At 63.8% G+C, this 101,606-nt stretch carries 88 protein-coding genes (1 of these 88 running past the window's edge); 43 read left to right on the top strand and 45 right to left on the bottom strand.

What is annotated here, in order from left to right:
- Nucleotides 1-64 precede the first annotated feature (64 nt).
- The 7 genes from RHIBR816_RS0108755 to RHIBR816_RS0108725 all read left to right on the top strand — a co-directional run bounded on the left by RHIBR816_RS0108755 (nt 65) and on the right by RHIBR816_RS0108725 (nt 9,436).
- Nucleotides 65-1,012, top strand: a complete 948-nt coding sequence (locus tag RHIBR816_RS0108755; protein WP_018236158.1) for an ornithine cyclodeaminase family protein — start codon at nt 65-67, stop codon at nt 1,010-1,012.
- A 130-nt stretch (nt 1,013-1,142) separates the two neighbouring features.
- A complete protein-coding gene (locus RHIBR816_RS0108750; protein WP_018236157.1) occupies nt 1,143-2,369 on the top strand; it encodes an ABC transporter substrate-binding protein in 1,227 nt (408 codons plus the stop codon).
- Entirely contained in the window at nt 2,353-4,068 is a 1,716-nt protein-coding gene (locus RHIBR816_RS0108745) for an ABC transporter permease (RefSeq protein ID WP_018236156.1), read from the top strand. Before RHIBR816_RS0108750 ends, RHIBR816_RS0108745 begins: the two co-directional genes overlap by 17 nt.
- On the top strand, nt 4,069-4,734 hold the full coding sequence (locus tag RHIBR816_RS0108740) for an ATP-binding cassette domain-containing protein (RefSeq protein WP_018236155.1): 666 nt from the start codon (nt 4,069-4,071) through the stop codon (nt 4,732-4,734).
- Nucleotides 4,734-7,193 (top strand): ATP-dependent helicase HrpB, encoded by a 2,460-nt coding sequence (gene hrpB, locus RHIBR816_RS0108735; RefSeq protein WP_018236154.1) that lies wholly within the window; start codon nt 4,734-4,736, stop codon nt 7,191-7,193. The genes RHIBR816_RS0108740 and hrpB overlap by 1 nt, the downstream gene beginning before the upstream one ends.
- A gap of 181 nt (nt 7,194-7,374) precedes the next feature.
- Entirely contained in the window at nt 7,375-8,667 is a 1,293-nt protein-coding gene (locus tag RHIBR816_RS0108730) for an ActS/PrrB/RegB family redox-sensitive histidine kinase (protein WP_018236153.1), read from the top strand.
- Between the two features lie 187 nt (nt 8,668-8,854).
- Entirely contained in the window at nt 8,855-9,436 is a 582-nt protein-coding gene (locus RHIBR816_RS0108725; RefSeq protein WP_018236152.1) for an ActR/PrrA/RegA family redox response regulator transcription factor, read from the top strand.
- Here the strand turns inward: RHIBR816_RS0108725 and RHIBR816_RS33805 are convergent, their stop codons facing one another.
- On the bottom strand, nt 9,437-9,979 hold the full coding sequence (locus RHIBR816_RS33805; RefSeq protein ID WP_018236151.1) for an MmcB family DNA repair protein: 543 nt from the start codon (nt 9,977-9,979) through the stop codon (nt 9,437-9,439).
- A 280-nt stretch (nt 9,980-10,259) separates the two neighbouring features.
- On the opposite strand from RHIBR816_RS33805, the gene RHIBR816_RS0108715 reads away from it, so the two are divergent.
- Nucleotides 10,260-10,934, top strand: a complete 675-nt coding sequence (locus RHIBR816_RS0108715) for a L,D-transpeptidase (protein WP_018236150.1) — start codon at nt 10,260-10,262, stop codon at nt 10,932-10,934.
- 60 nt (nt 10,935-10,994) lie between these two features.
- On the opposite strand, the gene RHIBR816_RS0108710 is transcribed toward RHIBR816_RS0108715, so the two are convergent.
- The 7 genes from RHIBR816_RS0108710 to hslV all read right to left on the bottom strand — a co-directional run bounded on the left by RHIBR816_RS0108710 (nt 10,995) and on the right by hslV (nt 20,706).
- Nucleotides 10,995-13,169 carry a malate synthase G gene (locus tag RHIBR816_RS0108710; protein WP_018236149.1) on the bottom strand — a complete coding sequence of 725 codons (2,175 nt, stop codon included), beginning with the start codon at nt 13,167-13,169 and terminating at the stop codon, nt 10,995-10,997.
- Between the two features lie 173 nt (nt 13,170-13,342).
- Nucleotides 13,343-15,346 (bottom strand): hydantoinase/oxoprolinase N-terminal domain-containing protein, encoded by a 2,004-nt coding sequence (locus RHIBR816_RS0108705; RefSeq protein WP_018236148.1) that lies wholly within the window; start codon nt 15,344-15,346, stop codon nt 13,343-13,345.
- 352 nt (nt 15,347-15,698) lie between these two features.
- The gene (locus RHIBR816_RS0108700) at nt 15,699-17,093 is read right to left on the bottom strand and encodes a cytochrome P450 (RefSeq protein ID WP_018236147.1); all 1,395 of its coding nucleotides are present in this window, start codon (nt 17,091-17,093) and stop codon (nt 15,699-15,701) included.
- A gap of 96 nt (nt 17,094-17,189) precedes the next feature.
- Complete coding sequence (locus tag RHIBR816_RS0108695; RefSeq protein ID WP_018236146.1) at nt 17,190-18,140, bottom strand: DUF1402 family protein; 951 nt, start codon at nt 18,138-18,140, stop codon at nt 17,190-17,192.
- Nucleotides 18,141-18,333: 193 nt separating this feature from the next.
- On the bottom strand, nt 18,334-19,641 hold the full coding sequence (gene hslU, locus RHIBR816_RS0108690) for an ATP-dependent protease ATPase subunit HslU (RefSeq protein ID WP_018236145.1): 1,308 nt from the start codon (nt 19,639-19,641) through the stop codon (nt 18,334-18,336).
- On the bottom strand, nt 19,638-20,159 hold the full coding sequence (locus RHIBR816_RS0108685) for a GNAT family N-acetyltransferase (RefSeq protein WP_018236144.1): 522 nt from the start codon (nt 20,157-20,159) through the stop codon (nt 19,638-19,640). The genes hslU and RHIBR816_RS0108685 overlap by 4 nt, the downstream gene beginning before the upstream one ends.
- The gene (gene hslV, locus RHIBR816_RS0108680) at nt 20,149-20,706 is read right to left on the bottom strand and encodes an ATP-dependent protease subunit HslV (RefSeq protein WP_018236143.1); all 558 of its coding nucleotides are present in this window, start codon (nt 20,704-20,706) and stop codon (nt 20,149-20,151) included. The genes RHIBR816_RS0108685 and hslV overlap by 11 nt, the downstream gene beginning before the upstream one ends.
- Before the next feature lie 284 nt (nt 20,707-20,990).
- On the opposite strand from hslV, the gene hisB reads away from it, so the two are divergent.
- From hisB to coaA, 7 genes are read left to right on the top strand one after another with little or no spacing between them, the layout of a single operon-like run.
- Nucleotides 20,991-21,599, top strand: coding sequence for an imidazoleglycerol-phosphate dehydratase HisB (hisB, locus tag RHIBR816_RS0108675; RefSeq protein ID WP_018236142.1), 609 nt, complete (start codon nt 20,991-20,993; stop codon nt 21,597-21,599).
- A 24-nt stretch (nt 21,600-21,623) separates the two neighbouring features.
- Nucleotides 21,624-22,100: a DUF2628 domain-containing protein gene (locus RHIBR816_RS0108670; protein ID WP_018236141.1), complete on the top strand. Its 477-nt coding sequence runs from the start codon at nt 21,624-21,626 to the stop codon at nt 22,098-22,100.
- Nucleotides 22,100-22,750, top strand: coding sequence for an imidazole glycerol phosphate synthase subunit HisH (hisH, locus tag RHIBR816_RS0108665; protein ID WP_018236140.1), 651 nt, complete (start codon nt 22,100-22,102; stop codon nt 22,748-22,750). Before RHIBR816_RS0108670 ends, hisH begins: the two co-directional genes overlap by 1 nt.
- Before the next feature lie 28 nt (nt 22,751-22,778).
- Nucleotides 22,779-23,516, top strand: a complete 738-nt coding sequence (gene hisA, locus RHIBR816_RS0108660; protein ID WP_018236139.1) for a 1-(5-phosphoribosyl)-5-[(5-phosphoribosylamino)methylideneamino]imidazole-4-carboxamide isomerase — start codon at nt 22,779-22,781, stop codon at nt 23,514-23,516.
- A gap of 4 nt (nt 23,517-23,520) precedes the next feature.
- Nucleotides 23,521-24,297, top strand: coding sequence for an imidazole glycerol phosphate synthase subunit HisF (gene hisF / locus RHIBR816_RS0108655; RefSeq protein ID WP_018236138.1), 777 nt, complete (start codon nt 23,521-23,523; stop codon nt 24,295-24,297).
- Between the two features lie 13 nt (nt 24,298-24,310).
- The gene (locus tag RHIBR816_RS0108650) at nt 24,311-24,634 is read left to right on the top strand and encodes a phosphoribosyl-ATP diphosphatase (protein WP_018236137.1); all 324 of its coding nucleotides are present in this window, start codon (nt 24,311-24,313) and stop codon (nt 24,632-24,634) included.
- Nucleotides 24,631-25,626 carry a type I pantothenate kinase gene (gene coaA, locus RHIBR816_RS0108645; protein WP_018236136.1) on the top strand — a complete coding sequence of 332 codons (996 nt, stop codon included), beginning with the start codon at nt 24,631-24,633 and terminating at the stop codon, nt 25,624-25,626. The genes RHIBR816_RS0108650 and coaA overlap by 4 nt, the downstream gene beginning before the upstream one ends.
- Before the next feature lie 192 nt (nt 25,627-25,818).
- Here coaA and RHIBR816_RS0108640 read toward each other — a convergent pair whose 3' ends face one another.
- The 4 genes from RHIBR816_RS0108640 to RHIBR816_RS0108625 all read right to left on the bottom strand — a co-directional run bounded on the left by RHIBR816_RS0108640 (nt 25,819) and on the right by RHIBR816_RS0108625 (nt 29,432).
- Nucleotides 25,819-26,430: an alpha-ketoglutarate-dependent dioxygenase AlkB gene (locus RHIBR816_RS0108640; protein ID WP_026186780.1), complete on the bottom strand. Its 612-nt coding sequence runs from the start codon at nt 26,428-26,430 to the stop codon at nt 25,819-25,821.
- Nucleotides 26,431-26,661: 231 nt separating this feature from the next.
- Entirely contained in the window at nt 26,662-27,129 is a 468-nt protein-coding gene (gene lysM / locus RHIBR816_RS0108635) for a peptidoglycan-binding protein LysM (RefSeq protein WP_018236134.1), read from the bottom strand.
- An 86-nt stretch (nt 27,130-27,215) separates the two neighbouring features.
- Nucleotides 27,216-27,650, bottom strand: a complete 435-nt coding sequence (gene arfB / locus RHIBR816_RS0108630; RefSeq protein WP_018236133.1) for an alternative ribosome rescue aminoacyl-tRNA hydrolase ArfB — start codon at nt 27,648-27,650, stop codon at nt 27,216-27,218.
- A 171-nt stretch (nt 27,651-27,821) separates the two neighbouring features.
- On the bottom strand, nt 27,822-29,432 hold the full coding sequence (locus RHIBR816_RS0108625; RefSeq protein WP_018236132.1) for a phosphoenolpyruvate carboxykinase: 1,611 nt from the start codon (nt 29,430-29,432) through the stop codon (nt 27,822-27,824).
- A gap of 335 nt (nt 29,433-29,767) precedes the next feature.
- On the opposite strand from RHIBR816_RS0108625, the gene RHIBR816_RS0108620 reads away from it, so the two are divergent.
- From RHIBR816_RS0108620 to trxA, 12 genes are all read left to right on the top strand, one after another.
- Nucleotides 29,768-30,493 (top strand): response regulator transcription factor, encoded by a 726-nt coding sequence (locus tag RHIBR816_RS0108620; RefSeq protein WP_018236131.1) that lies wholly within the window; start codon nt 29,768-29,770, stop codon nt 30,491-30,493.
- A gap of 357 nt (nt 30,494-30,850) precedes the next feature.
- Complete coding sequence (locus RHIBR816_RS0108610) at nt 30,851-32,584, top strand: sensor histidine kinase (protein WP_245262698.1); 1,734 nt, start codon at nt 30,851-30,853, stop codon at nt 32,582-32,584.
- Entirely contained in the window at nt 32,581-33,039 is a 459-nt protein-coding gene (locus RHIBR816_RS0108605; RefSeq protein ID WP_018236128.1) for an HPr kinase/phosphorylase, read from the top strand. The genes RHIBR816_RS0108610 and RHIBR816_RS0108605 overlap by 4 nt, the downstream gene beginning before the upstream one ends.
- Before the next feature lie 156 nt (nt 33,040-33,195).
- A complete protein-coding gene (locus RHIBR816_RS0108600; protein WP_018236127.1) occupies nt 33,196-33,597 on the top strand; it encodes a PTS sugar transporter subunit IIA in 402 nt (133 codons plus the stop codon).
- Nucleotides 33,594-33,887: an HPr family phosphocarrier protein gene (locus RHIBR816_RS0108595; protein WP_026186777.1), complete on the top strand. Its 294-nt coding sequence runs from the start codon at nt 33,594-33,596 to the stop codon at nt 33,885-33,887. The genes RHIBR816_RS0108600 and RHIBR816_RS0108595 overlap by 4 nt, the downstream gene beginning before the upstream one ends.
- A gap of 192 nt (nt 33,888-34,079) precedes the next feature.
- The gene (gene ahcY, locus RHIBR816_RS0108590; protein ID WP_018236125.1) at nt 34,080-35,480 is read left to right on the top strand and encodes an adenosylhomocysteinase; all 1,401 of its coding nucleotides are present in this window, start codon (nt 34,080-34,082) and stop codon (nt 35,478-35,480) included.
- Nucleotides 35,481-35,810: 330 nt separating this feature from the next.
- On the top strand, nt 35,811-38,294 hold the full coding sequence (locus RHIBR816_RS0108585) for a PAS domain-containing sensor histidine kinase (RefSeq protein WP_026186776.1): 2,484 nt from the start codon (nt 35,811-35,813) through the stop codon (nt 38,292-38,294).
- Nucleotides 38,295-38,301: 7 nt separating this feature from the next.
- Complete coding sequence (locus RHIBR816_RS0108580; RefSeq protein WP_018236123.1) at nt 38,302-39,813, top strand: bifunctional tRNA (adenosine(37)-N6)-threonylcarbamoyltransferase complex ATPase subunit type 1 TsaE/phosphotransferase; 1,512 nt, start codon at nt 38,302-38,304, stop codon at nt 39,811-39,813.
- Nucleotides 39,814-39,822: 9 nt separating this feature from the next.
- On the top strand, nt 39,823-40,554 hold the full coding sequence (locus RHIBR816_RS0108575; protein ID WP_018236122.1) for a nucleotidyltransferase family protein: 732 nt from the start codon (nt 39,823-39,825) through the stop codon (nt 40,552-40,554).
- Nucleotide 40,555: 1 nt separating this feature from the next.
- Nucleotides 40,556-43,729: a double-strand break repair protein AddB gene (addB, locus tag RHIBR816_RS0108570; protein ID WP_018236121.1), complete on the top strand. Its 3,174-nt coding sequence runs from the start codon at nt 40,556-40,558 to the stop codon at nt 43,727-43,729.
- Nucleotides 43,719-47,288: a double-strand break repair helicase AddA gene (addA, locus tag RHIBR816_RS0108565; protein WP_018236120.1), complete on the top strand. Its 3,570-nt coding sequence runs from the start codon at nt 43,719-43,721 to the stop codon at nt 47,286-47,288. Before addB ends, addA begins: the two co-directional genes overlap by 11 nt.
- Nucleotides 47,289-47,369: 81 nt before the next feature.
- Nucleotides 47,370-47,690, top strand: a complete 321-nt coding sequence (gene trxA, locus RHIBR816_RS0108560; RefSeq protein WP_018236119.1) for a thioredoxin — start codon at nt 47,370-47,372, stop codon at nt 47,688-47,690.
- A 258-nt stretch (nt 47,691-47,948) separates the two neighbouring features.
- Here the strand turns inward: trxA and RHIBR816_RS0108555 are convergent, their stop codons facing one another.
- The 15 genes from RHIBR816_RS0108555 to RHIBR816_RS0108485 form a co-directional block, all read right to left on the bottom strand.
- Entirely contained in the window at nt 47,949-49,292 is a 1,344-nt protein-coding gene (locus tag RHIBR816_RS0108555; protein WP_018236118.1) for a folylpolyglutamate synthase/dihydrofolate synthase family protein, read from the bottom strand.
- 176 nt (nt 49,293-49,468) lie between these two features.
- Nucleotides 49,469-50,383, bottom strand: coding sequence for an acetyl-CoA carboxylase, carboxyltransferase subunit beta (gene accD / locus RHIBR816_RS0108550; protein WP_018236117.1), 915 nt, complete (start codon nt 50,381-50,383; stop codon nt 49,469-49,471).
- A gap of 52 nt (nt 50,384-50,435) precedes the next feature.
- Entirely contained in the window at nt 50,436-51,275 is an 840-nt protein-coding gene (gene trpA / locus RHIBR816_RS0108545) for a tryptophan synthase subunit alpha (protein ID WP_018236116.1), read from the bottom strand.
- A 5-nt stretch (nt 51,276-51,280) separates the two neighbouring features.
- Entirely contained in the window at nt 51,281-52,501 is a 1,221-nt protein-coding gene (gene trpB, locus RHIBR816_RS0108540) for a tryptophan synthase subunit beta (protein ID WP_018236115.1), read from the bottom strand.
- A complete protein-coding gene (locus tag RHIBR816_RS0108535) occupies nt 52,498-53,172 on the bottom strand; it encodes a phosphoribosylanthranilate isomerase (protein WP_026186775.1) in 675 nt (224 codons plus the stop codon). Before RHIBR816_RS0108535 ends, trpB begins: the two co-directional genes overlap by 4 nt.
- A 171-nt stretch (nt 53,173-53,343) precedes the next feature.
- Nucleotides 53,344-54,099 carry a M48 family metallopeptidase gene (locus RHIBR816_RS0108530; RefSeq protein WP_018236113.1) on the bottom strand — a complete coding sequence of 252 codons (756 nt, stop codon included), beginning with the start codon at nt 54,097-54,099 and terminating at the stop codon, nt 53,344-53,346.
- A gap of 93 nt (nt 54,100-54,192) precedes the next feature.
- Entirely contained in the window at nt 54,193-54,612 is a 420-nt protein-coding gene (locus RHIBR816_RS0108525) for a DUF2852 domain-containing protein (protein ID WP_018236112.1), read from the bottom strand.
- A gap of 180 nt (nt 54,613-54,792) precedes the next feature.
- Nucleotides 54,793-56,067: a polyhydroxyalkanoate depolymerase gene (gene phaZ / locus RHIBR816_RS0108520; protein ID WP_018236110.1), complete on the bottom strand. Its 1,275-nt coding sequence runs from the start codon at nt 56,065-56,067 to the stop codon at nt 54,793-54,795.
- Between the two features lie 226 nt (nt 56,068-56,293).
- Complete coding sequence (locus tag RHIBR816_RS0108515) at nt 56,294-57,130, bottom strand: amidohydrolase (protein ID WP_018236109.1); 837 nt, start codon at nt 57,128-57,130, stop codon at nt 56,294-56,296.
- Nucleotides 57,127-58,149 (bottom strand): zinc-binding alcohol dehydrogenase family protein, encoded by a 1,023-nt coding sequence (locus RHIBR816_RS0108510; RefSeq protein ID WP_018236108.1) that lies wholly within the window; start codon nt 58,147-58,149, stop codon nt 57,127-57,129. Before RHIBR816_RS0108510 ends, RHIBR816_RS0108515 begins: the two co-directional genes overlap by 4 nt.
- A gap of 43 nt (nt 58,150-58,192) precedes the next feature.
- On the bottom strand, nt 58,193-59,170 hold the full coding sequence (locus RHIBR816_RS0108505) for an ABC transporter permease (protein WP_018236107.1): 978 nt from the start codon (nt 59,168-59,170) through the stop codon (nt 58,193-58,195).
- 37 nt (nt 59,171-59,207) lie between these two features.
- A complete protein-coding gene (locus RHIBR816_RS0108500; protein ID WP_018236106.1) occupies nt 59,208-60,749 on the bottom strand; it encodes a sugar ABC transporter ATP-binding protein in 1,542 nt (513 codons plus the stop codon).
- Nucleotides 60,750-60,815: 66 nt separating this feature from the next.
- Nucleotides 60,816-61,805, bottom strand: a complete 990-nt coding sequence (locus RHIBR816_RS0108495; RefSeq protein ID WP_018236105.1) for an ABC transporter substrate-binding protein — start codon at nt 61,803-61,805, stop codon at nt 60,816-60,818.
- Nucleotides 61,806-62,011: 206 nt separating this feature from the next.
- Nucleotides 62,012-63,031 (bottom strand): aldo/keto reductase, encoded by a 1,020-nt coding sequence (locus RHIBR816_RS0108490; protein ID WP_018236104.1) that lies wholly within the window; start codon nt 63,029-63,031, stop codon nt 62,012-62,014.
- A 76-nt stretch (nt 63,032-63,107) separates the two neighbouring features.
- Nucleotides 63,108-64,613 carry a UxaA family hydrolase gene (locus tag RHIBR816_RS0108485; protein WP_018236103.1) on the bottom strand — a complete coding sequence of 502 codons (1,506 nt, stop codon included), beginning with the start codon at nt 64,611-64,613 and terminating at the stop codon, nt 63,108-63,110.
- A 297-nt stretch (nt 64,614-64,910) separates the two neighbouring features.
- On the opposite strand from RHIBR816_RS0108485, the gene RHIBR816_RS0108480 reads away from it, so the two are divergent.
- Nucleotides 64,911-65,789, top strand: coding sequence for a GntR family transcriptional regulator (locus RHIBR816_RS0108480; RefSeq protein ID WP_018236102.1), 879 nt, complete (start codon nt 64,911-64,913; stop codon nt 65,787-65,789).
- A gap of 116 nt (nt 65,790-65,905) precedes the next feature.
- On the opposite strand, the gene RHIBR816_RS35715 is transcribed toward RHIBR816_RS0108480, so the two are convergent.
- The 3 genes from RHIBR816_RS35715 to gabD all read right to left on the bottom strand — a co-directional run bounded on the left by RHIBR816_RS35715 (nt 65,906) and on the right by gabD (nt 69,304).
- Nucleotides 65,906-66,857, bottom strand: a protein-coding gene (locus tag RHIBR816_RS35715; protein ID WP_371259044.1) for an IS630 family transposase whose coding sequence is annotated in 2 segments (ribosomal slippage) — nt 65,906-66,542 and nt 66,541-66,857 — 954 coding nt in all. Because the reading frame shifts where the segments join, the coding sequence is not laid out codon by codon here.
- 91 nt (nt 66,858-66,948) lie between these two features.
- The gene (gene hpaI / locus RHIBR816_RS0108465) at nt 66,949-67,749 is read right to left on the bottom strand and encodes a 4-hydroxy-2-oxoheptanedioate aldolase (RefSeq protein WP_018236101.1); all 801 of its coding nucleotides are present in this window, start codon (nt 67,747-67,749) and stop codon (nt 66,949-66,951) included.
- Nucleotides 67,750-67,849: 100 nt separating this feature from the next.
- Entirely contained in the window at nt 67,850-69,304 is a 1,455-nt protein-coding gene (gene gabD / locus RHIBR816_RS0108460) for an NADP-dependent succinate-semialdehyde dehydrogenase (RefSeq protein ID WP_018236100.1), read from the bottom strand.
- A gap of 307 nt (nt 69,305-69,611) precedes the next feature.
- Between gabD and RHIBR816_RS0108455 the strand changes: the two genes are divergently transcribed.
- Entirely contained in the window at nt 69,612-70,208 is a 597-nt protein-coding gene (locus RHIBR816_RS0108455; RefSeq protein ID WP_018236099.1) for a nitroreductase family protein, read from the top strand.
- Nucleotides 70,209-70,315: 107 nt separating this feature from the next.
- Here RHIBR816_RS0108455 and gyrB read toward each other — a convergent pair whose 3' ends face one another.
- The 5 genes from gyrB to RHIBR816_RS0108430 form a co-directional block, all read right to left on the bottom strand.
- On the bottom strand, nt 70,316-72,751 hold the full coding sequence (gene gyrB / locus RHIBR816_RS0108450; RefSeq protein WP_018236098.1) for a DNA topoisomerase (ATP-hydrolyzing) subunit B: 2,436 nt from the start codon (nt 72,749-72,751) through the stop codon (nt 70,316-70,318).
- Between the two features lie 135 nt (nt 72,752-72,886).
- Nucleotides 72,887-73,264, bottom strand: coding sequence for a helix-turn-helix domain-containing protein (locus RHIBR816_RS0108445; protein ID WP_018236097.1), 378 nt, complete (start codon nt 73,262-73,264; stop codon nt 72,887-72,889).
- Nucleotides 73,261-73,824, bottom strand: coding sequence for a Smr/MutS family protein (locus tag RHIBR816_RS0108440; protein WP_018236096.1), 564 nt, complete (start codon nt 73,822-73,824; stop codon nt 73,261-73,263). Before RHIBR816_RS0108440 ends, RHIBR816_RS0108445 begins: the two co-directional genes overlap by 4 nt.
- Entirely contained in the window at nt 73,817-74,923 is a 1,107-nt protein-coding gene (locus RHIBR816_RS0108435) for a murein transglycosylase A (RefSeq protein WP_018236095.1), read from the bottom strand. Before RHIBR816_RS0108435 ends, RHIBR816_RS0108440 begins: the two co-directional genes overlap by 8 nt.
- Nucleotides 74,924-74,938: 15 nt before the next feature.
- Entirely contained in the window at nt 74,939-75,640 is a 702-nt protein-coding gene (locus RHIBR816_RS0108430; protein WP_018236094.1) for a Tim44/TimA family putative adaptor protein, read from the bottom strand.
- Nucleotides 75,641-75,774: 134 nt separating this feature from the next.
- Here RHIBR816_RS0108430 and RHIBR816_RS0108425 point away from each other — a divergent pair, with 134 nt between their 5' ends.
- The gene (locus RHIBR816_RS0108425) at nt 75,775-76,290 is read left to right on the top strand and encodes an FxsA family protein (protein ID WP_018236093.1); all 516 of its coding nucleotides are present in this window, start codon (nt 75,775-75,777) and stop codon (nt 76,288-76,290) included.
- 138 nt (nt 76,291-76,428) lie between these two features.
- The gene (secB, locus tag RHIBR816_RS0108420; RefSeq protein WP_018236092.1) at nt 76,429-76,926 is read left to right on the top strand and encodes a protein-export chaperone SecB; all 498 of its coding nucleotides are present in this window, start codon (nt 76,429-76,431) and stop codon (nt 76,924-76,926) included.
- A 127-nt stretch (nt 76,927-77,053) separates the two neighbouring features.
- Here secB and dnaQ read toward each other — a convergent pair whose 3' ends face one another.
- From dnaQ to RHIBR816_RS0108395, 5 genes are all read right to left on the bottom strand, one after another.
- Nucleotides 77,054-77,752: a DNA polymerase III subunit epsilon gene (dnaQ, locus tag RHIBR816_RS0108415; protein ID WP_018236091.1), complete on the bottom strand. Its 699-nt coding sequence runs from the start codon at nt 77,750-77,752 to the stop codon at nt 77,054-77,056.
- A gap of 184 nt (nt 77,753-77,936) precedes the next feature.
- Entirely contained in the window at nt 77,937-78,521 is a 585-nt protein-coding gene (gene coaE, locus RHIBR816_RS0108410) for a dephospho-CoA kinase (protein WP_018236090.1), read from the bottom strand.
- A complete protein-coding gene (locus RHIBR816_RS0108405; protein WP_018236089.1) occupies nt 78,518-79,378 on the bottom strand; it encodes a shikimate dehydrogenase in 861 nt (286 codons plus the stop codon). The genes coaE and RHIBR816_RS0108405 overlap by 4 nt, the downstream gene beginning before the upstream one ends.
- Complete coding sequence (locus tag RHIBR816_RS0108400) at nt 79,371-79,970, bottom strand: Maf-like protein (protein WP_018236088.1); 600 nt, start codon at nt 79,968-79,970, stop codon at nt 79,371-79,373. Before RHIBR816_RS0108400 ends, RHIBR816_RS0108405 begins: the two co-directional genes overlap by 8 nt.
- A 120-nt stretch (nt 79,971-80,090) precedes the next feature.
- Nucleotides 80,091-80,912: a pyruvate, water dikinase regulatory protein gene (locus tag RHIBR816_RS0108395; protein ID WP_018236087.1), complete on the bottom strand. Its 822-nt coding sequence runs from the start codon at nt 80,910-80,912 to the stop codon at nt 80,091-80,093.
- A gap of 405 nt (nt 80,913-81,317) precedes the next feature.
- On the opposite strand from RHIBR816_RS0108395, the gene hemE reads away from it, so the two are divergent.
- The 8 genes from hemE (at nt 81,318) to RHIBR816_RS0108355 (ending at nt 90,387) form a co-directional block, all read left to right on the top strand.
- Nucleotides 81,318-82,352: a uroporphyrinogen decarboxylase gene (hemE, locus tag RHIBR816_RS0108390; protein ID WP_026186774.1), complete on the top strand. Its 1,035-nt coding sequence runs from the start codon at nt 81,318-81,320 to the stop codon at nt 82,350-82,352.
- A complete protein-coding gene (gene hemJ, locus RHIBR816_RS0108385; RefSeq protein ID WP_018236085.1) occupies nt 82,349-82,888 on the top strand; it encodes a protoporphyrinogen oxidase HemJ in 540 nt (179 codons plus the stop codon). Before hemE ends, hemJ begins: the two co-directional genes overlap by 4 nt.
- Nucleotides 82,889-83,082: 194 nt before the next feature.
- Nucleotides 83,083-84,348, top strand: coding sequence for a transcription termination factor Rho (gene rho, locus RHIBR816_RS0108380; RefSeq protein WP_018236084.1), 1,266 nt, complete (start codon nt 83,083-83,085; stop codon nt 84,346-84,348).
- Between the two features lie 363 nt (nt 84,349-84,711).
- Nucleotides 84,712-86,031, top strand: a complete 1,320-nt coding sequence (mnmE, locus tag RHIBR816_RS0108375; protein WP_018236083.1) for a tRNA uridine-5-carboxymethylaminomethyl(34) synthesis GTPase MnmE — start codon at nt 84,712-84,714, stop codon at nt 86,029-86,031.
- 105 nt (nt 86,032-86,136) lie between these two features.
- The gene (gene mnmG, locus RHIBR816_RS0108370) at nt 86,137-88,017 is read left to right on the top strand and encodes a tRNA uridine-5-carboxymethylaminomethyl(34) synthesis enzyme MnmG (RefSeq protein WP_018236082.1); all 1,881 of its coding nucleotides are present in this window, start codon (nt 86,137-86,139) and stop codon (nt 88,015-88,017) included.
- Nucleotides 88,014-88,655 carry a 16S rRNA (guanine(527)-N(7))-methyltransferase RsmG gene (gene rsmG, locus RHIBR816_RS0108365; RefSeq protein ID WP_026186772.1) on the top strand — a complete coding sequence of 214 codons (642 nt, stop codon included), beginning with the start codon at nt 88,014-88,016 and terminating at the stop codon, nt 88,653-88,655. Before mnmG ends, rsmG begins: the two co-directional genes overlap by 4 nt.
- Before the next feature lie 14 nt (nt 88,656-88,669).
- Entirely contained in the window at nt 88,670-89,464 is a 795-nt protein-coding gene (locus RHIBR816_RS0108360; protein WP_018236080.1) for a ParA family protein, read from the top strand.
- Nucleotides 89,465-89,496: 32 nt separating this feature from the next.
- Nucleotides 89,497-90,387: a ParB/RepB/Spo0J family partition protein gene (locus RHIBR816_RS0108355; protein ID WP_018236079.1), complete on the top strand. Its 891-nt coding sequence runs from the start codon at nt 89,497-89,499 to the stop codon at nt 90,385-90,387.
- 218 nt (nt 90,388-90,605) lie between these two features.
- Here the strand turns inward: RHIBR816_RS0108355 and holA are convergent, their stop codons facing one another.
- Genes holA through leuS form a run of 3 tightly spaced genes read right to left on the bottom strand, consistent with a single transcriptional unit; the run spans nt 90,606 to nt 94,801 of the window.
- A complete protein-coding gene (gene holA / locus RHIBR816_RS0108350; RefSeq protein WP_018236078.1) occupies nt 90,606-91,640 on the bottom strand; it encodes a DNA polymerase III subunit delta in 1,035 nt (344 codons plus the stop codon).
- Between the two features lie 13 nt (nt 91,641-91,653).
- The gene (lptE, locus tag RHIBR816_RS0108345) at nt 91,654-92,184 is read right to left on the bottom strand and encodes an LPS assembly lipoprotein LptE (RefSeq protein ID WP_026186771.1); all 531 of its coding nucleotides are present in this window, start codon (nt 92,182-92,184) and stop codon (nt 91,654-91,656) included.
- Nucleotides 92,171-94,801: a leucine--tRNA ligase gene (leuS, locus tag RHIBR816_RS0108340; RefSeq protein WP_018236076.1), complete on the bottom strand. Its 2,631-nt coding sequence runs from the start codon at nt 94,799-94,801 to the stop codon at nt 92,171-92,173. Before leuS ends, lptE begins: the two co-directional genes overlap by 14 nt.
- 214 nt (nt 94,802-95,015) lie before the next feature.
- Between leuS and RHIBR816_RS0108335 the strand changes: the two genes are divergently transcribed.
- Nucleotides 95,016-95,675, top strand: coding sequence for a YggS family pyridoxal phosphate-dependent enzyme (locus tag RHIBR816_RS0108335; protein ID WP_018236075.1), 660 nt, complete (start codon nt 95,016-95,018; stop codon nt 95,673-95,675).
- A 154-nt stretch (nt 95,676-95,829) separates the two neighbouring features.
- The gene (locus RHIBR816_RS0108330) at nt 95,830-97,737 is read left to right on the top strand and encodes an AMP-binding protein (RefSeq protein ID WP_018236074.1); all 1,908 of its coding nucleotides are present in this window, start codon (nt 95,830-95,832) and stop codon (nt 97,735-97,737) included.
- A gap of 9 nt (nt 97,738-97,746) precedes the next feature.
- Here the strand turns inward: RHIBR816_RS0108330 and RHIBR816_RS0108325 are convergent, their stop codons facing one another.
- Nucleotides 97,747-98,622 carry a LysR substrate-binding domain-containing protein gene (locus tag RHIBR816_RS0108325; RefSeq protein WP_018236073.1) on the bottom strand — a complete coding sequence of 292 codons (876 nt, stop codon included), beginning with the start codon at nt 98,620-98,622 and terminating at the stop codon, nt 97,747-97,749.
- A 139-nt stretch (nt 98,623-98,761) separates the two neighbouring features.
- On the opposite strand from RHIBR816_RS0108325, the gene RHIBR816_RS0108320 reads away from it, so the two are divergent.
- Entirely contained in the window at nt 98,762-99,148 is a 387-nt protein-coding gene (locus RHIBR816_RS0108320) for an ectoine synthase (protein WP_026186770.1), read from the top strand.
- A 144-nt stretch (nt 99,149-99,292) separates the two neighbouring features.
- Here the strand turns inward: RHIBR816_RS0108320 and RHIBR816_RS0108315 are convergent, their stop codons facing one another.
- A complete protein-coding gene (locus RHIBR816_RS0108315) occupies nt 99,293-99,994 on the bottom strand; it encodes a DUF1013 domain-containing protein (protein WP_026186769.1) in 702 nt (233 codons plus the stop codon).
- A gap of 218 nt (nt 99,995-100,212) precedes the next feature.
- Here RHIBR816_RS0108315 and acs point away from each other — a divergent pair, with 218 nt between their 5' ends.
- Nucleotides 100,213-101,606, top strand: the 5' portion of a protein-coding gene (acs, locus tag RHIBR816_RS0108310; protein WP_018236070.1) for an acetate--CoA ligase. 556 nt of this gene lie beyond the right edge of the window; only the first 1,394 of its 1,950 coding nucleotides appear in the window; its start codon is at nt 100,213-100,215; the stop codon falls past the right edge of the window.

Here is a 101,606-nt window from a genome sequence, read left to right as displayed (position 1 = left end):
CCGCTGCACACTTTTGGGCGACATGCATTAGTGTCGTTCGCATCTGACGGAGGAGACATCGACAATGCTGGTACTGGATGCGGTTCAGACACGCGCGGCTCTGCCCTGGGACGGTCTCGTCGGGGCGCTCGGGGAGATGTTCGCGAAAGGATGCGTCATGCCGGTGCGCCATCATCACGATGTCGAAGTGCCCGGCGAGGCGGATGCGACCCTGCTCATCATGCCCGCCTGGCAGCCGGGCGCCTATATCGGCGTCAAGATGGTTTCGGTCTTTCCCGGCAACCAGGCGCGCGGGCTGCCGGCGATCCATGGCAGCTATCTGCTTTCCTCCGGCAAGACCGGCGAGTTGCTGGCGATCGTCGACGGTGGCGAGCTGACGGCCCGGCGGACCGCAGCGGCTTCTGCGCTCGCCGCACGCTACCTGGCGCGCGAGGATGCGAGCCGGTTGCTGATGGTCGGAACCGGGCGGCTTTCGGCCAATGTCATCGAGGCGCATGCCTCCGTCCGGCCCATCCGCGAGGTGACGATCTGGGGGCGCGATCCGAAGAAGGCCGAGGCGACCGCCAAGGAATTCGATCTTCAGGGCATTGCGGTAACGGTCGCGACGGATCTCGAGGCTGCCGCCCGCGAAGCGGACATCATCTCCTGCGCAACGCTCTCTTCCGAGCCGCTCATCCGCGGTGACTGGCTGAAGCCCGGCGCGCATCTCGATCTGATCGGCGCCTTCAAGCCGACGATGCGCGAATCGGACGACCGCGCCGCCGCCCGCGCCAGCATCTTCGTCGATACGCGCGACGGCGCGCTCAGCGAAGGCGGCGACATCGTCCAGCCGCTCAAGGCCGGCGTGATCACCGAAGCGGCGATCCGTGCCGATCTTTTCGAGCTCGCTCGCGGCGCACATGCCGGCCGCAGCGCGCCCGACGAGATCACGCTGTTCAAGTCGGTCGGCGCCGCCCTCGAAGATCTCGCCGGCGCGGTGCTCGCTTTCGAGGCGCATCGCACCAAGGCATAGCCTACCCGCTACCGAAACCTCCGGCGGGCGCTTCACCGAAACGTGACGTCGGCGCGGTACGGCTTGCATTGACGAGACACCGCCTTGCCGTACCCTCGGCCGACAGCAAGGCGGGAGGAGCGTTGGGCACATGATCGGGCGGACCAGAAAAATCATCATGGCTGCGATGCTGGCGCTCGGCCTTGCCGGCGAAGCATCCGCGGCGGACGCCGGCAATTGGGGCGCCGTCGTTGCCGAGGCGAAGGGCCAAACGGTCTATTTCAACGCCTGGGGCGGCTCCGAGAACATCAATGCCTACATTCGCTGGGCGGGCGGCGAAGTGAAATCGCGCTACGGCGTCGACGTCGTGCATGTGAAGCTCGACGATACGGCGAAAGCCGTCGCGACGGTTGTTGCGGAAAAAGCGGCCGGGAAGAGCGACGGCGGCGCGGTCGACCTCGTCTGGATCAATGGTGAGAATTTCGCTGCGATGAAGCGCGAGGGTCTTCTCTTCGGGCCCGACTGGGCGACGAAGCTGCCGAACTGGCGCTATGTCGACCACGAGACCAAGCCGACGGTGCTCAAGGATTTCACCATACCGACCGAGGGACTGGAGAGCCCCTGGGGTGGGGCCAAGCTCGTGTTCTTCCATGATTCGGCGCGAACAGCGAAAGCCGAATTGCCCGATTCGGCGGCTGAACTCCTGAATTGGGCCGAGGCGAATCCCGGCCGCTTCTCCTATCCGCAGCCGCCCGACTTCACCGGAACATCCTTTCTGAAGCAGGTGTTGATCGCGCTCATCGGTGACAAGGCCAAACTGCAGAAGCCCGTCGATGAAGCGACTTTCGCGACCGATGCCGCGCCGCTCTTCGCCTATCTGGACAAGCTGACGCCGCTTTTGTGGCGGCAGGGCAAGGCCTATCCGCAGAACTATCCCGACATGAAGCAGAAGCTTGCCGACGGCGAGCTCGACATCATCTTCGCCTTCAACCCGGCGGAAGCCTCGTCGGCGATCGCCAATGGCGAGCTCCCGCAAACCGTACGCTCCTTCGTCTTTTCCGGCGGCACGCTCGGCAACACGCATTTCCTTGCCATCCCCTACAACGCCACGGCGAAGGCCGGCGCGCTGGTGCTTGCCGATTTCCTGCTTTCGCCCGAAGCGCAACTGCGCAAGCAGGATCCGAGGATCTGGGGCGACCCGACCGTTCTTGCGCTGGCAAAGCTTTCGGCCGAGGATCGATCCGCCTTCGAGAATCTAGATCTCGGCATCGCCACGCTGAAGCCCGACGAACTCGGACCGGCGCTCGACGAACCGCATCCGGACTGGATGACGCGGATCGAGGCGGAATGGATTCGGCGATATGGGGCGGCCAATTAGCAAGGAGCACGAGATCGCCGCGCGCCGCTTGAACGCGAACACGCTTCTTGCCCTCATACTGGGCCTGCCGATCCTTGCCGGCATCGCGGGGATCATCCTGCCTGCCTTCGGCTATATGCCAGCGCTCGGCGGCGTACGCTTCACGCTTCGCCATTTTGCCGAGCTTGCCGGCCAGCCGCATATCCTGCGCTCCAGCCTCACCGGTCTGGCGGTGGGCCTTGCCACCACGTGTGGGGCGGTGGCGATCGTCGGCACCTTCCTTGCGGGCTTCGCCGGGACGCCGATCTTTTCCCGCGTCCAGCATCTCGTTTCTCCGCTGCTTGCGGTTCCGCATGCGGCCGCCGCTTTCGCGCTGGCCTTCCTCGTCGCCCCCTCCGGCTTTCTCCTTCGCCTGGTTTCGCCGGAATTGACAGGCTTCCTGCGGCCGCCGCAATGGCTCCTCCCGAACGATCCGCTCGCTCTCTCGATGGTCGCGGGGCTCATCACCAAGGAAGTGCCCTTCCTCTTCCTGATCGCGCTGGCGGCATTGCCGCAGCTGCCGCTTCGCCAATCGAGACAATTGACGGCGGCGCTTGGCTATGGGCGGCTGAGCGGCTTTCTGGTCAGCCTGTGGCCGGCGCTTTACCGCCAGATTCGACTGGCCGTTTTCGCCGTCCTCGTCTATTCCGTCTCCGTCGTCGACGTCGCCATCATCCTCGGGCCACAACTGCCGGCGACTCTGCCGATGCGAATTGCCCAATGGACGGCGGATCACGAACTGCGCGCGCGGTTTCTCGCCTCCGCGGCCGCCCTGCTGCAGCTTGGCGTCGTCCTTGCGGCGGTGCTGATCTGGCTCCTCATCGAACGGCTTGCGCGACTTGCACTTGCTTGGCTGACCTATTCTGGGCGGCGCCTGAGGAACGACGCCGTGCCCCGGTTCATCTCGGCTTTCGCAATCACGGCCTGCGCCGCTCTGATCTTTCTGGGCATCGCGGTCCTCGGCGCGTGGTCAGTTGCCGGGCTCTGGCCGTTTCCGCGTGCTTTGCCGGCAGAGCTCACGCTGCAAACCTGGCTGCGCACGCTCTCGCCGCTCTGGCCGGCGCTCCTGGTCACAATGGCGCTCGCCCTGTTGTCGGCGGCGCTCGCCCTGCTTTGTGCCATTCTGCTCCTCCACCGAAACGGCGCAGCAGACCGCGGCGGCGACAGGCCGCACCACCGATTGCTCTATCTGCCGCTGTTGCTGCCGGAGATCAGTTTTGTTTTCGGCCTGCAGATCCTGATCGTCTCGGCCGGTCTCAAGCCCGCCTTTTGGAGCGTGCTGGCGGTGCATTTCCTGTTCGTCCTGCCTTACGTGCTCTTGTCGCTCGCCGCACCCTGGCGCGAGCTCGATCCGCGCTTCGAAAGGGTCGCCGCCGGCCTCGGCAAGTCTCAACGGCAGATCCTGTTGAGCGTCCGTCTGCCGCTGCTTTCTCGCGCATGCCTTACCGCCTTTGCCGTCGGCTTCTCGGTCTCCATCAGCCTCTATCTTCCGACGCTGCTGATCGGCGCTGGGCGGCTGACGACGATCGCCACCGAGGCGGTGGCGCTTTCGTCGGGCGGCGACCGGCGGGTGATCGGCGTCTATGCACTCGTTCAGGCGTCACTGCCCTTCCTCGCATTTCTCATTGCGTCGCTTGCCCCCCAGTTGCTATTCCGCAACCGTCGGGCAATGAGGACGTGAATGCTGGAAATCGCCGAGACAAGACCCCTGACGCTGGCGGACGTGACGATCCGGCTGGCGGAGAGGACCCTGCTAGCCGTTTCGGCGACGGTCATGCCGGGCGAGGTGCTGACGATCATGGGTCCGTCCGGCTCGGGAAAGTCCGCCTTGCTCGCCTTCGCGGGTGGCTTCCTCGATCCGGCATTCGACGCCGGCGGCCGCCTGCTGATCGGCAAGGAAGACGTGACGGATGTTCCCGCCAATCGGCGCCACGCGGGCATCCTGTTTCAGGACCCGCTTCTGTTTCCGCATCTTTCCGTCGGCGGCAACATCGTCTTCGCCATGCCCCCTTCCATCAAGGGACGGATGACGCGACGTGCGCTTGCCGAACAGGCGCTCGGCGAGGTCGGGCTCGCCGGTTTCTTCGACCGCGATCCGGAAACGCTCTCCGGCGGCCAGAAGGCCCGGGTGGCGCTGCAGCGGGTGCTTGTCTCGGCCCCGCATTTCCTTCTGCTCGACGAACCCTTTTCAAAGCTCGATGCAGCTCTCAGGCAGCAGACACGTGAGCTGGTCTTTTCCCGGGCGAGGGCGGCGGGTCTGCCCGCCATTCTCGTCACCCACGACAGCGCCGATGCGGAGGCTGCCGGCGGCCGGGTGATCGAGGTCGGCGGGGAGGAGAAGGCCTGATGCGTGACCTTCCATCCCTGCCCGTCCGCGAGATCCTGCCCGAACTTGCCGAAGCGCTCGAGCGATCGCCATCGGCTGTGCTCTCGGCGCCGCCCGGCGCCGGCAAGACGACGCTGGTGCCACTCTTCCTCCTTGATCAGCCCTGGTTGAACGGCGGCAAGATCATCCTGCTGGAACCGCGCAGGCTCGCGGCCCGTGCCGCGGCCGGAAGGATGGCAGCATTGCTTGGTGAGAAGGTCGGCGAGACGGTCGGCTACCGCATGCGGCTCGACAACCGCATATCGGCGAAGACGCGGATCGAGGTGGTGACCGAAGGCGTATTTACCCGGATGATCCTCGACGATCCCGAACTCTCCGGCGTTTCCGCGGTGCTTTTCGACGAGTTCCATGAGCGCTCGCTCGACGCCGATTTCGGCCTGGCGCTGGCGCTCGACGTGCAATCGGCGCTGCGCGACGACCTGAAAATCATCGTCATGTCGGCAACGCTCGACGTCGAGCGCGTCGCCGGTCTTCTTGGCGGTGCGCCGGTCCTTCGGAGCGAAGGACGGAGCTATCCGGTCGACGTCCGGTACGAGAGCCGAGATGCCGGTGAACGCGTCGAGGACGCGGTCGTCCGGACAATCGTCGAGGCACACCGGTCCGAAGAAGGCTCGATCCTCGCCTTCTTGCCAGGCCAGGCCGAAATCACCCGAACGGCCGAACGCCTCGCCGGACGTTTCGATCAGAGCACGATGATCGTGCCGCTCTACGGCAATCTCAGCCAGAAAGAGCAGGACGCGGCGATCCGGCCGGCGCCGAAGGGCACGCGCAAGGTCGTGCTGGCGACCTCGATCGCCGAGACCTCGATCACCATCGACGGGGTCCGCATCGTCGTCGACTGCGGCCTGCAGCGGCTGCCTGTTTTCGAGGCCTCGACCGGGATCACCCGGCTGGAGACCGTGCGCGTGTCGCGGGCCTCGGCCGACCAGCGTGCCGGGCGCGCCGGGCGAACCGAGCCGGGTGTCGCCATCCGGCTGTGGCATGCCGGCCAGACGGCAGCACTTGCCGCTTTCACGCCACCGCAGATTCTCGCCAGCGACCTTTCCGGCCTGCTGCTCGACCTTGCCCATTGGGGCGTCGCCGACCCGTCGTCGCTCAACTTCATCGACCTACCGCCGGACACGACGTTGCGCGAAGCGCGCAGCCTGCTCGTCGAGCTTGGCGCACTCGACGCGCAAGGCGCCCTGACGCCAAGGGGGCGCATCATCCGCGACCTGGCGCTGCCGGTTCGGTTGGCGGCAATGGCGGTTTCAGCGGCCGAAGAAGGGCAGGCGCATGACGCCTGCCTCGTCGCGGTCATGCTCACCGAACAGGGCCTCGGCGGCAACAGCCTCGACATCGAGGATCGGCTGCGCCGCTTCCGGAGCGAGCGGAGCGACCGGGCGGAGGCGGCGCGCGGGCTTGCCAGGCGGATGGCGGCGGAGCTTGGTGCGTCAAAGGTCAATGGCGCGCCCGCCCTGCCGGGTCCCCTGCTGATGCACGCCTTTCCCGACCGCATCGCGCTACAGCGCGGCGGCCGCGGCCGCTTCGTCATGGCCAACGGGCGCGGCGCGGAAGTGCCGGAGACCGAGCGGCTGGCGGCGTCGACAATGCTGGTGATCGCCGACGTGACGGGACGAGCGGGAGCGCAGCGCGTGCTGGCGGCAGCGGAAATCACACGGGCCGATGTCGAAGTGCATATGCCGCAGGCGATCGTTACCGAGGAACAGAGCTTCTTCGACCGGGCAAGCCGCCAGGTCAGGGCCCGCCGGGTGTCGCGGCTCGGGGCGATCATCTTCGACGAGACGCCGCTGCCTCGACCGCGCGGTGAGGCGGCGGCCCGGGCGCTCGCCGATGGAATTCGCCAGCTGGGTTTGGCCGCGGTGCCGTTTCCCAAGGACGTGGATCAATTGCGTGACCGCATCGGCTTTCTTCATCGTTCGATCGGTGAGCCGTGGCCGGACATGTCGGATGCGGCGCTTATCGCCCGCCTCGATGATTGGTTCGTTCCCTTTCAAGGTGATACCGGCGGCATTGACGCAATCAAGGGCCGCGATCTCGCCGAAGGCCTGATGTCGCTCATTCCCTACGACCTGCAGCGCGAGCTTGCGAAGCTCGCTCCGACGCATTTCGAAGCGCCGACCGGGCAACGCCACCCGATCCATTACGACGGCGACGAACCGTTGCTTTCCATTCGCGTCCAGGAACTCTTCGGCCTCAAGGCGCATCCGACAATCGGCGACGGTAGGCTGCCGCTGCTGCTCGAACTCATCTCGCCCGGCCAGCGGCCGATCCAGACGACGCGCGACCTGCCGGGCTTTTGGGCGGGCTCCTGGAAGGATGTGCGGGCAGACATGCGCGGCCGCTATCCCAAGCATCCCTGGCCGGATGACCCGGCCAACGCCGTTCCGACGACAAGAGCCAAGCCGCGCGGCACATAGGGCTGGTTTGTCATTCGCGGATCGCGCTACTGCATGATTCCTTAAATCGGATTCGATTTAAGGAAAAAAATCATGCAGCAATACTAAGTGCTACAGCGACCTTTGCGCGTCCAATTGGACGCACGGCGCTGTAGACTCTGAGGGCGAGCACAACGGGCGCATGAGGGAACGGGCAGGCAGAATGGCGACAATGACACTCGACCACAACGAGCTCAACAGCAATCGCAGCCTGAGACTGCAGACGCTCGTGCGGCTGCGCTGGCTGGCGGTCGGCGGCCAGTCCGTGGCCGTGATCGTCACGGCACTATGGCTGCAGTTCCCCCTGCCGCTTGTTCCCTGCTCGGTGCTGATCGCCAGCCTGGCTCTCCTCAATGTCTTTCTCACCATCCGCTTCCCGCCGACGCATCGCCTGACGGCGGCGGCCGCCTTTGTGCTGCTCGGTCTCGATCTCGCCCAGCTGACGGCGCTGCTCTTCATCACCGGCGGGCTCGCCAATCCGTTCGCGCCGCTGCTTTGCGTGCCGGTGATCATCTCGTCGGCCTCGCAGCCAAAGCCGCACAGCGTTGTTCTTGCCGTCTTCGCGGTCATCGGCGTCACGGCGCTCGCCTTTTCTCCCTTTCCGCTGCCCTGGTATCCCGGAACGGTGCTGTTGATGCCGCGCGTGCTGACGGCGGGCATCTGGTTCGCGATCGTCTCGATGACGGCCTTTGCAGCCTTCTACACCTATCGCGTATCACTCGAGGCAAGCGAGCTTTCCGAGGCGCTGACGGCGACCGAACTGGTGCTCCAGCGGGAAAAGCACCTGTCGCAGCTCGATGGGCTGGCGGCTGCCGCCGCCCACGAACTCGGCACGCCGCTTGCGACCATCACCGTCGTCGCCAAGGAGATGGAGCGGGAGCTGGGCGACGACCCGCGCTTCGGCGAGGATGTGCATCTGCTTCGCAGCCAGAGCGAGCGCTGCCGCGACATTCTGAAACGCCTGACGACACTTTCCTCCGAAAGCGAGGAGCACATGCGGCTCTTGCCGCTTTCCTCGCTGATCGAGGAGGTGATGGCACCGCATCGCGAATTCGGCATCCAGATCAAGCTCATCGAGAAGGGCGACCGCGCCACCGAGCCGGTCGGCAACCGCAATGCCGGTATCCTCTACGGCCTCGGCAATCTTCTCGAAAATGCCGTCGATTATGCGCGCGAGGCGGTGACGGTCACGGTCGAGCACACGGCGGAGCGCGTCAAGGTGACGATCGAGGACGATGGCGACGGCTTTTCGCCGGATATCCTCGCGAGGATCGGCGAACCCTACGTCACCCGCAGGCAGAAGGAAGACAGCGCCGGCGGGCTGGGCCTCGGCCTCTTCATCGCCAAGACGCTTCTTGAGCGATCCGGTGCAAGGCTTCGTTTTGAAAACAGCCCCGGTGCCCGGGTCAGCGTCGAATGGCCGCGTGCGCTGATGGATACGAAGCTGGCGAAATGATTTTTGACAGTTTATTGAAGACTACTACAGCGCCGCGCGTCTTATCAGACGCGCAAAGGTTGCTGTAGCACTTTGAATCGCTGCATGTCTTTGTCCTTAAATCGAGCTCGATTTAAGGAGACATGCAGTAGAAAAACCCACATAGTTTCAGCGCAAACACCCAAGTTTTGGCTCCGGATTTACGAGAATGACCGAAAAATCGCCGGCCGCGCATGCCACCCCTCAAGATGCCGAACTGATCGGAGCGGATAAGACGCTGTTGATAGTCGACGACGACGGCCCGTTCCTGCGCCGCCTGGCGCGCGCCATGGAGGCACGCGGCTTCACCGTCGAGATCGCCGAATCCGTCGCCGAGGGCATCGCCAAGGCGAAGACGCACCCGCCGAAACACGCGGTTATCGATCTCAGACTCGGCGACGGCAGCGGGCTCGACGTGATCGAGGCGATCCGTGGCCGCCGCGACGACACAAGGATGATCGTACTGACCGGCTATGGCAACATCGCCACCGCGGTCAATGCGGTGAAGCTCGGGGCGCTCGACTATCTCGCCAAGCCGGCGGATGCAGACGAGATCTTTGCCGCCCTCGTACGGCGCCAGGGCGAACGCGTCGAACTGCCGGAAAACCCGATGTCGGCCGATCGGGTGCGCTGGGAACATATCCAGCGTGTCTATGAGATGTGCGAGCGCAACGTCTCGGAGACGGCGCGGCGGCTCAACATGCACCGCCGCACGCTGCAGCGGATCCTGGCAAAGCGGGCGCCGAAATAATCAATCTGCGTCGGTAGCCGCATCGCGCGCGCCGCCGACGATATCGCTGATCGATTGGCCGAGTTCTCCATTGCGCTCGGCCGCCCATTCGGCGAGCATCAGGCGCTGCGCCGCGGTGCGGGCGAAGGCCTGCGTCACCGATTTGCGCGTTGCCGGCGCCAGGCGATGCTCCGGCGCCTCCCGCAGCATATGCGCTTCGTAGCCGTCGGAGAGCAGTAGCCCGCATTCCTGCGGGAAGACGTCGAGCGGCACCTCGGCATGGGTGGCGAAGAACAGCCGGTCGCAATGGAGCCGATAGTCCGGCCACTTGCGATCGACGCGAAAGTCCTCGATCGACGTCTTGATCTCGACGATCCAGATCTCGCCTTTCGGCGAAATCGAGATCAGGTCGGCACGCCGGCCGCTGGCAAGCGTCAGTTCCGGCAGCACCGCGTGGCGCAATTCCATGAACAGCCGCTGCACGCCGCGGCGCACCTTCAGCGCCCGCTCGGACTGGCGCCCGTCGGCGAGCGGATTGTCGCCATGGATCGAAAGAATCGTCATCGTCCGGTTCCGGCCTTTCTAAAGCAAATCCAGGAAAAGTGTGTAACGGTTTTCCGTCCGGAATCGCGTAATTTCAAAGAGTTGGATCATTTCACCGTTTCAATGAAACGATGAAATGATCTAGGCCGACCTTGTTGCAAAAAAGCCATCGTCACGGAATTTGCACATTTCGGCCGAATTGCGGCCGCGCAATCTATTGCGCAGGGCACTGCAATCGCAAATAAGCTGGCGGCCGGGCACCCTCCCCCAATATTTCCTGATTCCCTTTTACGAGACCCCCATGCGCTTCCGCAACGCTCTCCTTTTGTGCAGTCTCGCAGCGACTGTCTTCGTCGCCGGCTGCTCGCAAACGACCTCCACCGCAGGCTCTGCTCCCGAGGGCCAGAAAGTAGCAACGAATCAGATCTTTACCGGCAATTACGGCGCCGTTGAGGACCACGGTTACGCCCTGCCCGCTATCCCGATCAAACGCGTCGACCAGCGCTTCCATCGCCAGATCGTCGACTACGACACCAAGGAGCGGCCGGGCACCATCGTCGTCAACACGCCGAATCGTTTCCTCTACTACGTCCTGCCTGGCGGCAAGGCCGTTCGCTACGGCATCGGCGTCGGCAAGTCCGGTTTTGCCTGGGAAGGCGAGGCCTATGTCGCCTGGAAGCAGGAATGGCCGACCTGGCATCCGCCGAAGGAAATGGCCGAGCGCAAGCCGGAAGTCGCCAAATATGTCGAAGAAGGCATGGGCCCCAGCATTACCAATCCGCTCGGTGCACGTGCGCTCTATCTCTTCAACGAGCAAGGCCGGGACACGCTCTTCCGCCTGCACGGCACGCCGGAATGGGCCTCGATCGGCACCGCCGCCTCGTCCGGCTGCATCCGCCTGATGAACCAGGACATCATCGACCTCTATTCGCGGGTTCGTCCGGGACGGAGTGCACGGGTCGTCGTGCAGCAGTAGCGGCTCCTGAAATTCGAGATGCGAAGGGCCGCCGGTCTATGCCGGCGGCCCTTCGTTTTTCTACTGTGCCGCCTGCTTCGCCTTCAGCTCCAACCGCCGGCGGTGCAGCACCGGTTCGGTATAGCCGTTCGGCTGTTCGCGTCCCTTCAGCACCAGATCCAGTGCCGCCTGGAAGGCGATCGATTCGTCGAAGCGGCCGGCCATCGGCGCGTAGTTCGGATCATCGGCATTCTGCCGGTCGACGATCGCGGCCATCCGCTTCAACGTCTCGACGATCTGCGCCTCGCTGACGATGCCATGGTGCAGCCAGTTGGCCATGTGCTGGGCGGAGATGCGCAGTGTCGCGCGGTCTTCCATCAGGCCGACATTGTTGATGTCGGGAACCTTCGAGCAGCCGACGCCCTGGTCGACCCAGCGCACGACATAGCCGAGGATGCCCTGGGCGTTGTTGTCGAGTTCGCGCTGGATCTCTTCCTCCGTCCAGTTCGGCCGCGCCGCGACCGGCACCGAAAGAATGTCGGCGAACCTGGCGCGCGGCCGGCTCTTGAGCCCCGCCTGGACTTCGGCGACATTGACGCGGTGGTAATGCGTCGCGTGCAGCGTCGCCGCCGTCGGCGAGGGAACCCAGGCGGTGTTGGCGCCCGCCTTCGGATGGGCGATCTTCTGCTCGAGCATCGCGGCCATCAGATCCGGCATCGCCCACATGCCCTTGCCGATCTGGGCGTGGCCGGAAAGCCCGCATTCGAGGCCGATATCGACGTTCCAGTTCTCATAAGCCGCGATCCAGGCCGCCTGCTTCATGTCGCCCTTGCGGATCATCGGGCCGGCTTCCATCGAGGTGTGGATTTCGTCGCCGGTGCGGTCGAGGAAACCGGTGTTGATGAAGACGACGCGATCGCGGGCGGCGCGGATGCATTCCTTGAGGTTGACGGTGGTGCGCCGTTCCTCATCCATGATGCCCATCTTGATGGTGTTGGCCGCAAGTCCAAGCGCCGCCTCGACCCGCGCGAAGATTTCGCAGGCGAAGGCGACTTCCTCGGGACCATGCATCTTCGGCTTGACCACATACATCGAGCCCGAGCGCGAGTTTGCCCGCCGGCCGCTCGGTCCGATGTCGTGGAGCGAAATCAACGCCGTCACCATCGCGTCCATCAGGCCTTCGGGCACCTCGCGGCCGTCGCGGTCGAGGATCGCCGGATTGGTCATCAGATGCCCGACATTGCGCACCAGCATCAGCGAGCGGCCCGGCAAGGTCAGCGTCGCGCCGCCCGGCCTGGTGAAGACGCGGTCGGCGTTCAGCTGTCGCGTGAACGTCCTGCCGCCCTTCGTCACCTCTTCCTCAAGGTCGCCCTTCATCAGCCCGAGCCAGTTGCGATAGACGAGGACCTTGTCCTCGGCATCGACCGCGGCAATGGAGTCCTCGCAATCCATGATCGCGGTGATCGCCGATTCGAGGATGACGTCGGAAATGCCGGCCGCGTCGGCCTGGCCGATCGGCGCCGTTGCATCGACGACGATCACGACGTGAAGGTTGTTCCGGGTGAGGACGACCTCGGAAGGCGCCGCGGCGCCGCCGGCGTAGCCGGCAAACTGAGCCGGATTGCGAAGCGCCGTCCTGGTGCCGTTCGTCAAGGTCAGCGAGAGAGAGGCACCGTCGATCGCGAGCGCGCCGACCTCGCTCCAGCGGCCTGTCGCGAGCGGCGCGCTCGCATCGAGAAAATCCCGTGCCCAGGCGATGACCCTGGCACCGCGCACCGGATTGTAGCTTCTGCCGCGCTCGGCTCCGTCCGCGTCGGCAATGGCGTCGGTGCCGTAAAGCGCGTCATAGAGAGAGCCCCAGCGCGCATTGGCAGCGTTCAGCGCATAGCGTGCATTCATCACCGGCACGACGAGCTGCGGGCCGGCAATGGTCGCGATCTCGGCATCGACATTGGCCGTCGACACGGAGAAATCCGGTCCTTCCGGCAGGAGATAGCCGATCTCTTTCAGGAAGGCCTGATAGCCGTCCAAGTCAACCGGCGCGCCATGCTGGCGATACCAGGCATCGATCTTCGCCTGAAGGTCGTCGCGTTTGGCGAGAAGGGCGCGGTTCTTCGGTGCGAGTTCGTGAACAAGCTGCGAGAAGGCGGATAAGAAGCGATCGCCATCGACGCCGGTGCCCGGTATCGCCTCGTCGACCAGGAAGCGGTGGAGGCCCGCATCGATCTTCAGATCATATTTCTCAACGCGGTCCATGCGGCAGCTCCTGAATCACTCTATGCCCGAGTCCAATAAATAGGAGCGGGATGCATGTGGAAAAGCAGATTCAGCCTCTCCCCATTCCGCTCACGCGCGCGGACAGTCTCTCATCAACGGGCTTCCTGTCAATTCGGCAAGGATGCGAAGAATTATTTCCAAATTGGAAAAAATCAGTGATGGGCAATGCGCGGCCTGCCGCTCGCCGTCGCGATGAAACGCGCCTCGACCAGCTTACGGCCGCCCTCGATCTCCGGCGCATCGATCTCTTCCCAAGCGGTCGCGGCGGGTTCCTCCGCGCCGTTGGCGCGGGCCGTCTCGAGCGCCATCGTCTCGGCGCGGCGGCGGGCGACCTGGAAGGCCTCCTCCTGCTCGATGAAGCGCTCGCTCGCGCCGGCGCCGTTGACGATGAAGATACCCTCCTCGGGTGTCGTCACGAAGACGGTGACGGTGGCGCGCACCTGGCCGACGACGGCGCCGACGGCATTGGCGACATCGGCCTCCGCCGGGATCGACGCTTCCGTCGCCAGCATTTCGGCGATCGCCGGGTAGTAGACGGGGGCCGAGGCGCCAAGGCCGACGAGCGGCCGGTCGAGGCCGAGCGAGAAGCGGACGATACCGGGCTCGCGCTTCAACGCCCGGTCGACGGCAAGCGAGGCCGCCGGATCGATGGCGCCGGCACCGTCCTCATGTAAACAGGCCTGGAGAATTACCTCCGAGGATTGCCGCGTCAGCCGGTCGACGATCATCCGCGCCAACATCTCGGCGGAGCCGGCGATCGGCTGGCCGGAGCCGTCCTTGGTCCGGGCGGCGATCTTGAGGCCGAGGCGGGCGGCCTCTGCATTCCACTGCGACTGCCTCCCGAGCACATGCATGGCATCGGACGGCGTCAGGCCGCAGATATGCACCAGCCCGCGGGCGACGAGCCGGTCGAGCGTCGCCTTCTGCGGCGTGCTGACGATCAGGTCGGCGAGCGCCAAGGGCACAGTGCCGATCTTGTCGTAGAGAGCCTGCTCCTGCGGCTGGAGACCGCTCGCCAGATGGTCGGGCAAGCCGGTGCGGACCGCAAGGCGGCCATCGTGGCGACCGGCATGGGTCGCCCGCAACTGCCTGTCGAGCACGGAAATGACCGCCTCGCCAAAGAGCGCCGCCGCAAGGCTCAAGGGCAGGAAGCGGCGCGGACCGAGGTCGATCTTCGCCTTGAGCCCCCGGTCATTGATCTTCACCTCCGAATCGCCGCCGAGGCCATAGGTGCGCATGGCGACCGCCTCGACCATGGTGCGGAAGCCGCCGACGACGGCGCCGTCCGCATCGAGCCGCGGGCGGCCGGCATCGAGAACGGCGACATCCGTCGTCGTGCCGCCGATGTCGGAGACGACGGCGTTTTCGAGCCCGGTCAGATAGCGCGCGCCGACGAGGCTGGCGGCCGGCCCGGAGAGGATCGTCTCGATCGGCCGCAGACGCGCCTCGGCGGCCGAGATCAGCGCGCCGTCGCCGCGCACCACCATCATCGGCACATCGATGCCGCGGGCCTTCAGGAAGTCTTCGCAGGAGCCGACCAGCCGGTCGATCATCGAAACCAGCCGGGCATTGAGAAGCGTCGTCAGCGCGCGGCGCGGACCGCCGAGCTTGGAAGAGAGTTCATGACTGCAGGTGACCGGCAGATGCGAGACTTCACGGATGCGCTCGCGCACCCGCTTCTCATGGTCAGGGTTGCGCACGGCGAAATAGCCGGCGATCGCGAAGGACGATACCTGGGTGGCGAGCGTCGGCAGCGCCTCGTCGAGTGCGCGCATGTCGAGCGGCGTCTCACCGCCGTGGACGTTGTGACCGCCCGGAAGGAAGATTACCGGATCCGACCCGAGCGCCTCCTGCAGACCATCGCGCTTCAGGTCTTCGGGTCCGAAGCCGATCATCACCAGCCCGGCGCGGCCGCCCTGCCCCTCGACGAGCGCATTGGTGGCGAGCGTCGTCGACAGCGAGACGAGGCTGATGGCGGAGACCGGGACCTGCGCCTTTTCCAGGACGGCTTCCACCGCCCCCGATATGCCCTCGGCAAGGTCGTGCCGCGTCGTCAGCGCCTTGGCCTTGGCGACGACACCCGCCGCTTCGCTGAAAAGCACGGCGTCCGTATAGGTGCCGCCGGTGTCGATGCCGAGAAGAAGATGCGAGGTCAAGGTCTGCTCTGTCCAGTATGGAGGATCGGAAGAAACGCGAAGGGATTGCCCGTTGATAGGCCATATTTGCGGGAAAGACCATCGCGTGACGGCGACCTTCGCGTGCCTGGACAGGTCCGATAGCTCCGGCGGATGTGGATACCCCCCTCTGCCCTGCCGGGCATCTCCCCCACAAGGAGGGAGATTGGCAAGCGGCGATGTCTCGTGCCACCATACTGCTGAGCGTCGACCAAATTAGCGAGTTCGGCACTCGCGAGCTCCCTGTCGGGCAACTTCTGTGCGTCTGGCCAATCTCCACCCTTGTGGAGGAGATGCCCGGCAGGGCAGAGGGGGGTATCCCGGAGGCACTACTTCACCGCACCGACACCTTCATCGGCAAGCCGCCTTTCGGCTGGGTCGTCAGCCTCTGCACCGGCCAGGGATGGGTCGCCTCGGTCAGGTCGAAGCGGAAGCGGTGCATCAGGACGGCAAGGGCGATCACCGCCTCCTGCAAGGCGAAGGTCGCGCCAATGCAGATGCGCGGGCCGGCGCCGAAGGGGAGATACTGGAAGCGGTTGACCTTATCGCGGTTTTCCGGAAGAAAACGCTCGGGCATGAAGGCGCGCGGCTTGTGCCAGTAGAGGACATGGCGATGCAGAGTCCAGGGCATGATCAGCACCGATATGCCCTTGCGGATCGGCACGCGTTCGCCTTCCGGCGAGGTCCACTCGTCCGCCTCGATCGCGGCACGGTTGATCGAGGGGGCCGGCGGATAGAGGCGCAGCGCCTCCTCGAAGGCGGCAAGCACATGCGGCATCCGTTCGAGCCATTCGACCGGCTCGGCGCCGGTTGCCAGGACCGTGTCGATCTCCTTTTCCATCGTCTCGCGATAGGCCGGCATGTTGGCGATGCAATAGAGGCACCAGGCGAGCGCCCGGGCCGTCGTCTCGTGGCCGGCGCCGATGAAGGTCAGGATATTGTCCTCGATCTCGGACGTCGAAAGCCCCTCGGGCCCTTCGAGCTGCAGGAGCAGCGTCAGGAAATCGTTCGGAACCTTGCCGGGCTCGGCCCCCATGCGCCGCCGGCGCTCTGCCATCGTCGCGGCGACGACGCCGCGAAAGCGATCGAGAACCTTCCGGCCACCGATCCGGGTGAGGCGCGGCACCCATGGAGGCGCCACGAGAAGATCCATCGGGTCGACGCGACCCATCCGCTGCAGCAGTTCCTCGACATTGGCGGCAAAACCCTCCTTCTCGACGGCGATCTCGCCGGAGAAGAGCGTCTCGGCGAGGATCTCGAAGGTGAGCTCCGTCATGTCGACGGCGACATTGGTGACGAACGGCTCGGAAGCGGTGCGCTCGTAGCGCCCGACGAAATGCTCCGAGACACGCAGCATCTGGCCGGCAAAGCCTTTCGCGTGGCGGGGCGTGAAGACCGGCGCCATCGCCTTGCGCGACCGTTTCCACACCTCGCCTTCCGCCGTCAGAAGACCGTCGCGAAGAATCGGGCGGAGGATCAGCCGCCGGACATTCGACATTTCGTAGTTGGAAGCATTCTCGACGAGAATGTAGCGGATCAGACCGGGATCGTTGACGATCAAGGTGCGCTGGTTGATGAACTTCGTCTCGATCCAGGGGAGCGTATAGGAGGGCTCGCCCCAGAGCTCGAGCGGGTTGCGCAGGACGGTGCGGATAATCTCAAGCCGCGAAGGGATATGGGAGCGCGGGACGGGCGCGGGCGGCTCGAACGGCTCCGGTCGCGTGTCCATGTCGATGCCTTTCCTGATTGCCTACCGTTTCAGTTTTTTACGGCGCAATCAAGAAGATGATTCACGTGAAGCACGATCGGAAATGAGCGCTGGCGCCTAAAGCAAGGCTTCGAGCTCGGCGAGCTTGTCGTTGACCAGCCAGCCGTAATAATTTTCCTCCGGCCAGTGGGCTTCGCCGCCGGCATTCTTCGCTGCAAGGGCCGAGGCGCGCTGGTCCGGGTTGCCGACATTATAGAGTGTCGCCGTCAGGCCGGGATTGTGGGAAATGTCGAGGCCGGCGATTGAGCGATAGGCGTCGATCGAATGGCGGATCGAAGCGGCCATATAGGCAAGCGAGACGTCCGGATCCATGATCGCTTCGTAGACGGCGCCGGCATTGTTCTCGTCGAGGCGGGGATAGCCAGAAACGCGCGACACCATGTCCGAGAGCATCAGGGCCGTCAGCGGATTCATCTGGCCGAGACCGAAGGTCTGGCCGGCGAAGAAGGGCTGGAAAAAGACGGCGCTGAAGCGATTGTTCGGGAAGGCCTGGCCGCCGACCGTGCGGCCACGAAACTCGCTGTCCCAGACTCGCTCGCGGCAGCTCCAGAGGGCGTAGGAGCTCTTCTTGGCGGCGCAGTCGGCAAATTGCGGTCGCTCGACGAATTCGGCGACGGACTCGCCTTCATAACCGAAGTGGAAGCTGTTGCCGGCATAGGCGGCTGCCTTGACGTAATAGGCCTGCAGCCGGTCATAGGCGTCGACATTGTAGGTGTGCTCGCCGACGATGGCGCCGATCATGTGGACCGGTGCGATGCCATAGGCGGCGGCGGTCGACTTGATCTTCGCAACGAGCTCACGGTCGTTGGCGAGCAGTTCGCGCACCTTCTCATATTTCGCGTCGAAGGATGTCCGGCCGGCCTTCGTGCGGCGAACGGAAGCGCCGGGGACGTTCGGCTGCTCGGCATGACGATTGCCCTCCGGAACCAGGCGGATCTCGGCCGCAGCGGATTGGGCCGCTGCGAGCCAAAGCGTGAGAACGGCAAAGAGGCAAGCGGTAAGACGCACGATCTGTATTTCCTGTGAAACTTGCGGACCCGATTCGTCCGGGCGCGGCCCCTAGGGCAGAATCATGTCGGAATGATGCCCTGTCTACATCCGCTTCAGATCGCTCTAGATAAAAAGGGGACGCCTGTCGAGTGACAGGCGCCCCACATCTCGGTGATCGGCGGCATTTTCGCGTGCGACTGCAGCGCCAGTGTCACAGAATGTAGCGCGACAGGTCGGTGTTGGCGGCAAGATCGCCGACATGCTTGCGGACATAGTCGGCGTCGATCATCACCGTGTCGCCGCCGCGATCCGGCGCATGGAAGGAAATGTCGTCGAGGACGCGTTCCATCACCGTCTGCAGCCGGCGGGCGCCGATATTCTCGACATTGGCATTCAGCTGCACGGCGACTTCCGCGAGCGCGTCGATCGCATCCTCGGTGAAGTCGAGCACCACACCTTCCGTCTCGAGCAGTGCCTTGTACTGGCGGATGAGGCTTGCCTCCGTCTCGGTCAGGATGCGGCGGAAGTCTTCCTTGGTGAGTGCCCGCAATTCGACCCGGATCGGCAGGCGGCCCTGCAGCTCGGGCAGGAGATCGGACGGCTTCGACACATGGAAGGCGCCGGAGGCGATGAAGAGAATGTGATCCGTCTTCACCGGCCCGTATTTCGTCGCGACCGTCGTGCCCTCGACAAGCGGCAACAGGTCGCGTTGGACGCCCTCGCGCGAAACGCCGGCACCGATGCCGCCGTCGCGTGCGGCAATCTTGTCGATCTCGTCGAGGAAGACGATGCCGTCGTTTTCCGCCGCCGCCACCGCCTCGCGCTGGATCTGCTCGTTGTCGAGCAGCTTGTCGGATTCGTCGTTGACCAGGAGCTGGTAGGAATCCTTGACCGTCGTCTTGATCTTCTTCGTCCTGCCGCCCAGCGCCTTGCCGAACATTTCCGACAGGTTCAAGACGCCGATATTGGCGCCCGGCATGCCCGGGATCTCGAAGCCGCCGGGAGCTCCGCTTTCGGCGACGTCGATCTCGATCTCCTTGTCGTCCAGCTCGTTGGCCCTCAGCTTCTTGCGGAAGGAATCGCGCGTCGCCGGCGATGCCGTCGTGCCGACCAGCGCGTCGAGCACGCGCTCTTCGGCGTTCTGATGGGCCTTTGCCTTGACGTCGGCGCGCTTCTTTTCGCGCACCAGCGTGATGCCGACCTCGACGAGGTCACGGACGATCTGCTCGACGTCGCGGCCGACATAGCCGACCTCGGTGAATTTGGTGGCTTCCACTTTGACGAAGGGCGCGCCGGCAAGCTTGGCGAGACGGCGGGAAATCTCCGTCTTGCCGACGCCGGTCGGGCCGATCATCAGGATGTTCTTCGGCATGACTTCGTCGCGCAGCTCGTCGCTTAGCTGCTGCCGGCGCCAGCGGTTGCGCAATGCGATCGCGACGGCGCGTTTCGCGTCCTTCTGGCCGATGATGAAGCGGTCGAGCTCGGATACGATCTCTCTGGGTGAAAAATAGTTGCTCATGAATTCCTCTCAAACTCGGTTCGCGTCAGCTCCATGAGGAGGGTGCGACCGGACTCGTCTATCCATTCGGCGAAGGGCACGAAGCCGGCCTTCGCATAGGCTCTGACCGCTCGACGGTTGCCGGCATCCGGATCGATCACGATGCGGGCGGCACCCCGTTCAAACAGCCTTCCGGCAAAGGCCTTCAGCGCCAGGGCCGCGACGCCCTTGCCGGTCATTTCCGGCGGCCCGATGAAGATATCGACACCGGGCGTGTCGGACGACAGATCCTTCGCCCAGGGTTCCTCGTCATATTGCGAGGGAATCCAGGACTGTATGTAGCCGGCCGGTTCGCCGCGGAGATGAAAGATGAAACCGTCGACCTCACCGGTGAGGCATCCGTCGCGAATCAGCCCCAGTTCGATATCCGGGTCACCCCACCATTGCCGGACATGCGGCTCCGAGAGCCAGGCAAGCAGCATCGGCAGATGGCGATCGGCCACCGGCTCGAAGCTGACATCTGCCCGGTCAGTCGGCATCCAGCGTCTCCATGACGACATTGTGGTTGGTATAGACACAGATATCGCCGGCGATCTGCAGGGCGCGCCGGGCGATCTCTTCGGCCGACTTGTCGCTGTCCATCAGGGCGCGCGCCGCCGCATAGGCAAAGTTCCCGCCGGAACCGATGGCGATCGTTCCGTGCTCCGGCTCGAGCACGTCGCCATTGCCGGTGATCGCCAGCGTCACGGATCGGTCGGCGACCAGCATCATCGCCTCGAGATTGCGCAGATATTTATTGGTGCGCCAATCCTTGGCGAGTTCGACGGCAGCCCGCATCAACTGGTCGGGATATTGCTCGAGCTTCGCCTCGAGCCGCTCCAAAAGCGTGAAGGCGTCCGCCGTCGCGCCGGCAAAGCCGGCGATCACGTCGCCCTTCGAGAGGCGCCGGACCTTGCGCGCATTGCCCTTCATCACCGTCTGGCCGAGGCTCACCTGGCCATCGCCTGCCATCACCACCTTGCCGCCCTTGCGCACCGTGATGATGGTGGTGGCGTGCATCGTTCCGTAGGGATTGTGTTCGCTCATGAAAATACCTGTCAGCCCCGGAGGCGAGGCGTTGCGGCTCAAGAAGAACCTAGTTGCTTGAGGCCTATGTAAGTCGGCTCTGCGCGATTGCAAATGGGCAGGAGAAATCACCGGCAGCCACTCCTTTTGATGCGGATCGCACCTGCTGCCGGCGCCGATCGAATCTCCGTCGCAGTTCTGGATATTTCGCGCCCCGCCTGATATGGAGCGGCTCTGGAACGGACCAGCGCGGCGGAAGGCGCTGCCGCCGGCTCCGATCTATCGAGTGCAGACAGGAGAGCCTGATGGCAGACGTGACGCTGAGCCGTAGCGGCCAGGTTTCGCGAAAGACGAATGAAACGGCCGTATCCGTTTCCGTCAATATCGACGGCACGGGCGTCTCGAAGATTGCGACCGGCGTCGGCTTCTTCGATCACATGCTCGACCAGCTGGCGCGCCATTCGCTGATCGACATGGAGATCAAGACGGAGGGCGATCTGCATGTCGACGACCACCACACCGTCGAAGACACCGGCATTGCCATCGGCCAGGCGATCGCCAAGGCGCTCGGCGATCGCCGCGGCATCACCCGCTACGCCTCGCTCGACCTCGCCATGGACGAGACGATGACGCGCGCCGCCGTCGACGTTTCCGGCCGGCCGTTTCTCGTCTGGAACGTGACCTTCACCTCGCCGAAGATCGGCACCTTCGACACCGAGCTGGTGCGCGAATTCTTCCAGGCGCTCGCCCAGCATGCCGGCATCACGCTGCATGTTCAGAACATCTACGGCGCCAACAACCATCATATCGCCGAGACCTGCTTCAAATCCGTCGCCCGCGTGCTGCGCACGGCAACTGAAATCGACCCGCGCCAGGCTGGACGCGTCCCCTCGACGAAGGGCACGCTCGCCTGAGGCGGCCAAGACTGGCTGAAGACCATGGCCTCCTATCTGATCATGACTCCGCCCGGCGCTGCCGCCGACGACGAAAGGGCGCGGTTCATCGCCGACGGCTTTTCCTGGACCGCCTTCTTCTTCCCGGCGCTCTGGCTGATGGCCAAGCGCGCCTGGCTCCTCGGAATCGCCGTTGCCGTTTTGCAAATCCTGTTAATCCTTCTGACGAACGTGCCGGGCGGATTTATCGCCGCGCTGATCATGCAGCTCGCCCTCAGTCTGCTCGTATCGCTCGAAGGCCCACTTTTCATCGCCCGGACGCTTGCGGCGCGGGATTGGACGCTGCGGTCGATCATTCCGGCCCGCAACATCGAGACGGCTGAGGAGATCTACTTCTCGGACACGACAGCGACGGATCAGCACAAAAGCGCAACGCCGTTGCAGTCGATTGATTGGTCCAAGACGACTCGGCCGGAAAGTGCCGCCGGACTCGGCTTCTTTGAATCCTATGGAGAGCGCTGATGCGGGTCGCCATCATTGACTACGGCTCGGGCAACCTGCGCTCGGCCACGAAAGCCTTCGAGCGGGCGGCGCGCGAAGCCGGCATCGCCGCCGAAATCGACCTGACCGACAAGCCGGAACGGGTGGCCTCGGCCGACCGGATCGTGCTGCCGGGTGTCGGCGCCTATGCCGATTGCCGCCGCGGCCTCGCCGCCGTCGCCGGCATGGAAGAGGCGCTCGCACAAGTCGTCGAGAAGGAAGGACGCCCTTTCCTCGGCATTTGCGTCGGCATGCAGCTGATGTCCTCGCGTGGCCTGGAGAAGACGGTGACAAGAGGCTTCGGCTGGATTCCGGGCGATGTCGTGGAGATGATACCCGAGGACGCGTCGCTGAAGATCCCGCAGATCGGCTGGAACACGCTGAGGCTCAACCGGCCGCACGCGCTGTTCGAAGGCATTTCGACAGGAGAAAAGGGTCTGCACGCTTATTTCGTGCATTCCTATCACCTCGCCGCCGCGAACCCGGAACACGTCATCGCAGAGACGGAGTATGGCGGCCCCGTGACCGCCTTCGTCGCAAGCAATAACAAGGCCGGCGCGCAGTTCCATCCGGAAAAGAGCCAGACGCTCGGCCTTGCGCTCATCTCGAATTTCCTCAGTTGGAAGCCGTAAGGCTCCCGCGACCCGATCGGACGAACACATGATTCTCTTTCCCGCGATCGACCTCAAGGACGGCCAGTGTGTGCGGCTGAAGCTTGGCGACATGGACCAGGCGACCGTCTACAATCCTGATCCGGCTGCCCAGGCCCGCGCCTTCGAGGAACAGGGCTTCGAATGGCTGCATGTCGTCGACCTGAACGGCGCCTTTGCCGGCGAGACGGTGAACGGTGCAGCGGTCGACGCCATTCTCAAGGCGACCAGGAACCCGGTGCAGCTCGGCGGCGGCATCCGCACGCTCGGGCATATCGAGAGCTGGCTTTCGCGCGGGCTGAAGCGCGTCATCCTCGGCACCGTCGCGGTGCGCGATCCGGCGCTGGTGATCGAGGCCTGCCGCAGGTTCCCCGGCCGGGTGGCGGTCGGCATCGATGCCAAGGGCGGCAAGGTGGCGGTCGAGGGCTGGGCGGAAGCCTCCGAACTCGGCGTGATCGAGCTTGCGAAGAAATTCGAGGGCGCCGGCGTTTCGGCGATCATCTATACCGACATCGACCGCGACGGAATCCTGACCGGCATCAACTGGGAGTCGACCCTGGAACTCGCCAACGTAGTTTCCATCCCGGTCATCGCCTCCGGCGGCCTCGCCTCGATGGACGACATCCGCCGGCTAACGGCACCCGATGCCGCAAGGCTCGAAGGGGCGATCTCCGGCCGGGCACTGTATGACGGGCGGATCGATCCGAAGGAAGCGCTGGGCTTGATCCGCGCCGCGCGAAAGGCATGAACCGATGACCCTCAAGGCCCGCGTAATCCCCTGCCTCGACGTCAAGGACGGCCGCGTCGTCAAGGGCGTCAATTTCGTCGATCTCATCGATGCCGGCGATCCGGTGGAGGCGGCAAAGGCCTATGACGCCGCCGGCGCCGACGAGCTCTGCTTCCTCGACATCACCGCCTCGTCGGACAATCGCGAGACGATCTTCGACGTCGTCGCCCGCACCGCCGAACAGTGCTTCATGCCGCTGACCGTCGGCGGCGGCGTGCGCCAGGTGTCCGATATCCGCAAGCTGCTCTTGGCCGGCGCCGACAAGGTGTCGATCAACACGGCCGCCGTGAAGAACCCGGACTTCGTCGCCGAGGCGGCCGACAAGTTCGGCAACCAGTGCATCGTCGTCGCCATCGACGCGAAGAAGGTCTCGGCCGCGGGCGAAACAGATCGCTGGGAGATCTTCACCCATGGCGGGCGCCAGCCGACCGGTATCGACGCGATCGAGTTCGCGCGGAAGGTAGTCGACCTCGGGGCCGGCGAAATTCTGCTGACCTCGATGGACCGCGACGGCACCAAAAGCGGCTACGACATCGCGCTGACGCGCGCCATCGCCGACGCGGTGCGGGCGCCGGTCATCGCGTCGGGCGGCGTCGGAACGCTCGACCACATGGTGGAAGGCATCCGCGACGGCCATGCGACGGCAGTGCTTGCGGCTTCCATCTTCCACTTCGGCACCTACAACATCGGCGAGGCGAAGCGCTACATGGCGGAGCGCGGCATCGCCATGCGGCTCGACTGACGGAGTTCATCCCATGACCGAGTTCACTCTCTCAGACCTCGAACAGATCGTCGCAACCCGTGCCAAGGCGGCCCCGGAAGACTCCTGGACGGCCAAGCTGGTTGCGGCCGGGCAGCCGAAGGCGGCGAAGAAACTCGGCGAGGAGGCGGTCGAAACAGTCATCGCGGCGGTCAGTGGCGACCGCAAGAATCTGATCGATGAGAGCGCCGATCTCCTCTATCATCTTATGGTCGTATTGAATGTCGCCGCCATCCCGTTGCAGGATGTGATGAGCGAACTGGCCAGGCGAACGAGCCAATCGGGCCTGCAGGAGAAGGCGAACCGGCAGAATCCATGAGCATCGCCGCGAAAGACATCGAACCGGGCGACGTTCCGGGCAATCTCACGGGGGGCGAGTTTTCCCCCTATCACGTCTTTTCCGCCGATGAGTGGTCGCGCTTTCGCGCCGACACGCCGCTGACGCTGACCGCCGAGGAAGTGAAGCGGCTGCGCTCGCTCAACGACCCGGTCGATCTCGGCGAGGTTCGGCGCATCTACCTGTCGCTGTCGCGGCTTCTGTCCGCCCATGTGGAAGCGTCGCAGATCCTCTTCCAGCAGCGCAAGCGCTTCCTGAGCATGTCGGACGAGACGAAGACGCCTTACGTCATCGGCATCGCCGGATCCGTCGCCGTCGGCAAGTCGACGACGGCCCGCATTCTCGCCGAACTCTTGGCGCGCTGGCCCTCGAGCCCGAAGGTCGATCTCATCACGACGGATGGCTTCCTCTACCCCAATGCGATCCTGCAGCGGGAAAACATGATGGATCGCAAGGGCTTCCCGGAGAGCTACGACATCGGCGCGCTGCTGCGCTTCCTCTCGGCGATCAAGGCCGGCCGGCCGAATGTCAAGGCACCGACCTATTCGCACCTGACCTATGACGTCATTCCCGACCAGTTCCAGGTCATCGACCGGCCGGACATCCTGATCTTCGAGGGGATCAACGTCTTGCAGTCACGCGACCTGCCGGCCGACGGCAAGATCGTCCCGATGGTCTCGGACTTCTTCGATTTCTCGATCTATATCGACGCCGAGGAAAGCCTCATCCACAACTGGTATGTGAGCCGCTTCATGCGGCTGCGCGAGACGGCCTTCCAGAACCCGCAATCCTTCTTCCATCGCTATTCGACGATCAGCGAGGACGCCGCGCGGGCGATCGCCGAGGGCCTCTGGCATAACATCAACCTGAAGAACCTGCATCAGAACATCCAGCCGACCCGGCCGCGCGCCGACCTCATCCTGCAGAAGGGCCCCAATCACCTGACACAGACGGTGGCGCTGAGGAAGCTCTAAACAGTCACGACGGGTGGAAATAGCACCCCTCCCCAACCCCTCCCCACAAGGGGGAGGGACTTTTGGTGCCCGCTGCGCCGGAGTGCCATTCATCAAGCCCGCCGCTACGACCACGAGAAGGCTGCGAGGGTGCGGCAGGTTAAATCCCTCCCCCTTGTGGGGAGGGGTTGGGGAGGGGTCTTGTCGAAAGCTCTACGGATTCACCCGGCGCAAAGTCAGATTGAGCCGGCCGCCGTTCTTCAGAAGCGTCGACGTGTTCGGGTAGATGCGGTCGACGCCGTGAAAGGCAAGCCGCCCCTCGCCGCCGAGCACCACGACGTCGCCGCTTTCAAGCTTGAACGACACGGTCTGGCCGCCGCGCGTCCGTCCGCCGACGCGGAAGAGGCAGGTATCGCCGAGCGAGATCGATACGACGGCCGTTTCGAGGTCGCGCTCGTCCCGGTCCTGATGCAACCCCATGCGGGCGTCGGCGGAATAGAAGTTGACGAGACAGGCCTCGGGCCGCTTGTCGCTCGCCGAAACCACCTGCCAGATCTCCATGAGACCATCGGGGATCGGCGGCCACGGCCTGCCGGTGATCGGATGCTCCGGCTGGTAGCGATAGCCGCGCTCGCGATCGGTGACCCAACCGAGGGCCCCGCAATTTGTCATTCGCACCGACATCGGCTTGCCGGTCTTCGGCATTTCCGGGACGTAGAGCGGCGCCGCGGCGACCACGTCGCGGATGGCGCCGACAAGCTCCTCCTGGCGCGACCGGTCGAGAAAACCGGGAATATGCCTCACGCCTTTCGGCAGCACCTGCATGGCCGGCACCCTGTCGTTCGATGGCAATCACCGGCGTCTTTCCGCGGCGGAAGCAGCTGCCGCAGAAAGGCCCTAGATCATTTCATCGTTTCATTGAAACGGTGAAATGATCCCACTCTTTGAAATTACGCAATTCCGGACGGAAAACCGTTACACACTTTTCCTGGATTTGCTCTGACCACCGAGATGTAGCCTTGGCCCGTGCCGAATGCGACCCGAAAAACGCTTCGCTCAGCCGAGTTCCGGGATGCGCAGCACCTGGCCGGGATATATCTTGTCCGGATGCGTGAGCATCGGCTTGTTCGCCTCGAAGATCACCGTGTTCTTGGCGCCCTTGCCCTTGCCATAGTGTGCCTCGGCGATCTTCCAGAGGTTGTCGCCCTTTTTCACCGTATAGAGAACCGGGGCCTTTGCCGGCGCCGGCGCGGCGCCGCCGGCGGCCACCTGCAGTTCGGAGGCTTCGACCGCGGATATGCCGAGCGTATTGCCGACAGCGACCACCGCCTTCTCGAAAACCGACTGGTCCTTGACGACACCCTTGAGCACCACCTTGTCGTCGACGACTTCGACCTTGACGTCCTTGGTGCCGAGATCGTGCGATGCGAGTTCCTTTTCGACGGTCGCCGTATCCGGCGGGGTATCGTCGTCGCCGATACCGAGCTTCTTGCCGGCGTTCTTGATGAAGCTGAACAAACCCATCCTAGCCTCCCTTCGCAGCATATCCCGGTAAGAAAGGGCGTATCCGTAAAAAGGCAAGGCAGCGACCACAGATTCGAGCAAGCCGCTCAATCGCCGGCCGGTCGGCCGCGCAGCTTCTTGATCTCGCCGCGGCCGGATTTCTCCTTGAGACGCCGCTCGATCGAACCCCGCGTCGGCTTGGTCTTCTTGCGCGGCTTGGGCGGCGGTTCGGCCGCTTTGAGAATCAGCTCCTTCAGCCGCTCGCGGGCATCCTCGCGGTTGCGTTCCTGGCTGCGAAAGCGATTGGCCTCGATCATCAGCACGCCGTCTTTCGAGGCCCGGCGGCCGGCAAGCTTCAGGGCATTGGCCTTGATGCGATCGGATAGCGCGGGCGAGGCCTGGATGTTGAAGAAGAGCTGGACGGCCGTCGATACCTTGTTGACGTTCTGGCCGCCCGGACCGCCGGCCAGCACGAATTGCTCCGTCAGCTCCCAGCCGGCGATGACGATGTTTTCACTGATGTAAAGCGGTTCGCTGGCCATGTTTCGCCCCTACGGCGCCGCGCGTCTGACAAGACGCGTAAAGGTCGCTGTCACACTTTGAATTGTGTCCGGTCTATCGCACAGAGTCGTGCGCTTGAGAACGGTCGGGGCACAAGACGCGAAAACCCGGCCACAAGGACCGGGTTTCACGTGAATCATGGTTTGGAGTCTTTACTCGGCCGCCAGTTTGGCGCCGGGAGCGGCACCGCGGACGCTTCCGTCGACATGGCTTTCGAACTTGGCGAAGTTGGCGATGAACATGTCGACCAGCCGGCGCGCCTGGGCGTCGTAGGCCGAACCATCGGCCCAGGTCGAGCGCGGGTCGAGAATACGGTCGTCAATGCCCGGGACCGAGACCGGCACCGCAAAGCCGAAATTCGCATCGGTGCGGAAGGAGGCATTGTTGAGCGATCCGTCGAGCGCCGCCGAGAGAAGCGCGCGGGTGACCTTGATCGGCATGCGGCTTCCGGTGCCGTAGGCACCGCCGGTCCAGCCGGTGTTGACGAGCCAGCAGGTGACACCGTTCCTGGCGATCAGGTCCTTGAGCAGATTGCCGTATTCGGACGGATGGCGCGGCATGAAGGGAGCGCCGAAGCAGGTCGAGAACGTCGCTTCCGGTTCCGTCACGCCCTTTTCCGTACCGGCGACCTTGGCCGTGTAGCCGGACAGGAAATGGTACATCGCCTGTTCCGGCGTCAGCTTGGCGATCGGCGGCAGGACGCCGAAGGCATCGGCCGTCAGCATGATGATGGTGCGCGGCTGCGGTGCCGTGCCGGTCTCGCTGGCATTCGGAATGAAATCGAGCGGATAGGCGATGCGGGTGTTTTCCGTGAGCGAGCCGTTGTCGAAGTCGGGTGCGCGGCGCTCATCGAGGACGACGTTCTCCATCACCGTGCCGAAGCGCCGCGTCGTCGCGTAAATCTCCGGCTCGGCCGCTTCCGACAGGCGGATCGCCTTGGCGTAGCAGCCGCCTTCGAAGTTGAACACGCCCTTGTCGCCCCAGCCATGCTCGTCGTCGCCGATCAGCGTGCGCTTCGGATCGGCCGAAAGCGTCGTCTTGCCGGTGCCCGACAGGCCGAAGAAGATGGCCGTGTCGCCGGCAGGGCCGACATTCGCCGAGCAGTGCATCGGCATCACTGTTTTCTTCGGCAGCAGGTAGTTGAGCACCGTGAAGACCGATTTCTTCATTTCGCCGGCATAGGACGTGCCGCCGATCAGCACGAGGCCCCTGGTCAGGTCGCAGGCGATGATCGTCTCGCTGCGGCAGCCATGGCGCTCCGGATTGGCCTTGAAGCTCGGCAGATCGATGATCGTCAGCTTCGGCAGGAAGGTCGCCAGTGCCTCGCGCGGCGGACGGATCAAGAGGTTGCGGATGAACAGCGAATGCCAGGCATATTCGGTGACGACCCGCGTCGGCAAAGCATTCTCGGCATCGGCACCGCCAACGAGGTCCTGGACATAGAGCGACATGCCCTTGGCATGCGCCAGCATATCCTGGCGGAGGAGCTCGAAGTTTTCGGGGGTGATGGCGCTGTTGTTGTCCCACCAGATCTGATCGGCGGTGGCGGCGTCGCGCACGACATACTTGTCCTTGGGCGAGCGGCCGGTGTGCTGGCCGGTGCGGGCGCAAAGCGCACCATGCGCCGTCAACTGCGCCTCGCCGCGGCGAAGGGCTTCCTCATAAAGCTCCGCTGCCTCGAAGTTGTAGCGAACGACAGAGAGGTCGGAAAAACCGATCGTTTCCAATCCGTTCGAGGGGTTGCGGCTGCCGAATTGCTCCATGGTCAAGCTTCCTTCGTCTCTGGCAAATGGCGTTGAATTTCCTCGGAACATACCGACAAGGACGAACGAAGACAAGAGAGCTAAATCTAAAACACTAATGATATCAGTATATTAATCGATTTAAAGAAAAATATGCATTTTTTAATCGGTTGAATCGCGACTTGCAAATGTCCTTGCGCGACCTCAATTTCGGGGTGGCTCGCCACACGGTATTTGCGCTTCGCCACAATTTGTTCCACCTTTATACTCCAGTAACGCAGCCGTGACTCGCGGTTGCCGGCGCTTCCAGGAGCGGATTCCGGCCGCCGGCCCCATAGAGACGGAGTTGAAACACGATGCAGACCATCGCGCTTGTCGATGACGACCGTAACATCCTGACATCGGTAGCCATCGCGCTGGAAGCCGAGGGCTACAAGGTCGAAACCTATACCGACGGCGCTTCCGCGCTCGAGGGCCTGCTGGCGCGCCCGCCCCACCTTGCGATCTTCGACATCAAGATGCCGCGCATGGACGGCATGGAACTCTTGCGGCGGCTCCGGCAGAAATCCGACCTGCCGGTGATCTTCCTGACCTCCAAGGACGAGGAGATCGACGAGCTCTTCGGCCTCAAGATGGGTGCGGACGATTTCATCACCAAGCCGTTCTCGCAGCGGCTCCTGGTCGAGCGCGTGAAGGCGATCTTGCGCCGCGCGCCGGCCCGCGACGCTGCCGCGGCTGGAGCCGCCGGTCCCGCCAAGAGCGCCGACGCACCATCCCGCTCTCTGGAGCGCGGTCAACTGGTCATGGACCAGGAACGCCACACCTGTACCTGGAAGAGCGAACCGGTCACGCTGACCGTCACCGAGTTTCTCATCCTGCATTCGCTGGCGCAGCGCCCCGGCGTCGTGAAGAGCCGCGACGCGCTGATGGATGCGGCCTATGACGAGCAGGTCTATGTCGACGACCGGACGATCGACAGCCACATCAAGCGGCTTCGCAAGAAGTTCAAGATGGTCGACGTCGACTTCGACATGATCGAGACGCTCTATGGCGTCGGCTATCGCTTCCGCGAGTCCGCCTGACGCGCCGCTGCGGGGCTTGCCTTCGCGTCGATTGTGGATCATTGAGAACCGGCGCGGCGGCCGAACGAGATCGCAGCTCGCGGATGGCCGCCTCGAGCGGATCCAGAACCCTAGCCGCAATCGCTTCCGCCAGATGGCGCGGGTTTCGGCAAAGGGCGCCGCAATACGCTTGACCTCCAGCCGGAACCCCGGTGCTCCGATCGCGGCAACGGCGGGGGCGGCGCCGACGGATCCCTTGGACGAGCGGCAGGCCGGGGCGCAAACGAAACGGGCGGCGAACATTTCGCCGTGGGAGCGGAAGACTTGGTAGAAGTCTTGCAGGGCGAGATCGAAGATTCCGACGGGCGGTCGTCGGCGCTGCGTGGGCGGCGCCGGTGGGCGCATCCGTTCACTCTGATCCGGCGCCTGTTCGGCAATGCCGTCTTCTCCAGCCTGACGCGACGCATCGTCTTCTTCAACCTCGTCGCGCTGGTCGTTCTGGTCGGCGGGATCATGTATCTGAACCAGTTCCGCGAAGGCCTCATCGACGCCCGCGTGGAGAGCCTGCTGACCCAGGGCGAAATCATCGCCGGCGCCATCTCAGCCTCGGCATCGGTCGACACCAACTCGATCACCATCGATCCGCAAAAGCTGCTCGAACTGCAGGCCGGCGAGAGCATCACCCCGCTTCCGAGCGACGAGGATCTGGAATTCCCGATCATCCAGGAGCGGGTTGCGCCGGTCCTCAGACGGCTGATCTCGCCGACGCGCACGCGCGCTCGCCTGTTCGATGCCGACGCCGACCTGCTGCTCGACTCGCGTCACCTCTACAGCGGCGGCCAAGTGCTTCGGTTCGACCTTCCGCCCGTCGATCCGGAAACGTCGAGCGTCGCGGAGACGATCAGCACCTGGTTCAACCGGCTGCTGCAGCCGGGCGACCTGCCGCTCTACAAGGAGCCCCCGGGCGGCAACGGCTCGATTTATCCGGAAGTGATGAACGCACTGACCGGCGTGCGCGGGGCCGTGGTGCGCGTCACCGAAAAAGGCGAGCTGATCGTGTCCGTGGCGGTGCCGGTGCAGCGTTTCCGCGCCGTGCTCGGCGTGCTCTTGCTTTCCACCCAGGCGGGCGACATCGACAAGATCGTCCATGCCGAACGCCTGGCGATCATCCGCGTCTTCGGCGTGGCGGCGCTCGTCAACGTCATCCTGTCGCTGCTCTTGTCGTCGACGATCGCCAATCCGCTCCGGCGGCTTTCGGCCGCCGCCATCCGCGTGCGCCGCGGCGGCGCCAAGGAACGCGAGGAAATTCCGGATTTCTCCCGCCGCCAGGACGAGATCGGCAACCTGTCGGTGGCGCTGCGGGAAATGACGACGGCGCTCTACGACCGCATCGCGGCGATCGAGAATTTTGCCGCCGATGTCAGCCATGAGCTCAAGAACCCGCTCACCTCGCTCAGGAGTGCCGTCGAAACCCTGCCGCTGGCGCGCACGGAGGACTCCAAGAAGCGGCTGCTCGACATCATCCAGCACGATGTCCGGCGCCTCGACCGGCTGATCAGCGACATTTCGGACGCCTCGCGGCTCGATGCGGAACTGGCGCGCAGCGATGCGAAGAAGATCGACCTGGAAAAACTCCTCGGCGACCTCGTCGACATCTCCCGGCAGATTCGCGGCAAGAAGAAGCCCGTGCTGCTCGACTTCGTCGTCGATCGCAAGGACAATCCGAAGGCGAGCTTCATCGTCAGCGGCCACGACCTGCGCATCGGGCAGATCATCACCAACCTCATCGAGAACGCCCGCTCCTTCGTGCCCGAGCCGAACGGCCGGATCATCCTGCGCCTGACCCGGTCGCGGTCGCGCTGCCTCGTCTACGTCGAGGACAACGGCCCCGGCGTCCAGGCGGAGGACATCGACCGGATCTTCGAGCGCTTCTACACGGACCGACCGGAAGGCGAGGATTTCGGCCAGAATTCCGGCCTCGGCCTGTCGATTTCGCGCCAGATCGCCGAAGCGCATGGCGGCACGCTCAAGGCGGAAAACATCGTCGGCAAGGGCGGCGAAGTGACCGGCGCCCGCTTCATCCTTTCGCTTCCGGCCGAGCCGCATCCGTGAGTGCGCCGCACTGCAACATCCACGGCACCGCGATCGTGCTCGGCACGACCGGCATCCTCGTCACCGGCCCGTCCGGATCCGGAAAGTCGGCCCTGGCGCTTGCCTGCATCTCCGAAGTCAAGCGCCGCGGCCGCTTCGCGGCGCTTGTTGCCGACGACCGGGTCGACCTGACGCTCGCGAACGGGCGGATCGTGGCGCGCTGCCCGCCGACCATCTGCGGCCTGATCGAGATCCGCGGCGGCGGCATAGCCGAGATCGAAACGCTCGCCGCCTGCGTCCTCGACTGGGCGGTGATGCCGGTGCGTGCGCCCTTCGATCCTCGCCTGCCGCCGGAGCAGGAGGAACTGGAGCTTGAGCTCGGGCGAAGCCTGCCGATGCTGCGTCTTCCTGTTGAAACGCTGCTCTCTCCGGTCGATTCGCTCATGGCTTTGCTGCCGGAAAAAATAGGCCTTTAGCCTTATTGAGAGGCAGGGCGGCTGCTTTTTCGGCATTTTTGTCTTGCACTTCGCCTTTTCCTTGCCAAGATGGCCGCCCCAACAGGTGGACGAAATTGCTGCATTGCGATATCTGACCATCGACGAGTTGCAGATGCAGTTGGAGCAAAGATACCCATGATCGGACTTGTGCTTGTCACCCATGGCAAGCTGGCGGATGAGTTTCGGCTTGCCTTGGAGCATGTCGTCGGTCCGCAGAAATCTATCGAGACGGTGTGCATCGGCCCCGAGGACGACATGGACCAGCGGCGTCAGGATATCCTCGACGCCGTCGAAAGTGCCGACGAAGGCAACGGCGTGATCATCCTGACCGACATGTTCGGCGGCACGCCCTCCAATCTCGCCATTTCCGTCATGCGCAGCGGCGTCGTCGAGGTGATTGCCGGCGTCAACCTGCCGATGCTGATCAAGCTCGCCGGCGTGCGGGGCGAAAGCGACATGGACAAGGCCCTCGTCGAGGCTTCCGAGGCCGGCCGCAAATACATCAACGTCGCCAGCCGCGTCCTGAGTGGAAAATGATGGACCACCTGCCCGACGCGGCGCTGACGCGCGAACTTCTCATCATCAACAAGCGCGGCCTGCATGCACGGGCCTCGGCGAAATTCGTGCAGACGGTCGAGGCCTACGAGGCCGAAATCACCGTATCGAAGGACGGGATGACCGTCGGCGGAACATCGATCATGGGGCTGATGATGCTGGCGGCCAGCACCGGGTGCACGGTGTTCGTCACCGCCAGCGGCCTCCAGGCCGAAGAGGCCTTGAATGCCCTCGACGCGCTGGTGCGCGACAAGTTCGGCGAAGAGATGTAACGCCTCAGGCTCGCTGATCCCCCTCCCCGACGATATAAACATATAAAGACCTCTTTATATGAGAGTTGCCCTCCCCGGCGATTCCTGATAGACCGGGCGCACTCTCCCCGCCAGCTTGAAGCGCGGGAGGCATCGTGATGCCGCAGGAACACAAAGCGGCGTGCGCCCCAAGAGACCAGCCTGGAGAACTCCATGACCGCCACTCAGGACTATATCGTCGCCGATATCGCGCTCGCCGATTTCGGCCGCAAGGAAATTGACATCGCCGAAACGGAAATGCCGGGCCTGATGGCCTGCCGCGAAGAGTTCGGAGCATCGAAGCCACTGAAGGGCGCGCGCATCACCGGCTCGCTGCACATGACCATCCAGACGGCCGTCCTGATCGAGACACTGGTTGCGCTTGGCGCGGAAGTCCGCTGGGCGTCCTGCAACATCTTCTCCACGCAGGACCACGCCGCAGCGGCGATCGCCGCAAGCGGCGTGCCGGTCTTCGCCGTCAAGGGCGAGACGCTCGAAGAATACTGGACCTATACGGACAAGATCTTCCAGTGGGCCGACGGCGGCTTTTCCAACATGATCCTGGACGACGGCGGCGACGCCACCATGTACATCCTGCTCGGCGCCCGCGCCGAAGCCGGCGAGAACGTGCTTTCGAACCCTGGTTCGGAAGAGGAAGAAATCCTCTTCGCCCAGATCAAGAAGCGCCTCGCCGCAACGCCCGGTTGGTTCACCAAGCAGCGCGACGCCATCCAGGGCGTGACCGAAGAGACGACCACCGGCGTCAACCGCCTCTACCAGCTCCAGGCCAAGGGCCTGCTGCCCTTCCCGGCCATCAACGTCAACGACAGCGTCACCAAGTCGAAGTTCGACAACAAGTACGGCTGCAAGGAGTCGCTCGTCGACGGCATCCGCCGCGGTACCGACGTGATGATGGCCGGCAAGGTCGCCGTGGTTTGCGGCTATGGCGACGTCGGCAAGGGCTCGGCCGCCTCGCTGCAGGGTGCCGGCGCCCGCGTCAAGGTCACCGAAATCGATCCGATCTGCGCCTTGCAGGCCGCCATGGACGGCTACGAGGTGGTGCAGCTCGAGGATGTCGTCGCGACTGCCGACATCTTCATCACCACCACCGGCAACAAGGACGTCATCCGCATCGAGCATATGCGCGAGATGAAGGACATGGCGATCGTCGGCAATATCGGCCACTTCGACAACGAGATCCAGGTTTCCGCGCTCAGGAACCTGAAATGGACGAACGTCAAGCCGCAGGTGGACCTGATCGAGTTCCCGAAGGGCAACCGGCTGATCCTGCTTTCGGAGGGCCGCCTCCTGAACCTCGGCAACGCGACCGGACACCCGTCCTTCGTCATGTCGGCCTCCTTCTCCAACCAGGTGCTGGCGCAGATCGAGCTCTTCACCAAGGGCGGAAACTACAAGAATGAGGTCTACATCCTGCCGAAGCAGCTCGACGAAAAGGTCGCCCGCCTGCATCTCGCCAAGCTCGGCGCCAAGCTCACCGAGCTTTCGGAAGAGCAGGCAGGCTATATCGGCGTGAAGCCGCAGGGCCCGTTCAAGGCTGAACACTACCGGTACTAATCCCTACCCGAGCAATCCACAACATCTTGTGGCCGCGATCTTGACATGAGATCGCGGCCGCTTTTTTGGGCGGCGCACTTTCCGGCGAATCTTCAAAGAAGTATGGTTAAGTCATTGATTCGTGACGCCGGGGCGGACTTTCCATCGCAGGATTGGAGAGCCGGACGTGCGGGGGCTAAGGCGTTGCGAGCGGGTATGTCTTGTCGGACAGCGGCAAACAGACGGAGACAGACCGGGGATGCAATCGGAACAAGCGCAAACCCTGCTTGAGGGTTTCGGGCATGGCGACATGAAGTCGGCGGCACTTTGCGGGTCGACGGGGACGGCGCCATGAAGACAGAACGATCGAGGTTTTTCGGCGCCGGCTGCAGGGCTAACCGGCTGGTGCGGCGGCTGCTCGCCGGCACGACGCTTTTCGCGGCCACGGATGCGGCAGCCCAGGCTTCCGCTCCGGTTGCCAGGTCCATTTTCGGCTCCTCCGAGGTCGTGACCTTTTCCGTCCTGATCGGCGTGATCTCCGCTGCCATGCTTTCGGCGATCTGGCTTATCCGCCAGCGTGGCAATATCGAAGCGGAAAATCGTGCGTTGCACTCCGACCTTTCGGACGCGAACCAGCGGATTTCCCGTTTCCAGGCCCTCATCGCTGACAAGAACCGGCGAATCGTCGTCTGGGACGGGCTGGCGGAGCGCCCGGAATTTCTCGGGCAGCTTCCCGTCGAGACCGGTGCGCCGCAGGACGACCGGGATTTTCTGGCTTTCGGGCGCTGGATCAAGCCGCAATCGGCAGGCCAACTGGAAAAAGCCATCGAGGCCCTGCGCGCCCAGGCGCAAAGCTTCGACCTGGTGCTCGAAACGCAGCGCAGCGAAGTGCTGGAGGCGCAGGGTCGCGTATCCGGAGGTAGGGCCTTCGTGCGTTTCATCGCGCTCAACAATCTGAGGGCGGAACTCGCCGAGCTGAAGCTCGAGCGCGACCAGTTGCATGCCTCGCTCTCGACATTCCGCACGCTGTTCGACGCGATCGACCTTCCGGTCTGGCAGCGCAGCGCCGACGGCAAGCTCGAATGGGTGAACGAGGCCTATGCCGAGGCGGTCGATGCCCGGAGCGCGTCGGCGGCCACGGCCGAGGGGCGCGAATTGCTGGCCACGGCGGCGCGCGAAAAGATCCGTGCCGTCTCGACCTTCGAAACGCCCTTCCGCGACAAGGTTTCGACCGTCGTCAAAGGAAACCGGACCTTCTTCGACGTCGTCGACGCCCGCACCCCCGCCGGCTCGGCCGGGGTCGCCATCGACGTTTCCGGCATCGAAGCGGTGCGCGAGGAACTGGCGCGCACCTTGAAGAGCCACGCCGAAACGCTCGACCACCTGGCAACGCCCGTCGCCATCTTCGACGGCAATCAGCGCCTGCAATTCTACAACCAGGCCTTCCAGCGCCTCTGGGAGCTGGACATGGGCTTTCTGGAGCGCAAGCCCGACAATGGCGAAGTGCTCGACCGGCTGAGAGCCGGCGGCAAGCTGCCGGAGCCGCTCAATTGGAAGCAATGGAAGGCAAACGCGCTGTCGGTCTACCAGGCCCTCGACACGCAGTCCGACCTCTGGCACCTGCCGAACGGCCAGACGCTCCGCGTCTTCGCGACGGCACGGCCGCAGGGCGGCGCGACCTGGGTCTTCGAGAACCTGACGGAGAAGGTCGACCTCGAAACCCGCTACAACACGCTGGTCCAGGTGCAGGGCGAAACGATCGACCATCTTGCCGAAGGCGTCGCCGTCTTCGGGCCCGACGGGCGCATCCGGCTGTCCAATCCCGCCTTCCGGGCGATCTGGGGCATCAGCGAGGCGGAAGCCAAGCCCGGTACCCATATCCGTGCCGTCGAGCAGGCCTGCCTTTCCTCCTACGACCAGCCGGATGGCTGGAAACGCTTCGCCCATATCATCACCAGCTTCGACGACGAGCGGCCGTCGAGCCGCGGCATTCTCGAGCTGCGCACTGGGCTGATCCTCGACTATGCCGTCATTCCGCTGCCCAACGCCCAGACGATGCTGACCTTCGTCAACATCACCGACAGCGTGCGGGTCGAGCGAGCGCTGACGGAAAAGAACGACGCCTTGCGCAAGGCGGATGCCCTGAAGAACGATTTCGTCCACCACGTCTCCTACGAGCTGCGCTCGCCGCTGACGAACATCATCGGTTTTGCCGATCTCCTGAAGACACCGGCCTTCGGCGCGCTCAACGACCGCCAGGCGGAATATGTCGACCATATCGCCACGTCTTCTTCGCTCCTGCTGACGATCGTCAACGACATCCTCGATCTTGCAACTGTCGATGCCGGCATCGTCGAACTCGAAATGTCCGAGGTGAACCTCCTCGATCTGCTCGACGACGTGGCGCAGCAAATGGCCGAGAGGCTCACCGAGAGCGGCGTCTCGCTGAGGATCGACGCCCCAGACAATCTCGGCCACATCACCGCAGACCAGCAGCGGCTGAAGCAGGTCTTCATCAAGCTCCTGACCAACGCCGCCAATTTCGCGCCCGACGGCAGCATGATCGATCTCAAGTGCGGGCGCGAAGGCGGCGATTTCGTCTTCTCCGTCACCGATACCGGACCGGGCATTCCGCAGGACGTACTGAACACCGTGTTCAACCGCTTCGAGAGCTACGGCCAGAGCGGCGGCGCGGGCCTCGGACTGTCGATCGTCGAGAGCTTCGTCAGCCTGCATCACGGCACCGTCGCAATCCGCAGCAAGGAGGGCGAAGGCACGGAAGTCGCCTGCCGCATCCCCTCCGCCGACATGCCGAAGATCATCGCGGCGGAATAGTTACTCCATGAAGTCTCTCGAACGCCTGCTGAAGGACGAGACCGCGACGATCGCGTTCGGTGAGGATCTGGCGCTCGCCCTCAAGAAAGGCGATTGCGTCGGACTTTCCGGCGATCTCGGGGCGGGAAAATCGACCTTCGCGCGCGCATTCCTTCGGGCGATGGCCGACGACGATTCGCTTGAGGTGCCAAGCCCCACCTTCACGCTCGTGCAGAGCTACGACCTTCGGATCCCGGTCGCGCATTTCGACCTCTACCGCCTCGCCGACGCTTCGGAGCTCGACGAGCTCGGTTTCGAAGAGGCGCTCACGGACGGCATCTGTCTCGTCGAATGGCCGGAGAAGGCGGAAGAAGGGCTGTCTGCACAGCGGATCACCCTCGCCTTCACGCATGAGGGGGAAGGGCGCCGCGTCCGTGTCACGGGTCCCGACGCAGCCTTCGAGCGGATCGCCCGCTCACTCGCCATCCGGGCCTTCCTGTCGGATGCCGGCCATCCGGACGCGCGGCGCCGGCACCTGAGCGGCGATGCCTCGGTGCGGGCCTATGAACGGATCGATACCGGCGATGGTGCGCCGGCGAAAATCCTGATGGATGCGGCAAGGCACAAGCCCGGCCCGATCCTCCAGGACGGCAAATACTACCAGCAGCTCGCCCATATCGCCGAGGACGTCGTTCCCTTCGTCGCGATCTCCGAGCTCTTGCGCAAACGCGGATTCGCGGCACCGGCGATCTATGCCCGCGATCTCGACAAGGGGCTGCTGCTCATCGAGGATCTCGGTTCGGAGAGTCTTCTCGACGCCGAAGGCCGGCCTGCTCCTGAGCGCTATGCCGAGGCCGCGCGGCTGCTCGGCCGGCTACATGCCGCACCATTCGAGCGCGACATCGCGATCGCCGGCGGCATCGTCCACCACATTCCCGATTTCGATCGCACGGCGATCAAAATCGAGACGAGCCTGCTCGTCGACTGGTACCTGCCGTGGAAGCGCGGGCGACCTGCCTCCGACGCGGAGCGAAACGACTACTTCGCGATCTGGGACGAATTGATCGACTGTCTCGGCGCGGCCGAAAAGAACCTGCTGCTGCGCGATTTCCATTCGCCCAACATCCTGTGGCGACCGGAGCGCAGGGGTCTCGAGCGAATCGGCATCATCGATTTCCAGGACGCGATGATCGGGCCGACGGCTTACGACGTCGCCTCGCTGGTGCAGGATGCACGGGTGACGATCGACGGCGCGCTGGCGGACGGGCTGCTCAGCGCCTATATCGCCGAACGCAAGGCCCACGGCCCATTCGACGAGACGGCCTTCCTGCGCGATTGGCACCTGATGGCGGCGCAACGCAATTGCAAGCTCGCCGGCATCTGGGTGCGGCTGAAGGAGCGCGACGGCAAGCCCGGCTACATGAAGCACATGCCGCGCACCTTCGCCTATCTGCAGCATGCGTTGACGCATGAAGTGCTGACACCCTTGCGCGATTGGTGCATTAAGGCTGGAATCCTGGCTAGCGAATCAGCCAACTGACAGGAAATCATGCCTATCACCAATGCCATGGTGCTTGCGGCCGGACTGGGCACCCGCCTGCGGCCAATCACCGATACACTACCAAAGCCGCTCGTCCGGATCGCCGGCAAGCCGATGATCGATTACGTCCTGGACCTGCTCGCGGCTGCTGGCGTGACCAAGGCCGCGGTGAATGTCCATCACTTCGCCGACCAGATGGAGGCCCATCTCAGCCGGCGCGAGAGCCCGCGCATCCTCTTTTCCGACGAGCGGGACGCACTGATGAATTCCGGCGGCGGGCTCGCCAAGGGGTTGAAGCTCTTGGACAACGGGCCGGTCCTGGTGATGAATGCCGATCTCTTCTGGGTCGGCGAGAAGGCCGGGCAACCCTGCAACCTGCAGCGGCTCGCCGCGTTCTTCGACCCGGAGCGCATGGACATGACGCTGCTCTGCGTGCGCCTCGAGGACACGACCGGCCATAACGGCAAGAAGGATTTTTCGCTCTCCGGGGACGGCATGCTGCGGCGGTATGAGGAAGGCATGGAGAATCCGGTGGTTTATGCCGGCGCGATCGCCATGGATTCGCGGCTTTTTGCCGATGCCCCCAGCGATGCCTTCAATCTCAATATCTATTTCGACCGGGCGATCGCCAGAGGACGCCTTTTCGGACTGATGCTCGAAGGCCAATGGATGACCGTCGGCACGCCCGACGCCATCGACGAGGCGGAGGCCGTCGTCCGGCGCTTCGAGCCGGGAGGGTAAGGTGCCCGGACGTGCCTCGAACGTCTTCACGATTCCGGCCGGCCTGCCCTTCCTGAAAACGCTGGCGGAAAAACTCGTGAGCGGCGCGCTGACTCCGGATTTCCAATATGATCCGGCTGACCCGCTCGCCCTTGCAGGCGTGACGATCTTCGTGCCGACCCGTCGCTCGGCGCGCGTTCTGCGTTCCGAATTCGTCGACCTGCTCGGCGGTCGCTCGGCGATCCTGCCGATGATCCGCGCGCTTGGCGAGACGGACGACGACAGCGGTTTCTTCGACGCCGAGGTGCCGGCGATCCTCGATCTGGCGCCGCCGCTCTCCGGCACGGCGCGACTGATCGAGCTCGGCCGGCTGATCCTTGCCTGGCGCAACCGGCTGCCGCAGGTGGTCCTCGACATCCATGCCGAAAGCCCGCTGATCGCGCCGGCAAGCCCGGCCGATGCCATCTGGCTGGCGCGCAATCTCGCCGAGCTGATCGACGCGATGGAAACGGAGGAGCTCGGCTGGGATCAACTCGACGGGCTCGATGCCGGCGAGCATGCACTCTGGTGGCAGTTGACGCTTGCCTTCCTGAAGATCGCCCGGACCTATTGGCCGGAACGGCTGGATGAACTCAAGCATTCCTCGCCGGCGCGCCATCGCAACGCCGTGCTCAAGGCCGAAACGCAGCGCATCGCCGCCGGCAAGGTCACCGGCCCGATCATCATCGCCGGCTCGACCGGCTCGATCCCGGCGACTGCGGCATTGATCGCCGCCGTTAGCGCGCTGCCGAATGGCACCATCGTGCTTCCGGGCCTCGACCTCACGATGAGCGATCCGGAATGGGGGCTGCTGGCAAAGGAGGCCGGCTCGTCGGCACGAGACCCGGCAAGCCGCACCCATCCGCAATATGGCTTCCACCGTCTCCTGAAGCGGATGCGCATCGAACGGCGCGACGTGCCGGTGCTGGGCTCGCTCGACGATGACCTCGCCTATCGCAGCGCGGTCCTGTCGCGGGCGCTGCTGCCGGCCCTGGCCACCGATGGCTGGACGCAGGCGCGCGAGCGTTTCGAGCTGCAGGCGCTGCTTGCCGCCTTCGCCGACGTGGCGTTGGTCGAGACGGCGAACGAACGCGAGGAGGCGACCGCGATCGCGATTGCGCTAAGGCTGGCGCTTGAGGGCGACGAAGACAGCCAGGCGGCGCTGATCACCCCGGATCGCGGCCTGGCGCGGCGGGTCGGGGCGGAACTCGCCCGGTTCGGCATCGAGGCCGATGATTCCGCCGGCGTACCGCTGTCGGCCACGGCGGCGGGCGCGCTTACCCGGCTGCTCATCGAGGCGACCCTCAGACCAGACGACCCGGTCGCCCTGGTCGCACTTCTCAAGCATCCGCTTGCCCGCTTCGGCCAGACGGCGGAGGCTGCGCGGCGTGCAGCAGACGTGCTGGAGCTCGTGGCGCTGCGCGGCGGCACCGCCCTCGCCGATATTGCTGCCCTCGAAATCGTTCTCGACAAGGCACTCGCCCGGCAGCGCACAGAACGGCATCCACGGCCCTGGCGAGGCGGTATCGATCAGGACGATATCGACCGCGCTCAGGCGCTTGCCCGGCGAATTTCGGCGGCCGTCGAGCCCCTGGCGAGCACCATCTCCGGTACCGCGGAAGGCGGTCGCCATCACACGGCCGCCCTGACGCTCGCCGATTGGTCCGAGCGCACCGGCCGGGCGCTGGAAGCGGTTGCCATCGACGAGCGAGGCAGCCTCGGGGGACTTTGGGGTTCGGAAGCCGGCGAAACATTGGCGACGCTGCTCAAGGGCATCATCGAGACCGACGGGCAGATGGAAGCCGACGGGCGGCAATGGTGCGACATCGTCGAGGCGCTTGCCGCCAGCGAAGCGGTCAAGCCGCGCTCGATGCGGCACCCGCGCGTCTTCATCTTCGGGGCACTGGAATCGCGCCTGCAAAGCGTCGATCTCGTGGTGCTCGGCGGCCTCAACGAGGGGACCTGGCCGGGCCAGACTTCGAATGACCCGTTTCTGTCGCGCACGATGAAGTCGGGGATCGGACTCGAACCGCCGGAGAGACGCATCGGCCAGCTCGCCCATGATTTCCAGATGGCCTGCGGAACGCGCCGCCTGATCCTCTCGCGATCCATGCGCCAGGGCTCGGCGCCGACCGTCGCGTCGCGATGGCTGCAACGCCTGCAGGCACTCGGCGGCGAGACACTGACCACGCAGCTCAAGGCGAATGGCGCCATCTACCTTCACTGGATGCGCATTCTCGACGATGGCGCGCCCCAGCTGCTCAGCGAGCGGCCGAAGCCGAAGCCGCCGGCCGAACTGCAGCCGCGCAAATATTCCTTCAGCGAAGTGACGAAGCTTCGCCGCGATCCCTATTCCATCTATGCGCGCCGCATATTGCGGCTGGAGCCGATCGACTTATTCAATCGCGATCCGGGCGCAGCCGAACGCGGCCTGCTCTACCACCGGATCGTCGAGCGCTTCATAAAGGGCGGTTTCGACCCGGCCTCCCACGAGGGAAAAGGGGCGATGGGGCGGCTGATCAGGGAAGCCTTCGACGAGGAAAACCTGCCCATCCACATCGACACGATCTGGCGGCCACGCTTCGAGGCGGTGGCGAGGGAGTTCCTTGACTGGGAGCAGAAGCGCAAGCACGGCATCGTCAGGTCCTTCACGGAAGTCCCCGCCGCGATGGATCTCGGCATTGCCGAGATAAGGCTCACCGGCATTGCCGACCGGCTCGACCGGCTCGCGGACGGCACCGTCGACATCATCGACTACAAGACCGGCTCCAGCCCTTCGGCGAAGGAGGCACGGGCCCTGCTCGACCCGCAGCTATCGCTCGAGGCGGCGGCGCTCAAGGCCGGCGCCTTCGGCACGCTCGGCCCGGCCCGGCCGCATTCGCTGCGCTACGTGCGCCTGAAGCCCGGCGGCCGCTTTGCCGTCGATACCGTCAACAATGAGAACAGCAAGTCGAAGGAGACCAAATCGGCCGACCAACTGGCGGAGGAATCGCTTGCCGAACTGAAAAAGCTGCTCGCCGCGCTGGTCAGCGGAAAATACGGCTTCGCCTCGCGGCTGATCATGCAGAAGGAGCGGGATTACGGCGGCGAGTACGACCACCTGGCGCGCGTCGCCGAATGGGCAACCGCTGACGGCGAGGACGACGATGAGGAATGACGGTTCCGGGCCGGAGGAGAGGACGCCCAAAGCCTGGCTCGACTGGACGACGGAGCGGCAATCGCTGGCCTCCGACCCGGCCCGCTCGGCCTGGGTCTCGGCCAATGCCGGCTCGGGCAAGACTCATGTGCTGACGCAGCGCGTCATCAGGCTGCTGCTCGCCGGCTGCCGGCCGTCCGCCATTCTCTGCCTGACCTATACGAAGGCCGCCGCCTCCGAGATGTCGAACCGCATCTTCGAGCGTCTCGCCGAATGGGCGACGCTCGACGACGCCGCGCTGGAGAAGCGGATCGAGGCGATCGAAGGCAGACGGCCTCCCCTTGCGAAGATCCACGAAGCGCGACGGCTCTTTGCAAAGGCGCTCGAAACACCGGGCGGGCTGAAGATCCAGACGATCCACGCCTTCTCCGAGGCGCTGCTGCACCAGTTTCCGCTCGAGGCCAATGTGGCAGGGCATTTTTCGGTCCTCGACGATCGTGCAGCGGCGGTGCTGCTTGCCGATGCACGGCGCGCGCTGCTGACGGCGACGGCGGCCGAGGACGAGGCGGAGCTTGCGGATGCCTTCGCGACGGTGCTCGACCTCGCCGATGACACGGGTCTCGAAAAGCTGCTCGAGGCAATCGTCGCGAACCGCGCTGCCATCCAGGCCTTTCTGGACCGCGCCCCCGAACGCGGCGGCAGGGAGGGAGAGCTGCGGGCGGCGCTGGGCCTTGCTCCAGGCGAATCGGTCGAGGACGTCATGGCCCGCGCCTGGCCGCTGGCGGGCCTCCATGGCGCAGCACTCGGCCACTATGTCGAACTGGCGCTGAACCACGGCGGCGTGAAACCCCGTGAGATCGCAGAGGGCCTGCAAGCCGTCCGCAGCGCCGAGACTGTGGAGGAGCGCTTTGACGGGCTGCTGAGCGTGTTTTTCAACGGCGGCGGCAAGCCCAGGGCAGAGTCTGCGTTTTTCAACAAGGCGATGCTGGCCCAGGCACCGCATCTGGCACCGCTGATCGACGAAGCCCGCAGGCACGTCGCCTCCTGTGCCGATCGCCTCAGCATCGTGCGCATGTATGAGGCGACGCGCGCGGCGCTGATCCTCGCGGAAAGGCTCAACCGGGATTACGAGAATCTCAAGAAGAGGCGCAGCCAGCTCGATTTCGAGGACCTGATCAACCGCACGGCGGCGCTGCTTTCCCGCAGCGATGTCGGCGCCTGGGTCCACTACAAGCTCGACCAGGGCATCGACCACATTCTCGTCGACGAGGCGCAGGATACGAGCCCGGCCCAATGGACGATCATCCAGGCGCTTGCTGCCGATTTCTTCGCCGGCGAAACAGCACGCCCCGACGAGCGGACGATCTTCGCCGTCGGCGACGAGAAGCAGTCGATCTATTCCTTCCAGGGCGCGCGTCCGGAGCGCTTTTCGCGCGAAAGCATCCTGACCGAGCGGCGCGTGCGCGCCGGCAACAAGTATTTCAGCCCTATCCGGCTGCAGCTTTCCTTCCGCTCGACGGTCGACGTGCTTTCCGCCGTCGATACGGTCTTTGCCAATCCGGGCAATGCCAAGGGGCTGAGCGCCCGGAGCGAGGCGATCGTGCACGCCTCGAACCGGATCGGCCATCCGGGCGCCGTCGATATCTGGGACGTCATCGCACCCGAGCCGACCACTTCCGAGGAAGAGTGGACGGCCCCCTTCGACGCAACGCCCGAGAGTGCACCGGTCAACATTCTTGCCCGACGGATCGCCGCCGTGCTGCAAGACTGGATCGGCAGGGAAACGGTGATCGAAAAGGGCGTTCGGCGGCCGATGCGGCCGGGCGACGTGATCGTGCTGGTACGCAAGCGCGACGCCTTCGTCAACGCCCTGACGCGGGCGCTGAAGCGCCGCAACAATATCCCCGTCGCCGGAGCCGACCGGCTGGTGCTGACCAATCACATCGCCGTTCAGGACCTGATGGCGCTCGGCCGCTTCGTGCTGCTGCCGGAGGACGACCTGTCGCTCGCGGCATTGCTGAAGAGCCCGCTCATCAATCTCGGCGAAGACGATGTCTTCGAGCTGGCGGCACGCCGAGCGGAAGGCGAAAGCCTGTGGCACCGGCTTCAGCAGCTCGGCGCGGAGGAAACGAGCCGATACAATCGGGTCATGCGGACGCTTTCCGGCTATGGCGAGCTTGCCCGCAACCTGCTGCCGCACGATTTCTACGCCCGCGTGCTCGGGGCCGATGGCGGCCGGCGTGCCTTCCTGGCGCGGCTCGGCAGTGAAGTCAGCGACATCCTCGACGAATTCCTCACCTTCGCGCTCGACCATGAGCGCGGCGGGCTGCCCGGCCTCCAGGCCTTCATCTCGACACTCGAAATCGAAGCGCCGACGGTCAAGCGCGAGCAGGACAAGGAGCGTGACGAGGTCCGCGTCATGACGGTGCATGCCGCCAAGGGGCTCGAGGCACCGGTCGTCTTTCTGGTCGATGGCGGCGGCGAGGCATTCGTCCGCCAGCAGGTATCGGATCTGCGCTTCCTGGAGAAAGTCGGGGACGACGGCTCTGCGGCCAGCGTGCCCGTCTGGCGCGCGCCCGGCTCGGCATCGAATTCGCTGATCGCCGCCGACACCGAGCGGCTGAAGCGCCTGGCCGAAGAAGAATATCGCCGCCTCCTCTATGTCGGCATGACGCGCGCGGCGGACCGCCTGATCGTCTGCGGCTATCGCGGCCAACGGCAAAACCTCGACACCTGGCACGCGATGGTGCAGGGCACGCTGTCGCACGATCCGAAAGGCCGGGCCACGCCGATGGCCTTCCGCGCCGGCGGCGAGGAATGGAACGGCCATGCCTGGCGGGAAGCGCATGTACCGGTCGCCATCCCGGCGGGCGGCGACGCGGGAGGCAAACCGGAGGCGATGGCGTCCAGCCTGCCGCGAGCGCTTTTCACCCCCCTGCCGCCGCAGCGACGACTGCCGCGGCCGCTTGCGCCTTCCGGAGCGAGCGTCGCCATCGACGACCCGGATCAAGAGGCGATCGTCGGCTCGGCTCTCTTTGGGGTGCAGGCTGCGCCCAAGTTCTCGATGCTGCGCGGCGCGATCCTCCATCGGCTGCTGCAGGTACTCCCGACGATCGACAGTGCCGAGCGTCGGGGCGCGGCGGAGCGTTACCTAAGCCGTGCCGCGCCGCGCTGGCCGGAGGCAGAGCGGCGTTCGCTCACCGGTGCGGTGATGGATGTGCTCGATCATCCGGAGCTGCAGTCGCTTTTCGGCGAACACAGCCGCGCGGAGGTGTCCGTCATGGGAACGCTCAAGCTCGGTGACCGTGAGTTCGCCGTGTCCGGTCGGCTCGACCGGCTGGCGATAGCCGGCGACACCGTGACAATTGCCGATTTCAAGACCAATCGTGAAGTGCCGGCATCGGTCGAGGGCGTTCCGAGCGTTTATAGGAGGCAGCTCGCCATCTATCGCGAACTCTTGAAGCCGCTCTATCCGGGCAAGCAGTTCCGCTCAGCGCTGATCTTTACCGAGGGGCCGGCGGTCCGGGTGCTTCCCGACGCGATGCTGGACGTGAGCCTTGAAGAGCTGACGACAAAGTGAGATACACGATATTGAAAATCCGGTGGCGAGGCCTCACATGAGGCACAATATCTGGACAATGCCATTCCGAAGGAGCAGCCGATGGCAACTGTAAAAGTCGATGCGTCCAACTTTCAGAAAGAAGTCTTGAATTCCGCCGAGCCGGTCGTCGTCGACTTCTGGGCCGAATGGTGCGGCCCGTGCAAAATGATCGCGCCGAGCCTCGAAGAGATCGCCACAGAGCTTGCCGGCAAGGTCAAGGTCGCCAAACTCAATATCGATGAAAACCCGGAACTCGCCGCCCAGTACGGTGTCCGCTCGATTCCGACGCTTGCCATGTTCAAGGCCGGCGAAGTCGCCGACATCAAGGTCGGCGCCGCGCCGAAGACCGCGCTCAGCTCGTGGATTTCCAACGCGGTCTAAGCGGCCGAATCATTGTCGATTGATAGCGAAAGCCCGGTTTTCCGGGCTTTTTCTTGTTGCCAGTAAGAGAATGATGGATTGCGCTGTCTCCTGGCCTTTCGCGGCACGCTCGGCTCGGCAATCCGGAGCATCACCATTGCAGTTGTCTCGCGTCGAGTTCACGCCCTCCGTCATCCTCGGGTCAAGCCCTGGGCTTGACCCAGGGCTTAACCCGAGGATGACGGAGGGTGGGTCGTCCAGGAGGAAGCTCTCCGCCCCTTATCGCGGCGGCGTGCCGTTCTCCGAAAGCACGTCGCCGACGAGATAGAGGGAACCGCCGATCAGGATGCGCGGCGGCGCCGGGTCTTCCTCGGTAAGCTCGGCGATGAGGCCGAGTGCTTCCGCGACAGAGGAGGTCGCATTGGTCTCGAGGCCGGCTGAAGCCGCGTCGGCGGCGAGCGCGACCGGATCAAGCCCGGCATCCGAGCCGTGGATCGGCACGGTGAAGACCTGTTCGGCGAGGTCCCGGAAGGCCCGGAAGTAGCCGACCGGATCCTTGGTGTTAATCATGCCGATGATCAGGAAGAGCGGCCGCGGGTCGCGCTCCTCGAAAGTAGCCATCGCCTCGGCTATGACCTGACCGGCGCCGGGATTGTGACCGCCGTCGATCCAGATCTCGGCGGCTGGCGGGCCGTAATGCGAGAGCTTGCCGCCGGCAAGGCGCTGCAGCCGGCCCGGCCATTCGACGCCGGCCAGGCCCTTCTCGATCGCCGTCTCCGGAACGTCGAACCCGGCCGCCCTGACGGCACGGATCGCCGCGGCGGCATTGGCATATTGATGCCGCCCCGGCAGACGCGGCAGCGGCAGGTCGGCAAGCCCGTTCTCGTCCTGGAAGACCAGCCTGCCGAACTCCTCATGCGCCATGAAATCCTGGCCATAGACGGACATGGGGCAGCCGAGCCGCTCGGCGGTGTCGACGAGCACGTCGCGCACGCCGTCTTCCTCCTGATGGCCGATCACCACCGGGCGGCCGCGCTTCATGATGCCGGCCTTTTCGGCGGCGATCAGTTCCACTCGATCGCCGAGATAGGCCTGGTGATCGAGCGAAACCGGCATGATCACGGAAACCGCCGGCCGGGCGATCACGTTCGTCGCGTCGAAGCGGCCGCCGAGGCCCACCTCGATGATCGCGACGTCGGCCGGATGCTCGGCGAAAAGCAGGAAGGTGACTGCCGTCAGGATTTCGAAGACGGTGATCTTCTCGCCGGCATTGGCTGCCGCCACGCGCCGCACCGCATCGGCCAGCACCGGGTCGCTGACAAGCGCACCCTTGCCGCCCTTGACGCCGAGACGATAGCGCTCGTGCCAGTTTACGAGATGCGGCGATGTGTGCACATGGACACTGAGGCCAGCCGCCTCGAGGATCGCCCGCGAGAACGCGGTGACGGAGCCCTTGCCGTTGGTGCCGGCGACGTGGATGATCGGCGGCAGGCGGTCCTGCGGGTTTCCAAGCGCGGCAAGCAGGCGCGTGATCCGGTCGAGCGACAGGTCGAATCCCTTGGGATGCAGAGCAAGAAGCTTTTCGATCTCCCTTGCCGCTTCGCTGACCTGTGCCGCCGTCATGTTCCTGCCTCGAAAAAGATGATCCGCTGCTGCATGATTTCTTACTGCATGATTCCTTGAATCGGAATCGATTTAAGGAAAAATCATGCAGCAATTCAAAGTGCTACAGCGACGTCTGCGCGTCCGGATGCGCGCAGCGCTTGAAAACAGCCGTGGATCGGATCGGGGGCGGCGGCCTATGCCCGGGCTGCAAGCGGCAAAGCCGAAACCTGCGAGCCGCTTTCGCGCCTTGCGGCCTCCGCCGGCTTCTTCATCAGGATCTTCAGCACGCGCGCAAGCGTCGCCGGCAGGTCGTGCCGCTTGACGACCATGTCGACCATGCCGTGCTCCAGCAGATATTCGGATGTCTGGAAACCTTCGGGGAGTTTTTCGCGCAACGTCTGCTCGATGACCCGCTTGCCGGCAAAGCCGATCTCCGCGCCGGGCTCGGCCAGGTGGATGTCGCCCAGCATCGCGTAGGATGCTGTGACGCCGCCGGTGGTCGGGTTGGTCAGAACCACGATATAGGGGAGCCCCGCCTCCTTCAGCAGGTTCACCGCAACGGTGGTGCGAGGAAGCTGCATCAGCGAAAGGATGCCTTCCTGCATTCGGGCGCCGCCCGAGGCCGGGAAAATCACCAGCGGGCACTTCTCGGCAATCGCCTTCTCGAAGGCCTTGATGATCGCCTCGCCAGCCGCCATGCCGAGCGAGCCACCGATGAAATTGAACTCGTGCACAACCGCGACGAGCTTGACGCCCTGGACGAGGCCGAGGCCCGCGACAATCGTATCCTCGAGCTCGGTCTTGGCGCGGCTGTCGCGCAGGCGGTCGACATACTTCTTCGAATCGCGGAACTTCAGGGGATCCTGCGCCACCTTCGGCTGCGGCAGCGTCTCATAGATGCCGCCGTCGAAGAGGTCTTTCAGGCGGGCCCGCGCCGGCATTTTCATATGAAAGCCGGATTGCGGGATGACCCACTTGTTCTCTTCGAGATCGCGATGGAACACCATCTCGCCGGTTTCAGGGCACTTGATCCAGAGGTTCTCCGGAACTTCCCTGCGGCCGAGCATCGAATTGATCTTTGGCCGAACGTAGTTTGTGATCCAGTTCACTTAAGTAGACTCCTGAAGATGTCCTTCGGCTTCTGCGCGCCAATATGGGCGATTATTCGGCCGCCGCAAGGCGTGACGCCCGCACCCCGGCCGAGAGCCCGCGAACCAGCGCCTCAACACCGGGAACGGTCGCCTCGGTGACGCGGCCCTCTTCGGTCAGGCTCGAGGCGATCTGATTGACGATCGCCGTTCCCACCACGACCCCGTCGGCCGAGGCGCCGATCACCCGCGCATGTTCGGCGGTCTTGACGCCGAAGCCGACGCAGACCGGCAGCTTCGTATGCGACTTGATCCGCGCCACCGCGCCCGCGATCAGCGAAGGATCGGGCAGCGCCGAACCCGTGATGCCGGTCATAGAGACGTAATAGACGAAACCGGAGGTATTTTCGAGCACCTTGGGCAGGCGGCGGTCGTCCGTTGTCGGGGTCGCCAACCGAATGAAGCTGATGCCCTTGTCGAGCGCCGGAATACAGAGCTCATCATCCATTTCCGGGGGCAGGTCGACGACGATCAGCCCGTCAACGCCGGCCTGAACCGCGTCATCGAGGAAGCGCTCGACGCCATAGATATAGATCGGGTTGTAGTAGCCCATCAGCACGATCGGGGTCCGCTGATCCTGTTCCCGGAAGCGCCTCGCAAGATCGAGCGTCTTGGCCAGCGTCTGGCCGGCTTTGAGCGCGCGCTGGCCGGCGAGCTGGATCGCCGGGCCGTCGGCCATCGGATCGGAAAAGGGCACGCCAAGCTCGATCACGTCGGCGCCCGCCTGCGGCAGCGACCGCATGATTGCCAGCGACGTGTCGAAATCCGGATCGCCGCCCATGAAATAGGTTACAAGGACCGGGCGACCTTCCGCCGCGACGTCGGCGAATCTCTGCTCAATGCGTGCGGTCATACGCGTTACTGCCCCATTCCCAGAATTTTGCCGACGGTGAAGATATCCTTGTCGCCGCGACCGGAGAGATTCATCAGGATGATCTCGTCCTTGCCCATCTTCGGCGCCCGCTTGATGACCTCGGCCAGCGCATGCGACGGCTCGAGCGCCGGGATGATGCCTTCGAGCCGCGTCAGCGTCTGGAAGGCTTCGAGCGCCTCATGGTCCATGATCGGCACATATTCGACCCGGCCGATATCGTTGAGCCAGGCATGCTCGGGGCCGATACCCGGATAATCGAGACCCGCCGAAATGGAGTGGCCTTCCTTGATCTGGCCGTCGCCGTCCTGAAGCAGGTAGGTGCGGTTGCCGTGCAGGACGCCCGGCGAGCCGGCGGTGATCGACGCACAATGCTCGTCGCCTTCGAGCCCCTTGCCGCCCGCTTCGACGCCGACGATCCGGACGCCGTCGTCGTCGAGGAAGGGATGGAAGATGCCGATCGCGTTCGAGCCGCCGCCGACCGCCGCGACGACGAGGTCGGGCAAGCGACCTTCGGCGGCAAGTATCTGTTCCTTGGCTTCCTGGCCGATGACCGCCTGGAAGTCCCGGACCATCTCCGGATAGGGATGCGGGCCGGCGGCCGTGCCGATCAGGTAATAGGTGTTGTCGACATTCGTCACCCAGTCGCGCAGCGCCTCGTTCATGGCGTCCTTGAGCGTGCCGCTGCCGGCGGTCACCGGCTTCACCTCGGCGCCGAGAAGCTTCATGCGGAAGACGTTCGGCGCCTGGCGCTCGACGTCAGTGGCGCCCATATAGACGACGCAGGGGAGACCGAAACGGGCCGCGACGGTTGCCGAAGCAACGCCGTGCTGGCCGGCTCCGGTCTCGGCGATGATCCGGGTCTTGCCCATGCGCTTGGCGAGCAGGATCTGGCCGATGCAATTGTTGATCTTGTGCGAGCCGGTGTGGTTCAGCTCCTCGCGCTTGAAATAGATCTTCGCGCCGCCGAGTTCGGCGGTCAGCCGCTCGGCGAAGTAGAGCGGGCTCGGCCGGCCGATATAGTGGGCGCCGAGGTGTTCGAGTTCCGCCTTGAAGGCCGGATCGCTCTTCGCCTTGTTCCATTCGTCCTGGAGATCGAGGATCAACGGCATCAGCGTCTCGGCGACGAAACGGCCGCCAAAAATCCCGAAACGGCCGTCCTCGTCCGGTCCAGCCCTGAAGGAATTCGGTTTAAGCGGCTGATTCACGTCTTGCTCCCTGATCGTGGCCGTACGGCTTCGGCGCAGCGCACCGCATCGAAAAACGCATCCATGAGCTTCAAATCCTTGACACCCGGCGCGCTCTCGACCCCGGAGGATGTATCGACGGCGCGCGCGCCGGTCAGCGCAAGAGCCTCGCCGATATTTTCTGCATTCAGTCCACCGGAAAGCATGTAATCGACGCTTCCGTCAAGCGCGTCGAGCAGTCTCCAGTCGAAAGACACGCCATTGCCGCCGGGCAGTTCGGATCCGGCCGGCGGTTTGGCATCGAACAGGAAACGATCCACGATGCCGAGATAGGGATCGATCCTGCCGAGATCGGAAGCCTCGCGGATCGACAGCGCCTTCATGACCGGAAGACCGTAGATCGCCTTGACCGTCAGCACCCGCTCCGGATCCTCGGCGCCATGAAGCTGCAGGATGTCCGGCTTGAGCGCGGAAACGATCTCGTCGAGATCGTCATTGTCGGCGTCGACAGTGACGGCGACAATCTTCGCCCGGCCGCGAATGCGCTCGGCAAGGCGACCGGCGTCGTCGGGCTCGATATTGCGCGGGCTCTTCGGGAAGAAAATGAATCCCGTGTGCGAAGCGCCAAGTGCCACGGCATGCTCCACGGCCTCCGTGGTCTTCAGTCCACAAATCTTCACGTCCATTTTCATGGAAAGCGACCTTGCACGAAACGCCGCGCGAGTCGAGCAAAACCGTGGCCATGCTTCGGCAATCAAAAGGATGGGCTTGCTACGAGAGGTTTTGCGGCTCGGTTCACGAGTTTACCACATTCGGCACGGCCGTGCTGTTCGCCGTCAGTACCCTGAGCGTCCGTGCGGGCGTCAGCCGAAGTCGATCGCGTGCAGCATCGTGCCGTTGCGCTTCAGCCAGCGCCTGGCATCGTTGGTATCCGGGCAAAGCCTTTCACACAGCGCCCAGAAGTCGGGACCGTGGTTCATCTCCTCGAGATGGGCGACCTCATGGGCGGCGAGATAGGCAATCACCTTCGGCGGCGCCATGGCGATCCGCCAGGAAAAGCTCAGGTCTCCCTCGGCGGAGCAGGAACCCCAGCGGCTGCGAGTGTCCTTGAGGCTCAGCGAGCGCACCCGGCGGTCGATCCGACCGGCATAGACGGCGACGAGACGCTCCAGTTCGAAGCGTGCCTCCTTCTTCAGGAAATCGGCAATCCGCCGCCGCAGATGCTCTTCCGCGCCGCCGACCCGCAACACTGCCTCGTCATCGACGACTGCGGTCTCGGTGAGGCCGCGAATCCGGCCGGTTCTCTCGATGCGATGGGCGACGCCTCGGAAGAAGATCATCCCGCCGTGCTCGATCTCGCTGTCACCGGAGAAGCGAGCGAGCTTGGTCATCAGCCAGCCCTGATGCCGGCTGAGAAATGCGCTGACCTCGCGCTCCGGCAGGCCTTCCGGAACGGTGAGCTTCAGGGCCCGCCCGCCGGGCTCGATGCGCAATGTCATCCGCGTCGCGCGTGCGTTCTTCCGAATGGTCAGGGGAAGAAGCTTGCCGGCCACTTCGATGTCGCGCGTGACATCGAAGTGCGTTTCACTGCCACGGCGTCGCTTGAAAGAAGGAAACATCAGGCCTTTCTAGCCGATTCGCGGACCTCTGGCAGCCGCCTCAAGACATGTCCGGCGTTTCATGTGAAACGCCGGACATCGGGTTCCACCGGATCAGTTCGTCTCGGATGCCGGACCGGGGCTGCCGTTCCTGCGCTCGCGCATGAAGCGGTCGAATTCCTCCTGGTCCTTGGCGCGCCGGAGCTCGCGGACATAGGCGTCGAATTCCTCGCGCATTTCGTCGAGCTTGCGGCGCTCCTCGTCGAGGCGGGCAAGCTCTGCTTCGCGCCAATCGTCGAAGGCGACATTGCCGGTCCGATGGTGGGCCCAATGGGCGCGATGGTTCCGGCGGAAGCCGGCGCACATGCGGTCCACGCTGTCGTTGGCGTCCTTCTTGAAGGTCCTCAGCTTGTCGCCGAAGAGGATGTAAGCGAGCATCGCCAGGCCGAGCGGCCAGAACACAATGAAACCAAGCACCATCAATGCAATGGTCGCAGGCGTCCAGTCCGGACGGATCAATGCAGATTGGTTCATCTTCAGTATTCCTTGCAGTCAGCGGACCGCCCGTTGCGGCCCGATGAAAACGATGTGGGAAAGGCAGGAGATGACTGCAAGATGCGCCGAATGGGAATCGGACAAACCCTTGACTCTGCGGCAGCAAATCGCTGCCGCAGGAGGCCTCGGGCCAGCGACCGAAAGGTTGGCTAAGTGGAGTTAAGCCGTCTTGCCGCCCTTGATGATCTGCTTCACCGGCCTCGAATGGCGCGAATGCTGGCGCTGGAAGGCGACGATGCGGGGGGCGATCTCGCCGCGGAAGCGAGAACCGTTGAAGACGCCGTAGTGGCCGACATCCGGCTGCATGTAATGCTGGCGCATGTGGTCGGGGATGTTGGTGCAGATCGTCTGCGCCGCCTGGGTTTGGCCGACGCCGGAAATGTCGTCGTTTTCGCCCTCGACGGTCAGCAGCGCCGTTCTGCGGATAGCCGTCGGATCGACGCGCTTGCCGCGATGCATCATCTCGCCCTTCGGCAAAGCATGCTGCATGAACACCACCTGCACCGTCTGCAGGTAGAATTCCGCCGTCAGGTCCATCACCGCGAGGTATTCGTCGTAGAAGTCGCGGTGCTTGTCGGCGGCATCGCCGTCATTCTTGACGAGATGGGCGAAGAACTCCTTATGGGCGACCAGGTGCCGGTCGAGATTCATCGACATGAAGCCCGAAAGCTGCAGGAAGCCCGGATAGACCATGCGCATGAAGCCAGGCTGCGGCCACGGCACCGGCATAATGACATTGTCGCGGAACCATTCGACCGGCCGCTGCTCGGCCAGCTGGTTGACGCCGGTCGGGTTGATGCGCGTGTCGATCGGGCCGCCCATCAGCGTCATCGACGCCGGCGACAGCGGGTCGTTCTCCGCTTCCATCAGGGCGACCGCGGCGAGAACCGGCACCGCCGGCTGGCAGACGCCGATCACATGGGTATCGGGCCCGAGGTGATGCAGGATCTGGATGACGTAGTCGATGTAGTCATCGAGATCGAAGGTGCCTTCGCTGAGCGGCACCATGCGGGCATCCATCCAGTCCGTGATGTAGATTTCGGAATGGGGCAGCAGCGCCTCGACGGTGCCGCGCAAGAGCGTTGCATAGTGGCCGGACATCGGCGCGACGAGCAGCACCTTCGGATCCGGCGCCCGTCCCTTGGGAAGCGACCGCTCGAAGTGGATGAGGTTGCAGAAGGGCGCCCGCCAGACGATTTTCTCGCGGACCGGCACCGTCTGGCCATCGACGACCGTTTCGGGCAGCCCGAATTCCGGCTTGCCGTAACGGCGCGTGGCGCGCTCGAAGACTTCCAGCCCCGCGGCCGCGGCGCGGCCGAAATAGGTGTGCGAAACCGGATTCATCGGATTCTTGAAGGCCAGCCGCATGGCGTCCGCCGCCGTGCGCCACGGTGCCATCATGGCATGGTTCATTTCGTAGAGCTGGTAGAACATGGGACGCGTACCCCTTGTTTCAATCGATCTCGGCGCCGCTCCCAGGTCCGACGCAAGCCTTGCGCGTGTTCGTCTTGGTGTCCGCAATCGGCCCCAGACTACCACTTTTCTTGTGCAGTGCAACAAAAAGACCCCCGTCGTTTTGGGGACATTTGCACACGGGAATCATATTACTAATGTATTGAGATAACATTGCGCGGACCTGTCGCGCTATGACGTTCGTACCTCAGGTCGTGGAAATTCCGTAAAAACGGGCGGCCGTCCCCAAGAAAATCGCCTGCCGCTCCGTTTCCGAACGATCGGCGGTCAGGGCTCTCCCGGCTGCAAACCACTCGGAGTAGTCGGCATCGAGAAGCACAACCGGCCAATCGCTGCCGAACATCACGCGATCGGCACCGAAGGCGTCAATGAGATGGGCCGCGTAGGGCCGCAATCGCTGGACCGACCAGTCTCCACCGGCCTCCGTCACGAGGCCCGACAGCTTGACATGGACATTGGCGCGGCGGGCGAGCGCCGTCATGTCCGCTGCCCAAGGCTCCAGCCGGCCTTCGGCAATGAACGGCTTGGCGCCGTGATCGACGACGATCGGGAGGTCCGGCAGGCGATCGGCAAGCGCCGCGATCACCGGCAGGTGACGCGGCTGGATGAGCGCGTCGAAACGGAGATCCAGTTGCGGCAGCAACTCAAGCGTGGCGATCGCTTCCGGCCGCAGGATCCAGGCGGTCTCGTCAATGCCTTGCAGCATCGGCCGAATGCCCTTGAACTTCGGATGCGATTTCAGTCGCCGAAGTTCGCTACCGGCGTTCGCAGCGAGGATATCGACCCAGCCGACCACCGCCGCGACCGTCTCTTCCTGCGCGGCGATGTCGAGCAGGAATTCGGTTTCCGTGACATTCGGGGCCGCCTGGACGAGGACGGTGCGGCTGATCCCTGCCGAGTCGAGATGGGGCTTGAGATCGTCGGGACCGAAGTCGCGGAAGATCGGCTTCAGATCGGGTCCCGGCCAGTCGTTATGGCCAAGACCTAGGGTCCAGTAGTGCTGGTGGGCATCGATGAGGCTCATGCGGCACCGACGGCGACGACCGCCTTTACCAGACCCGCCTTGTCGTGTGCCCAGCGCGGCAGGTCGTGCACGGCCTGGTCCAGGGTCGTCCTGTGGGTGACGAGCTTATCCACCGGAACGAGGCCTTTGCCGATCGACGCGATGACATGGTCGAAATCCTCCCGCGTCGCATTGCGACTCGCCACCAGCGTCATCTCGCGCTTGTGGAATTCCGGGTCGGAGAAGCGGATGTCGTTCTTGACCACGCTGACGAAGACGAGCGTCCCGCCGTGGGCGACATGGGCAAAGGACCGTTCCATCGAAGCGGCATTGCCGGTGGCGTCGAAGACGACGTCGAAACCGTCGCCGCCCGTCGCCCGCACCACGGCCTCTTGCAGCCCCTCATCGGCGAGAAGACCGGCGGAGAAGCCGAGCTCGTGAGTCGCGAAGGCCAGCCGCTCGGCGCTGGTATCGAGAAGCGTTACGTCGTGTTCGGCAATCCGGGAAAATATCGCCGTTCCGAGACCGATCGGACCGGCGCCGATCACCAATGACCGGGCACCGGGTGCCGCCGCGGCGCGCCGCACAGCATGGGCGCCGATCGCCAGGAATTCCACCGTCGCGGCGGCTTCGGGAGAAAGGCCGTTCGCCGGATAGAGGTTCACAACCGGCATGAGGATTTCTTCGCAGAAGGCTCCATCGGTATGGACTCCGAGAACCCGGATCGCCGTGCAGCAATTCGGTTTCCCCCGCCGGCAGGCTATGCAGTGTCCGCAGGCGATATAGGGATTGACCACAACCAGCGTTCCGGGCGCGAGATTCGAGCCCGGGCCGGCCTCGATCACCCGGGCCGAAACCTCGTGGCCCATGACGCGCGGATATTCGAGGAAGGGATGCTTGCCCTCGAAGATATGGTAGTCGGTGCCGCAGATGCCGACACGGCTGACGGCAAGGCGGGCCCAACCCTCAGGCGGCGCCGCCGGCCGGGGGCGATCGGTGATTTCCAGGTGACCGGGTTCCGAACAGACGACAGCCTTCATGGTGCGTTCCGTAGCTTGATCCTGAATGACAGCCGCGCGCGGCTCAACGCGATCCCCGGCGCCGCAGCTGGTCGAAATAGACGATCACGATGATCAGCAGACCGGTGATGATGCGTTGCCAGAAGGAGTTGACGTTCAAGAGGTTGGCGCCGTTGTTGATGGTCGCCAGGATGAAGGCGCCGAGAAGCGGGCCGTGCACCGAGCCGACGGCGCCGAAAAGGCTGGTGCCGCCGATGACCGACGAAGCGATCGCCTGCAATTCCCACCCTTCCGCCTGCGTGGCGTTGCCGATGCCGATGCGCGAGGCGAGCAGCAGGCCGACAAAGGCGGCGCAGGTCGAGGAGAGAATATAGGCGAGATAGATCGTCCGGTTGACGTTGACGCCGGAAAGGCGCGCCGCCTCGCTGTTGGAGCCGACGGCGAAAAGATAGCGGCCGAAGCGGCTCAGATGCAGGAAGACATAGGCCGGAACGGCGACCACGATCACCATCCAGAACAGGCTTGGCACGCCGAGGAAATCGGCGCGCGAGAAATTGGTGAAGGCCTCGTTGGTGATCGAGATCGTCGAGCCGTTGGTGATCAGGAGGCCGATGCCGCGCAGCGACGTCAGCGTCGCAAGCGTGATGATGAAGGGCGGCAGGCCCATGCGGACGATGCCGAAGGCGTGAAAGGCGCCGATCAGCACGCCGATCAAGAGCGTCGCGATCAGTGCCAGCCAGAGCGGCACGCCGGCGGCCAACAACCAGGCGACAATGACGCTGGTGAAGCCGACGACGGCGCCAACCGAGAGGTCGATGCCGGCGGTGATGATCACGAAGGTCTGGCCGACCGCCAGGATCGCCGTCATCGCCCCCTGGCGCAGGAGGTTGCTGATATTGTTGGGCGTCCAGAAGGCGCTCGTCGCCAGGCCAAGGAGCAGCCAGAGGACGACCAGCAGCCCGAGAAGCGTCAGCCCGAACAGGATGCTGACCCCTCGCTTCGGCGTCGGTCCTGTGCTGCTTTCTACCGTTTCGACACTCATTCTGCCCTCCCTGCAGTCCTTCTAACTCTAGAAACGATCACGCGTTGATCGCCTGCGCCAGGACGTCCTCGTGGCTGGCGGCACGGTAATCGTGGCTGGCGACCAGCCGTCCCTGGCGGAACACGTGCAGGCGGTCGGCAAGCTCGTAGACCTCCGGCAGATAGGAGGAGATCAGGATGATCCCTGCCCCCTTTTCCAGCAGTCGCGCAAAAAGCCTGTAGATTTCCGCCTTGGTGCCGACGTCGACGCCGACGGTCGGCTCGTCGAAGATGAACAGTTTCGCGCCGTGGCTCAGCCATTTGCCGATGACGATCTTCTGCTGGTTGCCGCCGGACATGGCGGAGGCGAGAACGCGGCGCGACGGCGTCTTGATCTGCAGATCGCGGATCTGCCGATCGGCATTGGCGGCCTCCTCGGCGCGGTTGATCGTCAGCCCGCGCGTCAACTTGCGAAAGACCGGCAGGTTGATGTTGAGGCCGATCGGCAGGTTGAGGCAGAGGCCCTGGTCGCGGCGGCTTTCCGGCGCAAGCGCGATGCCGAGCTCCATCGCCCTGCGCTCGTTGCCGATCTCGACCTTGCGGCCCTGCCAATACACTTCTCCGCCGGTGAGCGGATGACGGCCGTAGAGGCCGAGCGCGAATTCGCTGCGGCCCGCGCCGATCAGGCCGTAGAGCCCGACGATCTCGCCGGCCCGGACGGAAAGCGAAATGTCGCTGAAACCGGGGCCGGAAAGCCCCCGCGTCTCGACGATCGTCTCGCCGAGGGCGAACTGCTCCTTGTGGTAGATCTGCTCGATCGTGCGGTTGATCATCAGCGCGATCAGTTCGGCTTCGTTGGTCTCGGAAATATAGCGTGTACCGACATGGGTGCCGTCGCGCAGCACCGAGACGCGGTCGGCAAGCTCGAAGACCTCTTCGAGCCGATGGCTGATATAGACGATGGTGACGCCCTCGCCCTGCAGCCGGCGAATGAGGCGGAAGAGCTGGGCGGATTCCTGCCGGGTCAGATAGGCGGTCGGCTCGTCGAAGATCAGGAAGCGGGTGCCGCGCATCGCCGCGCGTGCGGTCGCGACCAGCTGCTGCTGGCCGATCGTCAGGCTGCCAAGGGTGGCATTGGCCGGCAGGTTGAAGCCGAGATCGTCGAGGACGCCCTGGGCCGCATCGGTCATGGCGCGCTTGCGCATCAGGCCCTTGCTGTTCATCTCGTCGCCGAGAAACATGTTGGCCGCCACGCTCAGATGCGGGCAGAGCACCACCTCCTGGTGGACGGCATTGATGCCGCGGGCGATCGCCTCGGTGGGGGTGGCAAGCTGGACCGGCTCGCCCTGCCAGGACACCTCGCCGGCGGTCCGCGGGATGACGCCGGTCAGGAGCTTGATCAGCGTCGACTTGCCCGCGCCGTTTTCACCGACGATCGCGTGGATCTCGCCGGAGAGGAAGGTGATGGTCGCAGGCTTCAGCGCCTGGACGGCGCCATAGTTCTTCTGCAGCCCGCGCAGCTCCAGGATCGGTTTGCCCTTCGCAACCGCCGCCTCGAGCTCGTCCTCATGTCGCTGGCTGACCTCTTGAAGCCCTGTCATGCTACCCTCCTCACGTTTCGGTCCGCGACGGCCGGCTCCTCCGCCGGCCGTCGCGCCAAAGACAGGTCAGTTGACCTTCGGGTTCAGCAGCGCGTCGATCTTCGGCTCGGCCATGTTGGCCTTGGTGACCAGGTTCGCGCCGGTGTCGACATTGGCCTCGACCTTTTCGCCCTTCGAGACGGCAAGCGCCGTCTTCACGCCATCATAACCCATGCGATAGGGGTCCTGCACGACGAGACCGGCAAGCACGCCTTCCTTGAGAAAACCGACGGTCTTTTCGTCGCTGTCGAAGCCGATGACCTTGATCTTGTCGCCGAGCTTGTTCTCGGCGATCGCCTGACCGGCGCCCTGCGCCATGATCAGGTTCGAGGCGAAGACGCCGACGAGGTTCGGGTTGGCGGTGATCAGGTCGGTCATGATGTTGAGCCCGGTCGTCGCCTGGCCATCGGCAAATTTATCGGCAACAACCTTCAGACCCGGATACTTGGTCTTGACCTGGTCGAGGAAGCCTTCGCGGCGCTGGTCGAGCGAACCGACGCCCGGCAGGCTGGTGATGATGGCGACCTCGCCCTCTTCCTTGCCGGTCGCTTCCTTGATCGCCGCGGCAAGACCATCGGCGGCGATGCGGCCGCCCTGGACGTTGTCGGTCGTCAGGAACGACGAGAAGGCCTTGGAATCGGCCCCGGAGTCGATGCCGATGACCGGTACCGCCTTGGCGGCCTCGTCGATCGGCTTGCCAAGCGCCTTGAACTCGGTCGGGGCGATGACGACTGCGGCCGGCGCGCCGGCGACGGCATTCTCGAGGATGCTGATCTGGCCGTTGATGTCGGATTCGGACTGCGCACCGAGTTCCGGCACGTTGACGCCGAGGTCCTTGCCGGCGGCCCGCGCGCCAGCCAGAACGATCTGCCAATAGAAGGACGTCGTGTCCTTCACGATGATCGGGATCGTGACGTCCTGGGCGAAGGAAGGCACCGGCGCCATGGCCGCGAAGAAGGCTGCGCCGGCAAGCGCGTTAAAGGCACGGCGGGAAAGAGTGCGTTTGGCAATGCTCATCAGGTTTCTCCTCTCAATTCACACCTTGTTCCGTTATCGAGAGCGATCCGCCAGGTGCTTGCGGATCGTCTTTTATCAATAAAAAACATTTTGGCACGCTAATTCAGGCAAATCGAATTGGCAAGCCCTCTTGGTCGCTTCCCTCCATTGCGTTCTCCAAGCGCAGAAAGGATGGTCCCGCCGCCCGTTGGCGGCTGGCCTCGATGTCAGACCCTCACAGCCTCCGCCCCGAGCTCCGGTGCTACCAGCGTGTAGGGCTGGAAAGCGGAAAAATCCTCCGCCGTCATATTCCGTTGAGCCAGCTCCATATTCCGCTCCAGGCTCGAAGGCTTGGCGGTGCCGAGCAGGACCGAGGCGACCTGGGGATTGGCGAGCGGGAACTGCAGCGCCGCTGCGGCGAGCGGCAGGCCCCGCCCGCTGGCAATCCGCTCCATGGCGGCGACCTTCTCCCGGACCTCCTCCGTCGCCGGCATGTAGTCGAAATGCGCGCCCTCCACCGGACCGGTGGCGAGGATGCCGGAATTGAAGACGCCCCCGACCACGAGCGAGGTTCCTTTGCTCTCGCAGAGCGGAACGAGTTCGGCGACTGCCGATCGATCGAGAAGCGTGTAGCGGCCGGCAAGCAGGATGCAGTCGATATCCGCATGGCGCATCACGTCAAGGCAGACGGGCACCTCGTTGACGCCGAGGCCGTAGGCCGAAATGGCGCCGCTCGATTTCAGCTCCTCCAGCGCCTTGAGCCCCGAATCCAGCAATTGCCGCAGATAGACGGCGTTCCTGGCCGCGCCATGGGTATAGCCGCCGATATCGTGGACATAGAGAATATCGATGCGGTTGAGGCCGAGGCGGGCATAGCTCATCTCTACCGACCGCATGATCGCGTCATAGCCATAGTCATAGGCAACGTCGAAATTCAGCGCCTTGACGTAGGAATAATCCGGGACCTTGTCCTCCGGCACCGGATGCAGCAGACGGCCGACCTTGGTCGAAAGCACGTAGCTGTCGCGCGGCTTGTCGCGCAGGAAATCGCCGACCCGACGCTCTGCAAGTCCGAGCCCGTAATACGGCGCCGTGTCGAAATAGCGGATGCCGGCGTCCCAGGCGGCATCGAGCGTCGCCATCGCCGCCTCGCGCGTGCATTCGCGATAGAGGCCGCCGAGCCCTGCGGTGCCGAAGCTGTACTCGGTGACCGCCAAGCCGGTTCGGCCGATCTTTCTCGTCTGCATTCCTTGTCTCCTCCCTCCAAGGATGCGCGTTTCTCACATGCGGCGCATTTCGCCCTCACCCACCCTCTTCCGCCCCCTAAAGCGTCGCCCCCAGATGCCAGGGGACGAACTCATTGTCGCCGTAACCGAAAAGTTCACTCTTGGTCTTGCGGCCCGAGGCCGTGTCGATGATCAGATCGAAGATCTCGCGGCCCAATCCGGCGATCGTCGCCTCGCCGGTGGCGATCACCCCGCAATCGATATCCATGTCCTCTTCCATGGCCCGATAGAGCGCCGTGTTGCTGGTCAGCTTGATCGACGGCGCCGGCCGACAGCCGAAGCAGCTGCCGCGGCCGGTCGTAAAGGCGATGACATTGGCACCGCCGGCGACCTGGCCGGTCGCCGAGACCGGGTCGTAGCCGGGCGTGTCCATGAAGACGAGGCCGTGCTCGGTCACGCGTTCCGCATAGTTGTAGACAGCCGTCAACGGCGAACGTCCGCCCTTGGCAACGGCGCCGAGCGACTTTTCCAGGATGGTGGTCAGACCGCCGCGCTTGTTGCCCGGCGAAGGATTGTTGTCGAGCGAGGCGCCGTGCATCTCGACGTAGTTTTCCCACCAGGAGATCAGCCCGTCGAGTTTCACCGCCACCGCCTCGTTGACGGCGCGGCTGCGCAGAAGATGCTCTGCACCATAGATCTCCGAGGTCTCGGAGAGGATTGCGGTGCCGCCGGCGCCGGCGAGGATATCGACCGCGGCGCCGAGCGCCGGGTTCGCGGTGACGCCGGAAAGGCCGTCCGAGCCGCCGCATTGCAGCCCGACGATGATCTCGCTCACCAGTATCGGCACGCGGCGGGCCGTCGCCACCTCCTGCGCAATTTCCTCAAGAACGCCAAGAGCGCGCTCGACCGAGCGGCGCGAACCGCCGGCCTCCTGGATATTGAAATGCCGCTTTTCCGCGCCGGAGCCGCTCTGGCCATAGAGTGTCAGCTGGTTGACCTCGCAGCCGAGCCCGACCATCAGCACGCCGCCGAAATTGGCGTGGCGGGCATAGCCGGCAAGCGTCCGGTGCAGGTTCTTCATGCCGTCGCCGGTGGACGACATGCCGCAGCCCTGGTCGTGCACGATCGGCACGAAGCCGTCGATGCCCTCGTAGCGGGGCAGGATGCGCCGGTTGGCCTCTTCGGCAATGGCGCGACAGACCGTGGTGGAACAGTTCACGCTGGCGACGATGCCGATATAGTTGCGGGTCGCCGCACGGCCGTCGGCCCGCCGGTAGCCGAGGAAGGTGCGCGCCTTGTCGGCCGCGCTCGCCGCCTCCGGCGGAACCGGCGCACCAATGGCGAGCCTGTCCTGGTCGAAGGCTAGATTGTGGGAATGGACGTGTTCACCGGCGGCGATGTCGCGCGTGGCACGGCCGATCGCCTGGGCATATTTGATGACCGGCTCGCCCGCCGGGATGGCCCGTATCGCCGTCTTGTGACCGGCTTCGATTCGCGCCGTTGCGTTTTGCCCGCCGGGCAGCGTCTCGCCGGGCTCGATCGCCATCGTGGCGACGGCGACATTATCCTCCGGCGAAAGAAGGATCGAAGAGGGTGCGGACAATCTCTGGATCTCCCGGAACGGTTCTCGCGGGATCGGTCCCGCGCCTCTTTGCGTTTGTCTTTTATCTACAATAGACAGAACTTCGTCAATGGGTATTATGGTCAACGGGTATGTTGCTGTCGCGGAAAAGAGTGTGCCGATGCTCCCACCCGATGACGGCATTGCAAAGGCAGGAAGAGAGGCCTCTCGACGGAATCTCACATGGCCCCCGAGACAAACCGGCGCCGCCGGGTTAGATGACCGCACGACCGCTGATCTTCGGCGTCCCCAAAACCCTCATCGGCCGGACTGCAAGAAATGGCGAAGCAGAACACCGTCTTCAAGGATGCCTTCAACCGCTGCCTCGCGCTGCTTTCGGAAACGTCCGCGCTGCCTTCCGAACCGGAGTTGGGGCAGACGCTCGGCGTGAGCCGCACGACCGTTCGCGCGATTCTCACGCGGTGCGAGAAGCTCAAGCTCATCGACTGGGACAAGCGCAGCAAGGTCGTGCTGAGAAGTCCGGAGCCTTCCGACTATTTTCCGACCGAGGAAACGGATTCGCTGGCCGAGAGGATCGAGCGCAGCTTCATGCGCCGGATTCTGGCGGGTGGCGCCGAGCCCGGCATGCAGATCAACGAGCTCGAGTTGGCGCGCGAGATCGGCACCGGCACGACGAGCGTGCGCGAATTCCTGATCCGTTTCAGCCGCTTCGGCCTGATCGAAAAACGCCCGAACAGCCATTGGGTGCTGAAAGGATTTACCCGCGATTTCGCGCTCGAACTGACGGAAGTGCGCGAAATGTTCGAGCTGCGCTCCGCCGCCCGTTTCGCCGCCCTGCCGGAGAACGACCCCGCCTGGCACGAATTGAAGACGATCGAGGCGGAGCACCGGCAAATCCTGGCCGACATCGACAATCGCTACAGGGAATTCTCCGAGCTCGACGAGCGCTTTCACCTCCTGGTGCACAGGTCATCGAGCAACCGCTTCATCGTCGATTTCTACGACGTCATCGCGATCGTCTTCCACTATCACTATCAGTGGAACAAGGCGAATGCCCGCGAGCGCAATGCCCGGGCGCTGGAAGAGCACCTTGCCTATATCGCAGCCCTCCAGTCGCGCGATCTGAAGCAGGTCGAACAGGCCTGCCGCCGCCATCTGAAGTCGGCCCGCGAGACCTTGCTGCAGTCGATTCCCTAAAGCACGTCGCATTTAAACGGAGCCATGCAACGCGCTTTAGATCCTTGTTCTTATGCATGTCGTTGTCCCGAAACCGCCGCACACTTTCGGGCGACATGCATTAGAGCAACGGACGTTCAAGTGAATCCATATCCGGCGGCGTTGAAGTAGTTTCTGCATTCTGCTGGAGAGAACAGGGCGCAGATGTCGCCGATGGCTTTCCAGAGGGCGTCGATGCTGCGGACGGCCTTTGCTCTCAGATGCGCTTTCAGCTTGGCGAAGGCCATTTCGATCGGATTGAGATCGGGGCTGTAGGGTGGCAGGAAGAGCAGCCAGGCGCCCTTGGCGCGGAGCATCTGCTCGACCTTCTGGCTCTTGTGGGCGGCAAGATTGTCGAGGATGACGACATCGCCGTGTCGCAGCGTGGGCGCGAGCTGTGTTTCGACGTAAGTCTCGAAGATGCGCCGGTTCATCGGCCGGTCGACAACGAAGGGTGCCGTCAGCCCGTCGCATCGCAAGCCGGCGATGAAGGTCTGTGTCTTCCAATGACCGAAGGGCGCCTTGCTCTTCAGGCGACAGCCCTTGAGGCAGCGGCCGCGCAGCCGCGTCATCTTCGTCGTTGTGCCGGTTTCATCAATAAAGACAAGGCGATGTGGCTCAAGTCGCATCCTCGGCTGCCGCCTCGTCGTCCAGGCTTCCCGGGCCTGGCGAATATCCGGGCGATCTTGCTCGCTGGCCAGCAGCGTTTTTTTTGAAGCGGTAGCCGTTGCGGATAAACCAGCGGGAGATCGAAGCCGGATCGACATGCGTGCCCGTGGCCGCCAGTTCGGCCCTGAGTTCGGGCATGGTTATATCGTCCTTTTCGCCGATCCGGCGAAGCAGAAAGCTGCGGTGCGGGTCGAGCTTGGAATGCCGCCGCCCGCCGCCGGGCTTGGGATCAAGCCTCCCGGTCCTGCGCCAGACCTGCATCAGCCTGACGACGAAGGAAACCGATACGCCAAAGTGGGCGGCCGCCGCATGACGCGAGTGCCCGGCATCGACAAAGCGGGAAACCCGCTCCCGAAGATCACGTGAATAGGCTTTTGGCATCGCAAATCACCTCCGGACGAAAGTGAATCACGAATGCCAACGCAACGGAATCCCCCACCGACTCAACCTGAGAATCCGATGCTCTAGCCGATCAGTAGCCGGATTCAGTTCGCTTCGGCTCGGCCTCTCCCAGGAATTCCCGGCGCAGCCGCTCCGTCGCGCTGACGAGCAGGGTGACGTCGGTGCCGATCGCCATGAAATCGGCGCCGAGAGCGCGGTAGTCACGCGCCTGCGCCGGATCGAGGGTCATGATACCGCGCGCCTTGCCGGCGTTGTGGATGCGCGCGAAGCCATCGATGATCGCGGCCCGGACCTCCGGATGGGCGGGATTGCCGATATGGCCCATGTCGGCGGCAAGGTCGGAGGGGCCGATGAACAAGCCATCGACGCCGTCCAGTGCGGCGATCTCATCGATCGCCGCCAAGCCTGCCCGGCTCTCGATCTGCAGGATGAGGCAGATTTCGTCATTGGCGTTCTGCAGATAATCGGTTATTCGCCCGAAATTCGTAGCGCGCCCGAGAGCGGCGCCGACGCCGCGAATGCCGTACGGCGGATAGCGCACGGCGCGGACCAGCTGCCGCGCCTGCTCGACATTCTCGACCATCGGGATGAGCAGGGTCTGGGCGCCGGTGTCGAGAACCTGCTTGATCAGGGCGGTATCGCCGACCGGCAGGCGCACGATTGGATGGCTGCCGCGTCCGGCGATGGCGCGGTATTGCGCGGCAAGCAGCGGAAGGTCGTTCGGCGCATGCTCGCCATCGATCAACAGCCAGTCATAGCCGCTGCCGCCCACCACTTCGGCCGCATAGGGACTGGCAAGCGCCACCCAAAGGCCGAGCTGGAAACGACCTTCTCGGATTGCCGCTTTAAATGGGTTTATGGGGGCCGGCATGAACGCTCTCCTCTGACGAAGACCAACGTCTTACCGGCAAACGAAAAAACCGGCCAGAATTTTCCGGCCGGTTCTATGCATCTCAGTGCGTCGTCTCGCCTCAGGCGATACCTCCGAGGCAGACATATTTGATGTCCATGAATTCCTCGATGCCGTATTTCGAGCCTTCGCGGCCGAGGCCGGAGAGCTTGACGCCGCCGAACGGCGCTTCCGCCGTGGAAATCAGGCCGGTATTGACGCCGACCATGCCGTATTCCAGTGCCTCGGCGACGCGGAAGACGCGGGCCAGATCGTTGGCATAGAAATAGGAGGCAAGGCCGAATTCGGTGTCGTTGGCCTGGTGGATGACATCCGCCTCGTCCTTGAAGCGGAAGAGCGGCGCCACCGGGCCGAAAGTTTCCTCACGCGCCACCGCCATCGCCTTGGTGACGTCGGTCAGCACCGTCGCCTCGAAGAAGCTGCCGCCGAGCGCGTGACGCTTGCCGCCCTGGATGACGCGGGCGCCCTTCGAAACCGCGTCGGCGACATGCTCCTCGACCTTGTCGAGCGCCGGCTTGTCGATCAGCGGCCCGAGGATGACGCCGTCCTCCATGCCGTTGCCGATCTTGAGCTTGGCGACGGCTGCGGCGAGCTTCTGCGAGAAGGCCTCGTAGACGGCGTCCTGCACATAGAGGCGGTTGGCGCAGACGCAGGTCTGGCCATTGTTGCGGAACTTGGCGATCAGAGCGCCCTCGACCGCCGCATCGAGGTCGGCGTCATCGAAGACGATGAAAGGCGCGTTGCCGCCGAGTTCGAGCCCGAGCTTCTTGATCGTCGCGGCGCTCTGGCGGTAGAGCTCGGCGCCGACTTCCGTCGAGCCAGTGAAGGTCAGCTTGCGCACGGTCGGGTTCGAGGTCATCTCGGCGCCGATCTCGCGCGCCGAGCCGGTGATCACCGAAAAGAGGCCCTTCGGCATGCCGGCGCGCTCGGCGAGCACGGCAATGGCGATCGCCGAATAGGGCGTCTGCGCCGCCGGCTTCAGCACCATGGCACAGCCGGCCGCAAAGGCCGGCCCCGCCTTGCGAGTGATCATCGCGTTGGGGAAGTTCCACGGGGTGATCGCGGCGACGACTCCGATCGGCTGCTTCATCACCAGGATGCGCTTGTCCTTCTGGTGGCCGGGTACTAGGTCGCCATAGACGCGGCGGCCTTCCTCGGCAAACCATTCGATGAAGCTTGCGCCGTAGACGATCTCGCCGGTCGCTTCGGCAAGCGGCTTGCCCTGCTCGATCGTCAGAATCTGGCCGAGATCATCCTTGTTCTCGATCATCAGGTCGAACCAGCGGCGCAGGATCCCGGCGCGCTCCTTGGCCGTCCTCGTCGCCCATTCCTTCTGCACCCGCGCCGCGGTTTCGATCGCAGCCCTGGTTTCGGCGGCGCCGAGCTTCGGCACGCGGCCGATGATCTCGCCGGTCGCCGGGTTGTTCACCTCGATCGAATTCTGCGGGTCCGCTTCGATCCAGGTCTCGCCGACGAGCGCGGCCTGGCGAAACAGCGACGGGTCCTTCAGGTTCATGGCTGGTCCTTCCTCCGAAAAAATCTACAGAACTTATACAACTTTTTTCTGGATGAACAATCTCCCTCGTCGCCGATTCTGCATTTTCCGAATCGTCGAAGACTCCGCACCCACGCCGTCACCCTGGTGCATTCACCGAGTTTCGCCCGAGACGTTGACGACCGGTCATCACTTTTGAGAGAGCACGTTTCAAAGCGAGATCATCTTCGATAGCGTCGCGGCGAATCCCGGTCCCGAACGACTGTCATCCTGGCAGTGGAAGGGGCTCTCCCACGGGATTGAGGCGTAAGGACAAGGACGCTCGTTCGTGACGGAAATCAACCATAGAATTGCCGACCACCCGATCCATTCGATCTTCTTGGAGCGCTGGTCTCCGCGTGCCTTCACCGGCGAGGAAATCAGCCAAGAGGAACTGCTTGCGCTGTTCGAGGCGGCGCGCTGGGCGCCTTCGGCCAGCAACATCCAGCCGTGGCGCTTCGTCTATGCCCGCCGTGGCACCGAGCATTTCGCTAGCCTGCTGGAAACACTCGACGAAGGCAACCAGCGCTGGGCGAAGAAGGCCTCGGCGCTGGTCATCGTTCTTTCGAAGACCCACAGGCTCACATCGGCCGGCGAGGTCAGGCCCGCCTATACCCATGCCTTCGACACGGGCGCCGCCTGGTTCGCGCTGGCGCTGCAGGCGCAGCTTGCCGGATGGCATGCCCATGCTATGGCCGGCGTCGACCGCGACAAGGCGGTGCGGGTGCTCGGAGTACCCGAGCACCACCGCGTCGAGGCCGCCGTCGCGATCGGAAGGATCGCCGATCCGTCCACCCTTCCCGACGATCTGCGCGAACGGGAAAGGCCGAGCCAGCGCAAGCCCATCGGCGAATTCGTCTTCGAGGGCCGGTTCAAGGCCGATTGAGCTGCCAAGCCCGCCTCCTCCTGCCGCTCAAAGGAAAGGCGTGGGACAGTATGCCCCACGCCTCTGGATATTACCCTCGACGGTCCGTTCGCGATGCGACCGGATCGTCAGATGTCGAGGTTGGCGACGCTGAGTGCGTTCTCCTGGATGAAGTCGCGGCGCGGCTCCACTTCGTCGCCCATCAGGCGCGAGAACAGGCCGTCCGCGTCGGTCGCGTCGGAAACCCTGACCTGCAGCAGCGAGCGGACATTCGGATCGAGCGTCGTTTCCCACAATTGCTCGGCATTCATTTCTCCGAGGCCCTTATAGCGCTGCATGGTCAGGCCCTTGCGGCCGGCAGCGAAGATCGCATCCAGGAGAGCACGCGGCCCGCTGATCTCCTGCGTGCCGTCGCGGCGCCTGAGCACCGGCGGCTCGGCATAGACTTCCTTGAGCTTCGTGGTGAGTTGGTCGATGTGGCGGGCATCGGAGGAGCCGATCAGCGCCATGTCGAGGACCGCCACTTCCTTGACGCCGCGCACCATGCGCTCGAGCTTCAGGCCGCCTTCGGCAGTCACCGATCCGGTCCAGCCGCGTTCGGTTTCCTCGGCAATGACGTCGAGCCGGCGCGCCACTTCGGCGGCGACCTTCTGGTAGTCGTCCTGATGGCTGTTGAGTTCGGTATTCAATGCACCGGCAATCGCCGCCTGCTCGACGATCGCCCGGTTGTAGCGCGAATGCAGCCCGTCCATTAGCGAGCGCAGACGCAGCGCATCGTTGATGACCTCGCGGAGATCCTGCCCGGCCCTGACCTCGCCGGAGCCGAGCGTCAATGATGCCTCCTCGAGGCCCATGGTGACTAGGTAATCCTCGAGCGCCTTTTCGTCCTTCAGGTATTGGGCGGACTTGCCGCGCGTCACCTTGTAGAGCGGCGGCTGGGCGATGTAGAGATGACCGCGCTCGATCAGCTCCGGCATCTGCCGGAAGAAGAAGGTGAGCAGCAGCGTGCGGATATGGGCGCCGTCGACGTCGGCGTCCGTCATGATGATGATCTTGTGATAACGCAGCTTGTCGGCATTGAACTCGTCCTTGCCGATCGAAGTACCGAGCGCCGTGATCAGCGTGCCGATTTCCTGGCTCGACAGCATCTTGTCGAAGCGGGCGCGTTCTACGTTGAGGATCTTGCCGCGCAGCGGCAGGATCGCCTGGTTCTCGCGCGAACGGCCCTGCTTGGCCGAACCGCCTGCCGAGTCGCCCTCCACCAGGAACACTTCCGATTTGGCCGGATCGCGCTCGGAGCAGTCGGCAAGCTTGCCGGGCAGCGACGAAATGTCGAGCGCGCCCTTGCGGCGCGTCAGCTCGCGGGCCTTGCGCGCCGCCTCGCGGGCGGCCGCCGCCTCGACGACCTTGCCGACGAGGATCTTCGCTTCGGACGGATTTTCCTCGAGCCAGACGCTGAGCGCCTCGTTGACGAGGCTTTCGACCACCGGACGGACTTCCGACGATACCAGCTTGTCCTTGGTCTGCGAGGAGAACTTCGGATCCGGCACCTTGACCGACAGAACCGCCGTCAGGCCCTCGCGGCAATCGTCACCGGTCAGTGAGACCTTTTCCTTCTTGGTGATGCCGGAGGTATCGGCATAGGAGGTGATCTGGCGGGTCAGCGCCCCGCGGAAGCCGGCCATGTGGGTGCCACCGTCGCGCTGCGGGATGTTATTGGTGAAGCAGAGCACGTTCTCGTGGTAGCTATCGTTCCACCACATGGCCACCTCGACGGTGATGCCGTCCTTCTCGCCGCGGATCGAGACAGGCTTGTGGACGAGCGGCTTCTTCGCCCGATCGAGATAGGCGACGAAGGCTTCGAGCCCGCCGTCATACATCATCTCGTCGCGGCGGATGTCCGAGTGGCGCTTGTCGGTCAGGACGATACGGACGCCGGAATTCAGGAAGGCGAGCTCCCGCAGGCGATGTTCGAGCGTCGCGAAGTCGAATTCGGTCTTCGAGAAGGTCTGCTCGCTCGGCAGGAAGGTGACTTCGGTGCCGGTCTCGCTGCCGGCGTCCCCGGTGATCGCCAACGGCCCGTCGGCGACGCCATGGGTGAAGCTCATCTCGTGAATCTTGCCGCTGCGGCGGATCTTCAGCTTCAGCGAGACGGAAAGCGCGTTGACGACCGATACGCCGACGCCGTGCAGGCCACCGGAAACCTTGTAGGAATTCTGGTCGAATTTTCCGCCGGCGTGAAGCTGGGTCATGATGACCTCGGCCGCCGAGACGCCCTCTTCCTTGTGGATGTCGGTCGGAATGCCGCGGCCGTTGTCGGTCACGGTGCAGGAACCATCGGGATTGAGCGTGACGGTGACGATGTCGGCGTGGCCGGCCAGCGCCTCGTCGATGGCGTTGTCGACGACCTCATAGACCATGTGGTGCAGACCGGAGCCGTCATCGGTGTCGCCGATATACATGCCCGGCCGCTTGCGCACGGCGTCGAGGCCCTTCAGCACCTTGATGGAATCGGCACCATATTCGGCGATTGCGCCGGCTTCGGTCTCAGAGATATCGGTCATTCGGCTTCAGGTCTTTCCAGGTTCTTCGAACGCGGCGATTCGTTGCGAATCACAGCGCGGACGCCTCGCGGACTATAGGAAATTTGTCCACGGGTTCCAAATCCCGGGCGGCGACAGCACGGCCGGGGCGAGGCTTCATCCCCTGTCATTATCAGTAAATGTGGCTTTTTCCAAAATATCTTCCATCGCCTCGATCGCCTCGCCCGAAAGACCGCGAATCCGCTCGCTCAAACGGTTGGCAAAGGCCGTGTGGCCGGGTGGCAGGCCCGAGGTGTCGAGCACCACTCTCGGGTCGGAAATCCGTGCGACCCGGAAGAGTTCGTCGGCCTCGTCCCAGATGACATTGAAATAACCGGCGACGCGCTGCAGGAAATCGAAGCTCGGCGCGCCGCGCTTGCCGTGCTCGAGGGCGGAGAGATAGGCGGGGGAAACCCCGATCGCCGCCGCCATCTCCTTTTGCGAGACGCCCTTGCGGCGGCGCAGCTCGCGCATGGCCTCGCCGAAAGGGGTCATGGGAGATTTCCCCTGGCGCGCGTCAGGCGGACATAGAGCGCACCCTCGCCGCCGTGGTTGCGCGCCGCCGGCTCATAGGACGAGATCAGCGGCCGAAATTCCGGGAGCGAGAACCAGAGCGGCACGGCGCGCTTCAACGCCCCGTCGCTGCCAAGCGAGGTTCCCTTGCCGGTGATGACCAGAACATGGCGCAAGCCCCGCTCATGCGCCTTCAGGAGGAACTGCAGGAGAAAGCCATGCGCCTGGCTCTGGATCATGCCATGCAGGTCGATCCGCGCTTCCAGCGCGAGCCGCCCCTTTGAAATCTTCCGCTTGACCGGCCTCTCGAGCGGGTGATGGCGGTGTTCAGGCCTGCCGCTGAGCGCAATCCCCTTTTCCGGCTTCCCGGAATCCGGCGGCTCGGCCTTCGCTTGCTGCGGAGGGAGCGCAGCCGGCGGCGGTTCGGCCTCGCCAAGCAGGTCCTCGAGGTCCTGCAGACGCCCCGGCATGGGCTTGGTCGAGCGCGCGACCTTGCCCCACAGGATGCGGTCTTCCGGCGACAGCTTCTTTTCCCTAGCCATGGCGGTATCTGGCGGCGGCGGCACGCGGCACGAGGATAAAGAAATCGGCGTCGTTGCGCACCGAGCCGGCAAGTTCGCCGGCCGCATCGCCCGATCCCGTGAAGATGTCGCCGCGCGCCGGCCCGACGATCGCCGAACCAGTGTCGAGCGCCAGCATCAGCCGCCCGAAGGCACGGCCGCCATCGAGATGGGTGAGGCTTTCGCTGGCGATGAAGAAAGGAACGCCGAACGTGTGGATGAGGCGATCGACCGCAAGCGACCTGCCCGGTTCGAGCGGCACCTTGGCCGCGGCGACCGGGCCGAGATCCTCGTTTTCGACGGCCGCTTCGCGGAAGAAGATGTAGGAGCGGTTATGCCACAGGACCTCGTCGACCTTCTCTGGATGGGCCGCGAGCCAGCCGCGGATGCTCGCCATCGACACGGTCGCCGCATCGATCTCACCGCGGTCGATCAGGAGCTTGCCGATCGCGGAAAAGCGGTGCCCGGTCTTGGCCGCATAAGTGATGCGGCGGCGCGATCCGTCCGGATAGATGAGCCGCGCAGCACCCTGGACATGGATGAAAAAGACGTCGACCTTGGAGCGGGCATAGGCAATTTCCAGGCCACGGCCGGCAAACAGGCCCTCGTCGATTGCCCGGCGATCGGGATATTCCTCGATCCGGCCGTCCCGAAGCCGGCCGAAGGCGAAGTAAGGATCCATGCCCTCGGGCCGGTTCGCCTCGTCGATATCGATGAGGTCGGCGGGGCGCCGGTAGAAGGGAAAGCGAAACGCCTCGTCCGGCGTCGCACGAACCTCGACCTCCGGCTCGTAGAAAGCGGTGACGAAGCCTGTCGCCCTGTCCGAGGGTCGGATCCGGAAGGGCACGAACTGGGCCTCGAAGAAGGTGCGCGCTGCCGCTGCACCCGGAAGAACCGCCGCAGCCGCCTCATAGGCGGGTAGCAGATCGGCGACCGACACACCGAGAGAGCCGGTCCTATAGGGTTTCACGGCGGTCACATGATGGTGGCAGCGGCGAAGCGCCTCGATGACCTGTGTCGGGTCATCCTCGTGCCACCCCGGCAATTCCGAAAAGGCGACCGGTTGGAGATCAAAGGCCATTGTCGCCCCTTGCGGTCAATTTTCCGATTCGGTGGCGATCAGCTTCCAGTTCGGATCGCGCGAGCGGATGTCACGCGCAAAGGTCCACAGGTCGTTCACTTCGGCAACCGACTCGGCGTCGCCGTCGATCAGCTTGCCCTGTTTGTCGTAGGTCGCGGAGATGAGCTGGCTGATGATGCGAACCGTGACGTTCTCCTCGGCATCCTTGAGTTCCGCATGGACGACGTCGGCCTTTTCGATGCCGACAAAGGTAGACTTGACCACTTCGCCCTTGGCTTCCCTTTCGGCGATCGCCGCCTCGAAGCCCTCATAGACCTCGCGGGACAGGAGCCCCTTCAGGGTCTTTCGATCGCCATCGGCGAAAGCCATGACGATCATCTCGTAGGCCATCTTCGCGCCGTTGAGGAATTCGGCTGGCTGGAAGCTGGGGTCTGCGTCGCTGAGCGCCCTCAGCTGGGCGTTCAGCGGGGTGCCGGGCTTGGAAAAGCCGTCGATGGCGGCGTAGCGGGACTCGTCCTCCGCGGTGCTCTCGCGCCGCGGGAGCTGCACCACCTTGCCATTGTCCCTCGCCTCCGGTCCCTGCGCCTCGCGCGGCGAATAGGGGTCGAAAGGCGGTCGTTCACTTCCTGTCCTGCGTCCAAGGACGCTGCGCAACTGCAAGAAGATGACCACAGCCGCGATCAGGAAAAAAAACGTGATGAAGTCGAAAGAGCCCATTTCTACCCGGAACCGCTGTTAGAATTTGTCTTGGTGTTCCATATAGTCCGCAAGGATAAACCATTCAAATGGCGATGTCGCACCCATAAACCGGAGACCGGTCAATTGCACTCATCTTCTTGCGAGCACGAGCGATGCGTTCGGTGATCGTTCCTCTCATCATACTCGGCCTGCCGATCGCGGAGATTGCAGGCTTCGTGATCGTCGGCCGGGAACTCGGCGTGGCGCTAACGCTCCTGCTCGTCCTGTTGGGCGGAGTTGCCGGCATCCTGCTGCTGCGCATCCAGGGTCTCGGCATGCTGCGCCGAGTGCAGGAAGCGGCGCGCGCGGGAAAAGATCCGGGTCCGGACGTTCTCGGCGGCGCGCTCATCTTCGTCGCGGCGATCCTTCTGATCGTTCCCGGTTTCATCACCGACATTGCCGGCCTCATTCTCTTCCTGCCGCCGGTCAGGCGCGCCATCGCCGCTTTCCTGCAGACGCGGCTGACCATCCTGACGACCGGAAGCGGCTTCCGCTACGGCACTGGAAGCGGCCCGAGCAGCGACCGGGGGGACGGGCCGACGATCATCGATCTCGACTCGGACGAGTTCTCCCGTAAGGACGAGGACGAAGACGGTTCCCCGCCGCCCAGCAACCGGATTTCTCGGTAGATCAGATCAATATTGGCATTGGTCCCGAAAGGGGCGAGACGCCCTTCAATCCCGGGAACCGCTCCCGGCTTCGAGGGTTGTAAGCCCAGGACCGAAATGCTAGATGGCCTCACCAATTCGAAGTCCGAGGAAGCTCTTATGACGACCGATACCGCATCCAACGGCGGCGCCCAGCAGACCCCGTCGCTCAATATTCTGGCCCAGTATGTCAAGGACCTCTCCTTCGAGAACCCCGGCGCACCGCGTTCGCTGCAGGCCCGCGACCACGCACCGTCGATCAACATCAATGTCAACGTCAATGCCAATCCGCTGGCGGAGAATGATTTCGACGTTGTTCTCTCGCTGAACGCCCAGGCCCAGGACGGCGACAAGGTGCTGTTCAACGTCGAGCTCGCCTATGGCGGCGTCTTCCGCGTTACGGGTTTCCCGCAGGAGCACATGCTGCCGCTGCTGTTCATCGAATGCCCGCGCCTGCTCTTCCCGTTTGCCCGCCAGATCGTGTCGGACGCGACCCGCAACGGCGGCTTCCCGCCACTGATGATCGACCCGATCGATTTTGCGCAGATGTTCGCGCAGCGCATGGCAGAAGAAAAGGTCCGCGCCCAAGTCGCCAACACCAACACCACGACCAACTGACGCCTTCTGATTGCGAAGACTTGAAACCCGGCTCCAGGCCGGGTTTTTTTGAAGATCAGGCCGCGTGATCAGTATTTTGGTGCATGTCATCGTCCCGAAACCGCTGCGCAATTTCGGGCGACATGCATTAGCCGCTGTACTTTACCCAGATCGCCTTGGCGCCGATCTTCGAAACGAGGGCCGCATGGGCTGCGATCTCGGCTTCCGTCAGCCGCGGCGCCAGCAACCGCTCCCGTCGCATGACGACAATCGGACCGTCGTCCGCCTGTATGGCCAGACCGCCGATCTCGCTCGTCACCAGCCCCAGCGCCGCCTGGCGGCCGCCGATCATCTCGATATAGACTTCGGCGAGCAGCTCGGAGTCGAGAAGGGCGCCGTGCTTGGCGCGATGCGAATTGTCGATGCCGTAGCGACGGCAGAGCGCATCGAGCGAATTCGGACCCATCGGATGCTTGCGGCGCGCCAATGCCAGCGTATCGGTTACCCGATCGGTGATAATCGGCGGCAATCCGAGGCGATCGAACTCCGCATTGATGAAGCCGATGTCGAAGGTCGCATTGTGCGCGACCCAGCGCGCGTCACCGAAGAAATCGACGATCTGGTCGACCACGTCGGCAAAGGATGGCTTGTCCTTCAGGAATTCGTCGGTGATGCCGTGGACCGCCAACGCGTCGGGATGAACCTTGCGGTCGCCCGGATTGATGTAGATGTGGATCGTCCTTCCGGTCGGAAACTGGTTCTCGAGCTCGACCCCGCCGATCTCGATCACACGGTCCTCGCGACTGTCGAGGCCGGTCGTTTCCGTATCGAAAATGATCTCACGCATCTATTTTCCTAAGGCAGGGCGAATCAGTTCGGACCGCTCGTTCTCTTGATTCTACTGCATGTTTCCTTAAATCGTAGCCGATTTAAGGAAACATGCAGCAATTCAAAGTCCTACAGCGTCCTTTGTGCGTCTGATAGACGCACGGCGCTGTAGTGTCGTTCGTATCCGAGTTGAAGTCAGGGACCTAGCCCGCCCGCAATTGATCGACAATCGCACGGACCTGCTCTCGGGTGACGTCGAAACTGTGGCTCGTGTCGATCACATAGTCTGCGCGAGCGCGCTTTTCACTGTCGGGCACTTGCCGGGCGAGGATCATCGCGAATTTCTCGGCCGTCATGCCGGGGCGCTTCATGACGCGCTCTCTCTGAGCCTCGGCATCGCAACTGACGACAACGACCCGGTCCAGGCGTTCTTCCGCCTTGGTCTCGAAAAGCAGCGGGATATCGAGAAGAACGAAGGGCGCCCCTGCCGCCTTGTGCCGGGCGATGAACTCCTTTTCCCTGGCGCGAACCAGCGGATGAACAATTTGCTCCAATTCGCCGAGGCGCTCCGGATTGGCAAGGAGCTGCCGCGAAAGTTCCGCCCGATCGATGACGCCATCGCTTGCGACGCCCGGAAAGGCTCTTTCGACCGGCGCCACCGCTTCGCCGCGATAGAGATCGTGGACGATCTCGTCCGCATCGTTCACCGGCACGCCGAGCTCGCGGAACATCTGGGCCGCCGTCGTCTTTCCCATGCCGATGGAGCCCGTGAGCCCGACAATGATCATGCGTGAGCGTCCATATCCTTTATGATGATCTGCCGAAGCGCGTCATCGACAACCGGCCGCTGGCCGAACCATTTCTCGAATCCGGGCACAGCCTGATGCAGGAGCATGCCAAGACCGTCGACGATACGGAAGCCCTGCTCTTCGGCCTGGCGGAGGAGCGGCGTCTTCAGGGGCACATAGACGATGTCGGTGACGACGGCGCCGCTTGCGAGCGGCGAGAAATCGATCGACGGCGCCGGCTCGCCGTCCATGCCGAGCGACGTCGTGTTGACGAACAGGCCGGCACCGGCCATCACTTCGGAAAGTGCCGCGATCGGCTGCGCGTGCACCGCAGCGCCGAACCGATCGGCCAGCTCCTCAGCCCTGGCGGCCGTCCGGTTCACCACATGGATCGTCTTGACGCCGCGGTCGCGGACGGCCTGGATCACCGCGCGACTGGCGCCGCCAGCGCCCAGAATGACGGCCGCCGAAATCCGATCCCAGCCACTGGCACGCTCATCGAGATTGGCAACGAAACCACGACCATCCGTATTCGTAGCCGATATCTGCCCATCCTCGAGCCAGAGCGTATTGGCTGCGCCCAGTTCGGCACTCAGTTCGTCCGGCCGGTCGGAAAGCGCGAAGGCCATCTCCTTATGGGGGATGGTGACATTGCCGCCGCAGAAGCCCGCGCTGCCGTCGCGCAATTGCCGCATGAAATCCGGAAAGGCTTCCGGCGTGACCTGATGCGCCCGGTAGCTTCCGGCGATGTCGAACTGCTTCAGCCAATAACCGTGGATGAGCGGCGAGCGCGAATGCTTGATCGGATAGCCCGTGACGAAAGCGTGGTTAACAAATGTTTCACGTGAATCACGCATCGATCGATCCCAGTTCGCGAAGTTTGGCGAGAAGCGGAAGCATCGGCAGGCCGAGGATCGTGAAGTAGTCGCCCTCGATCTTCTCGAAGAGCTGAATGCCCTCGCTTTCGAGCTGATAGGCGCCGACGCTCGAAAGCGCCTTCTCTCCGACCCGCTGAAGATGCCGTTCGACAAAGCCTCGATCCAAGGCTCGGACGGTCATATGGGCCGTCGACACGTGCCGCCAGACAATATCGCCATCGCGGACGAGCACGATGGCGCTATTCAGGCTGTGCGTCCTGCCGGAGAGCGACAAGAGATGTTCGGCGGCCTCCGCCATGTCCTTCGGCTTGTGATAGACCCGGGCTCCAAGCGACATTGTCTGGTCGCTGCCGATCACCAGGGCGCCATCGAAATGGCGTGCGACATCCTTCGCCTTGGCTTCGGCAAGTGCCAGCGCAACCTCGACAGGCGACGCGCCCGCCGCCTCGAGTGGCCGCTCCAGGCCACGCTCATCCACCTGGGCTGCGCGCGCCGAAAACGCCAGCCCGGCATTCTCGAGGAGCGCGCGTCGAAATGGGCTGGCCGAGGCCAGCACGAGAGAGGATGTCATCGTCTCAATCCCGCAATTCCAGGATCACGATGATCGCCGGATCGTTCCGATCCGGTCATCGTGACCAATTTCCCAAAAGCGACCGCCGTGAGGCTGCAACTCGGGTTCCCGCGACCCGCTCTATCTGAGCCGAGGGCGAAGGGCAACGATTGCCGCGGCCGTTTCCTCGATCGACCGGCGCGTCACGTCGATCAGCGGCCAATTGTTGCGGGCACAGAGCGTGCGGGCGTATTTCAGCTCCTCCGAGATCGATGCCCGATCCGTGTAGTCTTCGCCATGGAAGCTCTGCGTCGTGCCGAGCAGGCGATGCTGGCGGACCTGGGAAAGCCGGTCGGCGCTGGCGATCAGGCCGACCACCAGCGGCTTCGACGCCTTGAGCAGACCTTCCGGCAAGGGCACGCCGGGAACGATCGGAATATTGGCGGTTTTGATGCCCCGATTGGCGAGATAGATGCTCGTCGGCGTCTTCGAGGTCCGGCTCACGCCGACCAACACGACGTCCGCCTCGTTGAAATCCGCCGGCATCTGGCCGTCGTCGTGATCCATGGTGAAATTCAACGCCTCGATCCGGGCGAAATAATCCGCATCCATGACGTGCTGTGCGCCCGAACGCCGACGCGACGGCGAACCGAGATAGGACTGGAACAGCTCGATGATCGGATCGAGGACGGAGACGCAGGGTACGCCGATCTCGTGACATCTCCGGTCGATCATCCCGGCAAGCTCCCGGTCGACAATCGTATAGAGCACGATCCCCGGCGCCCCATCGATCGCATCGAGCACCTGCATCAACTGCTTCTTGTTGCGGATCAACGGGTAGACGTGTTCGAGCGCGTGCGCGGACTGGAATTGCGCAGCCGCGGCGCGGCCGGCGGCGATCAGCGTCTCACCCGTCGAATCGGAGACGAGATGCAGGTGGAAATAGTTTTTTCTGTTCTCCACGCAATTCTCCGGAGGCTGTTGATAGGCCGGGACATGACACAGCTAAAGTCGCGGTCGCCGTTCAGGCAAGTGGAAAAGCGCCGCGTTATTCACATCCCTTGCCTGGACGAAAAACGCCCACGGACCGTTGTGGACAAGACTCAAGCCGAAGACAAATTGTCACGCGGATCGACTCCTTGTCCACAGGAATCACAACTTGTGACATGCGGCCAAGACGATGACTTTCTTGAACTTTCTCGTCTTTGCCAGTTTTGTCGCAAAACCCGTCGATCTTTCTCCCCCGGCGCTGGCCGCGCTTCGTGCCTGTTGGATCAATTGAGGATTGATTTTAATCCTTGATAGTCACCGACTCTAAGAAATAGAAACCTTTTCAATAAGGTTTGATTTTAGATTGGGGAATGGCGAGTGGCTGAGACACGTCGCAAGGTACTTGAGGTGTTGAGCGGAAAATGCCTCACCCCTCCGCCCGTCTGGCTGATGCGTCAGGCCGGCCGTTATCTGCCGGAGTATCGCGCGACGCGGGCAAGGGCCGGCAGCTTCCTCGATCTCTGTTATACGCCGGATCTCGCCGTCGAGGTGACGCTGCAGCCGATCCGTCGTTATGCCTTCGACGCTGCCATCCTCTTCTCCGATATTCTCGTCATTCCCGATGCGCTTCACCGAAACGTCCGGTTCGAAGAGGGCCATGGACCGCGGATGGATCCTATCGATGTCGACGGTATCGCGGGGCTCAAGGCCGACGATGTGTTGAACCACCTCGCGCCGGTCTTCGAAACCGTGTCGCGTCTCCGGCGGGAATTGCCGACGGAGACGACGCTGCTCGGCTTCTGCGGTGCGCCGTGGACGGTTGCGACCTATATGATCGCGGGGCACGGTACGCCCGACCAGGCGCCGGCGCGGCTCTTCGCCTACCAGCATGCGAAGGCCTTCGAGCGGCTGCTGGCGCTCCTGGCAGACATTTCCGCCGACTATCTCGTCGAACAGATCGACGCAGGCGCCGATGCGGTGCAGATCTTCGATTCCTGGGCGGGTGTCCTCGGCGAAGAGGAGTTCGCCCGCTTTGCCGTCGAGCCGGTGCGGCGGATGATTGCATCGGTGCGCGCCCGCCGGCCTTCTGCGAAGATCATCGCCTTTGCAAAGGGTGCCGGCCTGTTGCTCAAGGACTATCGGCGCTCGACAGGCGCAGACGCGATCGGTCTCGACTGGGCCGTGCCACTGTCCTTTGCCGCGGAATTGCAGAAGGACGGACCGGTGCAGGGCAATCTCGATCCGATGTGCGTCGTTGCCGGCGGTGTCGCGATGGAGAGCTCGATCGACCGGATCCTCGATGTGCTCGGCCACGGGCCGTTGATCTTCAACCTCGGACACGGCATCACGCCGCAGGCGGATCCGGACAATGTCGCGGCGCTCGTCGCGCGCGTTCGTGGGACCGAAGGATGATCGAGCGGCAGACGGATAGCGCTCCCGGAAGGCGGGCGCGGCTTCGGGCGATCGTGGCGCTCACCGTCTTCGTCGCTCTGCTGGTTGCGCTCTTCGCCGGGCAGCCGGACAATCTCTATCTCTGGATCAAGGCGCTCCACATCATCGCGGTGATCTCGTGGATGGCAGGGCTTCTCTATCTGCCGCGCCTGTTCATCTATCATACCGACGCGCCGTCCGGCTCAGTGCAGTCGGAGACCTTCAAGACGATGGAGCGACGGCTCATGAAGGTGATCATGAACCCGGCCATGATGATCGCCTGGGTCCTCGGTCTCTATCTCGCCTGGAGCGTCTACGGGTTTCGTGGTGGCTGGCTGCATGCCAAGCTCTTGTGCGTCGTTCTGCTGACGCTGGTGCATGTCCACTTCAGCCGGGCGGTGACTTCCTTTCAGCAGGACGCGAATCGGAAGAGCGCGCGCTACTGGCGGCTGATGAACGAGGCCCCGACCCTGTTGATGATCCTCATCGTTATCCTCGCTGTGGTGAAACCATTTTGAGTTCAATCGATTCGCAGCTGCAATAGTTGCCGCTAAATTGCGACGCCCCCTTGCGGGGTTTCACGTGAATCGCTATTTTCGCCCATCTCCTTCATCCCAAGGCCTGTGAAGAAGTTAGAGTCTGCCCTTCCCCTCGCAGCTCCCTTACGAATCTCACGCCTCCTCCTATTCCCCCTATAAATCATGGACTCTTCATGGCTGAAATGAAGCTTCAAGACCTCAAGAACAAAACACCGACGGATCTCCTCGCCTTTGCCGAAGAACTCGAGGTCGAAAATGCCAGCACCATGCGCAAGCAGGAGCTGATGTTCGCTATCCTCAAGAATCTTGCCTCGCAGGACATCGAGATCATCGGTGAAGGCGTCGTCGAGGTCCTTCAGGACGGATTCGGCTTCCTTCGGTCGGCGAACGCAAACTATCTGCCCGGTCCGGACGACATCTACATTTCGCCATCGCAGATCCGCCGTTTCTCGCTGAAATCGGGCGATACGGTCGAAGGTCCGATTCGCGGCCCGAAGGAAGGCGAGCGCTACTTCGCGCTGCTGAAGGTCAACACGATCAATTTCGACGATCCCGAAAAGATCCGCCACAAGGTTCATTTCGACAACCTGACGCCGCTCTACCCGAACGAGCGGTTCAAGATGGAACTCGAGGTGCCGACGTCGAAGGACCTGTCCGCCCGGGTCATCGACCTCGTGGCGCCGCTTGGCAAGGGCCAGCGCGGCCTGATCGTCGCGCCGCCGCGGACCGGTAAGACGGTCCTGCTGCAGAACATCGCCCATTCGATCACCGCCAATCATCCGGAATGCTACCTGATCGTTCTGCTGATCGACGAACGGCCGGAAGAAGTGACGGACATGCAGCGCTCGGTGAAGGGCGAAGTCGTTTCCTCGACCTTCGACGAACCGGCGACGCGCCACGTCCAGGTCGCCGAAATGGTGATCGAAAAGGCCAAGCGCCTCGTCGAGCACGGCCGCGACGTCGTCATTCTTCTCGATTCGATCACCCGCCTCGGCCGCGCCTACAACACCGTCGTTCCGTCCTCCGGCAAGGTGCTGACGGGCGGAGTCGACGCCAATGCGCTGCAGCGTCCGAAGCGTTTCTTCGGTGCTGCCCGCAACATCGAGGAAGGCGGATCGCTGACGATCATCGCCACGGCGCTGATCGACACCGGCAGCCGGATGGACGAAGTCATCTTCGAAGAGTTCAAGGGCACCGGTAACTCGGAAATCGTGCTCGATCGCAAGGTTGCCGACAAGCGCATCTTCCCGGCGATGGATATCCTGAAGTCCGGCACCCGCAAGGAGGATCTGCTCGTGCCGCGCCAGGACCTCCAGAAGATCTTCGTGCTTCGCCGCATCCTCGCACCGATGGGCACCACCGACGCGATCGAGTTCCTCATCGACAAGCTGAAGCAGACGAAAAACAACGGCGATTTCTTCGATTCGATGAACACCTGATCGATCGCCGATCGCAAGCGTTCTTGATGGCCGGGATTTATCCGATCCCGGCCATTTTGTTGGGTTCTGTGTCGTTAGCCAGGTTGATCCTGCGGCGCCGCTCAGCACCACCGTGAGTGCCTGAACTCGCGCAGTGATTCACGTGAAACAACCACTGATCCCGTATCTGCCTGGCAACCTTGATTTTTGGCCGCGAGGCAGGCATAAGTCTGCGCTCCCGTTCCAATGCCGGACAGCCGTGATGCGTCCAGGCGTCGTGGATGTGGTTGCCGTCTAAGGCGGCTGATGGAACCTCTACACAGAGAAAGCAGGCCGACGCGGCGCGCAGGTTCGAGCGGTGCGCCGACGGTGCTGAATAAGCCGATGCAGTTCACGGATACGATATACGCGCTCTCGAGCGGGACCTTGCCGGCCGGCGTCGCCGTCATTCGCATCAGCGGACCGGCGACGGCCGATGCGCTCAAGCGGCTCTGCGGCCCTCTGCCAAAGCCGCGCACCGCCTCGCTCAGAACGATTCGGACTCGAAACGGTGACATGCTGGACAACGGCCTGGCGATTTACTTTCCCGGCCCGGCATCTTTTACCGGGGAGGACTGCTGCGAGTTGCAGGTCCATGGTGGGCGGGCGGTGGTGCATGCAGTTCTCGACGAACTGGCTGGCTTCGACGGATTGCGGCACGCCGAGGCGGGCGAATTCTCACGGCGCGCTTTCCAGCACGGCAAGATGGATCTCGTCGAAGTGGAAGGCTTGGCGGACCTGATCACGGCGGAGACCGAGATGCAGCGTCGGCTCGCGGTCGAGCAGTCGAACGGTGGGCAGTCGGCCGTCTACCAGGATTGGGCACGCCGCTTGACGCATGCGCGTGCGATGATCGAAGCGGAGCTCGACTTCGCTGACGAAGAGGACATTCCCGGCGCCGTCAGCGAAACGATCTGGACTGACATCGCCAGGCTCCAGGCGGAAATAGACGCACATATCGACGAAGCCGGTCTGGCCGAGATCATTCGCGACGGCTTGAAGATCGTCATCGCCGGCAAGCCGAATGCCGGAAAATCGAGCCTCCTCAACGCACTCGCCCAGAGGGATATTGCGATCGTCACCGAGATCGCCGGCACGACCCGAGATGTTCTGTCGGTAGACCTTTCCTTAGCCGGATTCTCCGTGAAGCTGTTCGACACGGCGGGGCTTCGCGAAACGGACGAGATCGTCGAACGCGAGGGCATTCGGCGGGCACGGGAAGTTATCGGTCATGCCGATCTTGTCCTGCTGTTATCGGAAAAACCGGACGGATTCGTCTGGAACGAACCGGTCGGAGAGAATGTCCCGGTGATCCGGGTGGCGACGAAGATCGATCGGACAGAAACGCATTGGTCGGCTGCGCAAGCCGATGTGTTCCTGTCGATGAAGACGGGCGACGGCATCGCTGATCTACTGGAGCTGGTGAAAATGCATCTTCCCGATCTGGCAGGCCGGACGGCGCTGTCCATGCCATCACGCAAGCGCCATGTGGACTGCCTACGTCAGGCGAGCGCTGCTCTGGCGGGCAGCCTGGCGGCGAATGGCCTTGACATCCGGGCGGAACAGCTTCGCCTTGCAAGCAATGCGCTCGGCCGGATCACCGGCCGCGTCGATGTCGAGAATTTGCTCGACGTGATATTCTCGGAGTTCTGCATCGGCAAGTAAAACCGGGAATGCAACAATAGCGAGTCAGGGCGATGCGTTTCACGTGAAACGCCTTGACTGAATGCGGCGAATTGAGATTCAAGACCCGAGCAAGCGGGAGTGTCTATGACGAGCTTTGATGTCATCGTGATTGGTGGCGGCCATGCCGGCTGCGAGGCGGCTTCGGCGGCGGCGCGGCTTGGCGCGCAGACTGCCCTGGTCACCCATCGGAAAGAGACGATTGGGGTGATGTCCTGCAACCCCGCGATTGGCGGTTTGGGCAAGGGTCACCTCGTCCGCGAAATCGACGCCCTGGATGGGTTGATGGGCCGCGTCGCCGACGCGGCCGGCATTCAGTTCCGAATGCTCAACAGGCGCAAGGGCCCTGCGGTCAGGGGGCCGCGCACCCAGGCGGATCGCCGGCTCTACAGAGAGGCGATGCAGCGGGCGATCGACGCTATCGAGAATCTGACGGTCGTCGAAGGCGATGCCTATGATCTCCTGACGGAAGGCGATGGCGTCGCCGGCGTGATCATGAAAGACGGCCGCGTCTTTCGCGCCGCCGCAGTGGTGTTGACGACCGGCACATTTCTCAAGGGTCTGATTCATATCGGTGACCGCAAGATTCCGGCGGGCCGGGTCGGCGAGGAGCCGTCACTCGGGCTGTCGGAGACGCTCTCCCGCTTCGGCCTGAGCCTCGGACGCTTGAAGACCGGTACGCCGGCGCGACTGGATGGCCGGACGATCGACTGGGATCGCGTCGGGCGGCAGGGACCGGACGAGGACCCGGTGCCATTTTCCTTCATGACCGACACGATCGTGAACCGCCAGATCGATTGCGGCGTCACTCGGACGACGGAGGCGACGCACAAGATCATTGCCGACAATATCCACCGCTCGGCAATGTATTCCGGCCAGATCGAAGGAGTCGGTCCACGCTATTGCCCATCGATCGAGGACAAGATCGTCCGCTTCGGCGAACGCGACGGTCACCAGATCTTCCTCGAGCCGGAGGGGCTCGACGATGACACGATCTATCCCAACGGCATTTCGACGTCCTTGCCGGAGGATGTGCAGGAGGCTTTCATCCGCAGCATCCCGGGTCTGGAAAATGTCGGGATTCTCCAACCGGGCTACGCCATCGAATACGACCATGTCGATCCCCGCGAGCTGCAGCCTTCGCTCGCCGTAAAAAAAATGCCGGGCCTCTTCCTGGCCGGCCAGATCAACGGCACGACAGGCTATGAGGAGGCCGGGGCGCAGGGGCTGGGGGCTGGCCTGAACGCCGCGCTGGCGGCGACGGGTCGCGAGCCCTTCGTTTTCAGCCGCACGGATTCCTATATCGGCGTCATGATCGACGATCTGACCTCGCGCGGCATTGCCGAACCCTACCGGATGTTCACTTCGCGGGCGGAGTACCGGCTGTCGCTTCGGGCCGACAATGCCGACATGCGTTTGACCCCGCTCGGGATCGAACTGGGTTGTGTCGGCGAGGCGCGCCGCACGCGCTTCGCGTCCTGGAAGGGCGCCTATGACGAGGGCCGCACGCTTCTGCAATCGCTGTCGGTCACGCCCACCGAAGGCAAGCGCTTTGGGCTGAAACTCAATCAGGACGGCCAACGGCGTTCGGCCTTCGACATCCTGTCCTATCCGGACCAGTCGATTGAGGGGCTGAAGCCCCTGTGGCCGCAGCTTGATGCTATCGATCGGCGTGTCACCGAGGCCTTGGAAATAGACGCTGCCTATGCCGTTTATATGGAACGCCAGGCCGCCGATATCGCCGGCATCCGGCGGGAGGAGAGCGCGATGATCCCGGATGACTTCGACTATTCCGACTTGCCCGGGCTTTCGAATGAGTTGAAGCAGAAGCTGGCGCAGCAGCGGCCGCGAAACTTGGCCCAGGCGATGAAGGTCGACGGCATGACGCCGGCCGCTGTGTCGTTGCTTCTGTCCTGGCTGCGGCGACAGGAGCGCGGAATGAAGCGTGTGGCGGGGTCCGCGCAATGAAAGCGAGTCCTGCCGAGCGCATGAAAGCGCTGCGTGTTTCACGTGAAACGCTCGACAAGCTGGAGCATTTCGCCGGACTTTTTCAGAAGTGGGCGAAGTCGATCAACCTCGTGGCGCCATCGACGCTGGAAGATCTGTGGCAGCGCCATATCACCGACAGCCTGCAGATCTTTCAGCTTTCCCCTTCGCCGAAGACATGGGTTGATCTCGGCAGCGGCGGCGGCTTCCCGGGCGTCATCACCGCCATCTGCCTCTCCGAGCATTCCGACGGCTGGGTGCATCTCGTTGAAAGCAACAACAAGAAGGCCGCCTTCCTGCGCGTCGCCCTCAATGAAACCGGCGGGCGCGGATCGGTGCATCCGATTCGAATCGAGCAAGCGCCTTCGGTAATTCCCCGTTGCGACGCGATTTCGGCCCGTGCGCTCGCCGATCTCAGTCAGTTGCTGGACTATTGCGCGCCCTGGATGCTTCCGGACGAACCACAAACCGTCGCTTTCTTTCACAAAGGCCGGGATTATCAGCAGGAAATAGACAAAGCCGTTAGCCGCTTTGAATTCGATCTGGTAAAACATGCAAGTGTCGTCGAGCCGGATTCGGTTGTGCTCGAGATTGCAAATCTTTCACGTCGCACGAAGTGATAGGCGAGCGAAGCATGTTTGGCCCAAGAAATCGGATCATCACCATTGCCAATCAGAAGGGCGGCGTCGGCAAGACGACGACCGCGATCAACCTGGCGACAGCCCTAGCGGCCATCGGCGAACGGGTCCTGATCGTCGATCTCGATCCGCAGGGCAACGCGAGCACCGGGCTCGGCATTCAACGTCGTGACAGGCACCTGTCATCCTACGAGCTGATGATGGGCAGCCATCCGATCGGCGAGATTGTCCGCGAAACGGCCGTGCCGAACCTTGCGATCGTGCCGTCGACTATGGACCTCCTCGGCGTCGAGATGGAGATTTCACGGGAATCCGATCGGGTGTTTCGCCTGCGCAAGGCGCTTGCCGCGCCGGAGGCTCTCGCCTATTCCTATGTGCTCGTCGATTGCCCGCCCTCCTTCAACCTACTGACGATGAATGCCATGGCCGCGGCGCATTCCGTTCTCGTGCCGCTCCAGTGCGAATTCTTTGCCCTCGAGGGTCTGAGCCAGCTGCTGGAGACGGTTGACCAGGTCCGACGGACCGTCAATCCAAGCCTGGATATCCAGGGGATCGTGCTCACCATGTTCGATTCGCGCAACAATCTGGCCCAGCAGGTGGTCAGCGATGTCCGCACGCATCTCGGCGAGAAGGTCTATCACACCTTGATCCCCCGGAACGTCCGCGTTTCAGAAGCGCCGTCCTATGGTAAGCCGGCCATTCTCTATGATCTCAAATGCGCCGGCAGCCAGGCCTATCTGCAGTTGGCCTCGGAAGTCATTCAACGGGAGCGGCAGCGCAAGGCTGCCTGATCGTTTCGGTATCGTAATCAATCGGGTGTAGAATGAACGACGACAGCTCCAAAAGACGCCTCGGTCGCGGTCTGGCCGCCTTGATCGGCGAGATGGATCAGCCGTTGCAAAGCGGGGCGGCGCCGGCAAGTGCGTTCAGCCCGGACCGGCGCGTGCCGATCGAATTCGTCTCCCGCAACCCGCGCAATCCGCGCCGCCAGTTCGATGAGGCGGAGTTGCAGGATCTCGCCAACTCGATTCGGCAGCATGGCATCGTCCAGCCCGTCGTGGTTCGCACCGTCGGCCACGAGCGCTACGAGATCATTGCCGGCGAGCGGCGCTGGCGGGCGGCACAGCTTGCGGGCTTCACCGAAATACCGGTGATCGTGCGGGATGTGGACGACCGGACGGCCCTGGAGATCGCCATCGTCGAAAACGTCCAGCGTTCGGATCTCAATCCGCTCGAAGAAGCGCTTGGTTACGAACAGCTGATCGCCGAACACGGCTATACGCAGAACGATCTCGGCGACATCATCGGCAAGAGCCGCAGCCACGTTGCCAACAGCCTGCGGCTGCTCAAATTGCCGGAGCCGGTGCGCGACATGCTTTCCGACGGCAGCCTCTCGGCCGGTCATGCGCGCGCCCTGGTGCCGACGTCCGACCCGGTGGCGCTGGCGCGCTCGATCGTTTCCAAGGGCCTTTCGGTGCGCGAGGCGGAGCGTCTCGCGCAGAATGACATCAAGGCCCAGAACGACCCCAACTTCGCCAAGGGGCGGCATCGCGACGAAAAGGATGCCGATACGCTGGCGCTGGAGCGGACACTATCGGACAGCCTCGGGCTGGAGGTCACCGTCAGCCACAAGGCCTCGGGCGGCCACCTGCGGATCGCCTACAAGACGCTCGACCAGCTGGAAGAGATTTGCCGCCTGCTCGAGCGACGCTGAGGCACGCGCTGCTGCTCTACTCGTCCCCTTAATGGGCACTCCCCTTCCCTCCCTTGGGCGGGCTGGATGAATAGTTCCGGTCCCGCCATGCATTCAAACTCTAACGGGTTCCGCGTCTCTTCAGACCCGCCTCGCTGATGCGCCTGTGCTGCTTGCAGTCCGCGGCCGCTCGGCAACTGCGTTGCTGTTGAGGTATCGTTCCGGTGGCGCAGTACCACTCAGCGCCTTGCCGATTGGATCGCTATCGCCAGCAGGTTCTGTAGCACGAGGCTTTCCTCAAGGCTCTGGCGGGCGCGGCTTTGGTAGATGGTCGCCTGAAGCCGGGCCAGTTCGCGACGGATCGCGGGGGCGGTCCAATGTCGGAGCGCAGCCTCGACGATCGGCTTGCGACGAAAGTGCAGCCCGCGGCCAAGGCTGGCAATCACCTGGCTCGCCGACTGGCGGCTCGCGTCCATTTCGGCGCGCATGACATCCAGTTGCTGGAATTGCCTCAGGCAGGCCTGGAGGACCAGGAAGGCCGGGGTTTTAGAGGTGGTGATCTTCTTCATAGCGTGCAGGAGCGCATCGACATCGCCCTGGAGCACAGCATCGACCGCGTCGTCGACCGAGATGGCACTGGCGTCGCCGACGATGGCGAGCACATCCTCCTCGTCGATCATGTCCTTGCCGCGGCAGTAGAGCGCGAGCTTCCGCACTTCGTTGCGCGACGCGATGCGATCGCCGCCAAGCGCTTCGAGGAGCCGCTCGCGGGCCGCCGGACTTATCCGCAGACCCGCATCGGCGAGCTCCTTGTCGACCAGCGCATGCAGGCTGCGGGCGTCGTCGCTGTAGCAGGCGATGGAGGCGACGGCCCGGGACGATTCGCCAATCTTTCTAAGGGCTGCACCCTTCTTGAGGTCTCCGGCCTCGACAATGAGCGTACTGCCGGTCGGGCTCTCGGCGGCGAGGATCTGCAGGGCCTCGACAATCGCCTTTTCGGTTGAGGCACCGCGGATCCAGACGAGCTTTTCGCCGCCGAAGAGGCCGATGGCGTTGACCTCGTCGAGCACCCTGCCCGCACCCTGCTGCAGCTCCGCCGCATCGAGCTTCAAGACGGCAAAGGGATCGTCGAGGGCGACACCGGAGCGGCCGGCAAGCTGGGCGGCGCGTTCGGAGACGAGGCCGCGATCGGGACCATAGAGGAGGAAAAGGCGGTAGTTCGACGCGCCTCGATTGAGAAAGCTGTCGAATTCGTGCGACTTGACCTCGCTCATCGGAATACCGGTGTCAGCGGCCGAGGGCGGCGGCGATGTCGGCCCTGATGAGCTCCGCCAGTTCCTTGGCAGCGCGATTTTCGGCGTCCCGGACGGCGCGGACCTTGGCGAATTCCTGCTCCGGGAAATCGGCCAGCGCCACCGCCGAGCGGTAGCCGGCCTTCACCGTTTCGCCGGTGGCGGTCCTCGTCAGATTGTAGTCCGCCTTGACGACGATGCGGCCGGCCGCGGCGCGGTCCTCGGCATCGTCGTAAAGCACGCCCATCGTCCGGTGCGAAACGTTGAGGGCGAGATGGTATTGCGGGTTGACAGGTTCGCCCTGACCGCCGGCGGCCAGGAAGATCAATGCATTGCGCACTTCCTGCTCGACCCGGTCGTCGGCTTCGGAGATCTCGATCGAGCCAAGCGCCGCAGAGGTCGCGCCGGTCGGCCCGTCGGAATAGAGCGGACGGACCTGGCAGCCGGCGACCGCTGTCAGCAGCGCCGTACCGGCAGCCAAGCCAAGGAACCGGAGACGAAGGCCAGCTTTCTCAGACGACGACATTGACGATCCTTTGCGGCACGACGATGATTTTTCTCGGGCTGGCGCCGTTGAGCGCCGCTTTGACGGCGTCAAGCACGAGGACGGCGCTTTCGATCGCACTCTGGTCTGCGTCGCGCGCGATTGTCAAATCCGCGCGTTTCTTGCCGTTGATCTGCACCGGCAAGGTGATTTCGTTCTCCACGACGAGCGCCGCATCGAAGGCCGGCCACGGACGTTCGGCGATCAGCCCTTCGCCGCCGATCTCGCGCCAGCACTCTTCGGCGAGATGCGGCATCATCGGCGCGATCAGGTCGATCAGGATCGTCGTGGCATCCTTGACGGCAGCGGTGAGCGTCGCGTCGGCTTTGCCGGCCGCCACCAGGGTCATCGGCGCGGCGAGAACGTTCACCAGCTCATAAATGCGGGCGACCGCCTTATTGAAGGCAAGCTTGTCGTAATCGGCTTCGACGGCGCGCAGGGTGCGATGGGCGGCCTGGGAAACTGCCAGGCCGTCACCCTCCTTAGCCGGCGAAGCATTAACGCCGCGAAGGCTCCCCGCGGCCTCGCCGACCAGCCGCCAGACGCGCTGGACGAAGCGGTGCGCGCCCTCGACGCCGGCCTCGGACCAAATCACGTCGCGGTCCGGCGGCGAATCGGACAGCACGAAGAAGCGCGCCGTGTCGGCGCCGTAGGAGCCGATGATGTCGTCCGGATCGACGACGTTCTTCTTCGACTTCGACATCTTCTCGATCGAGCCGATGGCGACTTCCTCGCCGGTCTCGAGCAGCACCGCACGGCGACGGCCGTCGACCTCGTCGATGCGGATTTCCGCCGGCGTGATCCATTCGCGCTGCGCACCCTCGCCGCGGCTATAGGTCTCGTGCACCACCATGCCTTGCGTGAACAGGCCCTTGAACGGTTCGTCCAGCGCCACGTGGCCTGTCGCCTTCATGGCGCGGGTGAAGAAGCGCGAATAGAGCAGGTGCAGGATCGCGTGCTCGATGCCGCCGATATATTGATCGACCGGCAGCCAGTGATTGGCGGCCTTCGGATCGGTCGGCTTGTCCTCCCAGGGCGCGGTGAAGCGCGTGAAGTACCAGGAGGAATCGACGAAGGTGTCCATCGTGTCGGTTTCCCGGCGCGCATCCTTGCCACACTCAGGGCAGGCGACGTGGCGCCAGGTCGGGTGCCGGTCGAGCGGGTTGCCCGGCTTGTCGAAGGTGACGTCCGGCGGCAGCGTGACCGGCAGGTCCGCCTTCGGCACCGGAACGACGCCGCAATCTTCGCAATGGATGACCGGGATCGGGCAGCCCCAATAGCGCTGCCTCGAAATCCCCCAGTCGCGCAGGCGGAAGTTGACCTTGCGCTCGGCGCGCGGCGTCCCGTCCAGCATTTCCTTCTCGAGCTTCGAGGCGACGGTCTCGAAGGCCTCGTCTATCGAAAGCCCGTCGAGGAAGCTCGAGTTGATCATCACCCCGTCACCGGTATAGGCCTCGTCGCCGATGGCGAAGGTCGCCGCATCGGCATCCTTCGGCATCACCACCGGGACAACCGGCAGGCCGTATTTACGGGCGAAATCAAGGTCGCGCTGGTCGCCGGAGGGGCAGCCGAAAATGGCGCCCGTGCCGTAGTCCATCAGCACGAAATTGGCGACATAGACGGGCAGTTCCCAATCCGGGTCGAAGGGATGCCGAGCTCGGATACCTGTATCCATGCCCTTCTTCTCGGCCGTCTCGAGCGCAGCGAGCGAGGTGCCGGCGCGCCGGCACTCCTCGCAGAAGGCGTCGATCGCCGCATTCTTGGCGGCGGCTTCCTTGGCGAGCGGATGGTCGGCGGAGATTGCCAGGAAGGAGGCGCCGAACAGCGTGTCCGGACGCGTCGTGTAGACGGTCAGCTCCTTGCTCTCGCCGGGGATCGTCGCCGGGTCCAGTTCCCAGCGCAGCAACAGCCCCTCGGAACGGCCGATCCAGTTCTTCTGCATCAGCCGCACCTTTTCCGGCCACTGATCCAGCGTATCGAGCGCGTCGAGCAGCTCCTGGCTGAAATCGGTGATGCGGAAGAACCACTGGACCAGCTCGCGCTGTTCGACCAGCGCGCCCGAGCGCCAGCCGCGGCCGTCGATCACCTGCTCATTGGCGAGCACGGTATTGTCGACCGGGTCCCAGTTGACCTTCGACTGCCGGCGATAGACCAGGCCCTTCTCCAGGAAATCGAGGAACAGGTACTGCTGCCGCTGATAATAGTCGGGATCGCAGGTGGCGAACTCGCGGCTCCAGTCGAGCGACAGGCCCATGACCTTGAGCTGCGCCTTCATCGCGGCGATGTTCTGGTAGGTCCAGCCGGCCGGATGCACGCCGCGTTCCATGGCCGCGTTCTCGGCTGGCATGCCGAAGGCATCCCAGCCCATCGGATGCAGCACGTTGAAGCCGCGGGCGCGCTTGTAGCGGGCGACCACGTCGCCCATCGTATAGTTGCGCACATGGCCCATGTGGATCCGCCCGGACGGATAGGGAAACATCTCGAGCACGTAATATTTTTCACGCGGATCGTCGTTCTGCGTCTCGAAGACCTTGCGTGCGTCCCATTCCTGCTGCCAGCGCGGTTCGGCATCACGCGGATTGTATCGTTCGGTAGCCATGTCTCTGTCGATGTTCCGGAAATTTTTCGGCGCTCGAAGCGCCCTCGTAATAGCTGGCCTGACCTTCATCACGAAACCGCCTGACCGTCAAGTTTTGAAGGCCCGGGGCGTCGCACTTTGGGCCATTTGACGGCCCTCGGCTTCGTCGGGCTTGGCAAGCACGGCAAGTTCCAATAATCCGCTTGGCGGGCCTCGACACCGCAAGGAGCGCAGAATGGACGTGCAGGAACGGCTGAACGATGTCATGAGCCGGATTCGCATGAGCGAAACCGCCGCGAACCGGGCCGAAGGAGCCGTCGCGCTCGTCGCCGTCTCGAAGACCTTCGATGCCGAGGCGATCCGCCCGGTGATTGCTGCCGGCCAGCGTGTCTTTGGCGAAAATCGCGTCCAGGAAGCGCAGGGCAAATGGCCGGAGCTCAAGGCCGAGACGCCGGATGTCGAACTGCACCTGATCGGTCCGCTGCAATCCAACAAGGCGGCCGATGCCGTCGCCCTCTTCGACGTGATCGAAACGATCGATCGGGAGAAGATCGCCCGCGCCGTCGCCGTCGAGATGAAGCGACAGGACCGAAAGCCGCGGCTCTATGTGCAGGTCAATACCGGCCTCGAACCGCAGAAGGCGGGGATAGCGCCGGAAGAGACCGGTGCCTTCGTCGACCTCTGCCGTTCGGAGCTCGGCCTCGATATCGAAGGGCTGATGTGCATCCCGCCCGTCGACGAGAATCCGGGTCCGCATTTCGCCTTGCTGGAAAAGCTCGCGATGAGCTGCGGCCTCACGCGGCTGTCGATGGGCATGTCCGGCGATTTCGAAACGGCCATCGCTTTCGGCGCTACCAGCGTCCGGGTCGGGTCGGCCATTTTCGGCACGCGTTGATTGGTTGCGGGTGACGCGGCAACCCGAGAGCTATTTCTGATCCACTCCGATTCACTACTCTTTCGTCGGGGTTCACCTTTCCCCTCACGCGCCTATCCTTCAGAGCCGAGGAGCCGGGCTGAACGGTCCGGAAGGTCAGTGGAGGAAAACGGATATGGCCAGCCGCTATTCCGAAGTGTATGCCGCATGGAAAGCCGATCCGAGCGGCTTCTGGTCCGAGGCCGCCGACGCGATCGACTGGTTCGAAAGGCCGCGCCGCATCTTTGACGCCGAACGCGGACCTTACGGTCACTGGTTTACGGATGGCGTCACCAACAGCTGCTACAACTGCCTCGATCGCCATGTCGAGGCGGGTCGCGGGGAGCAGACGGCGTTCATCTACGATAGTCCGGTCACCGGCAGAATCGACAAGATCTCCTATTCGGCGCTCCTTGCCGACGTGAAGGCGATGGCTGCGGTCTATGCAAAGCTCGGCATCGGCAAGGGTGACCGGATCATCATCTACATGCCGATGATCCCCGAAGCGGCGATCGCCATGCTGGCGGCGGCGCGGATCGGCGCGGTACATTCGGTGGTGTTCGGCGGCTTTGCCGCCAACGAGCTCGCCGTCCGGATCGACGATTGCCAGGCCAAGCTCATCGTTTCGGCAAGCTGCGGCCTCGAGCCCGGCCGCACTGTCGCCTACAAGCCGCTGCTCGATCAGGCGATCGACATTGCCAGCAACAAGCCTGCCCATTGCCTGATCTTCCAGCGCGACATGCTTGCCGCCGGAATGGTGCCCGGCCGGGATATCGACTTCGCCGCCGCCCTTGCCGCGGCGAAGGAAGCCGGCGAGGAAGCGGCCTGTGCGGCGGTCGCTTCGACCGATCCTCTCTATGTCCTCTACACCTCCGGCACCACCGGCCAACCGAAGGGCGTCGTGCGCGACAATGGCGGCCATATGGTCGCGTTGAAATGGTCGATGGAGAACTTCTTCGGGGTGCAGCCCGGCGAGGTCTTCTGGGCGGCGTCCGACATCGGCTGGGTGGTCGGGCACTCCTATATCGTCTACGGCCCGCTCCTCAACGGCAGCACCTCGATCCTCTTCGAAGGCAAGCCGGTCGGCACGCCCGACCCCGGCACCTATTGGCGGATCATCGCCGAGCACGGCGTCGCCGTCATGTTCACCGCGCCAACGGCACTGAGAGCAATCCGCAAGGAGGACCCGGAAGCCGCCCATGTGGGGCGCTACGACCTGTCGTCCTTCCGCGCGCTCTATCTCGCTGGCGAACGCGCCGACCCGGACACGATCCGCTGGGCCGAGCGGGCGCTCGGCGTACCGGTCATCGACCACTGGTGGCAGACGGAAACGGGCTGGCCGGTCGCCGGCAATCCGCTGGGCCTCGGCTTGCTGCCGGTCAAATACGGTTCTCCCGCCGTACCCCTTCCCGGCTACGACGTCCAGGTCCTCGATGACGCCGGCCATCCGGTCGAGGCCGGCACGCTCGGCAATGTGGTGGTCAAGCTGCCGCTGCCGCCCGGCTGCCTGCCGACCCTCTGGAACGCCGACGACCGCTTTCGCGCCGCCTATCTCGAGGAATATCCCGGCTACTACAAGACGGCCGACGCCGGTTACCTCGACGAGGATGGCTATGTCTTCATCATGGCCCGTACCGACGATATCATCAACGTCGCGGGTCATCGGCTCTCGACCGGGGCGATGGAAGAGGTCTGCGCCAGCCATCCGGACGTCGCCGAATGCGCCGTGATTGGCATTGCCGACCCGCTGAAAGGGCAGATTCCGGCCGGCTTCCTGGTGATCAACGCGAATGTTTCCCGTGAAACATCGGATATCGAGAAGGAGGTCATCGGTCTCGTGCGCGAGCGTATCGGCCCCGTCGCCGCCTTCCGAACCGCGATCTGCGTCAAGCGGCTGCCGAAGACCCGGTCCGGCAAGATCCTGCGCGCGACAATCCAGAAGATCGCCGACCGGCAGCCCTGGAAAATGCCGGCGACGATCGACGATCCGGCGATCCTCGATGAGATCACCGCGGCGCTTCACGCCAGGGGCATCGGCATCTGACGCGCGACATCAGCCCGCCTGCAGTTCGACGACGCCTTTGAACCACGTGCAGAAGGTGGATGCGGCCTTCTGGCGCGTGGCCCTACTGATCAGGAAATAGCTCTCCTCGTCGAGGATCGACGTCTCGGAAAGCACGATGAGGTCGCCGTTCTCGATCTCGCGCCGGCAGACCTCGACCGGGCAGAGCGCGACGCCATGGCCGGCGATGGCGGCCGTCGCCAGCAGATTGAAATCCTGAAAGACCGGGCCTTTCGGTGGCCCCGGCGGGCTCACGCCCGCCCGGGCGAACCATTGCTGCCAGTGGGCCACCGTCTCGTCGTGCAGGAGATCCGCCGCTGCGATCCGCTGCGCATCTCTCAACCCACCCTTCCGTTCAAGATAGCGCGGACTGGCCACGGGCCGGTTGACGCGGGAAAAGAGCCGCTCGCAAATGACGCCGTCGGAGGTGTCGGCGCCGAGCGTAATCAGCACATCGCAGCCGGTTTCGCGCAGGCGTTGCGCGGCCGTGGCATAGATCACCTTGATGGTGACGTCGGCATGGGTCGCGAGGAAAGCGCCGAGCGCCGGGATCAGCCAGCGCGTCGCGATCGAGGGGATGCAGGCGACGGTGATTTCCGACTTCGTCCTGAGCTTCAAGGCTTCCGCTTCTGCGGCAATCCGTTCGAAGCTGACCGACAGGGCTTCGGCGAGCCGTTCGGCCTCGGGCGCGAGGCGAACGCCGCGCTTTTCGCGCAGGAACAGCGGGCGGCCGAACCATTCCTCCAGCTGCCGCATCTGATGGCTCACGGCGGCATGGGTGACATGCAACTCGTCGGCGGCCCGCGAGAAGCTCGCGAGGCGGGCGGCGGCTTCGAAGGCGCGGAGTGCGCCGAAGGGAGGCATCATAATGTAAATTCTCCTCAACTATCCGATGAGGAATCATCGTTTGTATCAAACGGAAATCAAGCGAATAAAGGCATTCGTCGCGATCGACCGGGATCTCTTTCGCGGTTTTTGTCAAATTCCCTTACACGAGGAGAAGGCCATGTTCGTGCGCAGCCTGCAGGATGTCGAAACCACCGATCATTTTGTCGAGTGGGGCAGCGGCACCAGCCACCGCCTGCTGACGGAAAGGGACGGCATGGGCTTCACTGTCTGTCACACGGTCGTGCGGGCCAATACGGTATCGCTGCTTCAGTACCGAAATCACCTCGAAGCCTGCTATTGCATCGCCGGCGAAGGCGAGGTCGAGGACATGGAGGGCAATGTCTTTCCGATCCGCCAGGGGGACATCTATGTGCTCGACAAGCACGACAAGCACTATCTGCGCGGCGGCAGCGACAAGGACCTGATCCTCGTCAGCATCTTCAATCCACCGCTACAGGGCACCGAACGCCACAACCTCCATGATTCGTCAGGCTCGGCCTACTGATTAGCGGCAAGTTCCGAACCGTAGGGCCTCACGAAAAGCCAACAAAAAAACCCGGCCTGATGAACTGACCCCCGAAGTTGGATGTCCAACTTTCGGGTGTCGGTTCACCTGCGATCCGGGTTTATCCAATCGGCGGCGAGGCGATCAGAAATTGTCGTCTTCGTCTTCGTCCTTGCGATCCGACTTCAGCGACTTCAGCTTGGCGAAGACGGCATCGGCGTCGATTTCCTTCTCTTCCTCGCGGTCGAAGCTGTAGTCGAGCTTCTCGGTTTCCCGTGCCGCTTCGAGCGTCGCGCCGACTTCCGCCGCCGTCGGTAGCGGCCGGCCCTTGGCAGCGCGCTCGACTTCGAGGTCCAGGTCGATCTGCGAGCAGAGGCCGAGGGTTACCGGATCCATCGGCGTCAGGTTGGCCGAGTTCCAATGGGTGCGTTCGCGAATCTGCTCGATCGTCGATTTCGTCGTGCCGACGAGGCGCGAGATCTGCGCGTCCTTCAGTTCCGGATGGTTGCGCACCAGCCAGAGAATGGCGTTCGGACGATCCTGGCGCTTGGAGACCGGCGTGTAGCGCGGTCCCTTGCGCTTCGAATCCGGAACGCGAACCTTCGGTTCGGAGAGCTTCAGCTTGTGGTTGGTATTTGCCTCGCCGCGGGCGATCTCGTCGCGCGAAAGCTGACCGGTAGCAATCGGATCGAGACCCTTGATGCCCTGCGCCGATTCACCGTCGGCAATCGCTTTGACTTCGAGCGGGTGCAGCTTGCAGAACTGCGCGATCTGGTCGAACGACAGTGCGGTGTTGTCAACGAGCCAGACGGCCGTTGCCTTGGGCATAAGCAATTGCTGAGCCATGGATATAGTCCTTTTGTCCGTCCGCGCCGGTGTCGCGGGCCGTGGAGTCTACCACTGATTTCCGGGATTTGAGCGTTCTATATCGTTGTTGTCTCGAAATTGCAATTCTTCACTTTCGAATGTGCTTTTGTCTAATTGCGGTCGGGATGCGACCTGCTATGAATCGTCCAAACCGGCGGTTGGAGTGCCGCCCGAGCCTGAATTCAGGGAGGAAAAACATGTCCGTCAAGACCTACCCGGTCCTGGAAGCGGCCAAGAACCGCTCGCTCATCGACAACGCGAACTATCAGAAATGGTACGAGGAAAGTGTCGCCGATCCGGACAAGTTCTGGGGCGAGCATGGCAAGCGGATCGACTGGTTTACGCCCTATACCAAGGTCAAGAACACGACCTTCGAGGGCAATGTCGCGATCAAGTGGTTCGAAGACGGGCTGACCAACGTCTCCTACAATTGCATCGACCGGCATCTCAAGACGCATGGCGACAAGACGGCGATCATCTGGGAAGGCGACAATCCCTACGTCGACAAGAAGATCACCTATAACGAGCTCTACGACAAGGTTTGCCGGCTCGCCAACGTCCTGAAAAAGCACGGCGTCAAAAAGGGTGACCGCGTCACCATCTACATGCCGATGATCCCCGAGGCGGCCTATGCGATGCTCGCCTGCGCCCGCGTCGGCGCCATCCACTCGGTGGTCTTCGGCGGCTTCTCGCCGGAAGCGCTGGCCGGCCGCATCGTCGATTGCGAATCCACCTTCGTTATCACCTGCGACGAGGGCCTGCGCGGCGGCAAGCCGGTGCCGCTCAAGGAAAATACCGAAAGGGCGATCGACATCGCCGCCCGGCAGCATGTCATGGTCAACAAGGTGCTGGTCGTGCGTCGCACCGGCGGCAAGGTTCCGTGGGCGCCGGGTCGCGACGTCTGGTATCACCGGGAGATCGCCACCGTCGAGCCGGATTGCCCGCCGGAGAAGATGAGCGCCGAGGACCCGCTGTTCATCCTCTACACCTCCGGTTCGACGGGCAAGCCGAAGGGCGTGCTGCACACCACCGGCGGCTATCTCGTCTACGCCTCGATGACGCATCAATACGTCTTCGACTATCATGACGGCGATATCTACTGGTGCACGGCCGATGTCGGTTGGGTGACCGGTCACTCCTACATCGTCTACGGACCGCTCGCCAACGCGGCGACGACGCTGATGTTCGAGGGCGTGCCGAACTTCCCGGATGCCGGCCGCTTCTGGGAGGTGATAGACAAGCATAAGGTCAACATCTTCTATACCGCACCGACGGCGATCCGCTCGCTGATGGGCGCCGGCGACGATTTCGTCAAACGGTCGTCGCGCGCGTCGTTGCGGCTGCTCGGCACGGTCGGCGAGCCGATCAATCCGGAAGCCTGGGAGTGGTATTACCACGTCGTCGGCGAGGAGCGTTCGCCGATCGTCGACACCTGGTGGCAGACGGAAACCGGCGGCATCCTGATCACGCCGCTGCCGGGCGCGACCGATCTCAAGCCCGGCTCGGCGACGCGGCCCTTCTTCGGCGTCCAGCCGCAGATCGTCGACAATGAAGGCAATGTCATCGACGGGCCGGCCGACGGCAATCTCTG

Source organism: Ensifer sp. BR816 (genome assembly GCF_000378985.1).
GTDB lineage: Bacteria > Pseudomonadota > Alphaproteobacteria > Rhizobiales > Rhizobiaceae > Sinorhizobium.
This window is presented reverse-complemented; position numbering and strand designations above follow the sequence as displayed.

Excerpts from the sequence above, each read along its gene's own strand:
- mnmG (WP_018236082.1), top strand. The coding sequence starts at position 86,137 with ATGACGAGCTTTGATGTCATCGTGATTGGTGGCGGCCATGCCGGCTGC.
- RHIBR816_RS0108525 (WP_018236112.1), bottom strand. The coding sequence starts at position 54,612 with ATGAACCAATCTGCATTGATCCGTCCGGACTGGACGCCTGCGACCATT.
- RHIBR816_RS0108490 (WP_018236104.1), bottom strand. The coding sequence starts at position 63,031 with ATGCAGACGAGAAAGATCGGCCGAACCGGCTTGGCGGTCACCGAGTAC.
- ahcY (WP_018236125.1), top strand. The coding sequence starts at position 34,080 with ATGACCGCCACTCAGGACTATATCGTCGCCGATATCGCGCTCGCCGAT.
- RHIBR816_RS0108555 (WP_018236118.1), bottom strand. The coding sequence starts at position 49,292 with ATGACGGCGGCACAGGTCAGCGAAGCGGCAAGGGAGATCGAAAAGCTT.
- RHIBR816_RS0108740 (WP_018236155.1), top strand. The coding sequence starts at position 4,069 with ATGCTGGAAATCGCCGAGACAAGACCCCTGACGCTGGCGGACGTGACG.
- RHIBR816_RS0108685 (WP_018236144.1), bottom strand. The coding sequence starts at position 20,159 with ATGCCGACTGACCGGGCAGATGTCAGCTTCGAGCCGGTGGCCGATCGC.
- hisA (WP_018236139.1), top strand. The coding sequence starts at position 22,779 with ATGATTCTCTTTCCCGCGATCGACCTCAAGGACGGCCAGTGTGTGCGG.
- gyrB (WP_018236098.1), bottom strand. The coding sequence starts at position 72,751 with ATGACCGATATCTCTGAGACCGAAGCCGGCGCAATCGCCGAATATGGT.
- RHIBR816_RS0108750 (WP_018236157.1), top strand. The coding sequence starts at position 1,143 with ATGATCGGGCGGACCAGAAAAATCATCATGGCTGCGATGCTGGCGCTC.
- RHIBR816_RS0108595 (WP_026186777.1), top strand. The coding sequence starts at position 33,594 with ATGATGGACCACCTGCCCGACGCGGCGCTGACGCGCGAACTTCTCATC.
- RHIBR816_RS0108710 (WP_018236149.1), bottom strand. The coding sequence starts at position 13,169 with ATGGACCGCGTTGAGAAATATGATCTGAAGATCGATGCGGGCCTCCAC.
- hisB (WP_018236142.1), top strand. The coding sequence starts at position 20,991 with ATGGCAGACGTGACGCTGAGCCGTAGCGGCCAGGTTTCGCGAAAGACG.
- RHIBR816_RS0108585 (WP_026186776.1), top strand. The coding sequence starts at position 35,811 with ATGAAGACAGAACGATCGAGGTTTTTCGGCGCCGGCTGCAGGGCTAAC.
- hpaI (WP_018236101.1), bottom strand. The coding sequence starts at position 67,749 with ATGCCGGCCCCCATAAACCCATTTAAAGCGGCAATCCGAGAAGGTCGT.
- arfB (WP_018236133.1), bottom strand. The coding sequence starts at position 27,650 with ATGGCCAGCGAACCGCTTTACATCAGTGAAAACATCGTCATCGCCGGC.
- RHIBR816_RS0108530 (WP_018236113.1), bottom strand. The coding sequence starts at position 54,099 with ATGTTTCCTTCTTTCAAGCGACGCCGTGGCAGTGAAACGCACTTCGAT.
- RHIBR816_RS0108715 (WP_018236150.1), top strand. The coding sequence starts at position 10,260 with ATGCGCTTCCGCAACGCTCTCCTTTTGTGCAGTCTCGCAGCGACTGTC.
- RHIBR816_RS0108445 (WP_018236097.1), bottom strand. The coding sequence starts at position 73,264 with ATGACCCCTTTCGGCGAGGCCATGCGCGAGCTGCGCCGCCGCAAGGGC.
- RHIBR816_RS0108480 (WP_018236102.1), top strand. The coding sequence starts at position 64,911 with ATGGCGAAGCAGAACACCGTCTTCAAGGATGCCTTCAACCGCTGCCTC.
- RHIBR816_RS0108315 (WP_026186769.1), bottom strand. The coding sequence starts at position 99,994 with ATGGCTCAGCAATTGCTTATGCCCAAGGCAACGGCCGTCTGGCTCGTT.
- lptE (WP_026186771.1), bottom strand. The coding sequence starts at position 92,184 with ATGTCGTCGTCTGAGAAAGCTGGCCTTCGTCTCCGGTTCCTTGGCTTG.
- RHIBR816_RS0108335 (WP_018236075.1), top strand. The coding sequence starts at position 95,016 with ATGGACGTGCAGGAACGGCTGAACGATGTCATGAGCCGGATTCGCATG.
- hrpB (WP_018236154.1), top strand. The coding sequence starts at position 4,734 with ATGCGTGACCTTCCATCCCTGCCCGTCCGCGAGATCCTGCCCGAACTT.
- RHIBR816_RS0108730 (WP_018236153.1), top strand. The coding sequence starts at position 7,375 with ATGGCGACAATGACACTCGACCACAACGAGCTCAACAGCAATCGCAGC.
- RHIBR816_RS0108725 (WP_018236152.1), top strand. The coding sequence starts at position 8,855 with ATGACCGAAAAATCGCCGGCCGCGCATGCCACCCCTCAAGATGCCGAA.
- trpA (WP_018236116.1), bottom strand. The coding sequence starts at position 51,275 with ATGACCGCACGCATTGAGCAGAGATTCGCCGACGTCGCGGCGGAAGGT.
- coaE (WP_018236090.1), bottom strand. The coding sequence starts at position 78,521 with ATGATCATTGTCGGGCTCACGGGCTCCATCGGCATGGGAAAGACGACG.
- RHIBR816_RS0108580 (WP_018236123.1), top strand. The coding sequence starts at position 38,302 with ATGAAGTCTCTCGAACGCCTGCTGAAGGACGAGACCGCGACGATCGCG.
- hslU (WP_018236145.1), bottom strand. The coding sequence starts at position 19,641 with ATGAGCAACTATTTTTCACCCAGAGAGATCGTATCCGAGCTCGACCGC.
- RHIBR816_RS0108625 (WP_018236132.1), bottom strand. The coding sequence starts at position 29,432 with ATGGAGCAATTCGGCAGCCGCAACCCCTCGAACGGATTGGAAACGATC.
- RHIBR816_RS0108600 (WP_018236127.1), top strand. The coding sequence starts at position 33,196 with ATGATCGGACTTGTGCTTGTCACCCATGGCAAGCTGGCGGATGAGTTT.
- leuS (WP_018236076.1), bottom strand. The coding sequence starts at position 94,801 with ATGGCTACCGAACGATACAATCCGCGTGATGCCGAACCGCGCTGGCAG.
- RHIBR816_RS0108510 (WP_018236108.1), bottom strand. The coding sequence starts at position 58,149 with ATGAAGGCTGTCGTCTGTTCGGAACCCGGTCACCTGGAAATCACCGAT.
- dnaQ (WP_018236091.1), bottom strand. The coding sequence starts at position 77,752 with ATGCGTGAGATCATTTTCGATACGGAAACGACCGGCCTCGACAGTCGC.
- secB (WP_018236092.1), top strand. The coding sequence starts at position 76,429 with ATGACGACCGATACCGCATCCAACGGCGGCGCCCAGCAGACCCCGTCG.
- phaZ (WP_018236110.1), bottom strand. The coding sequence starts at position 56,067 with ATGTTCTACCAGCTCTACGAAATGAACCATGCCATGATGGCACCGTGG.
- RHIBR816_RS0108405 (WP_018236089.1), bottom strand. The coding sequence starts at position 79,378 with ATGCGTGATTCACGTGAAACATTTGTTAACCACGCTTTCGTCACGGGC.
- coaA (WP_018236136.1), top strand. The coding sequence starts at position 24,631 with ATGAGCATCGCCGCGAAAGACATCGAACCGGGCGACGTTCCGGGCAAT.
- RHIBR816_RS0108500 (WP_018236106.1), bottom strand. The coding sequence starts at position 60,749 with ATGACAGGGCTTCAAGAGGTCAGCCAGCGACATGAGGACGAGCTCGAG.
- RHIBR816_RS0108650 (WP_018236137.1), top strand. The coding sequence starts at position 24,311 with ATGACCGAGTTCACTCTCTCAGACCTCGAACAGATCGTCGCAACCCGT.
- holA (WP_018236078.1), bottom strand. The coding sequence starts at position 91,640 with ATGAGCGAGGTCAAGTCGCACGAATTCGACAGCTTTCTCAATCGAGGC.
- RHIBR816_RS0108440 (WP_018236096.1), bottom strand. The coding sequence starts at position 73,824 with ATGGCTAGGGAAAAGAAGCTGTCGCCGGAAGACCGCATCCTGTGGGGC.
- rho (WP_018236084.1), top strand. The coding sequence starts at position 83,083 with ATGGCTGAAATGAAGCTTCAAGACCTCAAGAACAAAACACCGACGGAT.
- rsmG (WP_026186772.1), top strand. The coding sequence starts at position 88,014 with ATGAAAGCGAGTCCTGCCGAGCGCATGAAAGCGCTGCGTGTTTCACGT.
- gabD (WP_018236100.1), bottom strand. The coding sequence starts at position 69,304 with ATGAACCTGAAGGACCCGTCGCTGTTTCGCCAGGCCGCGCTCGTCGGC.
- hemJ (WP_018236085.1), top strand. The coding sequence starts at position 82,349 with ATGATCGAGCGGCAGACGGATAGCGCTCCCGGAAGGCGGGCGCGGCTT.
- RHIBR816_RS0108495 (WP_018236105.1), bottom strand. The coding sequence starts at position 61,805 with ATGAGCATTGCCAAACGCACTCTTTCCCGCCGTGCCTTTAACGCGCTT.
- RHIBR816_RS0108325 (WP_018236073.1), bottom strand. The coding sequence starts at position 98,622 with ATGATGCCTCCCTTCGGCGCACTCCGCGCCTTCGAAGCCGCCGCCCGC.
- RHIBR816_RS0108355 (WP_018236079.1), top strand. The coding sequence starts at position 89,497 with ATGAACGACGACAGCTCCAAAAGACGCCTCGGTCGCGGTCTGGCCGCC.
- RHIBR816_RS0108620 (WP_018236131.1), top strand. The coding sequence starts at position 29,768 with ATGCAGACCATCGCGCTTGTCGATGACGACCGTAACATCCTGACATCG.
- RHIBR816_RS0108425 (WP_018236093.1), top strand. The coding sequence starts at position 75,775 with ATGCGTTCGGTGATCGTTCCTCTCATCATACTCGGCCTGCCGATCGCG.
- RHIBR816_RS0108575 (WP_018236122.1), top strand. The coding sequence starts at position 39,823 with ATGCCTATCACCAATGCCATGGTGCTTGCGGCCGGACTGGGCACCCGC.
- mnmE (WP_018236083.1), top strand. The coding sequence starts at position 84,712 with ATGCAGTTCACGGATACGATATACGCGCTCTCGAGCGGGACCTTGCCG.
- RHIBR816_RS0108640 (WP_026186780.1), bottom strand. The coding sequence starts at position 26,430 with ATGCAGGTGCTGCCGAAAGGCGTGAGGCATATTCCCGGTTTTCTCGAC.
- lysM (WP_018236134.1), bottom strand. The coding sequence starts at position 27,129 with ATGGGTTTGTTCAGCTTCATCAAGAACGCCGGCAAGAAGCTCGGTATC.
- RHIBR816_RS0108400 (WP_018236088.1), bottom strand. The coding sequence starts at position 79,970 with ATGACATCCTCTCTCGTGCTGGCCTCGGCCAGCCCATTTCGACGCGCG.
- RHIBR816_RS0108535 (WP_026186775.1), bottom strand. The coding sequence starts at position 53,172 with ATGAAAATGGACGTGAAGATTTGTGGACTGAAGACCACGGAGGCCGTG.
- hisF (WP_018236138.1), top strand. The coding sequence starts at position 23,521 with ATGACCCTCAAGGCCCGCGTAATCCCCTGCCTCGACGTCAAGGACGGC.
- RHIBR816_RS0108320 (WP_026186770.1), top strand. The coding sequence starts at position 98,762 with ATGTTCGTGCGCAGCCTGCAGGATGTCGAAACCACCGATCATTTTGTC.
- hisH (WP_018236140.1), top strand. The coding sequence starts at position 22,100 with ATGCGGGTCGCCATCATTGACTACGGCTCGGGCAACCTGCGCTCGGCC.
- RHIBR816_RS33805 (WP_018236151.1), bottom strand. The coding sequence starts at position 9,979 with ATGACGATTCTTTCGATCCATGGCGACAATCCGCTCGCCGACGGGCGC.
- RHIBR816_RS0108745 (WP_018236156.1), top strand. The coding sequence starts at position 2,353 with ATGGGGCGGCCAATTAGCAAGGAGCACGAGATCGCCGCGCGCCGCTTG.
- RHIBR816_RS0108505 (WP_018236107.1), bottom strand. The coding sequence starts at position 59,170 with ATGAGTGTCGAAACGGTAGAAAGCAGCACAGGACCGACGCCGAAGCGA.
- hslV (WP_018236143.1), bottom strand. The coding sequence starts at position 20,706 with ATGAGCGAACACAATCCCTACGGAACGATGCACGCCACCACCATCATC.
- RHIBR816_RS0108670 (WP_018236141.1), top strand. The coding sequence starts at position 21,624 with ATGGCCTCCTATCTGATCATGACTCCGCCCGGCGCTGCCGCCGACGAC.
- RHIBR816_RS0108430 (WP_018236094.1), bottom strand. The coding sequence starts at position 75,640 with ATGGGCTCTTTCGACTTCATCACGTTTTTTTTCCTGATCGCGGCTGTG.
- RHIBR816_RS0108360 (WP_018236080.1), top strand. The coding sequence starts at position 88,670 with ATGTTTGGCCCAAGAAATCGGATCATCACCATTGCCAATCAGAAGGGC.
- RHIBR816_RS0108515 (WP_018236109.1), bottom strand. The coding sequence starts at position 57,130 with ATGAGCCTCATCGATGCCCACCAGCACTACTGGACCCTAGGTCTTGGC.
- RHIBR816_RS0108435 (WP_018236095.1), bottom strand. The coding sequence starts at position 74,923 with ATGGCCTTTGATCTCCAACCGGTCGCCTTTTCGGAATTGCCGGGGTGG.
- RHIBR816_RS0108700 (WP_018236147.1), bottom strand. The coding sequence starts at position 17,093 with ATGGACACGCGACCGGAGCCGTTCGAGCCGCCCGCGCCCGTCCCGCGC.
- trxA (WP_018236119.1), top strand. The coding sequence starts at position 47,370 with ATGGCAACTGTAAAAGTCGATGCGTCCAACTTTCAGAAAGAAGTCTTG.
- addA (WP_018236120.1), top strand. The coding sequence starts at position 43,719 with ATGAGGAATGACGGTTCCGGGCCGGAGGAGAGGACGCCCAAAGCCTGG.
- RHIBR816_RS0108755 (WP_018236158.1), top strand. The coding sequence starts at position 65 with ATGCTGGTACTGGATGCGGTTCAGACACGCGCGGCTCTGCCCTGGGAC.
- RHIBR816_RS0108330 (WP_018236074.1), top strand. The coding sequence starts at position 95,830 with ATGGCCAGCCGCTATTCCGAAGTGTATGCCGCATGGAAAGCCGATCCG.